This window comes from Paenibacillus oryziterrae (genome assembly GCF_042610485.1).
In the GTDB taxonomy this organism is placed as follows: domain Bacteria; phylum Bacillota; class Bacilli; order Paenibacillales; family Paenibacillaceae; genus Paenibacillus_AQ.
Window position 1 is genome coordinate 1 of record NZ_JBGJZO010000019.1, and the last position, 95,095, is coordinate 95,095.

The 95,095-nt window shown below is 49.1% G+C and carries 85 protein-coding genes, 2 tRNA genes and 2 pseudogenes; 55 read left to right on the forward strand and 34 right to left on the reverse strand.

Features of this window, described 5'->3' with window-relative positions:
* Nucleotides 1-8 precede the first annotated feature (8 nt).
* From ltrA to tsaD, 7 genes and pseudogenes are all read left to right on the forward strand, one after another.
* Nucleotides 9-1,120: pseudogene (gene ltrA, locus ACAN55_RS17525) on the forward strand (group II intron reverse transcriptase/maturase).
* Between the two features lie 134 nt (nucleotides 1,121-1,254).
* On the forward strand, nucleotides 1,255-1,929 hold the full coding sequence (locus tag ACAN55_RS17530) for a GntR family transcriptional regulator (RefSeq protein WP_379135830.1): 675 nt from the start codon (nucleotides 1,255-1,257) through the stop codon (nucleotides 1,927-1,929).
* A gap of 16 nt (nucleotides 1,930-1,945) precedes the next feature.
* Nucleotides 1,946-2,935: a DMT family transporter gene (locus ACAN55_RS17535; RefSeq protein ID WP_379135605.1), complete on the forward strand. Its 990-nt coding sequence runs from the start codon at nucleotides 1,946-1,948 to the stop codon at nucleotides 2,933-2,935.
* A 37-nt stretch (nucleotides 2,936-2,972) separates the two neighbouring features.
* Nucleotides 2,973-3,470, forward strand: coding sequence for a tRNA (adenosine(37)-N6)-threonylcarbamoyltransferase complex ATPase subunit type 1 TsaE (gene tsaE, locus ACAN55_RS17540; protein ID WP_379135609.1), 498 nt, complete (start codon nucleotides 2,973-2,975; stop codon nucleotides 3,468-3,470).
* The gene (tsaB, locus tag ACAN55_RS17545) at nucleotides 3,460-4,284 is read left to right on the forward strand and encodes a tRNA (adenosine(37)-N6)-threonylcarbamoyltransferase complex dimerization subunit type 1 TsaB (protein ID WP_379135612.1); all 825 of its coding nucleotides are present in this window, start codon (nucleotides 3,460-3,462) and stop codon (nucleotides 4,282-4,284) included. The genes tsaE and tsaB overlap by 11 nt, the downstream gene beginning before the upstream one ends.
* Nucleotides 4,285-4,286: 2 nt before the next feature.
* Nucleotides 4,287-4,805 (forward strand): ribosomal protein S18-alanine N-acetyltransferase, encoded by a 519-nt coding sequence (gene rimI, locus ACAN55_RS17550; protein WP_379135615.1) that lies wholly within the window; start codon nucleotides 4,287-4,289, stop codon nucleotides 4,803-4,805.
* A 2-nt stretch (nucleotides 4,806-4,807) separates the two neighbouring features.
* Nucleotides 4,808-5,857, forward strand: coding sequence for a tRNA (adenosine(37)-N6)-threonylcarbamoyltransferase complex transferase subunit TsaD (gene tsaD / locus ACAN55_RS17555; RefSeq protein ID WP_379135618.1), 1,050 nt, complete (start codon nucleotides 4,808-4,810; stop codon nucleotides 5,855-5,857).
* A 495-nt stretch (nucleotides 5,858-6,352) separates the two neighbouring features.
* Here the strand turns inward: tsaD and ACAN55_RS17560 are convergent, their stop codons facing one another.
* Nucleotides 6,353-8,305, reverse strand: a complete 1,953-nt coding sequence (locus tag ACAN55_RS17560; RefSeq protein WP_379135621.1) for an ABC-F family ATP-binding cassette domain-containing protein — start codon at nucleotides 8,303-8,305, stop codon at nucleotides 6,353-6,355.
* A gap of 217 nt (nucleotides 8,306-8,522) precedes the next feature.
* Between ACAN55_RS17560 and ACAN55_RS17565 the strand changes: the two genes are divergently transcribed.
* From ACAN55_RS17565 to ACAN55_RS17615, 11 genes are all read left to right on the forward strand, one after another.
* Nucleotides 8,523-9,149, forward strand: coding sequence for a 5-formyltetrahydrofolate cyclo-ligase (locus ACAN55_RS17565; protein WP_379135623.1), 627 nt, complete (start codon nucleotides 8,523-8,525; stop codon nucleotides 9,147-9,149).
* Entirely contained in the window at nucleotides 9,146-9,619 is a 474-nt protein-coding gene (gene moaC, locus ACAN55_RS17570) for a cyclic pyranopterin monophosphate synthase MoaC (protein WP_379135626.1), read from the forward strand. Before ACAN55_RS17565 ends, moaC begins: the two co-directional genes overlap by 4 nt.
* Before the next feature lie 44 nt (nucleotides 9,620-9,663).
* Nucleotides 9,664-10,149 (forward strand): MogA/MoaB family molybdenum cofactor biosynthesis protein, encoded by a 486-nt coding sequence (locus tag ACAN55_RS17575; protein ID WP_379135629.1) that lies wholly within the window; start codon nucleotides 9,664-9,666, stop codon nucleotides 10,147-10,149.
* A 150-nt stretch (nucleotides 10,150-10,299) separates the two neighbouring features.
* Nucleotides 10,300-10,545, forward strand: a complete 246-nt coding sequence (locus ACAN55_RS17580; RefSeq protein WP_379135632.1) for a twin-arginine translocase TatA/TatE family subunit — start codon at nucleotides 10,300-10,302, stop codon at nucleotides 10,543-10,545.
* A gap of 139 nt (nucleotides 10,546-10,684) precedes the next feature.
* Nucleotides 10,685-11,446: a twin-arginine translocase subunit TatC gene (gene tatC, locus ACAN55_RS17585; RefSeq protein ID WP_379135635.1), complete on the forward strand. Its 762-nt coding sequence runs from the start codon at nucleotides 10,685-10,687 to the stop codon at nucleotides 11,444-11,446.
* Nucleotides 11,447-11,725: 279 nt separating this feature from the next.
* Nucleotides 11,726-12,007: a co-chaperone GroES gene (groES, locus tag ACAN55_RS17590; RefSeq protein ID WP_379135638.1), complete on the forward strand. Its 282-nt coding sequence runs from the start codon at nucleotides 11,726-11,728 to the stop codon at nucleotides 12,005-12,007.
* A gap of 91 nt (nucleotides 12,008-12,098) precedes the next feature.
* A complete protein-coding gene (gene groL / locus ACAN55_RS17595; RefSeq protein WP_379135641.1) occupies nucleotides 12,099-13,727 on the forward strand; it encodes a chaperonin GroEL in 1,629 nt (542 codons plus the stop codon).
* A 374-nt stretch (nucleotides 13,728-14,101) separates the two neighbouring features.
* Nucleotides 14,102-16,621: an S-layer homology domain-containing protein gene (locus tag ACAN55_RS17600; protein WP_379135644.1), complete on the forward strand. Its 2,520-nt coding sequence runs from the start codon at nucleotides 14,102-14,104 to the stop codon at nucleotides 16,619-16,621.
* A 434-nt stretch (nucleotides 16,622-17,055) separates the two neighbouring features.
* A complete protein-coding gene (locus ACAN55_RS17605) occupies nucleotides 17,056-17,214 on the forward strand; it encodes a hypothetical protein (protein ID WP_379135647.1) in 159 nt (52 codons plus the stop codon).
* 13 nt (nucleotides 17,215-17,227) lie between these two features.
* Nucleotides 17,228-19,246, forward strand: a complete 2,019-nt coding sequence (locus ACAN55_RS17610; protein WP_379135650.1) for a methyl-accepting chemotaxis protein — start codon at nucleotides 17,228-17,230, stop codon at nucleotides 19,244-19,246.
* A 374-nt stretch (nucleotides 19,247-19,620) separates the two neighbouring features.
* Nucleotides 19,621-19,806: a hypothetical protein gene (locus ACAN55_RS17615; protein WP_379135652.1), complete on the forward strand. Its 186-nt coding sequence runs from the start codon at nucleotides 19,621-19,623 to the stop codon at nucleotides 19,804-19,806.
* A 213-nt stretch (nucleotides 19,807-20,019) separates the two neighbouring features.
* Here the strand turns inward: ACAN55_RS17615 and ACAN55_RS17620 are convergent, their stop codons facing one another.
* The 6 genes from ACAN55_RS17620 to ACAN55_RS17645 form a co-directional block, all read right to left on the reverse strand.
* Nucleotides 20,020-20,256, reverse strand: a complete 237-nt coding sequence (locus ACAN55_RS17620) for a hypothetical protein (protein ID WP_379135655.1) — start codon at nucleotides 20,254-20,256, stop codon at nucleotides 20,020-20,022.
* Between the two features lie 155 nt (nucleotides 20,257-20,411).
* Complete coding sequence (locus tag ACAN55_RS17625; protein WP_379135658.1) at nucleotides 20,412-20,951, reverse strand: NADPH-dependent FMN reductase; 540 nt, start codon at nucleotides 20,949-20,951, stop codon at nucleotides 20,412-20,414.
* Between the two features lie 448 nt (nucleotides 20,952-21,399).
* Nucleotides 21,400-22,389, reverse strand: coding sequence for an L-glyceraldehyde 3-phosphate reductase (gene mgrA, locus ACAN55_RS17630; RefSeq protein WP_379135661.1), 990 nt, complete (start codon nucleotides 22,387-22,389; stop codon nucleotides 21,400-21,402).
* A 119-nt stretch (nucleotides 22,390-22,508) separates the two neighbouring features.
* Nucleotides 22,509-23,360: an AraC family transcriptional regulator gene (locus ACAN55_RS17635; protein ID WP_379135664.1), complete on the reverse strand. Its 852-nt coding sequence runs from the start codon at nucleotides 23,358-23,360 to the stop codon at nucleotides 22,509-22,511.
* A gap of 90 nt (nucleotides 23,361-23,450) precedes the next feature.
* Nucleotides 23,451-23,762 carry a (2Fe-2S) ferredoxin domain-containing protein gene (locus tag ACAN55_RS17640; RefSeq protein WP_379135667.1) on the reverse strand — a complete coding sequence of 104 codons (312 nt, stop codon included), beginning with the start codon at nucleotides 23,760-23,762 and terminating at the stop codon, nucleotides 23,451-23,453.
* A 245-nt stretch (nucleotides 23,763-24,007) separates the two neighbouring features.
* Nucleotides 24,008-24,934, reverse strand: a complete 927-nt coding sequence (locus ACAN55_RS17645) for a DMT family transporter (protein ID WP_379135670.1) — start codon at nucleotides 24,932-24,934, stop codon at nucleotides 24,008-24,010.
* A gap of 139 nt (nucleotides 24,935-25,073) precedes the next feature.
* Between ACAN55_RS17645 and ACAN55_RS17650 the strand changes: the two genes are divergently transcribed.
* Nucleotides 25,074-26,486: an aminotransferase-like domain-containing protein gene (locus ACAN55_RS17650; RefSeq protein ID WP_379135673.1), complete on the forward strand. Its 1,413-nt coding sequence runs from the start codon at nucleotides 25,074-25,076 to the stop codon at nucleotides 26,484-26,486.
* A 143-nt stretch (nucleotides 26,487-26,629) separates the two neighbouring features.
* On the opposite strand, the gene ACAN55_RS17655 is transcribed toward ACAN55_RS17650, so the two are convergent.
* The 8 genes from ACAN55_RS17655 to ACAN55_RS17690 all read right to left on the reverse strand — a co-directional run bounded on the left by ACAN55_RS17655 (nucleotide 26,630) and on the right by ACAN55_RS17690 (nucleotide 35,833).
* Nucleotides 26,630-28,039 (reverse strand): nucleoside recognition domain-containing protein, encoded by a 1,410-nt coding sequence (locus tag ACAN55_RS17655; protein ID WP_379135675.1) that lies wholly within the window; start codon nucleotides 28,037-28,039, stop codon nucleotides 26,630-26,632.
* Nucleotides 28,017-28,748 carry a FeoB small GTPase domain-containing protein gene (locus ACAN55_RS17660; protein ID WP_379135678.1) on the reverse strand — a complete coding sequence of 244 codons (732 nt, stop codon included), beginning with the start codon at nucleotides 28,746-28,748 and terminating at the stop codon, nucleotides 28,017-28,019. The genes ACAN55_RS17655 and ACAN55_RS17660 overlap by 23 nt, the downstream gene beginning before the upstream one ends.
* Nucleotides 28,745-28,999 carry a FeoA family protein gene (locus tag ACAN55_RS17665; RefSeq protein ID WP_379135681.1) on the reverse strand — a complete coding sequence of 85 codons (255 nt, stop codon included), beginning with the start codon at nucleotides 28,997-28,999 and terminating at the stop codon, nucleotides 28,745-28,747. The genes ACAN55_RS17660 and ACAN55_RS17665 overlap by 4 nt, the downstream gene beginning before the upstream one ends.
* A 228-nt stretch (nucleotides 29,000-29,227) precedes the next feature.
* On the reverse strand, nucleotides 29,228-30,334 hold the full coding sequence (locus ACAN55_RS17670; RefSeq protein ID WP_379135684.1) for a GerAB/ArcD/ProY family transporter: 1,107 nt from the start codon (nucleotides 30,332-30,334) through the stop codon (nucleotides 29,228-29,230).
* Between the two features lie 252 nt (nucleotides 30,335-30,586).
* Nucleotides 30,587-31,777, reverse strand: a complete 1,191-nt coding sequence (locus tag ACAN55_RS17675) for a Ger(x)C family spore germination protein (protein ID WP_379135687.1) — start codon at nucleotides 31,775-31,777, stop codon at nucleotides 30,587-30,589.
* A gap of 50 nt (nucleotides 31,778-31,827) precedes the next feature.
* The gene (locus ACAN55_RS17680) at nucleotides 31,828-32,931 is read right to left on the reverse strand and encodes a GerAB/ArcD/ProY family transporter (protein ID WP_379135690.1); all 1,104 of its coding nucleotides are present in this window, start codon (nucleotides 32,929-32,931) and stop codon (nucleotides 31,828-31,830) included.
* Nucleotides 32,928-34,529: a spore germination protein gene (locus ACAN55_RS17685; RefSeq protein ID WP_379135693.1), complete on the reverse strand. Its 1,602-nt coding sequence runs from the start codon at nucleotides 34,527-34,529 to the stop codon at nucleotides 32,928-32,930. The genes ACAN55_RS17680 and ACAN55_RS17685 overlap by 4 nt, the downstream gene beginning before the upstream one ends.
* A 131-nt stretch (nucleotides 34,530-34,660) precedes the next feature.
* Nucleotides 34,661-35,833, reverse strand: a complete 1,173-nt coding sequence (locus ACAN55_RS17690) for a phosphodiester glycosidase family protein (protein ID WP_379135697.1) — start codon at nucleotides 35,831-35,833, stop codon at nucleotides 34,661-34,663.
* A 159-nt stretch (nucleotides 35,834-35,992) separates the two neighbouring features.
* Here ACAN55_RS17690 and ACAN55_RS17695 point away from each other — a divergent pair, with 159 nt between their 5' ends.
* The gene (locus ACAN55_RS17695) at nucleotides 35,993-36,571 is read left to right on the forward strand and encodes a histidine phosphatase family protein (RefSeq protein ID WP_379135700.1); all 579 of its coding nucleotides are present in this window, start codon (nucleotides 35,993-35,995) and stop codon (nucleotides 36,569-36,571) included.
* Between the two features lie 474 nt (nucleotides 36,572-37,045).
* Here the strand turns inward: ACAN55_RS17695 and ACAN55_RS17700 are convergent, their stop codons facing one another.
* From ACAN55_RS17700 to ytxJ, 3 genes are all read right to left on the reverse strand, one after another.
* A complete protein-coding gene (locus tag ACAN55_RS17700) occupies nucleotides 37,046-37,783 on the reverse strand; it encodes a glycerophosphodiester phosphodiesterase (protein WP_379135702.1) in 738 nt (245 codons plus the stop codon).
* Between the two features lie 241 nt (nucleotides 37,784-38,024).
* Nucleotides 38,025-38,264 carry a glutaredoxin family protein gene (locus tag ACAN55_RS17705; RefSeq protein ID WP_379135705.1) on the reverse strand — a complete coding sequence of 80 codons (240 nt, stop codon included), beginning with the start codon at nucleotides 38,262-38,264 and terminating at the stop codon, nucleotides 38,025-38,027.
* Nucleotides 38,261-38,587 (reverse strand): bacillithiol system redox-active protein YtxJ, encoded by a 327-nt coding sequence (ytxJ, locus tag ACAN55_RS17710; protein ID WP_379135708.1) that lies wholly within the window; start codon nucleotides 38,585-38,587, stop codon nucleotides 38,261-38,263. The genes ACAN55_RS17705 and ytxJ overlap by 4 nt, the downstream gene beginning before the upstream one ends.
* 233 nt (nucleotides 38,588-38,820) lie before the next feature.
* Here ytxJ and ACAN55_RS17715 point away from each other — a divergent pair, with 233 nt between their 5' ends.
* Nucleotides 38,821-39,273 carry a NanQ anomerase/TabA/YiaL family protein gene (locus ACAN55_RS17715; protein WP_379135711.1) on the forward strand — a complete coding sequence of 151 codons (453 nt, stop codon included), beginning with the start codon at nucleotides 38,821-38,823 and terminating at the stop codon, nucleotides 39,271-39,273.
* A 340-nt stretch (nucleotides 39,274-39,613) separates the two neighbouring features.
* Here the strand turns inward: ACAN55_RS17715 and ACAN55_RS17720 are convergent, their stop codons facing one another.
* Nucleotides 39,614-40,135 carry a GNAT family N-acetyltransferase gene (locus tag ACAN55_RS17720; RefSeq protein ID WP_379135715.1) on the reverse strand — a complete coding sequence of 174 codons (522 nt, stop codon included), beginning with the start codon at nucleotides 40,133-40,135 and terminating at the stop codon, nucleotides 39,614-39,616.
* Nucleotides 40,136-40,231: 96 nt separating this feature from the next.
* Here ACAN55_RS17720 and ACAN55_RS17725 point away from each other — a divergent pair, with 96 nt between their 5' ends.
* The gene (locus ACAN55_RS17725; protein WP_379135718.1) at nucleotides 40,232-40,939 is read left to right on the forward strand and encodes a copper homeostasis protein CutC; all 708 of its coding nucleotides are present in this window, start codon (nucleotides 40,232-40,234) and stop codon (nucleotides 40,937-40,939) included.
* Here ACAN55_RS17725 and ACAN55_RS17730 read toward each other — a convergent pair.
* Nucleotides 40,912-41,427 (reverse strand): hypothetical protein, encoded by a 516-nt coding sequence (locus tag ACAN55_RS17730; protein ID WP_379135721.1) that lies wholly within the window; start codon nucleotides 41,425-41,427, stop codon nucleotides 40,912-40,914. The two genes, ACAN55_RS17725 and ACAN55_RS17730, sit on opposite strands and share 28 nt — an antisense overlap.
* Before the next feature lie 225 nt (nucleotides 41,428-41,652).
* Here ACAN55_RS17730 and ACAN55_RS17735 point away from each other — a divergent pair, with 225 nt between their 5' ends.
* The gene (locus ACAN55_RS17735; RefSeq protein WP_379135723.1) at nucleotides 41,653-42,468 is read left to right on the forward strand and encodes a L,D-transpeptidase family protein; all 816 of its coding nucleotides are present in this window, start codon (nucleotides 41,653-41,655) and stop codon (nucleotides 42,466-42,468) included.
* Nucleotides 42,469-42,594: 126 nt separating this feature from the next.
* On the opposite strand, the gene ACAN55_RS17740 is transcribed toward ACAN55_RS17735, so the two are convergent.
* Both ACAN55_RS17740 and ACAN55_RS17745 read right to left on the reverse strand, forming a co-directional pair.
* Nucleotides 42,595-43,041, reverse strand: coding sequence for a hypothetical protein (locus tag ACAN55_RS17740; RefSeq protein ID WP_379135725.1), 447 nt, complete (start codon nucleotides 43,039-43,041; stop codon nucleotides 42,595-42,597).
* Nucleotides 43,042-43,115: 74 nt separating this feature from the next.
* Nucleotides 43,116-43,622, reverse strand: a complete 507-nt coding sequence (locus ACAN55_RS17745) for a GNAT family N-acetyltransferase (protein WP_379135727.1) — start codon at nucleotides 43,620-43,622, stop codon at nucleotides 43,116-43,118.
* A gap of 174 nt (nucleotides 43,623-43,796) precedes the next feature.
* Here ACAN55_RS17745 and ACAN55_RS17750 point away from each other — a divergent pair, with 174 nt between their 5' ends.
* From ACAN55_RS17750 to ACAN55_RS17815, 14 genes and pseudogenes are all read left to right on the forward strand, one after another.
* Nucleotides 43,797-44,648, forward strand: a complete 852-nt coding sequence (locus ACAN55_RS17750) for an imm11 family protein (RefSeq protein ID WP_379135730.1) — start codon at nucleotides 43,797-43,799, stop codon at nucleotides 44,646-44,648.
* 38 nt (nucleotides 44,649-44,686) lie between these two features.
* Nucleotides 44,687-44,938 (forward strand): annotated as a pseudogene (locus ACAN55_RS17755) (low molecular weight protein tyrosine phosphatase family protein); the annotation flags it as partial.
* Between the two features lie 131 nt (nucleotides 44,939-45,069).
* The gene (locus ACAN55_RS17760) at nucleotides 45,070-45,828 is read left to right on the forward strand and encodes a hypothetical protein (RefSeq protein WP_379135733.1); all 759 of its coding nucleotides are present in this window, start codon (nucleotides 45,070-45,072) and stop codon (nucleotides 45,826-45,828) included.
* A 69-nt stretch (nucleotides 45,829-45,897) separates the two neighbouring features.
* The gene (locus ACAN55_RS17765; protein WP_379135735.1) at nucleotides 45,898-46,377 is read left to right on the forward strand and encodes a hypothetical protein; all 480 of its coding nucleotides are present in this window, start codon (nucleotides 45,898-45,900) and stop codon (nucleotides 46,375-46,377) included.
* A gap of 26 nt (nucleotides 46,378-46,403) precedes the next feature.
* Nucleotides 46,404-46,955 carry an RDD family protein gene (locus ACAN55_RS17770; RefSeq protein WP_379135738.1) on the forward strand — a complete coding sequence of 184 codons (552 nt, stop codon included), beginning with the start codon at nucleotides 46,404-46,406 and terminating at the stop codon, nucleotides 46,953-46,955.
* Between the two features lie 118 nt (nucleotides 46,956-47,073).
* On the forward strand, nucleotides 47,074-47,763 hold the full coding sequence (locus tag ACAN55_RS17775) for a YjgB family protein (RefSeq protein WP_379135741.1): 690 nt from the start codon (nucleotides 47,074-47,076) through the stop codon (nucleotides 47,761-47,763).
* A gap of 529 nt (nucleotides 47,764-48,292) precedes the next feature.
* Nucleotides 48,293-49,570, forward strand: a complete 1,278-nt coding sequence (locus ACAN55_RS17780) for a B12-binding domain-containing radical SAM protein (RefSeq protein WP_379135744.1) — start codon at nucleotides 48,293-48,295, stop codon at nucleotides 49,568-49,570.
* Nucleotides 49,571-49,601: 31 nt separating this feature from the next.
* Nucleotides 49,602-49,913 carry a hypothetical protein gene (locus tag ACAN55_RS17785; RefSeq protein ID WP_379135746.1) on the forward strand — a complete coding sequence of 104 codons (312 nt, stop codon included), beginning with the start codon at nucleotides 49,602-49,604 and terminating at the stop codon, nucleotides 49,911-49,913.
* A gap of 463 nt (nucleotides 49,914-50,376) precedes the next feature.
* The gene (gene abc-f / locus ACAN55_RS17790) at nucleotides 50,377-52,212 is read left to right on the forward strand and encodes a ribosomal protection-like ABC-F family protein (RefSeq protein WP_379135749.1); all 1,836 of its coding nucleotides are present in this window, start codon (nucleotides 50,377-50,379) and stop codon (nucleotides 52,210-52,212) included.
* Nucleotides 52,213-52,463: 251 nt separating this feature from the next.
* A complete protein-coding gene (locus tag ACAN55_RS17795) occupies nucleotides 52,464-53,939 on the forward strand; it encodes a WG repeat-containing protein (RefSeq protein WP_379135752.1) in 1,476 nt (491 codons plus the stop codon).
* 190 nt (nucleotides 53,940-54,129) lie between these two features.
* Entirely contained in the window at nucleotides 54,130-54,390 is a 261-nt protein-coding gene (locus ACAN55_RS17800) for a hypothetical protein (protein ID WP_379135754.1), read from the forward strand.
* Nucleotides 54,354-54,557, forward strand: a complete 204-nt coding sequence (locus tag ACAN55_RS17805; protein ID WP_379135757.1) for a GNAT family N-acetyltransferase — start codon at nucleotides 54,354-54,356, stop codon at nucleotides 54,555-54,557. The genes ACAN55_RS17800 and ACAN55_RS17805 overlap by 37 nt, the downstream gene beginning before the upstream one ends.
* A 130-nt stretch (nucleotides 54,558-54,687) precedes the next feature.
* The gene (locus tag ACAN55_RS17810) at nucleotides 54,688-55,137 is read left to right on the forward strand and encodes a carboxymuconolactone decarboxylase family protein (RefSeq protein WP_379135760.1); all 450 of its coding nucleotides are present in this window, start codon (nucleotides 54,688-54,690) and stop codon (nucleotides 55,135-55,137) included.
* A gap of 67 nt (nucleotides 55,138-55,204) precedes the next feature.
* The gene (locus ACAN55_RS17815) at nucleotides 55,205-56,116 is read left to right on the forward strand and encodes a sigma-70 family RNA polymerase sigma factor (protein ID WP_379135833.1); all 912 of its coding nucleotides are present in this window, start codon (nucleotides 55,205-55,207) and stop codon (nucleotides 56,114-56,116) included.
* 109 nt (nucleotides 56,117-56,225) lie between these two features.
* On the opposite strand, the gene ACAN55_RS17820 is transcribed toward ACAN55_RS17815, so the two are convergent.
* Nucleotides 56,226-57,926, reverse strand: coding sequence for a methyl-accepting chemotaxis protein (locus tag ACAN55_RS17820; protein WP_379135762.1), 1,701 nt, complete (start codon nucleotides 57,924-57,926; stop codon nucleotides 56,226-56,228).
* Entirely contained in the window at nucleotides 57,923-59,245 is a 1,323-nt protein-coding gene (locus ACAN55_RS17825; RefSeq protein WP_379135765.1) for an ABC transporter substrate-binding protein, read from the reverse strand. The genes ACAN55_RS17820 and ACAN55_RS17825 overlap by 4 nt, the downstream gene beginning before the upstream one ends.
* Before the next feature lie 159 nt (nucleotides 59,246-59,404).
* Here ACAN55_RS17825 and ACAN55_RS17830 point away from each other — a divergent pair, with 159 nt between their 5' ends.
* The 7 genes from ACAN55_RS17830 to ACAN55_RS17860 all read left to right on the forward strand — a co-directional run bounded on the left by ACAN55_RS17830 (nucleotide 59,405) and on the right by ACAN55_RS17860 (nucleotide 66,566).
* Complete coding sequence (locus tag ACAN55_RS17830; protein WP_379135768.1) at nucleotides 59,405-60,616, forward strand: outer membrane protein assembly factor BamB family protein; 1,212 nt, start codon at nucleotides 59,405-59,407, stop codon at nucleotides 60,614-60,616.
* 137 nt (nucleotides 60,617-60,753) lie between these two features.
* On the forward strand, nucleotides 60,754-61,839 hold the full coding sequence (locus tag ACAN55_RS17835; protein WP_379135770.1) for a LolA family protein: 1,086 nt from the start codon (nucleotides 60,754-60,756) through the stop codon (nucleotides 61,837-61,839).
* 225 nt (nucleotides 61,840-62,064) lie between these two features.
* Nucleotides 62,065-63,246: an alanine racemase gene (alr, locus tag ACAN55_RS17840; RefSeq protein WP_379135772.1), complete on the forward strand. Its 1,182-nt coding sequence runs from the start codon at nucleotides 62,065-62,067 to the stop codon at nucleotides 63,244-63,246.
* Nucleotides 63,247-63,458: 212 nt separating this feature from the next.
* The gene (locus ACAN55_RS17845; protein WP_036653428.1) at nucleotides 63,459-63,740 is read left to right on the forward strand and encodes a CopG family ribbon-helix-helix protein; all 282 of its coding nucleotides are present in this window, start codon (nucleotides 63,459-63,461) and stop codon (nucleotides 63,738-63,740) included.
* A 3-nt stretch (nucleotides 63,741-63,743) separates the two neighbouring features.
* Nucleotides 63,744-64,094 (forward strand): type II toxin-antitoxin system PemK/MazF family toxin, encoded by a 351-nt coding sequence (locus ACAN55_RS17850; protein WP_379135775.1) that lies wholly within the window; start codon nucleotides 63,744-63,746, stop codon nucleotides 64,092-64,094.
* 21 nt (nucleotides 64,095-64,115) lie between these two features.
* Nucleotides 64,116-64,298 (forward strand): hypothetical protein, encoded by a 183-nt coding sequence (locus ACAN55_RS17855; RefSeq protein ID WP_379135778.1) that lies wholly within the window; start codon nucleotides 64,116-64,118, stop codon nucleotides 64,296-64,298.
* 126 nt (nucleotides 64,299-64,424) lie between these two features.
* On the forward strand, nucleotides 64,425-66,566 hold the full coding sequence (locus ACAN55_RS17860; protein WP_379135836.1) for a Tex family protein: 2,142 nt from the start codon (nucleotides 64,425-64,427) through the stop codon (nucleotides 66,564-66,566).
* A 583-nt stretch (nucleotides 66,567-67,149) separates the two neighbouring features.
* Here the strand turns inward: ACAN55_RS17860 and ACAN55_RS17865 are convergent.
* Nucleotides 67,150-67,749, reverse strand: coding sequence for an NUDIX hydrolase (locus ACAN55_RS17865; protein ID WP_379135781.1), 600 nt, complete (start codon nucleotides 67,747-67,749; stop codon nucleotides 67,150-67,152).
* A 104-nt stretch (nucleotides 67,750-67,853) separates the two neighbouring features.
* Between ACAN55_RS17865 and ACAN55_RS17870 the strand changes: the two genes are divergently transcribed.
* Nucleotides 67,854-68,210 carry an NUDIX domain-containing protein gene (locus ACAN55_RS17870; RefSeq protein WP_379135784.1) on the forward strand — a complete coding sequence of 119 codons (357 nt, stop codon included), beginning with the start codon at nucleotides 67,854-67,856 and terminating at the stop codon, nucleotides 68,208-68,210.
* On the opposite strand, the gene ACAN55_RS17875 is transcribed toward ACAN55_RS17870, so the two are convergent.
* Both ACAN55_RS17875 and ACAN55_RS17880 read right to left on the reverse strand, forming a co-directional pair.
* Nucleotides 68,207-69,475: a MerR family transcriptional regulator gene (locus ACAN55_RS17875; RefSeq protein ID WP_379135786.1), complete on the reverse strand. Its 1,269-nt coding sequence runs from the start codon at nucleotides 69,473-69,475 to the stop codon at nucleotides 68,207-68,209. The two genes, ACAN55_RS17870 and ACAN55_RS17875, sit on opposite strands and share 4 nt — an antisense overlap.
* Before the next feature lie 291 nt (nucleotides 69,476-69,766).
* Entirely contained in the window at nucleotides 69,767-70,741 is a 975-nt protein-coding gene (locus ACAN55_RS17880; RefSeq protein ID WP_379135788.1) for an S-layer homology domain-containing protein, read from the reverse strand.
* 223 nt (nucleotides 70,742-70,964) lie between these two features.
* Between ACAN55_RS17880 and ACAN55_RS17885 the strand changes: the two genes are divergently transcribed.
* From ACAN55_RS17885 to ACAN55_RS17895, 3 genes are all read left to right on the forward strand, one after another.
* Nucleotides 70,965-72,911 carry a GTP-binding protein gene (locus ACAN55_RS17885; RefSeq protein ID WP_379135792.1) on the forward strand — a complete coding sequence of 649 codons (1,947 nt, stop codon included), beginning with the start codon at nucleotides 70,965-70,967 and terminating at the stop codon, nucleotides 72,909-72,911.
* 100 nt (nucleotides 72,912-73,011) lie between these two features.
* Entirely contained in the window at nucleotides 73,012-73,179 is a 168-nt protein-coding gene (locus ACAN55_RS17890; RefSeq protein ID WP_379135795.1) for a hypothetical protein, read from the forward strand.
* 230 nt (nucleotides 73,180-73,409) lie between these two features.
* Nucleotides 73,410-74,543, forward strand: a complete 1,134-nt coding sequence (locus tag ACAN55_RS17895) for a hypothetical protein (RefSeq protein WP_379135798.1) — start codon at nucleotides 73,410-73,412, stop codon at nucleotides 74,541-74,543.
* Nucleotides 74,544-74,619: 76 nt separating this feature from the next.
* Here ACAN55_RS17895 and ACAN55_RS17900 read toward each other — a convergent pair whose 3' ends face one another.
* The 4 genes from ACAN55_RS17900 to ACAN55_RS17915 are packed head-to-tail and all read right to left on the reverse strand — an operon-like array spanning nucleotide 74,620 to nucleotide 80,158.
* Nucleotides 74,620-75,522: an ABC transporter ATP-binding protein gene (locus ACAN55_RS17900; protein WP_379135800.1), complete on the reverse strand. Its 903-nt coding sequence runs from the start codon at nucleotides 75,520-75,522 to the stop codon at nucleotides 74,620-74,622.
* A 3-nt stretch (nucleotides 75,523-75,525) separates the two neighbouring features.
* Complete coding sequence (locus ACAN55_RS17905; RefSeq protein WP_379135802.1) at nucleotides 75,526-78,426, reverse strand: ABC transporter permease; 2,901 nt, start codon at nucleotides 78,424-78,426, stop codon at nucleotides 75,526-75,528.
* A 36-nt stretch (nucleotides 78,427-78,462) separates the two neighbouring features.
* Nucleotides 78,463-79,485, reverse strand: coding sequence for an efflux RND transporter periplasmic adaptor subunit (locus tag ACAN55_RS17910; protein WP_379135805.1), 1,023 nt, complete (start codon nucleotides 79,483-79,485; stop codon nucleotides 78,463-78,465).
* Nucleotides 79,469-80,158: an ABC transporter ATP-binding protein gene (locus tag ACAN55_RS17915; protein ID WP_379135808.1), complete on the reverse strand. Its 690-nt coding sequence runs from the start codon at nucleotides 80,156-80,158 to the stop codon at nucleotides 79,469-79,471. The genes ACAN55_RS17910 and ACAN55_RS17915 overlap by 17 nt, the downstream gene beginning before the upstream one ends.
* A 283-nt stretch (nucleotides 80,159-80,441) precedes the next feature.
* Between ACAN55_RS17915 and ACAN55_RS17920 the strand changes: the two genes are divergently transcribed.
* Both ACAN55_RS17920 and ACAN55_RS17925 read left to right on the forward strand, forming a co-directional pair.
* Complete coding sequence (locus tag ACAN55_RS17920) at nucleotides 80,442-80,936, forward strand: DinB family protein (protein WP_379135811.1); 495 nt, start codon at nucleotides 80,442-80,444, stop codon at nucleotides 80,934-80,936.
* 213 nt (nucleotides 80,937-81,149) lie between these two features.
* Nucleotides 81,150-84,308 carry a discoidin domain-containing protein gene (locus tag ACAN55_RS17925; RefSeq protein WP_379135839.1) on the forward strand — a complete coding sequence of 1,053 codons (3,159 nt, stop codon included), beginning with the start codon at nucleotides 81,150-81,152 and terminating at the stop codon, nucleotides 84,306-84,308.
* Between the two features lie 104 nt (nucleotides 84,309-84,412).
* Here ACAN55_RS17925 and cmpA read toward each other — a convergent pair whose 3' ends face one another.
* Nucleotides 84,413-84,559: a cortex morphogenetic protein CmpA gene (gene cmpA, locus ACAN55_RS17930; protein WP_379135814.1), complete on the reverse strand. Its 147-nt coding sequence runs from the start codon at nucleotides 84,557-84,559 to the stop codon at nucleotides 84,413-84,415.
* 88 nt (nucleotides 84,560-84,647) lie between these two features.
* A complete protein-coding gene (locus tag ACAN55_RS17935) occupies nucleotides 84,648-85,004 on the reverse strand; it encodes a hydrolase/acyltransferase (RefSeq protein ID WP_379135816.1) in 357 nt (118 codons plus the stop codon).
* 120 nt (nucleotides 85,005-85,124) lie between these two features.
* Between ACAN55_RS17935 and ACAN55_RS17940 the strand changes: the two genes are divergently transcribed.
* The gene (locus tag ACAN55_RS17940; RefSeq protein ID WP_379135818.1) at nucleotides 85,125-85,589 is read left to right on the forward strand and encodes a SprT family protein; all 465 of its coding nucleotides are present in this window, start codon (nucleotides 85,125-85,127) and stop codon (nucleotides 85,587-85,589) included.
* Between the two features lie 300 nt (nucleotides 85,590-85,889).
* Nucleotides 85,890-92,723, forward strand: a complete 6,834-nt coding sequence (locus ACAN55_RS17945) for an S-layer homology domain-containing protein (RefSeq protein ID WP_379135820.1) — start codon at nucleotides 85,890-85,892, stop codon at nucleotides 92,721-92,723.
* A 91-nt stretch (nucleotides 92,724-92,814) separates the two neighbouring features.
* On the opposite strand, the gene ACAN55_RS17950 is transcribed toward ACAN55_RS17945, so the two are convergent.
* Nucleotides 92,815-93,243, reverse strand: coding sequence for an Lrp/AsnC family transcriptional regulator (locus tag ACAN55_RS17950; RefSeq protein WP_379135823.1), 429 nt, complete (start codon nucleotides 93,241-93,243; stop codon nucleotides 92,815-92,817).
* A gap of 127 nt (nucleotides 93,244-93,370) precedes the next feature.
* Here ACAN55_RS17950 and ACAN55_RS17955 point away from each other — a divergent pair, with 127 nt between their 5' ends.
* The 3 genes from ACAN55_RS17955 (at nucleotide 93,371) to ACAN55_RS17965 (ending at nucleotide 94,491) form a co-directional block, all read left to right on the forward strand.
* Nucleotides 93,371-94,123, forward strand: coding sequence for an MBL fold metallo-hydrolase (locus ACAN55_RS17955; RefSeq protein WP_379135826.1), 753 nt, complete (start codon nucleotides 93,371-93,373; stop codon nucleotides 94,121-94,123).
* A 197-nt stretch (nucleotides 94,124-94,320) separates the two neighbouring features.
* Nucleotides 94,321-94,396 (forward strand) — tRNA-Asn (locus tag ACAN55_RS17960).
* A 6-nt stretch (nucleotides 94,397-94,402) separates the two neighbouring features.
* Nucleotides 94,403-94,491, forward strand: a tRNA-Ser gene (locus ACAN55_RS17965).
* Nucleotides 94,492-95,095 lie beyond the last annotated feature (604 nt).

The following is a 95,095-nucleotide window of genomic DNA, read 5'->3' on the forward strand; positions in this document are numbered from 1 at the left end:
AAAAAAAAATGTTGGAGCAACTGCTGTCACGGGAAAATCTTCTGAAAGCATTAAAGCGTGTTGAAGCCAATAAAGGAAGTCATGGCGTAGATGGCATGTCCGTAAAATCCTTACGGAAACACATCGTACAAAACTGGCAAACCTTACGGCAAGCGATAGAAGAAGGAACCTATGAACCGAGCCCCGTACGACGGGTCGAAATCCCGAAACCGAACGGCGGAGGTACCCGGATGTTAGGGATACCTACGGTGACAGACCGAATGCTTCAGCAAGCAATTACGCAGGTGTTAACCCCATTGTTCGATCCACAGTTTTCGGAGCATAGCTATGGATTTCGTCCCCGAAGGCGAGGACATGATGCGGTAAGGAAAGCTAGAACATTCATGAAAGAAGGATACCGATTTGTAGTGGACCTGGACTTGGAGAAATTCTTTGACCGTGTCAACCATGACCGTCTGATGACGAAAATTGCGGAGAAAGTGAAGGACAAGAAAGTCCTCTTACTGATTCGTAAATATCTTCAAGCGGGGGTGATGGAGAACGGGTTAGTAAAGGCGACATTAGAAGGAACGCCGCAAGGTGGTCCCCTGAGTCCGTTATTATCTAACATTGTTCTGGACGAACTGGATAAGGAACTAGAGAGACGTGGACACCGATTCGTGCGCTATGCGGACGACTGTAATATCTACGTGAAAACACCAAGAGCAGGCGAACGAGTCAAGGCATCCGTCACGGGGTTCATTGAGACGAAGCTAAAACTCAAGGTAAACCAAGCCAAGAGTGCGGTAGACCGGCCCTGGAAACGGAAGTTTCTTGGATTCAGTTTTAGTGCGGATAAAGAGCCAAAGGTGAGGATTGCCAAACCATCCGTACAGAAAGCGAAGGTCAGAATTCGAGAGATTACCTCTCGAAAGAAGCCGATGAGGATGAAAGATCGAATCGAGGAACTAAACCAGTACTTAATGGGATGGNAGCCTACGAGTGGGGAAATACCCGAAAAGGGTATTGGCGAATTGCAGGGAGTCCAATTGTGACACGAGCATTGAATAACCAATACTGGGAATCCAAAGGACTTAAGAGCCTGTTGGACAAATACAACTCGATACGGAATATTCCATGAACCGCCGTATACCGAACGGTACGTACGGTGGTGTGAGAGGTCGGGGGCTCGCCGCCCCCTCCTACTCGATTATTACTCATCTCTTATTTCTAAAAATGATTGCTTCTGAACAAGTAAACCAATATATTGGTTATATGAATAAACAACCGATCCAACCCATCCAACCCATTAAAAGAACCTCATTCCGGGATGAAGTTTACCGTACACTTCGTGAAGCGATTATTTCACTGGCGCTCGAACCTGGACAACGGCTGAATGATAACCAGCTTGCAAGCCAGTTTGGAGTGAGTCGTACGCCTGTCAGGGAAGCGTTAAAACGTCTGGAGGATGAAGGACTAGTCGAGACCGTTCCAGGGTCGATTACCAGGGTCGCACTGCTGCGTCCGGAAGAGGCCGGGCATGCCTTTGTAGTGGCTGCTGCGCTCCATGCCTTAGGAGCAAGACTGGCTATACCCCGCTTGACGGAGTCTCACCTTGAAATGATGCGCCGTCACAATGAAGAGTTTCGTCAGGCGATTGACACTTCGGACATTCTTGCTGCTATTCACGCAGACGATGATTTTCATAACATCTTGATCGAGGCATCCGGCAACCCGGATATAAAAGCGACGCTAGAACGGATCATGCCTAAGCTGCGCAGACTGGAGATCTCCCGTTTTGCTTCAGAGCAGGCCATTGAGTCCCTGAGTGATCATGAGCAGATTATCGCAGCTTGTGAGCAAGGGGATGTTCAATCGGCATCTTTATGGTCCGAGAAGAACTGGCTGAACCTCGGGACACAGTTGGGTATGTCTAATACTGAATCATAGAAAGAGTTGATAGCTCGTGCGGCCAATCTTGCTCGGAGTCTGCTCCGCCTTATTTTTTGCCATTACCTTTGTATTGAATCGCCGCATGGAGCTTTCCGGAGGAAGCTGGGCTTGGAGTTCCTCCCTGCGGTATTTCTTTACGCTGCCGTTATTAATTGCCATTGTGATGGGGCGGCGCAATTTGAGACCTTTATTATCCGGGATAATCAAGAGACCTTGGCCTTGGCTGTTGTGGGGAACTGTAGGTTTTGGTTTGTTCTATGCACCTATTTGTTTCGCGGCTGCTTATGCTCCTGGTTGGCTGACGGCGGGAACGTGGCAAATTACGATTATTTCCGGTTCCTTGCTTGCTCCCTTCTTCGGTACTTGGATCACCGGCCCTTCGGGCCGCGTGTTTAAGCGGGGTAAGATTCCTGTCAAAGGTCTTGGAATGTCTCTCATCATTCTGGCAGGCGTGGCGCTTCTCCAGTTGGAGCACTCCCAAGCTTTGACATCGGTCGAGGCTCTGCTGGGTATTGTGCCGGTGTTAATTGCCTCCTTCGCCTATCCGCTCGGCAACCGTAAGACGATGCAGCTGTGCGGTGAACAGTTTGATGTCTTTCAGCGTATACTCGGAATGACGCTTGGCAGTATTCCGTTCTGGATCGTTGTTGCCGTATATGGACTTTTGAACTCCGGCTGGCCATCGGGTGAACAGCTATGGCAGTCAGGAATCGTAGCTTTGTCTTCCGGCATTATCGCCACCGTGTTATTTTTCAAGGCTACAGATATGGTTCGTCACAGCATGACCGGACTCGCAGCTGTAGAAGCTACTCAATCGCTGGAGGTGCTGTTCGCCTTGGCTGGAGAAATGCTGATCCTGTCCACTCCATCGCCATCCTATGTGTCCTGGCTAGGCATTCTTGTCATTATAGGAGGCATGATTCTGCACAGTTTGTTCTCCCGGCGTTCAGGCAGGCCGCTTGTTGCAGCAATGCAATCATCCCGATATAATAAAAGGTATTGAAATTTGCAGGGAACAAGCACAAAAGGTGGTAGAGCAGTTGGAAAATAATAACGAAACGGTGTTCACATACCGTTCCAGCAGCCCACAGGATACAGAGCTTTTGGCAGGCGCTCTTGCTCGTGCCTCGACGCCAGGGACCGTCATTGGCCTTGACGGGGATTTGGGTGCGGGTAAAACGGCCTTCTCCAAAGGCTTTGCTAGCCATTTGGGGGTACAGGAACTGGTGAACAGTCCTACTTTTACTATTATTAAAGAATATAAGGGGAACCTGCCCCTGTATCATATGGATGTGTACCGCATTTCCCATCAGGAAGCAGATGAGCTTGGGCTGGACGAATATTTCTACGGACAAGGAGTCTGCCTTGTTGAGTGGAGTAGCATGATTACAGATTTACTGCCGTCAAGTCGCCTGCATATTTATATCGAGACGGTTGGAATGGAAGAACGCATGATTACGGTAACCGGAATCGGAGAGCCTTACGGAGATCTCTGCCGCAGCCTGATCAAGAATGGGGTCAAGAAGAATGACGACTGAAAATAACGGGCCGCGCAAGCGGTTTTTGGCGCTTGATACATCCACGGCAACTCTCGGTGTGGTGGTAACAGAGAATTATCAAGTGCTGCATGAGATCAATACCTCCGGAGAACGGAATCATTCTGTTCATTTGCTGCCGATTATTGAGCAAGCGCTGCAGGCTTCGGGAACGAGCGGGAGTATGTTGGCCGGCATTTCGGTAGGCATTGGCCCAGGTTCGTATACCGGCACTCGTATTGCTGTCAGTGCTGCCAAGACATTGGCTTGGGCTTGGGATGTTCCTGTAGCAGGTATATCCACTCTCCATGCTCTGGCATGGGGCGGTCATGAGCAGGGGCGGATGGCATCATATTCACCAACGCCGGCGGAGCAGGGACAAGTGGAATATGGTCCGGATTGGATTATTCCCCTGATCGATGCCCGTCGGGGACAAGCCTTTACCGGACTTTTCGCAGTTGGCGCCGAAGGAAGTCCCACCCGGCTTGAGCCCGATGCGATCCGTCTGATGAGCGAATGGGTGTTGCAATTGTCGGAGCTGATCGGGTTGGCTGAAGCGGAGGGCAGAAAACCGCGTAATCTTTGGTTCACCGGAGAAACCGCGCTGCATGGCAGTTCAGAAACACTTTCTGCCTTAGCAGGGTTATGCCATTTGAATGTTGTACCTTACGAGCTTGAAGGGCGCTGGACCGGGTTCCTTGGTGAGGAGCGGCATGCGGCTGGAAATGATGATGTTCATAGCCTGATTCCCAACTATACCCAGCTCACGGAGGCGGAAGTTAATCTCCGCAAGAGCCATGAAGGAGGCATGAAATAACAATGACGGACACTGATGCAGGAAGAGGGCAAAGTGACCAGCTTGTTTTTCGCCTGATGAAAGTGGAGGATATTCCGGCTATTATGGTCATTGAACGCCAAGCCTTCACGATGCCTTGGACCGAAGAGGCTTTCAAGAATGAACTTACGAATAATCATTTCGCTAAATATATGGTGATGGAGCTGCAGGGCCAAATTATCGGTTATGCGGGGTTATGGGCGATCGTGGACGAAGCCCATGTCACGAATATTGCGCTGCTTGAGGAATACCGGGGACGCAAATGGGGAGAACGGCTGCTGGATGAACTGATGAAGACGGCTTCTTACCTCGGAATGAAATCCATTACGCTGGAAGTGCGGGTATCCAATGAAGTTGCCCAGAATTTATACCGCAAGAAAGGCTTTCGCTCCGCTGGCACACGCAGAGGCTATTACTCCGATAATCGTGAGGACGCACTGATTATGTGGGCTGATCTGCCGGCTTACGAGGAGCAAGGTGTCAGGGAAGGAAGCGTGGAATAGGAATGGGTTCGGAAATAAACAATGAACAGAAACCGGTAATAATACTCGCTATAGAAACTAGCTGTGATGAAACAGCGGTGGCAGTCATCAAGGATGGCTGTGAGGTGCTTGCCAATATAATCTCCAGCCAGATCGAGACACACCGGGCCTTCGGCGGCGTTGTACCAGAGGTCGCCTCGCGCAAGCATGTCGAGGTCATTACACTTATTATCGAAGAAGCAATGAATACCGCTGGAGTGAAGCCAGAGCAGTTAACCGCCATAGCCGTTACGCAGGGACCCGGACTTGTCGGAGCCTTGCTCGTCGGAGTTGTCGCTGCCAAAAGCCTAGCTTTGGCCTGGGGCAAACCGCTTATCGGCACACATCATATCGCCGGTCATATTTATGCCAACCGTTTGGTGTCTGAGTTGCAGTACCCTTGCATGACGCTAGTAGTTTCAGGAGGGCATACGGAGCTTGTGCTGCTGGAGCAGGAGGGCAGATTCAAGATTATCGGCCGTACCCGTGATGATGCCGTTGGTGAAGCGTATGACAAGGTGGCGCGTGCACTCGGCTTTCCTTATCCAGGGGGACCTCACGTGGACAAGCTGGCGCGCGAATCCACAGAGACAGTGACTCTACCGCGCGCCTGGCTGGAGCCTGACTCCTATGACTTCAGCTTCAGCGGATTGAAATCGGCAGTACTGAATGTAGTCAATCAGACGAAGATGAAGGGGCTCACCCCTGACGTAGGTGCGATTGCCCGCGGATTTCAGGAATCGGTCGTTGAAGTGCTGGTAGAGAAGGCTGTCCGGGCAGTGCGTTCAACCGCTTCGAGACAACTGCTGCTGTGCGGCGGTGTGGCTGCCAACAGAGGGCTGCGTGCTGCTTTGACAGGCCGTTGTGAAGCGGAAGGCATAGAGCTTATTGTTCCGCCGCCTGTATATTGCACTGATAATGCCGCCATGATTGGTGCGGCAGCCCATGTGAAATGGACTCATGACGGAGGCATACCGCTGGATATGGTCGCTGATCCCGGATTTTCACTGGAGCAGTGGTCGGTCCGCGATTAGCGGGGGCTGCAAGCTAATAAAGGCCCAATTGAGACTGTATGAACCAATAAAACAGGCGTATCCTTTTACCGCGTATTGATGACGTGGGGAGGGATACGCCTTTTTGATGGCTGCTGCTTTCTCAATATGAGATCAGAAGTAGAGATCTGAAGCTCTTAAATAGGGTAATACACGTTTGTCAAGGTGTGGACAAGGTTATCCACATATTCCTGCATATCTGTGTAAAAATCATGTAAAACCAGCAGTAACGGTCTTTTTCTGAACGTTCAAACGGGGGATTTCAAAGAGGGTGTATTTTTGTGGAAACTGTGGATAATGTGGATAATTCGGTGGATAAAATTTCCTTGACACACAAAACGTGATTTATCGCAAGAAAAAAGGCCCTAAGGGCCTTTTTAGAAGATCAGTTATTCACCAAATCTGGGGATAGAGCTGTGCATAACTATTTATGAACAAAAAGGGAACTATTAAAAATATTTATCGTGAGATTTTACATTATTCATCAGCAAGTCTTTCCCACTCGTCAAAAACTTGCACGAGCTGTTCTTTTTTTGCTTTTAAATCCGCTTCATGTTCCTGGAGTGCCATATAATCCTGATACACCTCAGGTTTGGTCATTTCAGCTTCGATCCCGGCGATTTCTTCCTCCAGGGAGGCGATGTTCTCTTCGAGTTCGGCAATTCGCCGCTGGCGGCTGCGCTCTTCGCGTTTGGCCTGCTTATCGGCTTCGAAGGAAGTGGTTCCCTTCTCTGCCGAAATAGCACTATCCTGGCCTGAACTCTTGAATTGTACACCAGCCGCCTGCGCGGCAGCTTCCCGGGCAATATCCTCCAGCTCCCGTTTCTTCTCGATATAATCATCGTAGTTCCCGAGGTAAGGATCAATTCCAGCCGGATGAAGCTCAAGCACACGTTCCGCCATTTTGTTGAGGAAATAACGGTCATGGGAAATAAAGAGCAGGGTGCCTTCAAAATCGATGAGTGCTGCTTCCAGGACCTCGCGGCTCACCAGATCCAAATGGTTCGTCGGCTCATCGAGAATGAGCATATTGGCGCCGCGCAGCATCAGCTTGGACAGTGCGACACGCGCTTTCTCACCGCCGCTAAGCGCTGCGACTTTCTTCAGAACATCCTCACCGCTGAAGAGGAAATTGCCAAGAATAGTCCGGATGCGGGCTTCCTCCAGCATAGGGTATTCACTCCAGAGCTCTTCCAGGACCGTGTTCCGCGGATTCAACCGGGTCTGCTCCTGGTCATAGTATCCGATCTTGACCTTGGCTCCCCAGTCTATACTTCCGGCAGACGGCTCGCGTGTTCCGGTGAGGCACTGCAGCAGTGTAGACTTCCCGATTCCGTTTGGACCGATCAGCGCAGCGGTTTCGCCGCGCCGCAGCTCGAAGGAAGCGTTGCGGAAGAGAGGCTCGCCTTCACTAAAGGAGACAGCTACACTGCGGACTTGCAGAACTTCTTTGCCTGACATGAAATCAGGCTCAAAGGAGAAATTGGCTTTTTTCAAATCACCCATTGGCCGATCCAGCCGATCCATCTTCTCGAGTGCCTTGCGCCGGCTCTGTGCGCGTTTGGTGGTGGAGGCCCGCACAATGTTGCGCTGTACGAAATCCTCCATGCGGGAAATCTCATCCTGCTGCTTCTCATACTGCTTCATCCGAATTTCGTAATCGGCAGCCTTAAGTTCCATGTAACGAGTGTAATTCCCGGTATACCGCCGGGACTCGTGCCGCTCAATTTCCACGATGACTGTAACCAGACGGTCAAGAAAATACCGGTCATGGGATACGACCAGAATGCCGCCCGCATACCCTCGCAGATAGTCCTCGAGCCATGTCAGGGTTTCAATATCGAGATGATTCGTGGGCTCATCCAGCAGCAGTAAATCCGGAGCCTGCAGCAGGATGCGGGCCAGCGCCAGTCTCGTCTTTTGCCCCCCGCTGAGCGTAGATATCGGGGTAGCCGGATCAAAATCGCCGAAGCCCATGCCATGCAGAACACTACGGATACGCGTGTTCATTTCATAACCGCCATGGTCTTTGAACCAGTCCGAACGCTGGGCGTACCTTTCCAGTAAATCTTCGTATTTCTTCGGATCGTCCGCTAGTGAGGGATCAGCAATTTGTTCCTCCATCTTGCGAAGTTCCTCTTCTGTCTCAATAAGCGGGGCAAAAACAGCCAGCATCTCTTCCTGAATGCTGAGATCTGATTGAAGACCGCTGTTCTGGGCCAGATATCCGACAGTCGTTTCCTTTGCTTTATGAATCTGACCGCCGTCATAAGACAGCTCCCCGGCCAGAATCTGCAGAAATGTGGATTTGCCGGCACCATTAACGCCAACCAGCCCCACTCTTTCCTTCTCATTGACTTGCAGGCTTATGCCGTTCAATATACTGGTAATGCCATATAATTTTGAAATACCTGTTGCTTGAAGAAGCATACCGATGAAACCTCCACCCATGCATTTTTCACTGTGGCACCGAAAGCCAGAAGCTCCCCTGCCAACCATTCCTTATAGTTTACATGAAAAGTGTGTGGCGCGCGAGGGTATGGCATCAGGATAAACGTAATCCGAGCTATCTTGGCGAACCGGGGACAAGAGTGGTAAACTGGACTTAGACATAAGATCAGTCAGGAATAAAGAGGAGGAGCGGTATATGTCAGGCAATGACGTTGTTCTCGCTGAGCATAAGCGGGCGCTGCGCCGCCGTCAGGCTGCCGCGAGGGATATGCTTCCTTTGGACCAGAGAGGCAATCTATCCTCGCTGGTCTGCAAGTATGCTTGGAATTGGCTTGAGCAGGAGAAGGCGGCATCCATCATGGCGTACGCTGCCTTTCGCTCGGAGCTGGACACGCGACCGCTGATTGACAAGGCCTGGGGGGCGGATCTTCGGGTGTTTCTTCCTCGGGTAGAACCGGAGTTAGGCACTATGTCTCCACTGCAGGTGAACTCCTGGGAGGAGATGATTCCAGGCAGGTACGGCATTCCGGAACCGTCCGGAATTGCAGCAGTGCCTTTCAGGCATATGCCAGATGTTATATTTGTACCAGGACTCGCATTCGACCGGCGGGGCGGAAGGCTGGGTTATGGCCAGGGATATTATGACCGCCTGCTTGCAGCGTGGGCTCCTGCTGCGGCTAAGGGTAAAGCCCCGGTGTGGATCGGCCTGGCTTACGGGATGCAACTGGTAGAGGAAGTGCCGATGGATGCCCATGATGCTTTTATGGACATTCTCATAACAGAGCATGGCATGATTCACTGCCGGGAGGTGAATGGAAGTTGAAGTTAACTCATTTCAATGAGGAAGGAAGAGCACGTATGGTGGATGTCAGCGACAAGGAAATTACCAAGCGGACAGCTACTGCTTCCAGTAAAGTTAAGATGGCCCCCGAGACTTTAAGCGCGATTAAGCAAGGATCCATCGGAAAAGGCGATGTACTGGCTGTTGCTCAGGTTGCCGGTATTATGGCTGCCAAGAAGACGGCCGACTGGATTCCGATGTGCCATCCATTGCCGCTTACCGGGATTGATATCCGCTTCTCCGATAACAACGAAGATGAACTATATATAGAAGCAACTGTCAAGCTGACAGGTAAGACAGGTGTGGAGATGGAGGCATTGACTGCCGTTTCCGCCAGCGCACTCACCGTGTATGACATGTGCAAGGCGTTGCAGAAGGACATGATTATTGGACCGACAATGCTGGTCTCCAAAAGCGGTGGGAAGAACGGGGATTACGCACGGGAAGAATGATAACGAAAGATTTCACAGAGTACATAGAGAGGGAGGACGTACCTATGGCGTGGAAAACAGCAATCCTGACGGCCAGTGATAAAGGGGCCAGAGGTGAACGGGAAGATACGAGCGCCCAGGTGATCCGGGAACTGGTTGAGGAAGAACTCGGAGGCGAGATTATTGAGTACCGGATTGTTCCTGATGAAGAGGATGAAATTATCGCAGCAATGATTGAGCTGACTGATTATTTTCAGGCGGATCTGGTGCTGACAACCGGAGGAACTGAGCTGGCTATTCGTGATGTCACTCCGGAAGCAACCCGGCGTGTGATTGAACGTGAGGTGCCTGGGATGTCCGAAGCCATGCGCAGTACAGTGATGCAGAAGAACCGGAGCGTCATGCTCTTTCGCGGAATCTGTGGAATCCGCGGCCGGACGCTTATCGTCAACCTTCCGGGCACTCCTAAAGGTGTTCACGAGAATTTGGCAGCGATCATGGATCAGTTGCCTGAAGCTTTGTTAATGGTCACGGGGCAGTTCCGCCAATAAGAAGCACGTAAGGCATATTTGGCTTTGTTGATGGTTCGTTACAGCGATTGTCATAGAATTGAGATGCAACTGTGACATAAGTTATGGTATCATTGAGTTAGAAGGAAACGGTATCATGAACGGACATTCGTAACAAGGAGGAAAATAACTATGCCTAACATTGGTGCACCCGGCTTTATATTGCTGGTCATCCTTGCGCTGTTACTCTTCGGTCCCAATAAGCTTCCAGAGCTTGGCCGTGCCGTCGGCCGGACCTTCCGTGAATTCAAGGAAGGCGCACGTGACATCATCGGTGATACGGAGCCTGTCCAGAAGAAGGATGTAACTACATCAGCAGCTGTTGCCCCGCAGAACATTGCAGCCAATGTCTCCACGGACAAAAATCTGCCGGAATAATAATAGTAGTACACAGGAGGCTATCCCGTAAGTCAGTTTATGACTTGCGGGAGACTCCTTTTTTTAGAAATATATCTGTTATACCCGCTTACATAATGGAAACGACCAGATGTACGCCTGAAAATAGGATGGTGGCAGCATGTCCCTGGAACCTGATGAAATGTCGGTGGTCGATCATCTGACCGAACTGCGCAGAAGAATCATATATATTCTGGTTGTATTTGTACTTGGCCTAATTGGCGGTTTATTCTGTGCCCGGCCGATTTATGACTATCTGATTCATGCCGATCTGGCCGAGGGCTTCGTCCTGCATGCTTTTTCGTTCTGGGATGGGATCGGTATGTATATGAAGATTGCGGTCGCGGTGTCTCTGGTTGTAACCGTCCCGTTTATTGTGTACCAGCTGTGGGCTTTTGTCAGTCCGGGTCTCCGCCCGGAAGAACGAAGCGCAACGCTGCGGTATGTCCCCTATGTGTTTGTTCTGTTTCTGCTGGGTCTGACATTTGCCTATTATGTTATTTTTCCCATGGCCCTTTCCTTTACGATCTCGGTAACGCGGAGCATGGGGCTTGAAGAGACTTACGGCATTGCGCAATATTTCAGCTTTATGTTTGGACTTGTGCTTCCTGTGGCTCTGCTGTTTGAATTGCCGCTCATCGTCATGTTCCTGACCAAGCTGCGTATCCTTAACCCGCTTCGCCTGCGTAAAATGCGCCGGTATGCTTATTTTGTACTTGTATTTATCGCAGTCGTGATCACACCGCCGGATTTCATTTCGGATTTCCTCGTGACGATTCCGCTGCTGGTGTTGTATGAATTCAGTGTGCTGCTGTCCGCATTTGTCTACCGTAAGCAGCTCGCCGCCGATGCACAAAGAGAAGCCAGATACCTCCGGACCTGAACGTATGGGCAGGCCGGGGGTTTTAGGCATATTTTGGTCAGGAGTGGATAGAATGAAAGAGGGGCTGAGCTGTACAAGCCTTGCATGAGCGCCTCAGCCATATTTTTCCCGAAAATAAGTGGGCATTTGTGTAAAAGGACTTGAAATTGTCTTTCAAGTTGAGTATCATAAAAATTGTTGTTAGCACTATAAGGTGTCGAGTGCTAAAAGAAGAATCAACTGTTGTGTAACTTCAAGTGTTCAAGGTAAACAACATAATTCAAAGGAGGCTATTTTTTCATGATCAAACCTTTAGGTGAACGCGTATTAGTAGAAGCGAGCGCAGTGGAGGAAACCACTTCTTTCGGGATTGTGCTTCCAGACTCCTCCAAGGAGAAGCCGCAGGAAGGTACAGTTATCGCAGTAGGCAGCGGAGCTTTGAAAGATGGAGTACGTGTGCCTCTGGAAGTTAAAGAAGGCGACCGCGTTATTTTCTCCAAATACGCAGGAACAGAAATCAAATTCGAAGGTAAAGAATATTTGATTATGAAGGAAAGCGACATTCACGCGATTCTGGGATAAGAAAGCGTCATTTATAAGCAGTAGACCCAATACTTACGATCCAATCTATGTGCTGGAACAAGCATAAATATTTTTAGGAGGTTACTATTCAATGGCTAAAGAAATTAAATTTAGTGAAGACGCTCGCCGGGCAATGCTCCGCGGTGTTGATGCTTTGGCAAACGCAGTAAAAGTTACACTTGGACCAAAAGGCCGCAACGTGGTGCTGGAGAAGAAATTCGGCAGCCCGCTGATCACTAACGATGGTGTTACAATCGCGAAGGAAATTGAGCTGGAAGATGCATTCGAGAACATGGGTGCACAGCTGGTTAAAGAAGTAGCTACCAAAACTAATGATGTTGCCGGTGACGGTACAACAACTGCAACTGTTCTGGCTCAAGCGATGATCCGTGAAGGTCTGAAGAACGTAACTGCAGGCGCGAACCCAATGGTTATCCGCAAAGGGATCGACAAAGCGGTTAAAGCTGCTGTAACAGAATTGCAAAGAATCGCTAAACCAATCGAAGATTCCCAATCCATCGCTCAAGTAGCTGCAATCTCCGCTGCTGACGATGAAGTGGGCCAATTGATTGCTCAAGCTATGGACAAAGTAGGTAAAGACGGCGTTATCACCGTTGAAGAATCCCGTGGATTCCTGACTGAGCTTGAAGTTGTTGAAGGTATGCAATTCGACCGCGGCTACATCTCCCCGTACATGATTACCGATACGGACAAAATGGAAGCTGTGCTTGATAACCCGTACATCCTGATCACTGACAAGAAAATCAGCAGCACACAAGAAATCCTGCCATTGCTTGAGAAAATCGTTCAACAAGCCCGTCCGCTTGTAATCATCGCTGAAGACATCGAAGGCGAAGCACAAGCGATGCTGATCGTGAACAAACTGCGCGGAACGTTCAACGCTGTTGCTGTTAAAGCTCCTGGCTTCGGCGACCGTCGTGAAGCAATGCTGCAAGATATCGCTGCTCTGACTGGTGGTCAAGTGATCACTGAGAAGCTCGGCCTTGATCTGAAGAGCACTTCTATCGACCAACTGGGTAACGCCCGTCAAGTGCGCGTAACCAAAGAGAACACTACAATTGTAGACGGAAGCGGCGACAAAGCGGACATCAATGCACGCGTTAGCCAAATCCGCTCCCAACTGGAAGATACTACTTCCGAGTTCGACAAAGAGAAACTGCAAGAGCGTCTGGCTAAATTGGCTGGCGGCGTAGCCGTTGTCAAAGTAGGCGCTGCAACTGAAACTGAACTGAAAGAGCGCAAGCTTCGCATCGAAGACGCCCTGAATGCAACCCGCGCTGCGGTTGAAGAAGGTATCGTATCCGGTGGGGGTACAGCTCTTGTGAACGTATATGCGGCTGTTGCTGCTGTTGAAGCAGTAGGAGACGAAAGAACAGGTGTTAACATCGTATTGCGCGCTCTGGAAGAGCCGGTTCGCACAATCGCTGCGAATGCTGGTCAAGAAGGTTCCGTAATCGTGGACCGTCTGAAAAAAGAAGCTGTCGGCATCGGCTACAACGCTGCTACCGATGAGTGGGTGAACATGTTCGAAGCGGGTATCGTTGACCCTGCTAAAGTAACACGTTACGCGCTCCAAAATGCAGCTTCCGTAGCTGCTATGTTCCTGACTACTGAAGCAGTAATTGCTGACAAGCCAGAACCAGAAAAGGGCGGAATGCCTGATATGGGCGGCATGGGCGGTATGGGCGGCATGATGTAATAAAGGTGTCGAGGTATCCTGAGGGTAACTAAAGGGTAACATCGGCAGAATACTAAGGCTTCTTATGAGTTCATTTGAACTTATGAGAAGCCTTTTTATTGTTTTTTTCAAGCATATGAATAAACCAGCTACTAAGGCTCATTTGTAAGTAAGAAGTTTGTCTCATTTATTAATAAATGAGAAGTATAGGTGTATGAATAAGAAGATACAAATTGGATAATGAACCTCACATAGAGGAACCTAATATTTGTACCTCTAGGACAAGCTTCTACATAATCTATGATTTGAAAGGGGCTGACTTGGGCGACAGAATCTATAATAGGCCAGATTATGAGTGGGAAAGTCTTAACATGTACCAACACTAGGAGGAACTTATGAAAATCAAAAGAAAATTGAAGATTCTCTCTGTTTTGTTTGGAATAACTGTGATTGTCGGAAGCTTCCCTGTAACCACGTATGGCGAAGAGGCTGTTACCAAGCATGCCGTAATCTCGGACATGCCAGCCAATTGGTCTACCCAAGCGCTTAATCATGCCGTAGATAATGGTTTATTGTCAGGTTCGGATGGCAAGATCATGCCGAATGATAACCTTACACGTGCACAAATGGCGGCAGTGATTACTAGAGCGTTTGATGCTTATAAAAAAGGGGATATCAGCAAATTTCAAGATGTGAAATCTACCAGCTGGTATAGCGATTACTTGGCCATGGCCTATCAGATGGGAATTGTTAAAGGTTCTGGTACGTCTATGAATCCAGAGCAGGCGATCACACGGGAGGAAGTCTTCGTCATCCTGGCCCGAGCAATCAAACTTCAACCTGAAATGAATATTTCGAAAACCTTTACCGATGTAGGAAGCTTATCGACATGGGCCAAAGGGGAAGTGTTCGCATTAATTAATCATGGATACATCAGTGGAGCGAATCAACTGTTGAATCCTAAAGGCTATATCACACGGGCCGAATTTGCTCAGCTTCTAGATAATACTTTTAGCCACTATATTCAAACAGCAGGAATCGTGACAACGCTTCCAGAGGGCAATGTTATGATTACTGCACCAGATGTTACACTGAAAAATGTTAGTGTTCGTGGAGACCTGATCGTTGGAGAAGGTGTAGGCGACGGTACGCTGACTCTTGATAATGTAAGTGTATCTGGACGTGTTGTAGTTCGTGGGGGCGGGGAACATTCTGTCGTTATTAAAGGGTCATCCAATGTGGGTAACGTTATTCTTGCCCGTGTGGATGGCGTAGTCAGAATCGTAGTCGAAGATACAGCTAAAGTGAATGTTGTCTATGTAGAAGACGGATCGGAAGATGTTATTGTAAAAGGCGCAATAGGAGACTTGTTGGTACTTGCACCGGATATTATAGTCAATGCCGTTGAAGTGAATATTAAATCTGTGCAAGTGCGTGCAGACAATACTACGGTTCTTTTAGATAAGGGATCAAAAGTAGGTAAACTGGATGTCATAGAGGGTGTGAAGACTACAGCGATCAAGGGGCAGGGAAGTATTGAACTTGTAACTGTAAAAAGCGGAGCACAGGATGTGAAAGTTGAGAATCCGGGGACTAAAATATCCGTTGAAACAGGTGCTGCAAGAGTAAGCGGTGCAGGCGGTGAGATAGTGGATCCAGGAACAACAGGATCTAACAATACGCAGGGTACTGCTCTCGTTAAAGATGCACCAAGTACATCTATTGGTGAGAGTAACAACGGACCAATTAAAATCGCAACAGCTGCAATAGCCGGAGTAACCGCACCCGTAACTGGTGCAACACCAGTAGCTACAATAGCAGCAACATCAGAATATACAGCAACAATTTCTTGGGTAATAGTATCACAAAGTATCAACATCAATACTGTACCAAATGATGTGCCAGTATCGGATAATACACCGGTGTCGAATAATACACCAGTGTCGGATAATACACCGGTGTCGAATGATACGCCAACACCAAACGATACACCAACACCGCATGATACACCAGCTGTGGACACCTTTGATGTGGATACGGTGTATCAAGCGACGATTACAATCACACCGAAACCAGGATACACACTAACAGGCGTGACACAGAACTTCTTCACAGTAGCCGGTGCTACTACAACTAATAGTGCCAATTCGGGAGTAGTAACAGCGGTATTCCCGGTAACTGAACCAAATATCATTAATTCTGTAGATTGGGTATTCAATAGTGAAGACATTACCTTTAATAATGTTGACGATACAATTTCACTTAGTGAAGCAGTAGCTCCTAACCAAGCAATTTATAGAACTTTAGGGAATACTGAAACAAGGTTTAATAGTAGCGAGGTCTATAAAGAGTATGATATGGGGAATGGTTATAACCTGTACGTGCAATTTAGCGGGGGGGAGACTGGATTTGATGGATCTGTCCTTTTTGGAGGACCTGATGATGGTATAACTGTCACTGTCAAAAATGACCATACGCTCTCATTTTTAATTACTGCTAGACCTCAATATACTCATTTTGCTCAAGATAATTTCATAGTCGTCCTTGAGAATGCGATTAATACAAGTGAAAAGTACAGCATTACTTTAGACGTAAACACTGGAGTTAACAATCAAATAGTTATAGTAGAATCACTTCAAGATCAACTCGCACCCACTGGTCTAGAAGGCGTTGCACCAACGGTAGCATTAACTGATGGTAAGATCGCGGGTACAACAGAAGAGATGGAATATAAACTAAAAACAGATGACGATAGCGCCTATGTGGCATGCGCTAACTCAGAAACCACAGGTTTAGATGCGGGAGTTTATGTAGTAAGATATGCAGCCAAACAAGGGTTTAATGCAGGAGCAACATTAGAGGTAACCATTCCGGCTTATGAACCTGTTGTACCTCAAATACCTGTAGAAGGGTAGAATATATTAATGTTTTATGAGGCTATTCTCGAGTTTACTCGAGGATAGTCTTTTTTAAGTTGGCCAAGGAGAACAAAAAGCGTAAGTTTCAGGTGCTCTACACAAGGTGTATCGATGGGATGTTCTAAGCTAAGGATGAAAGTGAGTGAAAGCCAACAAGTTACCGGCAGGAGTAAATGCTGAGACGATGGCGGATTCGACTAGCGTAGTAAGATGTATAAGCTATTCCTACTGGATGTAATGAGAAGTATAGGCTATATGAATCTGACGTCGAATAAAGGATGATTAGGTTGAATCAGCACTTATTTTGATTAAGATTTGTCCGACTAATTTCATGAATTTTTTTATTCAGACGACACATTGGCATGAACATGTCGGGGGGTCGTCTGAATCATCGAGAAGCGACATGAATTTTGAACAAGGAGCCAAAACCGATGGAAAAGATACGGAATGATATCACTGTTAAGGAACAAAAATTTCAATTCATAAAGGAAGGTAAGAAAGCCAAAAAAGTCCGGAAGTCAACGATTATTGTGCTATTGAAGCAAATAAGTGAACTCCATAAGAACGATGCCTGTGATTCTATGAGATAAAGTAGGTGATGAAATGATTAGAAAAATAGGAACGAAAATTATTTTATCTATCGCTATATGTACAACTCTTACTGCAGTCTTGGTAGGCGGGACAAGCCTTTATAAGAGCAGGGAAGTAGTCAAGCAAGAGTCTAGAGAGAAATTAAGTTATATGGCTAAAAGTAATGGCGGAGAGTTAACGAATATTCTGGAGAATACAGAAAAGGCAGTAGACAGCCTTGGGATTATTGCTTTAAGTCAATTAGATCAGAGTAAACTAAATGATCCTATGTATTTACATAAATATGAATCGGAAATCGATGCCTACGTTAAATATTTTAGTGAACAAACCAAGAGAACCATTGGGAGCTATGTGTATCTTGATATTTCAAAAGTGCATGGATTGTATGGTGTCTGGTATGCCGATAATCAAGGAAGCGCCCAGTATGTGAAGCAAGACCTTGGAGATATCGCAACATTCGATCCACTGGATTCAACTATGGCTTGGTATTATAAGCCTATTCAAGAAGGGCAAGGCGTATGGAGTGAACCTTACATAGACCAAGACTTGAAGATTAACATGATCACCTATTCAAAACCTATTGTGAAGGACGGACAAACGATAGGCGTTGTGGGCATGGATATTAACTTTGATCTCTTTAAGAATGCTGTGAGCAGCATTAAGGTTTATAAGACGGGATTTGCCTATATTTTAGATAATCAATTTCAATTTCTCATCCATCCGTCTTTTACAAGTAAGGATTCTATTAAGACGGTGGAGAATGGCGCACTAAAAGGTCTGGCCACTGAATTGGAACAAAGAACTGCAGGAATTCTGGATTACACTCTGCAAGGACAGAAAAAGGTATTGTCTTATTATAAGCTGGAAAATGGCTGGTATTTGGTGATAAGTCCCACCCAAAAAGAAATTGAAGAAGGCATTAATTCCATCTCTATTTGGATTATTGGAATTATTGCTTGTGCGATACTCCTTACAATTGTTGTAGGTGGTATTATTGCCCGAAATATATCGAAGCCCGTTAATCATCTGGCCAACGCTATGAAAGATGTGGCTTCTGGTAATTTAACCCATGTCTTTTCCCGGACAAGCAATGATGAGATCGGGTTATTAACGGAAACTTTTAATACAATGTCACAGAATTTACGAGAGATGATTCAATATATGCGAAGTTCCGCTGAACAGGTTTCCCGCTTTGCGACTGAACTTCATACAAGTGCAGAAGAAACCAGTCAATCGATTGGGCATATTACAACATCTATCCAGGGAATTGCGGATGGCTCAGAAGAGCAAATGAACCGGATCAACAATGGCAAGGGTATGATGGCAACGTTGGAGGACATAGTGAATGATGCGGTTGTAAATGCACAAGAAGTAGCTCAAACCTCTGTTGAAACATCCAACCTTGCATTGAACGGAAATCTTGAAGTGAAGACGGCTGTGACTCAAATGAACTCTATTCAGTTGAATATCTCTGAGCTTGCGAGAGTTATTAGTGAATTAAAAGATCGTTCACAGCGCATAGGAGACATTGTTGAAATCATTGCCAATATCGCTGGCCGTACAAATCTGCTGGCATTAAATGCTTCCATCGAAGCCGCAAGAGCCGGTGAGCAGGGTAAAGGATTCTCAGTAGTGGCTGAAGAGGTGAAGAAGTTAGCAGAACAATCTACACAGTCTGCAAGAGAGATCCGCGAGTACATTTCGATGATCCAGCATGATATTTTGCAAGCGGCAGCCTCCATGGAGACAAGTACGCAAGAAGTGGAAAGTGGGATAGAGGTAGTTAATAAGGTAGGAATGACTTTTGGAAATATTCAGAATGCTATAGATAAGGTAACCTTACAGCTTGGTGAGGTATCTACGGCTACGAAGGAGATTTCTGCCAGTATTAATCTGACAACGGCGATTCATCAGCTTGAAGAAGTCTCCCAAACGACTTCCCTATTAATGGAGAAAGTCACTGCATCTTCGGAGGTACTATCAGAAATGGCTAATGGACTTATGCAAGAGACAAGTAAATTCAAATTGTGAGGAAAATGGGAGTTTATGCGAGAAAAATTTTACGCAAAGTGACATGAAATTCATATTCAGATGGACTCGGATAGATTATATTAAGAATATGCTCGAATGGCGTTTTGTTAATATAGGGAGTGATATTTTGAGCACTACATACAAAGTCTTGGAGACCGATGCCGAGTTTTTGACTGCTGCACTCTTACAAACCAAAGTATCTGTATGGTACCGTCAGGTGCCGGATCCTGTGGGGGAATTAATGGACCACGGCGGAGTTGTAGAAGGGTACTCAGCAACGACAATTAGAATCTCAGATAGTTGGTTTTATCGTGAACGTTTTGAATTTAGAGCCCACACAAATTAATAGATTAACTATGGGAAGGACGAAGGTTATGACCTATTCTCAGTATTTGGGGAGATACGGTAACTCGTCGGAAATCTTCAATCTTGAGCATCAGATCGAAGCTGCTAAGGAAGAGCTGGAGAGAGCTGTACGGAAAGGTGACCCGTCCTTAGTTGAGGCAGTACGACTGCGGATTACGCAGCTGGAAGATGAACTCGACAAGCTTGGAGACTGAACTCTACTCCAGCTTGTGCAACTCCACTAAAGGCGACCGGGCCTGTGATCGTAATATCCGGTCCTTCACCAGTAGAATCAACAGCGTACATTGAATAACGGAGTTCACCTGAAAGTGGTACTACCGGTTGGAAGTCTGCCGCATGAAAAGAAAGCAGGTTATTACCTGTGAACAAATCAATGGTCGCTGTATATATCAGCACACCACTGCCGCTTACTCCTGTTCCGCCTCTTTCGACGTGATAGTAACTTCATTCGCAGCAACCCCTGCTACACCGATTGTTCGCCATAGTTCAATGCGCACATCTGCTGCATTCGGAGTTGCTAATACGGCAGCAATCTGCAGATCGATATCCCCTAACAGCAGCGTTGGAGTTGTAGGCAGAACAGTAACCCCAGTATTGGTATTGCTAAACTCCGAAGTCCGAGAATCCAAGAATTGAATAGCCATTTGTGATCACTTCCTATTTCAGAATAGTAGAAGGTATGAAAAAGGATATTTTCATTCACAGGTTTCTAAGTATAGACGACAAACACCCCTTACCCGCCGGATGTCACCGGAATCGGATAAGGGGTGTTTGTATATAGACGGCTTGCGGCCAGCTATTAACGCAGCACTTTGAGCGCGCCGCTCCAGGCAATAACTTGGTCGAGCATGCCATTAACGTTGGTTAAATGCAGGTCTGCCGGTTTGAATACAGAACCGTTCTCGAAATCAGTGAACAGAGACAGGGCCGGATGTACACGGACGTCGGCGACGGACAATTCACCCAGGATTCCGCGCAGATGCTCAGCAGCACGGGCTCCGCCTACGGAACCGTAACTTACGATACCCGCTGCTTTGTTATTCCAGGCTTCACGGGCATAATCCAGAGCATTTTTCAGGGATGCCGAGATGCTGTGATTGTATTCCTGAACGATAAAGACGAAGCCATCCAAGCTGGCCAGCTTGACATTCCAGGCAGTTGCCTGTTCCGTAGCATCGGCTTCGCCCATTAATGGAAGCTTGAAGTCTGCGATATCCACAATCTCATAATTAGCGTCACCGCGCTTGTCGGCTACACTTTTAACCCATTCACCTACTTGCGGGCTTAGACGTCCTTGGCGGGTACTTCCCAGGATAATTCCGATGTTTAGGTTAGACATTGTTTTTTCCTCCTTGGTTGTAGTTATTCCAAATTTTTAAGTGTCTTTTGTTTAAGTATTTTAAAGATGAGATAATAATACCGCACTAAGTTTATAATGTCAAGTAACTTAATAATAGTTAGCTTGTGTGAATTTTCGTATAACAGCTCTGGAATGCACATCATTATGGTTATGGGATATGCCGGAGGGATTGATACTGGCTGTTTTTCTGCTGCATCCCCGTACAAGACGATGGAAGGCGATGATGTTTGTTACGTTAAGAACTCATTCCCGAGAGTCATGGTCACGGCTACGAAAGACCTTCCACGTATTCCTTTATTATGGGACTTTTGTTTATGGTCTATATTACTTATGAGTTCGGATAGTGTCTGGACGTCAAAAAGACGGCAGGAAATTTCACGGGAGCTGTACACCCCGGAATTCACCTGCCGTCTATCTGTATATAGTATTAACCTTTTAAAATATCCTCGATCTGCTGAAGTTCCTCGGCGCTGAGCTGAGGTGCATTCAGGGAACCTACTGCATCTTCAATTTGGCTGACTTTGCTGGCGCCGATCAGAGCAGAAGTAACTCTGCCGCCGCGGAGAACCCACGATAAGGCGAGCTGCGACATTTTTTGTCCGCGGTTAGCGGCAATTGCATCTAGCTTCCGCACCTTGTCGATGACTGCTTCCGTGATTTCCTTCTCGGACAGGAATACGCTCGGACCTGCCGCACGGGAATCGGCTGCAATGCCGTTCAGATAACGGTCAGTCAGGATACCTTTTTGCAGCGGGGAGAAAGCGATCGAGCCAATGCCTTCCTCATCTAGCACATCCTGCAAGCCGTTCTCGATCCAGCGGTTCATCATGGAGTAGCTTGGCTGATGAATCAGGCAAGGCGTACCAAGCTTGCGGAGGATTTGCGCAGCTTCGCGGGTTTCTTCCGCACCATAGTTCGAAATGCCGACATATAGCGCTTTACCTTGACGGACCAGATGATCCAGTGCGGTCATGGTTTCTTCCAGGGGTGTGTTTGGATCCGGACGGTGGTGATAAAAGATATCTACATAATCAAGTCCCATGCGAGTCAAACTTTGATCAAGGCTGGAGACCAGATATTTGCGGGAGCCCCATTCACCATAAGGGCCTGGCCACATATAATAACCGGCTTTGCTGGAAATGATCATCTCGTCGCGGTAGGCAGTGAAGTCTTTCTTCAGAATCTGTCCGAAGTTCTCTTCTGCAGAACCTGCTGGAGGACCATAGTTATTGGCAAGGTCGAAATGGGTGATGCCTAGGTCGAAGGCTCTTCTTACCATTTCCCGGCCGTTCTCGAACTTATCATTGCCGCCAAAGTTGTGCCACAGACCTAGCGAAATCGCCGGCAGGCGCAGACCGCTGCGGCCTGAACGGTTATATGTCATACTGTCATATCTGTTTGTGCTTGCGTTATACATTTTATTGTCCCTCCTATGGGTTGGTTAACAGAATCGAAAGCGGTTCCCATCGTTTGCGGAAGCCACTTTCTTATTGTAGCCAATGTTAGTGGGCAATCGTATGTCAGCATGGCAGGGATTTATAGCACAATGTCAGAACCCAGATGCCGGATACGGTATTCCTTAGGTGAGCACCCCTTCACTCTCTTGAACATGCGGGAGAACAGCAGGGCATCCTGGTAGCCTACAGAGTGGGCAATTTCACCGATAGTACAAGGGGTTTCAGCCAGCAGTTCACTGGCTTTAGCCATACGGAAATTAAGCAAATACTGCTGCGGCGGCAGCCCGATCGAACGCTTGAATAGGGAAGACAGATATTTACGGTCCAGTTTAAGCGTAGAGGACATCATCTCCACCGAGATATTCTCGCAATAATGGGAATGAAGAAAGTCCAGACACTGTTCGACGTACACACTCTTCTGCTTGGGCAGGGGCAGTACATCAGGAGATGCCGGCACCCGTTGCAGAAGAACGGAGAAGAACTGATACAACAGAGCTTTTAGCGGGAGATCAAGGCTCTCTAACGTCTCAGCAGCTTCGGTAAGTCGTTCGTACAGTTCCGGCATCAGTTGATCATCCATCGCAAATACCGGATGCGCCGGTGACAAGGAGGTTCGGCCCAGCAGATACTCAACCTGCTCACCGGTAAAAGCGATCCAGGAATACGTCCATGGATGATTGGTATCCGCTGCATAGCTTGTCACGATATGAGGATAAGTGATGAAGGCTTGTCCGGCTTTCAACGTGTAAGTATGTTCACCAACGGAGACCCATCCGGTTCCTCCATGAATGAAATGGATTTTGTAATGATCACGCACACCAGGGCCAACGGTATGACCGGGATGGCATTGTTCATGCCCCCAGTAATGCAGGTGAAGGTCGGGATTGCCCCGGAAGGGGCGCTCCGAATTGTATTGAAAAATGGCTGTCATGGAGTTCAGCTTCTTTCCGGCATAGATGGTTTCTTAAGCCATCATAAGGTCAAAACTGAATAATTTCAAACCGCTGGGTCCATTTGGCAGTCAAGCTTCCATCCTCAGCATGACCAGCTCATCAACAGGGTTGCCTCCGATCAAGTGCTCGGATACAATTCGCGGGACCTCGTCTTGAGTGACGTTGTAATACCAGATTCCTTCGGGGTATACCAGAACAAAGGGACCGTTCCCGCACAAGCCGAGGCAGCTTGTTTTGTTAATCTTCACCGTCTTGTGAATGCCGTGTTCGACGAGCTGTTCCTTGAAAGTCTGCATGACATCATCGACCTCCTGATTATTGCAGTGCTCGCTGCAGCAGAAGAACAGATGATTTTTAAGTACTTTGAGCCGCATGTTCATGGTTATCCTCCTTAGAGCTAAATGTTAGCTTATCTACAAGAGATTATAGCTTCTGAAGAGGAAGAAAAAATGGATAACAGCTATTGTTCCAAAAGGCTTAACAAATGGGCCGTTTTGCTAAAATCATGTGATATTACATGACGTTGAATTGGATGAATTTGAAGAAAATGTGTCCTGTTTATGAAGATGACTGGTACCAGATGCAAAAGAAGAAGCCAGAGTGCTTTCAACAAATATGCACGATATCAGATTTTTTTGGATAATTGTGCTTTAAGCCGCGGTTTGAATAGTAATTGCCGCAAGGCTGTCCCATTCACCAGAATCGTGCCTACGATGATTGTGAGTACACCCAGCAGTGTAATCCATGAGACGGACTCATTGTAAAAAAGTACACCTACGCCCACCGCGAGAGGTGGGGACACATAGAGCCAGGTTGCCGGGAAAACCGGATTGGTCCGTGCGACCAGCCAATAGAACAAGCTGTGGCCGACCATCGAGCCGATCACAATCAGGTAGAGCATGGAGCCGGCGGCACTGAAGGACATCAGAGATCCGGGATGCACTTGTTCGGTAAACAGTGATAGAACAAACATTAATGCCCCGCCATACATCATTTGTGCCGCATTCAAAGCGATAGGTGATACTTCTTTGAAAGCGGTGATTACCTTTTTGGAATAGAGGGTGCCTGAAGCATAACCGCATTCTCCAATCAGAATAACGGCACAGCCGATGATCCAGAGTGAAGAAACATCGAGGCTAAGACTAGGCAGAACCAGCAGGAGCACTCCAGCGAAGCCGATCAGGCAGCCGTACAGGGAGTGGGCGGGTGCTTTTACCCGGGTGACTGCTGTCTGCATCAGGAGAATCATAATCGGACCCGTAGCCGACAGCACAGCAGCAAGTCCCGAAGAGACGTATTGCTCGGCCCAGTACAGCGCAGAGAAGGTGCCGAAGGTAAGCAGCGTCCCGGTGATCAGCATTTCTTTACGCAGCAACAGGGAGAAGCTGGCTTTCTGCTTCCATACCATCCACAAGAATAGAATAGCACCCGCAAGGAAGAAACGGACTCCGGCCGAGAAGAAGGGGGGCAGCCCTGCATCCACACCGATTTTGATCGCCAGGAACGTCGTGGCGAAGATCAGACAAACCAAACTGTAAGCGATAAGTATCATTGTCCATTCCCCTTTGGCTGCGAAGTATTCCGTTAATCATATAGTGAGGTAGACAGAACAGATCACAAGACACAGAACAGTTGGAGAGCACTTTGAGGTACAATAGGTTTATTATTGAGCTGCTAGGGGAGGGATCACGATGAAAAAGGCGGTGGAGGTCCAGCAGAGCCATCCTTTATTCCGGCAGGTATGCCAGTTTATAACGAATCGTATGGAACGGGGGGAATGGAGTGCACATGACAAACTGCCGTCCATCCGGCTGCTGGCTGAAGAAATCCAGGTTCATCGGCTGACGGTGTTCAAGGCGTACAAGCAGTTAAAGGAGGAAGGCAAGGTTTATGTAAAAGATAAATCGGGCTATTATGTCTCCCCGGGCAGCGAGTTCCCGCCAGGACATGAGGAGAATGAGGTAGTCTCCTCATATCACCTGACGAACCCGCTTTCGGATATTCAGCGCATACCGGCTGCATATCAGTTCTCGCAGGCATTGATTGATCCGAACCTGCTGCCGAATCTTTTTCTATCCGAATATGTCAAAAAAGTATTCGATCTCTATCCGAAGGTTATGGGAACCTATTCCTCTGTTCAGGGTGATCTGGAGTTAAGGGAGACGCTAAGCCGGCATTTCAGGGAACATCATCGCCTTCAGTTGACTCCCGAGGAGATCCTGATTACTTCGGGAGCTCAACAGGCGATTAACCTGATTGCCTCGATCGTCCTTGGCCCCATGGACACCGTCCTGGTTGAAAGACCCACCTACAGTGTGGCGATGGATATCTTTCGCCGCGAAGGCGCAAGGCTGGTTCCCGTTCCAATCACACCGGAGGGTTATGATCTAGAGGAACTGGAATACTTGATGGCGAAACACCGTCCGCGAATGTTCTATATGAACCCGACGCATCATAATCCCACCGGGTATACCGTTCCGTCATGGCAGCGCAAGGCGGTGGTAGAGCTAGCAGAGCGATATCGCTGCCTGCTGGTGGAGGATGATCCTTTTCGCGATATTTACTTTGGGGAAGAGCCGCCGCTGCCCTTTTTCGCTTACGATACCGAAGGTTGGGTTATTTATATCAGCAGCTTCAGCAAATATGTTGCGCCGGGACTGCGGATCTGTTCCGTGGCCTGCCGGTTCCCGTTCATGGAGCGACTGATTACTTCCAAGTCACTTGCAGATAACGGCACACCGCTCCTGAACCAGAAGATATTTCTGCATTATTATACTTCGCCTCGTCTGAGGCAGCATCTGGGTAAGCTGCGAATCGCGCTTCAGGTGCATAAGGAGATTGTGGAGGAGGAGCTGTTGGCAGTTGGCTGGGAATGGACAACGCCGCAGGGAGGGCTGAATCTGTGGGTGAAGGTACCGGAGGAGCTTCCCGTAGGTGAATTGTTCCGGTTATGCTCCAATGAATCGATTGCGTTTGTTCCCGGGGAGATCTTTGATCCGCTCGGTGAGCTGAAGTCATGGATTAGGCTCAGCTATTCTTTTGCCAGTGAGAAGAAGCTGCGTGAAGGTATGCAGAAGCTGATAGCACTGGCGCGTACATTGTGAGAGTGGACGAGGTTAAAAGATAGTATAGGTCTGCTATGAAGCTCCGGTAAGCATAAAGGGCAGTTCCCTCACACAGAATTCTGCGAAGGAACTGCCCTTCTTCGACTTGTCATACTCCGCCGTGTTCCCCGAACACAGTTAGATTACACCCATCCGAACAGCCGTACGAGCTGGGCTACAGCAAAAGTAACAAAGATAGCAATACCGAGGGGAATAACCGCTGAGAGCACAGCCCACTTCAGGCTCTTGGTCTCTTTGTAGATGTTCACGAGTGTTGTGCCGCACGGGTAGTGAAGCAGAGAGAACAACATCATATTCAGCGCAGTGAGCCAAGTCCAGCCATGAGAGAGGAAGATATCCTTGATGCTGCCCAAGTTGTCGATATCAACCATGGCTCCGGAGGACATATACCCCATGAGCAGAATCGGCAGGACGATCTCATTGGCCGGAAGTCCGAGGATAAAGGCCATGATGATAAATCCGTCCATACCAAGCAGATGAGCGAATGGATCGAAGAACGCCGCCATATGGTTCAGGACGCTGTCCCCTCCGATAAACATATTGCCCAGCACCCATGTAATGATTCCGGCGGGAGCGGCAACAACGATCGCCCGGGTAAGGACATTCAGGGATTTCTCCTTCGAGGATCTCAGGATGGTCTTGCCGATTTGCGGGCGGCGGTACGGCGGGAGTTCCAGCGTATAATGCGTGGGCACACCGCGCAGGGCGGTCTTGGACATTACCCATGAGACTGTCAGGGTTACCATAATGCCGAACAGAACCAGGCCCATCAACATTCCGGCAGTGGCCAGGGTCCGAATGGTTCCAGTAGCAGCAGCGCCTGCCATAAACAGAGAGGACAAAAGGATCAATGTCGGCCATCGTCCGTTGCAGGGCACAAAGTTATTGGTCAGGATTGCCAGCATCCGTTCACGGGGCGATTCGATAATCCGGGTAGAGAGAATGGCGGCCGCATTGCAGCCGAAGCCCATCGACATGGTCAAAGCCTGCTTGCCGTGACCGCCGGACTTCTTGAATAAGCGGTCCATATTGAAGGCGACGCGAGGCAGATAGCCGAAATTCTCCAGCAAGGCGAATACAGGGAAGAAGATCATCATCGGCGGCAGCATCACGCTGATTACCCAGGAAGTTCCGCGGTATAAGCCGAGCACAAGCACTCCGTGCAGCCAGACAGGAGCATGAACGGCTTCAAAGCCGGCGGTAAGATATCCTTCAATGAAGCCGAAGAAGGAGGCAAGCCAGCCGGAAGGATAGTTAGCTCCGGCGATGGTAATCCAGAATACTACGCCGAGAATGGCGAACATGATGGGGAATCCCCATATTTTTGAGGTTACGATATTATCGAGCTTATAGGTGCTTCCCAGCTTCTTCTTATCCTTGTAAGCAACGGCATCCGTACAAATTCCGGCCGACACCCCATAGATTCCGCTGACAATCTCATCCCGGATAGTGCCTCCGTCGGCCAGTTTCTTCGCTGCCAACCGCAAGGAGTCCAGGGCATCTGTACCTTTAGTGGTAAGCGGTGACTCCATGACCGACAACCTCCTTTGCAGCGGATTCGGTCTTCCCGTTCAGATGGTTTTTGAGCGAGGTAAGCAGACTGTCGTCACCGTCCAGGAGACGCAGGGCAACCCAGCGGGCCGGGTATCTGGAACCCAGTGCCTGCTCGACCAGTGGTGTCAACTGGCGGATACCTTCCTCAATCTCGTCATTGTAAGTAATCTGCAGCGGCGCGGAGGTAACGGCTCTGGTAGCCACGAGCTCAATCTGGTCCAGCAAGGTTTCAATCCCAATCTTATTCCGGGCAGAAATTGCTGTAACCGGGACTCCCAGGCGGTCCGAAATCACCTTCAGGTTAATATCGATCCCCAGTCGACGGGCTTCATCGATCAGATTCACGCAGACAACGGCGCGTCCGGTAATCTCCAGCACCTGTAATGCCAAGTTCAGGTTGCGTTCCAGCGAGGTAGCGTCAAGAACCACCAGTGTCACATCAGGCTCTTCAAAAATAATAAAATCGCGTGCAGCTTCCTCGTCGGCGGAGTTGGAATACAGTGAGTAGGTGCCGGGAAGATCAACAGCCCGGTAGATATTTCCGTTATGGGTGAACTCACCCTCGGCGGTAATTACTGTCTTGCCCGCCCAGTTGCCAGTATGCTGCCGCATGCCGGTCAGCAGGTTGAACAGTGTGCTTTTGCCTGTATTGGGATTCCCCGCAAAGGCTACAGTGTAATGGCTCATGCTTCCGCACCTCCAATTCTCTCTCCATAGATAAGTGAGCTTTCTTCCCTTCGAAGGGCGATGGTGGTGTTGCTTATCCGAAAAGCGGTAGGATCTCCAAGTGGACTGCGCCGCAGCACTTCCACTGCATTGCCGACTACAAAACCGAGATCCAGCAGCCGTCTTCGCAGCACGCCCTGGACTTCAATGCCACTGATCCGTAAGATGGCTCCAATCTCCGCTTCAGACAATGGAATAACCGTTCCGGCCATAAGCTTCCCCTCCTTCATCTATAAGGTAGTATGTTCATATCTTGTGTAACGACTATATTGTTGTAGTATGCCACAAGATTAGTATACGTAAATAACTTTGTCCCTGCAACAAAAATGTTTCCCTAGGGAAAGAAATAAAAAATCCCCCTACGAGAGTGAAATACGTTCCACTTCCCACAGAGGGACAGTAATGTACGCTATGGATTTAGAAGGTGCTGAATCACCTTATCATGAAGGGGAGGCGGACTTACTCTTTCGGCCGTGAATAAGGATAGCGCCGCAGAGAATCAGCGGAATCCCTACCTGGAATACTAGATCCATCTTGAGGCTGGGGCCAAGTCCAACCGCTATGTGCTCGGTATAGTCCTTCTCCACAAACGAGGTGGCGTAAATGAGGAGACCAACGGGGAACACCATTAACTTGGTCGGCAGGCGGGTAAGGGCCGAGGTCCCTCTTACTGCACAATAGTAAAACAGCATCATTTTGATCAATAGTCCGAGAAAGAGCAGTACGGTTACGAGAATATCCAGCCGCTCAATAAACTTTAAATTAGATAACGTCCGAACCGTCTGCAAAAATGGCAGTTGGCTGGTTGCGGCGAATGCCGGGCCAAGCACAGCCAGATTGACCGCATTCATGAAGACCAGAAATATGCTGATCAGGATGTACCCGACAAGTGTATTTTTAACCGGTGTCCCGGGCTTGCTCCATAAGGACCACAGCATCAGAAATGCGAGCATCTGCCCAAAAGGAAAGGAGACGGTGTCGGGAATCCCTGCCTGAATAACAGATCGTATTCCATTCTCAAACATAGGCAGCAGCCGGCTGAAATCAAGCGAACCCATTAGCGCCAGCAGCAGAATCAGAAGGATGTAAAACGAAAGAACCAGCGGCAGTATTACTTCCGGAAGACGGAAGACAACCTCTGCTCCTTTCCAGATGGCATAGCCCATGATGAGAACAGCGATGAGCATCGTAATATACATCGGAGTAAGCGGCAATAGGGTCATTTTGGTCAGTTCTCCCAGGTCCCGGACATTTCTCATGGATTCATAGGCAAAATAAAGACAGTACACGCTGCCGACGACAGTCCCTGTAATTCGCCCGAAATGGAGTTTAAGCATTCCGATCAGATCCATCTTTGGACAGCGGTGCTGGATCCATAGAAATAGCAGAAGAAGTATGCCGCCAGCAACCGCTCCTGCGCTCATGGCAAGCCATGAATCCTGTTTGGCTTTACCTCCAAGCAGAAATAGGGGCGTGCTTCCGATTTCAAACATCATGATCATGAAAGAAATTTGCAGGGAAGACACAGATTCCTTATGCTGAGCCAACGGCTTTAACCTCCTAACCAATGGATAATGAATTCTCCGGCAGGCTGAAAGAAGACTATATAAAGCGATGAAACGCTGATATGGGGGGTGTTCGTAATCCCGCAGAAGTTAAGGTAGGCGCACCAGCCTAGAATGCATCCGTACCACAGCCTGTGCAAATTTCGGTGCGGGCCCTTCATCCGGCGGCACCCCCAGAACAATGCGGCCACATATAACGCAAGGAGTAGATATATTTTCATTGGCCGTGTCCCTTTAGTGTTGCGTAGATTTGAATGATTTGTTGCTAAGCCCCATTCGTTCAATGGTCATGTGAACATGTGGACGAATTTCAATCTCCTGAAAGACCGTATTCCAAGTTTTGTCCTTATCTATCTTCTTCCAACGCTCCTTATCGCTTCGGTGAATTTTGACGGCAAAGCCGGTAACGTCTGCATTGATCTCTTTCACTTTTTTCCAGGAATTTTCAACAAGCTCCTGTATATTTTTTTCAATCGATTTCTCCATGTTATTGATGGATTCCCTGTTGGTCAGATTCATTTCACTTCCCACCTCTGTAAGAATCCCGCTGCCTTTAATTCGGACATCCATGACATAATGATCGTCTTCCCAGACCGGTTTAACCGAGGTTGTTGAGTGCTTGAGCGAGAATGTGGCGTCAAGAGTATCGCTTTTAGCCGGCTGGGAGATGAAAGCAATATTGGCCATCTGAATCTTATTTGTTAAAAAAGTCAAACCGAATGCTTCTTTTTGGGTAAGCCAACCAATCATATGCTGTCCCTTTAACACAGCCAGCTCACCCAGAGCAAGCCGGGAAGGAAGATCAGTTACGCCGGTTTCGGTCGTCTTATCCATAATTTCTTTTCCGGTCAGCTTGATCTCTGGAATCACAGCGCATCCGGATTCGGAAGACAAATCTCTGGCCAGCTCAAAGAGCCGGATTCCCGGATAATAAGAGACCAGCTTTGACTCCTGCTCAATCATCAGCTGGATCCCGGCACCCTGATTTTTGGTCAATTGCATCAGCTGCTGGAGAATCCCGCCGGGGTCCCTCTTGGAGATAAATACATATACAGTCTCACGGGCATCTGTCTTGCGGAGGAATACATCGATTAATTCATCGATGCCTTTGCGTGCCAGCCGTTCACTGAATATGGTGATGCGCGAATGAGCGGGATAGAGCTGGCGTGTGCTTGTCAGGCTGGTGTGCTCCATAGCCTCAACTACCGTGCGGCCCGTGACCGTGAAAGTCAGAAAGGGAGGAGAACTCGTGCTTCCACCTCCGCTGCCTCCCATCCCGCTCGCACCTGAGGAAGGATTAATAATCTGATAGGTAGCTACCCATTCGTTGTTGTTCCAATCATAGGCTGAACCTGAAGCAATCCCCAGCTCACTAAGTTCTCTGCCGTCCCAGCAGCCGCTGATGAATATGGGGAAGAGAGTCATACAAACCATTGTACATAGCAGTTTTCTCCTACGGTTGCTGTCCGCTGCCTTCATGTGCCCCACCCTTTCTTCTTGGACTTCAGCTGTTGTTGTACCCGGTCCCATATGAGAAGCACCAGCGGGATAAGAGCATTGAACAGAAAAAACACTAAGAAACGATGTTTGTTATACGTGGCTAATTTATCGCCATCCTGCCAGGTGAAGATGCATTCGAGTGCTACCACGAGGCCCAGTGCGCCAATAAATGGACGGTTGAGTTTCACGCGGAAGGTCTGTTTAAAGCACTCTACGGTTGCGAAGAGAAAAATGGACATTTTTAGGTAAACGGACAAAACCCAATACGAAATAAATAAAATATCTAGCCGTTCAATCACATTGCCAAGCCGAATAAGGCCTATGACTGAAAAGCCGGGATAGGTATTGGCAGTTATGAATTTGGGTCCGTATACCAACAAGGCGGCCACCATAATCAGCAGCATGGCCAATCCAACCACGAGCAGACCCGTATATCCGATGATCCGGGCTTTATCCGGATTCTGGAGATAGGGAGCCAGAAACAGAAGGATTCCGACTTCCGACACCCAGGTAATCGGCGTCAGACTGGCAATGGTTAAGGATGAAATGGAGTGGTCGAAGAGAGGAAGCAGACGATGGAAATCCATATATTTCGAGAGACCTAAAATATAGACTGGTATAAAAATGATATAAAGAAGGAGCACAAGACTGTTAATCCGCGCTATGGCTTCCAGCCCCTGTCTTACCATATAGATGGATATAACCGTAATAAAGAGGGTCAGAATGGTAACCGGAGTATTGACCAGTACATTGTCATTAATAAAGTTAATAAATTCCCGCAATATCGTTGCGGTGGTATCCAGATAGAACTGCAGCATCAGAAGGCCAAGCAGGGTGGCTAGGAGAGGGGAGCATTTGTCCCTGACCCAGTCAATGAAATAAGCTCCCTGGTTAGTACGGATGATGGTTCCTATCAGTGCGGCTACCCCAAGCCCTATCAGGGTGCAGAAGATAATCGCTATCGGAGAATCCTGTCTTGCAGCTTCACCAATTGTAGTTGGCAGAACAATGCTTGCAGTAGGCAAAATGGTATTGACGACCAGCATGGAAGCTTGAGTAGATCCTACTTTTCCGTTCAAGACTGTTCACCGCCCTGTTCTGGTTTGGTTTCAGCAGGCTTGGGTTTCTGGTGGGGGGCCTGTCTTCTTGTTTCCTTGCCCAAGTTGGTTTTGGGACGGGTCGTCAAATTCCACAGAGGTACCCGAATTAAGATATCCTTCAGGTAGCGGGGAGTCATTGGCGCAAGAGGGGACAGATAAGGAACCCCAAATGACCGCAAACCTGCCATATGGATGAGCAATACTATCAGGAAGGACATAATCCCGAACAGCCCAAGTGTAGAGGCGATCAACATCATCACAAAGCGGATCAAACGAATCGAATTGGCAATCGCTAGAGACGGGATTACAAAATTGGAAATGGCTGTGAAAGACACAACGATAACCATAGCCGCGGACACCAGCCCGGCCTGAACGGCAGCCTGCCCCAGTACGAGTGCGCCGACGATGGAAATGGCCGGACCGATGGTCCGGGGCATGCGGACGCCTGCCTCGCGGAGGACATCAAAGGTGACTTCCATCAGCAGAGCTTCAGCCAGAGCGGGCAGAGGCACGCCTTCACGCTGGGCAGCCAGACTGATCAGCATCGTAGTGGGCAGCATTTCCTGATGAAAGGTGGTCACGGCGATATAGAGTGCGGGCAGCAGCATCGAAACAAAAAATGCGGTATACCGGATCAGCCGTAAAAAAGACGAGATATCAAAACGCTGATAGTAGTCCTCGCTCGACTGAAAAAAGTTAAAAAAGGTAGATGGAGCAAGCAGAGCAAACGGTGTTCCGTCAATAATGATGCCAACCTGACCTTCCAGAATCCCTCCCGCCAGGGCATCAGGACGTTCCGTGTTCTGAATAGTAGGAAAAGGAGTCATTCCTCCATCTTGAATAAATTCCTCGATATAATTGCTCTCCAGAATCGCATCCGTATGGATTGAATCCAGACGGCGGCGGATTTCGGACAGCACCTGTTCGCTGGCAAGTCCTTCGATATAGATAAGAGCCAGGCCGGTTTGCGTCCGTTCTCCTATTTTATATTGCTCGATCCGCAAATCGGGAGTCTTAAGTTTTCTGCGGAGGAGGGCGGTGCCGGTTCGCAGATTCTCTGTGAAGCCCTCCTTGGGACCACGGATAACACCTTGAGAGGTAGGTTCGTTAATACTTCTTTTTTCCCACCCGATAGTATCCGCTGTAAGTGCTTTGTTGACGCCGTCAAGCAGAATGAGCGTGTGTCCATTAAACAAGAGGCTCAGCAGCGGTTCGATCGTTACGCATTCTTTCACGCCGCCTACCGGCAGAATCAGGTCTTTAACCAGGGTAAAGGGCTCCATCCCCGGGTTGGTAGCGCCTTTCAGCGTGTGTTCCATCAGAGGCTGCATAACATCCCGGTTGACTGTCTCGGAGTTAACCAGGCCATCAACATAAACCAAAGCCATTGAGAGTGAATTCAGGGATTCGTTCGTGAACTCTCTGAAGATAACATCCGCACTATTGCCGACGCGCTTACGGAGCTCCTGCAGATTGGCCTGCAGAGAATATTCCAGAGGCCGGGAGACAGGGACCGAATTGACAGGGGGCTCCAGTCCGTTTTTATTCTTTTTACCGGTCGGTTGTTTCGTGCTCACTTAGGTTCCTCCTCACAGCTGATTCGCTCGCTTACGTAGTATCCCCCGGTTCCTAATCCTTATTCTTCCTCCGTAACCTGCAAAAAGGCACCCTCGGTCTGAATAGACCGGGGTGCCTTGGTTGTATAGCGTTATTGATATTTAATGATGATGGCATTACTGATCAACCGTCCGGGTCTTGTAAGGTATTTGCCATTATAGTACAAGCCGCTTGAAGCGCCGCCGTCCAAGTTCATGGCCTGGTAAGCCCCGGCCTGCTTCATAATCTCGGCAAGCTGTGGAATGGTGGCTCCGCCCGTGGTCAACAGAATGAGCTTGTGGTCACGCGTAAGTCCAAGGGCACTGCGGGCTCCGCCGCCAGTCAGAATCTTGGGGTCCCTGAAACCTTCGCCCTTCACATCAAGCGATACCTTGCCGTTGGTCAGCAGACGCGGACCCGCCTGCAGCCCGCCTTCGATCCGGTTTGCCGTGAACTTCGCTTTGAAGTCCAGCCCGGGAATAAGCGATGCCAGCTGGTTTTTGTCGTACGTAAAGATTGTTCGACGGTCGCCTGAGCTGTTCTTCAGCATGTTACCGCCGCTAACGATATATCCGTAAGGAGCCTTGAAGGCCCCTGTAGTATAAGCATCGAAGAACGTTCCGTTAATGGCGACAACAGCATTATTGCGTTTGGCTAGGCTGCTAAGCTCCTCAACCTTGCCTACGGTATTGCCTGCCAGCACTACATCAAGCTTGACCTTGGGATGCAGCAGTGAGACCGTGACCATCTGGACCGTGTATGCTCGGCTGCCAACTTTAAAGGTTCTCTGTCCACTGGTTACCGGAGAGGACTCTTGCCCCAGCAGTGTGCCTGTTTGGACTGGCAGGATCTCGGAAGTTTCACCGTTTGTAATGGAGACTACTGATGAATCGGGGTCCCATGCAAGCTTAAGCCCTAGTGAATTGCTGACAAAAGAGAGCGGAACATATGTAATCCCTTGATCACTGAACGCAGGATCTGTCAGAGTTACGGATTTGTCGTTAAAATAGGCGGTCGCCTGATTCAGAAATAACGTGAGATGAACGTCATCTTTACTAATATCCATCCGTTTGTCGGTTGCAATCCACACTGCTGTAATTCCGGCATAACCGTTCAGAAAGCGGAAGGGGATATAGGAGTGGTTGTTCTTGTCGATGAAAACGGAATTTTTGACAGATGATGTGGCTGTAGCTGCGGTTGCGGTTGAACCACCGGTAAGGCTTGTACTCATAATTATAAGCAGGATTGCTATAACGCTAACCAGATGTGCTGCAGGTTTCTTCATGTAACTATAATCTCCTTTGACATGATGCGCGGACAGCGTGCCCGGACTTCATTGGGTATCCTAACATTATATGACAAAACAGCCGTGCATGGATATAATGCAAATACATGTATTACGTTAGGACTCTTACCCAACCAGGGACAAAGGTGGTCGTTAAACTTGACTAGAATAGGTTTGATTCGGCATGGCAGCACATACTGGAATAAGGAAGGCCGGGCGCAGGGGTATACGGATAACGAGCTGGACGAAGAAGGTAAGCAGCAGGCAGAGGCTATCGCGGAGCGGCTCAGTAAGGAGCAGTGGGATGTTATTTATTCAAGCGATCTTCTCCGTGCGAGACAGACGGCAGAGATTATTGCGCAAAGACTGGGCCTTCCCATCACCGGTCTCGTGCCGGGAGTTCGTGAGATGAACGGCGGTCTGATCGAAGGAACTACTGAACAGGATCGAATAGAGCGCTGGGGGGACTCGTGGAGAACTCTTGATCTAGGTCTGGAGAAGCCGGAAGCCGGCAAACTCAGAGGCAGCCGGGCGATTGAGGAAATTGCCGCTAAGCATCCTGGTAAAAACATACTCGTCGTCAGCCACGGTGCGATTCTGCGCAGCACGCTGAGAGGCCTGGTACCCGGCCTTAATGTGGACGAGCTGCTGAAGAATACTTCGATTACCCGGATTGTCCGGTCAGGGGATGGCTGGAGCTGCGAATTATACAACTGTGTGGCTCACTTGAGCAGCTAGACGATGAACAGCATGAACTGCAATTGCCGTAACTACAGTGAATGTTGGACTTTCGGCCGCTGTTGTCTCCAGATTTCTTGATTTATACCGCTCTTCGCGGTTGAAATCCAGAGACAGCTTATGCTTTCGAAGCGAGCTTTCCTCCGGAAAGCTTTCGGGCGGACGCTCCCGCTCCTACAGTTCCAAAATTCCCTTCCGTTACTTCTGCTGTTCATTCCGTTCATTTAAAGATCATCTAAGCTGAGCCGGATGAAATAGAGAAGAGAGGACCTGCAGTAGTTATAGCTGCAGGTCCTCTTGTTTATTGAGAAAATGCAATTTACTTAGAGGGAAGTGTTTAATCGATTTATGTATGTCTGGCATGGGCGTACTTTCAGCAGCAGGCTAGAACAACGCGACCGCCATGCTGGATGCGGTCGCGTTGAACAGAACGGACTAATGAAAGAGATCGATCAGCCGGACTTTTTTACGTTGTCATACTCTTTTGGCAGTCAGAAGACCGGCCAGTACATCCGGAACATCGGTTATAATCCCGGAGACACCGGCATCGATTAGCTGCTTCATCCGCTCTGGATTATTTACCGTAAAGGGGTGGTAGTCCATACTGTGCTCAGCCGCTTCAGTTACGAGTTCAGGAAGTACGGCATATTCATAGGCGTGCAGAGCGGTTGCTCCAAGGGTAGCCGCATAATCCCATGGACGGTATAGGCCTTCTATGTACAGAATACCGGTGCGGATCTCCGGTGCCAGACTTTTGCAATGAGCCAGAGAATAATGATTGAAGCTGGATAAAATAACACGTTCCTCCATTCGGAATTCTCTCACGGCAGCAATAACTTTCTCCTCCATGCCAGGATACAGAAATACCCCGTTCTTAAGTTCTATGTTGAGGATGATGTCAGTTCCCTGAAGAAGCTGAAGTAATTCCTGCAGGGTTGGAAGCTTCTCACCAGAATAATCGGCAGAGAACCATGACCCGGCATCAAGCATACGAAGTTCTTCCAGCGTTTTATCTTTCACATTACCGGTTCCATTGGTAGTCCGCTTCAAATCCTCATCATGGATAAGGATGAGCTGTCCGTCTTTAGTCAACTGCACATCGGTTTCAATGCCTGTTGCTCCAAGCTCAAGGCTCCTGCGGAAGGCAGTCATTGTATTCTCCGGGCATACTGCCGATGCGCCGCGGTGCGCGAAATTCACGATTCTCTTCATTATTCTCTTGACCCTCCAACATTTGAATGTGTTTTACCTTATAATTTGGTTATTCTTATGATTCCACATTAGCACGGAATATCCTGTACGAAAATCCTGAAGAGTCCTTCCCTCCAAATTTAACTGTGGGATTACACTCCCTGGTAAGGATAGCTGTTAAACAATAAAAAGCGGAGATCCTGCAGCATGACTGCAAGAACTCCGCTTTGTTATTTTAAGATAGCAGATCTATGTTTGATGATTAGCCTGCCGCCTGTATCAATGCCTTCAAATCCTGCGCGTTAAACCCTTTAACCACATGACTTCCGGCGACGGTCACAGGAACGCCCATGAATCCGAGCTTCTCTACTTCTTCTTGATATTCCGTACTGGTCATTACATCCCGGACTTCAAAAGGGGTGCCCTCTTCAGTCAGGAGCTGCTTCACCATATTACATTCCGTGCAACCGGCAGTGGAATAGACGATTACCTTCGCGCTCATTGAGTTACGGCTTCTTTCAGTGCAGATTGGGTAATCTTCCAGTGCGAAGTGTTCCAGCGTACTTCGCCGTCCTCAACGAGGAAAATTTGTGGAGACTCATGCTTGATCCCGAAATCTTCGGCAATCTGATTGGACAAAGGCCGGTCTTCAATGACATGCACGATCGCGGCGGAGGTATCCGTGTCCTTCACAAAGGCCTGGAATTCATCGTAAGCCTTGGCACTGATCGGACAGGTAGTGCTGTGCTTTAGAAGAAGCTGCTTTCCGGGCTGACCCAGAAACTGCTGTAAATCTTCTGTGGTATGGAGTTGCTTGACGGACATATGATCACCTTCCTGAATGGTTTTCTTATAAGAATAGACTGTATTCATGATTGTAGCATAGTTCAAAATTAAATCAATTAATGGATGAGAGTCTGGGATCCAGTGAAAAAAGGCATAGACCAACGCGAAATGAACGTTTATTATAATCATATATACACGAATATGAACATAAATATACTTGTATGTACCAAAAACCGGAGCTTTTCCGGGATAATTGAAGGAGGACATCCATCATGATCGTTGATACATTAACCAATCTGCTGGAAGACGGTGTTAATTTAGGCCCGAAAATAAAGAGAGGTCTGCAATTTCTTCACGACACTGACTTCACGGGACAAGCTACCGGACGTCATGAGGTCGATGAAGAGATGTTCTACTTCGTAAATGAATATGAGACCAAAGCGGAAGAGGATTGCTTCTGGGAAGCACACCGGATTAATTTGGATCTGCATTATATTCTGGAAGGTACAGAGAGCATCGCCTACGCAGCAATTGAACAATTGACTGTAAAGGAAGAGTACAGCGAGGAGAAGGATGCAGTATTTTTCACTGGTAAAGTAGAAACGGCAGTTACAGTAAGTACAGGAGATCTCATGATTTGTTATCCGCAGGACGGGCATATGACAGCACTTGCTGCCGGAGAGAAAGAAGCTGTACGCAAGGTTGTACTGAAAATCAAAATCTAGAATAACTAAGGGAGCCCTGGAGGCTCCCTTAGTTATATTAGCCAAAGCAAGCGAAGCTCTATTCAACAGCTTATATTAGCTGAACTTAAGAACCTAACAAAAAGGTAAAGGTAATGAAGGGGGATTTTTGGAACTGGAGGAGCGGTAGCGTCCGCCCGAAAGCTTTCCGAAGGAAAGCTCGCATCGAAAGCATATGCAGTCTCCGGATTTCAACCGCGAACAGCGGTTCTAATCAAGAAATCTGGAGACAACAGCGGCCGGAAGTCCAAACATTCACCGTAGTTACCAACTCGCCCATTGCCAAAATCTTAAGTTCAATTTATATAGATAATTATTTGTCTTAATACTCTAACTTTTTGTAATACAACACGGTGGTGTCCAGACTGCCGCTCCCGGAACGTGCGAAATAGGGGATTCTGCCAGCTTCCACATAGCCGAGCGACAAATAGAGGATATTAGAAGGATCACCTTCGCGGGTATCTAGCACCAGAAGTTCTTTTTTCTCCGCCTGTGCGGCGGCTTCTACAGTAGCCATAAGCGCCCCCGCTATCCCTTTCCGGCGGTGCTGCGGATGTACCATCAGCTTGGCGATCTCCACCCGGTGCCGGCCGTTCGGCTTGGAGACGAAGTGTAGTTGAATGGTGCCAACGATGGTGTTATTTTCCCGGGCAATCCATAGCAGCACCCCGGGTTGGATTACATTTTGCCAGTATTCCCGTGCTTCTGTCTCCTGGAGTGGCGGGAGGAATCCGATAGATGCCCCATCGTCCACAACTGCCATCAAGAGCCGGCTCAATTCCTGTTGCGTATCCGTATCTAACGTTTCCACTAAAGTCATGGTAATATTAGTGCCAGTGTTCATGGGAGGATCTATCCTTTCTTTCTTCGAATGGTTTACATACACTCATTATATGGATTCGTCTATGGATAACAATAGAGAGCAGGAGGCTTGCAGAAGATGTTATTGGAAGTTATAGCTACGACACTGGGAGATGCAGTTACCGCCGAACGTGGAGGGGCAGACCGGATTGAGCTGATTACAGGAATTCTTGAGGGCGGCTTGACGCCAAGTTTGGCGCTCATAGAGAAAGTTCGTGAGGCTGTGTCTATTCCGGTGCGGGTGATGGTGCGGCCGCATGCCCGGTCTTTTCAATATGATGCCGGGGATCTTGAGGTCATGAAGCGGGATATTGAACATATCTCTTCAGTTGGAGGGCTGGGTGTGGTGCTTGGGGTGCTGGATTCACACGGTGAGGTGGACGAGGTCATGTTGAACCTTCTGTTGGATGCAGCCGCTGGACTGGAAGTGACCTTTCATCGCGCCATAGATGAAGTGCATGACCAGGGTAAGGCGCTGACTATACTGTCCCGTTATCCTCAGATTACTGATGTGCTGACCTCTGGAGGCTGCCGGACAGCTCCGGAAGGAGCGGACAGGCTGGCGGAACTGAACTCGCTTGCAGCGGGAAGCTCCATTTCGATTCTGGCAGGCGCGGGACTGAATGCTGACGCACTAGAATCTTTTTTGCGCCAGACAGGGATCTCCCGTGTGCATTTCGGCTCTGCGGTAAGAGTAGACGGGGATCCGCTGAAACCTGTCGATTTAGAGAAGGTTCGGGAGATCAGAAGGATTCTGGATCACTCTACCCGGAGGGAGAAGAAATAATTAGCTTCTCCCTGGTCCAGCAACCATTCGCAGTCGATTCTGTAAGTATAGACACCTTTGGTGTCCGGGACATTGCTGCTATAAGGATCACCGGTAAACCCTTCGGTCATATTGATGATGTTGAATTTCTTAATCCTTGCTGGAGGAGTGCTTTGCATCAAAGCGCCTGCAGGAACCGCGATAGCCTGCATCATAGGCGGATAGGATACTCCATCAGCCAAAACCTCGAAGACTTCGTTGCTGTTATTAGCGGAAACCTGGCTCCAGCTATAGGCCCCGCGGTACATTTTGATATTCTGTCCGCCGACGTGAATAACTGGAATGGGGGGGGCTTTTGCGATGACCCATTGCGAATACAAAGAAGGCACCGGAGCTGGGGAAGGGCTAACCACAGAGTTCTCGTTGTGAGCTCCCGTCTCGTAACCGGCGTAAAAAGCCCCTGCGATAAACAGGAACGAGATTAGTACGGCGAAGATCTTTTTTCTCATGGGAATCACCTCTGCAGATATTGACGCAATTCGTGGGCTAAGGTTACACATCAGGAAAAATATAGGTGAGTTTAGGCGATCTGAAGAAGCGGTCATAGGACATCCGGTGTGTCTATATATTAGTTAGGAGACCCAAGAGATATAAGGAGGGATTTCCAACTGAGATCATACAGACAGCGGATTCTAGGTGCATTGCTTGTGTTCGTCTTACTCTCATGCACGATTATGGCAGAAAGTGTGAGTGCGGCGGCAGTCAATGACCTGATTGTCATCAACAAGAAGACCAATAAGCTGGCATTCTTTAGCGGCGGCAAGCTGGAGAAGACCTTTCCGGTCGCGACAGGCAGGACTAAGAGTTTGACTCCTGAAGGCAGCTTCAAAATCGTCGTGAAGATCAAGAACAGGCCGTATTACAAGGAAAAGATACCTGGAGGCGATCCGCGCAACCCACTAGGTGACCGCTGGCTGGGGCTGGAGGTGGGTGAAACCTACGGAACCACCTATGCGATTCACGGCAACAGCAATGAGAATTCAATCGGCAAATATGTAAGTTCAGGCTGTATCCGCATGCATAACGATGATATTCACTGGCTGTTCCCAAGGGTGGAGAAGAATACTATCGTTATTATCACTACAAGCAGTGCAGGTATGGAAAGCATTGCTATGGATCACGGATACTATCTGGGTGGTATGCGGTTCGCAGGGCTTGTAAGTTATAACGGTGTGGAGACGAAGCTGGATGGGCAGCTAATCCTGCAAAATTCACGAGTCTACCTGCCGCTCCGGGAGACGGTTAAACTTCTCGGTGCAGAGGTGAAGTGGAACGCAGCGGAGGGTGTACTTTCGATTTCTCGGGGAGAACGTACGATTATCTATAAACCGTTAGCGGATACGGCTACTGTGAACGGAGAGGAAATTGCCATTATACCTTCAATACAAGTCGATCAGAATGTAATGTTTCCGCTAAAGAATCTACCGGCCCTGCTCGGCGTTCAAGTGAAATGGGATGCGGCAGCCAAGGCGGTTATCGTGACAGATTAAGACTCGACAGGTAGCTGAAATCAAAACGGATATGTATAAGGGCTAGGTGGAAGCAAGTTCCACCTGGCCCTTTTGAAATGGGAAGCCACTTTCCTATTGAAAGTGTTTAGTTATCTCTGCAACTGCTTATTGATAGCTTCTACCTGAGTGGATACCTGACATAACAGAAGAAGACATCCCTTGATTAATGGAAGAGCCCATTCCCGGATTCAGGTGTGTGCTGAATTGAGGGTTTATTGGTGCATGCATCGGTTGTTGGCTGAAGGAAGGATTATAGGCTGGATTATACCCGGAAGGGCTATAGCTGCTGGATTGTGCGCTTTGCTCCAGCTGTCTGCAGATTTGGGAGATTTGCTGCATTTGCTGAATCGCAGTTTGGTGTCCTTGCAGGGTTGATTGGATCATTTGCGCCGCCGTGTGCTCGCGTTTTGCAATTTCCTCCAGCCGCATCGCATTTTGCTGTTCCTGCTGAAGCATTTGCTGATACACCTGATTGGCCTGCTGGGTTTGGCTTACCAATTGCTGAATAATTTGCTCACACTGATTAATCTGGCTGCTGATGTTTGAGTTCAAGATGTGAATCCTCCCTGTAATTGCTCGATTTTTTGGAAAACGGAATTATTATCTCATCGGGAGAGTGAGTTTACTCATGGGATTTTATACACATTCTTGTACAATTTTTCCTTGAGGGAAAAGAATTCTGCATAAGAAAGCGCCTTGCCATAGCTCATAATATTTAGCGGCAAATCGTTCTGGTCTACCCGGAGTGCCGGCTGTTTGTACTCATAGGAATTAAGATGAAAGCCCAATCTTTCATAAAAGCCGACCCGGCGCAGGGACCATCCATTCTCCGGAGGTTCAACCTCGAGCACTACGGGGACAAGCGATTCTGAAATATAGTCCTTCATTAACTGATCCCCCATGCCATTCCCCCGTGCAGCCGGATGCACCGCGATATGCTCGACAAACCGGAACTCCGGAAATTCCCATACTGCCATAAAAGCGACGACACTACCGTCAGGCGTCTGCCAAGTAATTAAGCGGTAATGCTCTTCGGCAAGCAGCGCGCGCTGCCCTTCCCGGGTCCTGAATTCGGAAACCGGGAACGAAGCCTCCATGATGGCATAAATCTGATCAAATAGCTCTGCCTGCATATTCCGTCTCCTCCTTTTGCCCGCTAATAGGATATGAATATCATTGTACGTATTTTAAGACAATTTAAAAGCTGGGAAAGGAAAAAATATGAAGGGCATGGAATTATAAGGAGTTGATAATGATTTAGAATTACGCGGATGGAATATATGAATGAACGTGAGGAGTATTGGAATATGAAGGTATATGAATTTAGTGAAGATTTTTCTACTACGATGACCTTAGCTGCTGTCGATAAGAAGAAATATCCAGGGCATCCCCTGTTTCCTCGTTTTAAAGGGATTTCTAAAATCGAGGGATGGTGGCCGATTAAACTTGAAACGCTTCACCGTAATACGCATACTGATTTTCCCTATTTTACCAGCGGAAAGCCGTTGGTGTCCGAAAAAGTCAAGTCGATTCTTGAACCATATATCAAAGATGAAGTGGAGTTTTTACCGCTGGATCATGATGAAATTAATTTATTTCTGATGAACGTTACTAATATTCTCGATTGCGTAGATTGGGAAAGATCTGATGCTGAATGGTTTGAAAAGTATTTTATGAGGTTTAAGAAGCTTCGATTCGACTTCACTAAGATACCGCTCAATACATACATTTTCAAAATCAAAGAAACGGCTGGATCAACAGTATTTGTTACAGAGGCTTTTAGAAAGTTAATCGAGAACCATAATCTGCAAGGGTTGGATTTCAGTGAGGTATACGATTCTGAATTCACAGAAGAGAAAGAACTGGTGCAGAAAAGAAAATATGAAGCAATGCTTCAGGGTATAGAGAAGAACAAGGGTCCGGAATTCTCCTATGAAGAAGCCCGAGAAAGAGTAGACCAGAACAAAGCTGTGGCCAGCGGGAAGTGGAGAATGCAGCTGGATCATACGGGTGAATTCTGGTTGGGAGATTTGACGCTAGATCTCAATTATCAATGGACTCAACCCATGTATATTCCGCCAATTCTGCTCGGGTATGAGTGGCATGAGGTGGAGAGAACCGAAGATTTCTCCAACCTCTGGAGATACCGTGAGGCTTAAAGTCTATCTGAATTTCAGATATAAGGAGCTGACGAAAGATTAAATTATTGTTCATCTGCAGCCGGAACCAGTGGCGCAGCTTAACGGCCGAGAAGATCTTTGACAAATACAACGGCTATGACGTGAGATCGGCAGGAACAGAGGATCAGGCGCGGATCAAAGTAACGGAAGGGCATATCGGATGGGCGGATATTATTTTTGTGATGGAACGAAAGCATGTCCGCAGACTGAAAGAGAAATTTGGAAATCTCCTCTTGAGTAAAAGAGTGATCTGTATGGATATTCCTGAGTAGGAGCGTTGAAATCTCTACCATCCTAAGAGGCATAGTAGCAGAAATCGTTAAGTATATTGAAACAGGACAGCTAGGTCCGTTGCTGAAAGAGGTAATTGAAGAAATACAACATTAGGAGACATAGTTAAATGAACAAAAATAATCGATATTTAATAAAGTTATGGATCCCGGCTGTGGTTTTAATTGTGTATTTAGCCTTTAGTATTATCCGGGATTCCACGAATCTTATAATAGTTCCTTTTGTAATAGCATTTTTGATTATTCTCAGATCCCGGATCCGAAATACATTGGGTAAAGCGTTACAAAACAGCGGTCCCGAGCCTTTAATACGCAGCCTGACTCCAAAGCCGTCGAAGTTTTTAAAGCCTGAACTGGGAGTAACAACGAATGCGTACAATAGAGCTTTTGCCTATTTATTGTACGGAGAATTTGAGCATGCAAGAGCAGCAATGAAAGAAGTTGACTGGCAGAGCATGGACCCTATGTTTCAAGCTATGGATTATTCTATGAAAAGTCTGATCTGCTATTTCACTGGTGACGTTACAAACGGCTTAACCTATGCTCACAAAACAAAGGAGTTGGGTTCTGTCTCCACCATGTTCCCTGGTTCGAAAAGGAGCAGTGAAATAACCGATGCATACATCGAAGTCGGGCAGGTTCTGAGCGGTTATTGTACAACTGAGAGAATGAACAGTCTGGAACTGAAGTTTCAAAAGGCTGCTGCTCTAACCAAACTTATTCTAGGCTGGGGACTGATGAATGGATACAAGCAGCGGGGAGACACCGCAGGGTACAACCGGATGCAGCAATACTTTCGGGTGCATGCCCCTCATTGCAGTGTGCTGATCAATCCGCTCCCGGAGGAACCACTTTCTGAAGCGGAATAAACCCTGCCTTTTGTGGAAGGGTGAACATGAAGGAATACTTGCCGACTGGCAACACTTGGAGGGAAGGAAATGCAACTGGAACTGGATGAATTCTATGAAAGTGTGCCGGAAGAGGATAAAGCTCTCTTTTCCGAAATTGCGGACTTTGCCTATCAGCTGGGATATAAGCCTAAGCGGGCCAAGACGCAGTCTGTGAACATTGTGTTCACCAACAACCGGACCAAGAAGCATCTTCTCAAGTTCTCCATTGAACATGGCAAGCCCTACTTGAAGATGAAATTCTATGCAACAGCGGGTTACTCCCCTTTATTTCAGGAAGCTATTCGGGCAGTAATTGAGGAATACAACTATAAATACACGGGCTGCTATCAATGCGGTAAATGTGCGGATGAACTGCAGGGATATCATTACAGCTACCCGGATGGACGGGAGTTTTTCCGTTGCGGTAGTGAACTTATAAGTTTGCCGGTGATCAGCAGAGAGGATGTGCCGGAGATTCTGAAGCTGCTGCATTCTCAGCATCAATTCTACATAGGGATGCTTAGTTAACAAATTGATCCATGGAGTGAAGCTTAATGGAAGAAACACTAATCGACCGGATGGAGTCAAAGGACTTTGTAGGCTTCTGGAAAAGAGTGCTGATCAGCTTTTTGGATGTATTCATTTTGGCTGTTCCGCTATTGCTTCTGTACTACGTATCCAATTCATTAGCGGTACATTGGGAATCAGAGATACCGATCATCACGCGATGGATCTTGATGAATATGTTCTATATCTTTATGATTGTCAAATTTGGCGGAACACCTGGAAGGCTGATCCTGAAGGCGAGAATTGTTAATGAAGCCGGGAATTATCCTACGGTAAAGCAGGCTTTAATCCGCTGTAGTTTTCTTTTGCTGGGCACCGTATTCTCAATAATCGATAATCTCAATCAATTTAATTATTCTTTTGATTCCGTTCAGTTATCCGATTTAGCGCAGCTAGCCTCTGATCTGGATGCGATTTTAGGGTGGGTCATTATTGTCGATTGTCTATTCGTAGTATTTAATAAACAGAACAGGGCGCTGCATGACCTGATGGCTGGAACTTATGTGGTGAAGAAATCTGCGCTTAGCATATTAGATTGAGTTCTAACGGGAGCCTTTCTTTCGATCTGAATGATTCCGCAACCTTTTCCTGCTTGCCTCCGTCTGATTCTAACAGTTGGATATAATAGACGTGTAGACAATCAAGGAGATGACACAAATGACAACCTCATACAAAGCAATGGCCAGTATTCTGTTACTGTCCGCTTTGCTTGGACTTACAGCTTGTAATGGGAACAACAACGGAAATACGGCATCGGAAGCCACTGCTCCTGCGGTGACTGCTGCACCCACGGCGTCGGCAACTGTAGCCCCTGAGGCAACTGCGTCTCCAGAGGCCACGGCTGCTCCTGCGGAGTCAGCGCCGGAAGTCACTGCTGAAGCTTCTGCCAGTCCGGTGGCTGACAGTGCACAGAGTACCTCGGAGCAATTGAAGGAGCTTCTGCAGCTGGCTAAGCAAGGCAAGGCTCCAGGTGTGGAATATGCTGCGCACAGCGGAATGATCGATGAGGTAGAGAAGGCTTGGGGTAAACCGGATGTTGAGGAAGCGGCAGGCAAAGGTATCTACGCTACCTATAAAGATAAAAAGGTAGTCTTCGGTTTTAATAAAGGCAGCCAAATCTTCGACGTACGTTCTAGCAGCGCGGAGCTTCAAACTCTAACACTGAAGGAGATCGAGGATACTCTGGGCAAACCGGACGATATTAAGAAGAACGGACAGGATACGATCTATACCTATCAGGCAGGTAAACAGTATCAACTGAAATTTATTATTCCGGAGAGCAAAGGCACGGTGGATCATATTTCGGTCTTCTCCGAACAGGATTCAATCAACAATATGGCAGGATAATCGAAGGAGGGCAGTCCAGCAGGGGGGAACCTTGCGGGCTGCCCTTTTTTATTTTGTTCACTGATTTACCTAATGGACATGCATTAACTTTATCTCGGATGCTAAGCGTGTTCGGCTAGGTGCGACTAATATAAACACGGTGCCGGACATATGCATTCAGTAATGTTCATGAGAAATATATCGCCATTTGAGCCGTATGTAGAGGAGATTGGATCTATTGTATTTTGTGCAATAGAATCAGGTGGAATTCGTCGATATTTAAGTTCTGTTGTATTTAGTGCAGTAGAATCTGGTTAGTGAAGCTCGCTTGTAGAAATCTATTGCATTAAATACAACAGAAAGCTGAATTAACCCGAAAATGCTCTAATCTATTGTACAAAATGCAATCAGAGCAAAAATTACGGTTTTGTATAATGGGTCACAGGTTAGAAGGCAACGTTGCCGTTATACTGCGATTTGAATGTAGTGGAGGATTATGGAAATAGCAAGCGAATGTAGTCTAATCCGATATTTGAGCAGGCGGTGAACAATGAAACTACGTATTTTGCTGATACAGCCGGAGAATAAGAAGATCAATCAGTTCCGCAGAAAACAGTTCAATAACTTTGTGCAGATTACGATGCCGTATCTGGCTGCTTTTATTGATGAAACGAAGTACGACATAACCCTTGTCGATGAATATCAGCAAAAGATTCCGTATCACCGGGACTTTGACTTGGTCGCCATTACTGTGAATACTCCGAATGCCTATCATTGCTACGATATTGCTACTAAGTTCCGGGCTAAGGGAGCAAAGGTGGTTATGGGCGGACCTCATGTGACGCTCCTTCCGGAGGAGGCTGCCCTGCACTGTGACACTATTATCATCGGTGAGGCGGAGGAGAGCTGGCCCAGGTTTCTGGAGGATTTCAGCCGGGGGGATGCCCAGGACGTGTACCGCTCTGAGTCTATTCCTGACCTCAGAGAAGTTCCGGTTCCGCGCTGGGATCTGCTGAGAAGGAATGCGCTTATGAAAGGTGCAATATTTTCAACCCGGGGCTGTCCCTACCGCTGCGCATACTGCAACTTGAAGCAGATTTACCATGACCGCTTCCGCACCCGTCCGATCCCAGAGGTTATTCATGAGATCTCGCTCATGAAATCGAAATTTTTTGTATTCTGGGATGATAACTTCTTCGCGGATAAGACTCATGCTATGGAACTGATGAAGGCTATGGAACCGATGGGCAAAAAATGGGCCGCCCAGGCCACGCTTGCGGATTGCAATAATGATGAGCTGCTGCGCCAGGCGCATGATGCGGGGTGCTTGTACCTGTTCGTTGGTCTGGAGTCTTTCTCCCCGCCTGCGCTGCGAAGTGTGAATAAAGGAATTAACCGGGTCGGTTCCTATGAAGAGATTATACATAAACTGCATCGGCATAAGATCATGATTCAGGCCGGGATTGTGTTCGGCTTTGATGAGGATACGCCGGATACCTTCCGGCAAACGCTTGAAGCCTGCGAGTCGCTTGGCATTGACGGAGTTACCGTCAGCCTGCTGACTCCGCTGCCTCAGACTCCGGTGTACAGCCAGATGAAGCGGGAGCAGCGGCTGCTGAATGAAGACTGGAGCATGTTTAACGGCAAAACGGATGTGGTATTCACTCCCCGCCATATGACAAGCCAGCAACTATACGAAGGGTATAATGATTTCCGCCGCCGCTTCTATTCTTTGCGGTCTTTCGTGAAACGGATGTCTGTATCTAGAACGCATTTGCTGGTTAACTTTATTATGAATCTGGGGTACCGGCTGGCCATTAAACGCTGAAGGATCATTTTGCGGATAGGAGTGTTGTGTAATGTTTGTTATTTTACAGGAGCCCACAGGTGAAGTGTATCGTTCCTTGCTAGAGGTGGCCATAAATCTATGCGATGAATTTATTCTGGTGAAAAGGGATCAGATGCCGCTGGAGGAGAGCGGGGTTGAACTGCTGAAGGCGCTGCAGCCATTTTTTAAAGAGGTGAAGAAGCAGGATAATTGGCCTGGAACCCGGCTGATTAACACAGCCCATGAGCAGGAGAGCAGCATCAGAACGGACAAGGAAAAAGAATTGGCGGAGCTGGACACGATAAAAGGCTTGTTGATTCACGATTTGTCGCAGTACGGGTAATAGATTACTGAGGGCAGTAATGTTTAAAATCATTCTATACCATTCCTATATCTTGCCTTCAGAAGTAAAGCTCCCTTATAATGAACTCATTCTTACCATTCCGGACAATTCACGGAGGACCTTTCGACTGATGAATAACTAACACGATTTCCTAAACGGACTCTTTAACTTGTGGAATACAGTCACAAGCCACGGAGCGCCCAAGCGGGCGGTACGGTTACGGGATACGTGTGTCAGTCGGAGGCTATACGATACTTTAGTTAATCTTGGACGTCCATGGATCAGGGAGATATACTGCAGCTTGCAGGTGTCTATCCCGTTCAGGGGTTGTTTAAGACTTCAAAGTATCCTTCTCCGCCATACGATATTTCGACCGCTTGCCGCTGGCAGCGGTTTTTTTGTGCCAATCTGCACGGCTCATAAAATCCATGAAATATGATCCAAGGAAGCGGAGGAATGGTATATGCCAGTCATTAAGGTAAAAGATTTGCGCAAGGAATGGAACGGAGTAACGTTATTCGAACAAGTGTCATTTGAGATAGAGGAAGGGGAGCGTGTTCTGCTCTTCGGACGCAACGGAATCGGCAAGACGACGCTGTTGCACGGGCTACTGAACCGGCTGCAATTTGATGAAGGTACGGTATATCGGGGGATACCGCCGGAGGAATGGGGAATTCTGGATCAGCAGCTTGAGATCGAAGAAGGAACCACCGCATTTGATTATGTGCTGTCCGGGGAGATAGAGCTTCCGTTACTTAAAAGGCGGATTGAAGCCTTAAGCGTTGAGATGCCGCAGGCAGAAACATCAGATGAAGCTCATTTGGCCGAATATGGTGAGGTGTATGAACGTTATCTGCAGCTGGACGGGTATGGATGGGAAGCAAAGGCAGAGAAGTGTCTGCGGCAGTTGAAGCTTGAACCGGAGGTTTGGGATCTGCCGTACACCTCGCTGAGCGGCGGGCAAAAGACTAGGGTGCAGCTCGCGGCTCTCCTCGCACGGCAGCCTAAACTGCTGGTGTTGGATGAACCGACCAATCATCTGGACAGCGGGACGATGGAATGGCTGGAACAGTGGATTGCAGCCTATCCTGGAACCGTATTGTGCGTCTCCCACGACCGAATCTTTATAGACCGTACTGCAACCGCCGTATTAGAGTTGACCGGCAAGGGCTGCCGGCGATATCCGGGAGGGTACACGCAGTACCGTGAGCAAAAGCAGCTTGAAGCCCGGACCCTGGAAATCCGGTATAAAAAGCAAGAGCAGGAGAAAGAGAAACTTCTGGAGAGTATACGCCGGTACGCGGAATGGTTCCAGCAAGCACACCGGGCTGCGGGGCAAAATGATTTTCTGCGATCCAAATCGAAGAAAAATGTCTCCCGGCTGCATGCTAAGGAGTCCGCGCTTCGAAGGCTGAACGAGAATAAAGTCGTTCTGCAGGAGACGCCTAAGCTTCGAATGCGGCTCGAAGGAGGGGAGTTCGCGGCTGATACGCTGGTGACGCTGAATGATGTCACTTTCGCCTACGAAGGCAGCCGTCCATTGCTGGAGAATTTCAGCGTTTCGCTAAGACGAGGAGAACGTGCAGCTCTGATCGGGCCGAACGGTGCCGGTAAATCTTCGCTGCTGAAGCTGATGGCAGGCATAATCGGGCCTAGCTGTGGAACAGTGCGGGCGCATCCGCAGACTAAGGTGGGGTATTTCGCCCAGGAGCTGGATAATCTCGAAGCGGATTCAACCCTTCTGGACAGTCTGTTAGGGCTTCCCGGGATGACGATTACCGAGGCGCGGACAATCCTGGGCTGCTTCCTCTTCTCCGGAGATGATGTATTCAAACGGATTAGAGACCTCAGTCTTGGGGAGAAATGCCGGATTGCCTTTCTGCGACTCTATTTCGGCGGTGCCAATCTGCTCGTACTGGACGAACCGACCAATTATCTGGATATCAATACCCGGGAGCGGGTAGAGGAGGCGCTGGAGGCTTATCCCGGTGCACTTCTGCTGGTGTCCCATGACCGTTATTTGCTCTCGCGAATTGCGAACCGCCTGATTGTAATGAAGCCGGGCAGTCCGCCGGTGTTGTTCCCGGGGACATACGGAGAATACTCCGGGAAGGATCGCAGCCGCATACGCAGCACCGAAGAGCTGGCTCGCGAAGGGGAGGCTGACCTTTTGAAGCTTAGGCTCTCGGAACTAATGCGGCATGAAATAATGGAGAGCGAAGAAGAGAACCGGGCGCTGATGAAGGAGATTGTGAGTCTGCGGGAGAGAATCTTGAAGCTTGGTGGTTCCATCCGGTAGATCTACAAACGTCTCGAATTGATGTGACTCCTTCCGAATCTCGAATACTCTGGCAGAATCTCAAGTACTCTCGCAGAATCGTGGAGGATCTCCTAGACTCATACAGAATCTCGCAACTATTTTTCGGCGGCGGCGTCTAAGAAGATGTTGATATCCAGAATAATCCAAACATACATGAAGAAGGATTGGACAACTTCATCCATTAACCGCATGAGAGGGGTATTCATATGCACACGCACCGCCGATTTTTTATGGATAAAAACAAGCTTGCAGCTATATTATTCACCGGTCTGCTGGCGCTTATCGCCTTCTTTAGTTTCGGAGGTACACGGGCCCATGCTGACCGCTGGGAAATCTTTGATCAAGGGGATCATCTGTTTCTGCCCGAAGGGCCAGTAGAAGTGGACGGTGTTGTCATGGTGCCGCTGCGTCCGATTGCCGAACGCTTTGGGTATACCTTTGAGTCGGTAACATCCTCGGAAGTGATTTTGAAGGATCAGGACGGTTATAAGCTTACGATAAAGCTGGGTACCAAAAGAGCGCTGCTCGATGATCCTACGGGTATGCATGTACAATTAATGGAGCAAATACCCCGTTATTATAACGGATCTCTGTTTATCGATCTGGCATTGGCCGGGGCGATGGGCGGTCAAGGCCACTCGGTAGTTCCCGGGACGAATCTGATTCAGCTCCGTCCTGTTTCTGGAGATGCGAAGGAGAAGCTGGACAGCCTGTACTGGTACAGCTTCAATGATAATGGCGGTACGGTTGCCGTGGATAATCAGGGCCGGGAGCAGTTAAAGACTTCATATACGGGGGTTCTTGATTTCGGCTATGAAGAATTGATTCCTGTGAAGAAGTCCGGGTATACCGCCGGATTTATGAACCGTGCAGGTGAGCTGGCTGTTGACGCTCCGCATTACCAGCTGGGGCAATTCAGCGAGGGTCTGGCTACGTTTAAAGATCTGGTGAAGACGGAGAGCGGCGGCATTACAGTGAAGATGGGTTATATGAACCGCACCGGCCGGATCGTCATTCCGGCAATCTATAATCGTGCCTACGATTTCGCGGACGGAATGGCGAAAGTGTTGTCCGGCGGTAAAACCTATTACATCGATCACAACGGCAAAACCGCGATTCCTGTAATCTTCGGCAGCCAGAGCACAGACTCCTTCTCTGAAGGTCTGGCAGCGGTGTCTGTACGCACGACAAACGGTGGGAAGTCCGTCTTCAAAACCGGATATATCGATACCAAGGGGAAATGGGTAATCAAGCCGGTCTATGATTATGCCAGTCCTTTCAGGGATGGAGTTGCGGTTATAGTCAATAACGGGAAGACCGGCCTGATTAACCAGAAGGGTGTCTGGATTTTCAAACCCCAGTCCACGGAGTCCATTCAGTTCATCGGGTACTTCAACGACGGTTATATTATGCTGTCTCAGCGCCATCCCTATGACTATACCCAGCGGCTGGTGGATACCAAAGGGAAGCTGATCGCCATTCCAGGAGCGGATCACCTGATCAGTTATGGTGAAGGGATGGTGGCGTATGAGGAAGGCCCGGTAGGATTCAAGACTCTGGCAGGCCAGACCATGGTTAAGCCAATCTATTCATTTGTCTCCACCTTCCAGGGGGGCGCCGCCAAGGCCTACGTGAACAATGCGAATAACACGTACACCCCTTATCTGATCAATAAAGCAGGGGAAGTCGTCTGGACTGGGGAATAACGGTATGCGTTCGCCATCGCCCACGAAATCCACGAAATCGGCAGTTGTCTGTATGGGCCAGAGAGATGGGCAGGGCGCCGGTGTCGGACTATCTTGTTTTTAGAGAGCTCGCCGGGGCAAACGGGAAATAAGGAATCAAAAGGAATCAAAGAGTGCCGCTGTAAGGTGCACTTTAACCAGGAGGATTTGTATGAGCGAAATGTATCGGGTGGAGACAAGAACCGCCACGATTGAGGAATATAGAAAGCTGTGCAGTTCTGTCGGCTGGAAGGACTTTATGAATTTGGATGCAGCGGAAGTCGCTTTGAGCCGTTCGTTGTTCGGTGTTGTCGTCTGTTATGGGGATGAAACGGTCGGTATGGGACGAATTGTAGGGGACGGGCAGATTTTTTTTACATTCAGGATGTCGCCGTTATGCCGGAGCATCAGGGTAAAGGGGCAGGCTTCCTGATTATGAACTCCATCCGGAACTATCTGAAACAAAATGCGCCGGAACAGTCGTTTGTCGGCCTGTTTGCTTCCCGGGGGAAAGAAGAGTTCTACGAATCCTTCGGCATTCAGCGCCGTGAAGCGATGACAGGAATGTTCGGCGTGATTCATCAGGGCGAGATCGTTTGACTTTAAGCGTATAATCCTTAGGGTGTACCAGCCATTCATTGGTGCGGGTGCACCCTTTTCAATCCCGGTGTCACAAAATCCGCTGCTGAATTGTCTTCAGTTTGTACATTAAATTAGGAGGCGTTCAGATATGAGTTTGAGATTGAATTACAGAGAGGCCAATGCTGCGGCATTTCAGGCCATGATGGCACTGGAGAAGCACACAAGCAGCCGTATTAAGGATAAAGTACTGTATGAGCTGATTAAAATCCGGGTATCCCAAATAAACGGGTGCGCTTTCTGCCTGGATATGCATGCCAAGGATCTGCTTAAGCTCGGGGATCACAGCGACCGTATTCTGCTGCTTAGTGTATGGAGAGAAGTTCCAGCTCTGTTCACGGAGAAGGAGCGGGTTGCCATCGAACTCGCTGAGGTAGTAACGAAGATTTCGGAAGCAGGTGTACCGGGGAATGTGTATGATAGAGTTAGAGGTCTATTCAGCGAAGAAGAATATATTGACCTGATTGTGGCGATTAATACCATCAATAACTGGAACCGGATTGCGATCTCCACAGGAATGTACCCTGGATGTTTTGACTGAGATAAGATAAGGATTTGAAGAGAAGATGCAGCAGGAAGTGGGGAGGAGCGTGAAGGAATTGAATGATATGCCGGGTACGGACATAAACGATGAAGTGAAACAGGACATTGAGGAATTGTACCGTAACTATAAAAATTACGCTTTTGCCATTGCCTACCGGATGCTTGGAACGGCTGCGGATGCGGAGGATGTCGTTCAGGATTGCTTCACGGAGCTTGCCCGGAGGGACAGGAGCGGTATCAGCAATATGAAAGCTTACCTTGCCAAAGGTATTACCAACCGCTGCCTCAACCTGCTGCAATCTGCTCGCAGCCGGAGAGAAACCTATACCGGAGAATGGCTCCCTGAGCCTATCACCGCATCATATGACGGACCGGAGGCGACGGCCGAGCGGCAGGATACCTTGTCTTATGCTTTTCTGGTGCTGCTGGAGAAGCTTGCGCCAGCCGAGCGGGCGATCTTTCTGTTGCGTGAAGTGTTCGAATATGAGTACGAGGCTATAGCGGAGATTATGAATAAGTCTGAAGCAAATTGCCGTAAAATTTTCAGCCGTGCCAAACGCAGTCTTCAGCCTGAGACTGCTATTGAGCGCCGCCGCTTGACAGCTGAGCCGGGGAGGGCTGCTCTGCTGAAACGGTTCTCTGCAGCCTTTGCCGCTTATGATGTCAGCAGAATGCTTGAACTTTTGGCTGAGAATCCGGTGTTCATCTCCGATGGCGGCGAACATGTGCATACAGTACTCCGGCCGATGAAGGGACAGAAGGGTGTTCTGGCTCTGTTGACTTCACGCCGGGTGCTCTACACTCTCCGCGACTGGGAGACCACAACGGCCCTTATCAATGGAGAGCTGAACATCGTGTACCGGAAGGAAGGCCAAATTATGGCCGTGCTCTGTATGTCACTGAATCGTTCAGCAGACCGGATTGAGGGGCTGTATCTGATGCTCGATCCGGAGAAATTACAGCATATTATCGTCTGACCTGGAGTGGTCCCATCAATGACTGAACACGCAAAGAAGCGATTCCCCAGAAATAGGAGAGTCGCTTCTTTGTTTTCTTTTCATTCGTAAAATAGTCAATGAATCATGCCTATAGAGTAAACTTTGAAATACTTTCTTGCAGTTCCTGTGCAAGCTCCGATAATAAACGGGATGCGGCTGCAATTTCTTCTACGCTGGCTAATTGCTCTTGCGCCGAAGCAGACACATCATGGGTTCCTTCGGAGGAAGAGATGGTAATTGTATTAATATGCTCAAAGGCGATAACCAGCTCATGAGTCTCCTGAGACATTCCCTGTGAAGAGGTGGACACACCTTCCATTTGTTCATTGATTGCCTGGATAGAGGATTCGATCTCGACGAAGGACTGACCGGCCGTTTGTACGGCATCGATACCAAGTGAGACCTCTTTCTCTCCTTGAGTCACCATCATTATGGTCCGGTTCGTCTCCTGCTGAATGGAACTAATGACCTCGGAGACACGTTTTCCGGATTCAGCCGTTTTCTCAGCCAGCTTGCGGACTTCATCAGCCACCACTGCGAAACCTCTGCCATGTTCCCCGGCCCTGGCTGCTTCAATGGCTGCATTCAGTGAAAGCAGATTGGTTTGGTTAGCGATATCTGTAATGATTGCGATGATGTCGCCGATTTCTTTGGAGCTTTCACCCAAAGCGCGGACGACTTGTGAAACCTCACTTACATTTACAGATACAGCCGACATTTGGTGAATAGCCGTTTCAATAGCCTGTTTTCCTTCCGAGGCTAATCCAGATGCAGCATCTACTGATTCTTTAACATGAACGGAACGAACTGCGATGCTATTTGCTTCACTGTCCATTTTTTGTACAAGTGCCACACTGGCTTCAATACTGTTCACTTGCGTCTGTGCGCCTTCCGCCAATTTCTCAGTAATCATTGCTACGTGCTCTGTGGCTTGTCCCGTTTGTTCAGCGCTTGCTGTGAGTTCTTCCGAAGAGGCCGCAACCTGTTCCGCGTTTGAACCTACTTCCAGAATTAGATCCCTGAGATGGTTGCCCATGTTGTTAAAGGCCAAAGCCAATTGACCGATTTCATCTTTGTTCTTGATATCCACCAACGTATTTCTTAAGTCTCCTTGAGCGATTTGAGCAGCCATCTTTTGTAGCTTAAGAATAGGGTTTGAAATTGCTCTGCTGATCAGAACACTCGCTACAGAACCTAGTACTATGGCGGCAAAAGTCAATGTCAGAACGAGCACCTTAATGCCGGACACCTCATCGTATGTTGAATCAGCAGCCAACGTAAGCTCTTCCTCCTGTTGCTTCACAAACCGTTCAGCGGTACTGGTGAATTTGCTAAGTACAGGAGCCTGCTTTTTAATAATGTCCAGATATTCCTCGGTGCTATTCCGTTTCTTGGCATCGATGATCTGCATAGCTGTAGTAACATAACGATTATGCAGCAGATCAAGACCAGACAGAATTTGATGTTCATTACTTTCTAGTATGGATTGCAGCAGTGTTACAGTTGTGCTGAAATTCGCCTGTGCTTCTTCAAAAGAAGCAAGGTTGGCTTCATCGCCATTCACTAAATATCCATTCAGGCTGGAATTCTCTATTTCTACTGTTACCCGCAGATCCTTGATTAATTGGACAGATTCGGATTTATTTGAGAGCAGAAAAGTATAGGATTTGTTAACCTTGGAAAGGTAGGAGAAACTGCTGATAGCTACAATAAGCAGCAGAATCAGGACTAGGCCGAACCCGCCATAAAGTTTCTTTCTGATCGTAAAGTTACCCAAGAAGTTATTCATTTCGCTGCTGCCCCCTTATTGCCTTGCAGAATTCCTGTCGCGTCTGTTCTGATGTTTTTGGCACCTTGCTCAGGAGTTAGAGACCCGTCCACGACATGCTTAAGCGTTAATTGAAAAGCATTTTTTACCACGACTGATTTACCGGGGGCAGGCGGATCAATCGGGGCCGAATGGGACTTCAGAAATTCCAGCAGATCATATTGCTGTTTACCGGCTTCATCTACCTTTTTAGATAGATTATCTGCAATTACACTGGATACAGGCACTCCGCGTTCGCCCTTAAGAATATCATTTGCCTCTGCGTTATTCACGAAAAAATCAACGAATTTAACTGCTTCTTCAGCATGCTTCGAATAAGAAGATACAGCTAAGAACATTGAGGGTTTAATGAATCTGCCTTCGGCATCATCGGCACCTTGTGGAAGGGGAAGCATCTTGATGGTGTGACCGGTTAGTTTGCTCAGAACCGTCACGTTATTGCTGAACCCAAAGTAAAAGGCAGCTTGTCTTGTTACTATAGGATGATTCTCATCAACAGGTGCTTCCTGCAGGGAATCGCTCTTTAATAACCCTTCATCTGACCATTTTTTATATAGGGCCAAATAATCTGCCATAACCTGATCGTCTACATAGCCAAGCCCGTTGTTTGCCTTGTTATACATGGAGAAGCCCCGGGCTCTCAGATAGTAATTCACATTGAACATGTTCCCTAGGGGATAGAAATCCGGAGAATCAACAGAATCTTTTAATTGCACCAGTGCGGTGTGGAGCTCATCAATCGTATATTCCTGGGAAGGAACTGCAACGCCTGCTTCTTCAAATAGTTCAGGATCATACAACAGGGCTTCAGAATTCATGCCAATATTCATTGCATAGAGTTGATCGCCCTTCATTCCGGGTGCAAGCGTGGTTTTGGAAATATCAGAGGTATTGAGAACTGTATTCTTTATATAAGGATTGAGCGGTTCGATCAAATCCCGGTTAATATAGTCAAAAATAAATTCATAATCCATTTGCATAATATCAGCGGTATCCTCATCGGCTGTCTCTATGGCTAACTGAGTAGCCACATCGTCTTTGACCGAGTAATCCTCCGTTGTAATATGAACATTTGGATGTGACTTCTCATAAAGTTCGATTACTTTCAGCGTACTTTGTTTCCGCTGCTCCTTGCCCCACCAGATAAACTTCAGGTTAATTTCCTTATCTGTAGTTTTGTCTGTGGCCTCTTGGTTGGAGTTATTACAGCCCATAATCGTGGATAGCACTAAAAGGCTGATTACCCCCAATGCCCATTTTGCCAATTTCTTTCTAATCAATACATTCCCCGCCTTTTGTTGATAATTGTCGTAATTTAAAATAATTTGACTTTTTTACTTCCTTTTTGTATATCGGAATAGAGGGCTGCTTTTATGAACTGTATACATTAGACCGATAATAATTAAGTTATATGTAAAAAATAGTAAGGGGGATTAGATTTGAAAAAAATCTTGGGGATTTTTTACGTGCTAATTATTCTCGTCGTTACGCTGCAATACACTCCGGTATCTGCTGAAACCGTGGGTGGGCAAGGTGTAAATCTGAAGGAGCAATGGTCATTACCTTTTAACAGTTATTCCGAAATCGATTACGTGGGTACAGGACCGAGCGGACTGATGTATTTCTCTATACCAGTGTGGTCTAAGCCTCCTCGGAATGCGAAGGGGCAGTACTTACGACAAACTATTGTTGCGGTGAACCCTGATAAACGGGCGATTCAATGGAAATATCCGGTATACGGCGGGGCATTAATTGATCAGAAATTTTATATCGACAAAGACGGGAACCTGCATGGTGTGATTGACACGGGTCTGAAGCAATTCTCTAGAGATATGGATGTCTACTCCATTAGTCCTGAAGGTAAGCTGAACTGGAGAATTACTCTTGCTAACTATTTGGTGATATCCGGCAAGGTGAACGATAAACTGCTCGTTTATGATGATGTTTCAAATGTCTACGCTATTGACAGCAAAGGGAAGCTTGCCTGGAAGAGAGAGTTGAGTACAACCAAGGATCTAGCCAATAGTTCAATTAAACGTGTCCAAGGGAATGAATACGTACTCTTGAAGAGTAATGCGAAGGCTGAATCGCTATCACTAGATTTTCTTGATTGGAACATGAACAAGATAATGAGCTTCCCCACTAATAAAAATTGGAATGTAATACAAGTTGAGAAGCTTAACAGTGAACTAAACATTGCTAAAATCGTTGTCTCCCAGAGCAGCGTACTGCTTGTAGCCTTTGATAATAAAGGCAAACAGAAATGGACTAAAGCGATAGATTCCTCGATAGATACTGCGTATACACAGCCTGTACATGTATTAGACGGGAATCTTGTATTTACGACTGATTCAGGGTTTTATGCTATAAACTCCAGCGGTAAAGTACTCAACCACCTCGTGTTAAGCCCGATGAAAAATATTGGGTATAAATTAAGAGTGGATGATAAATACATAAGCATCTCTTCGGATTATGGATCGAATGGTCTGACGGTTGTAGACAGAGTAAGCTATAAGACCGTTTTTACTTTGCCCAATCCAATCAAATTTGAAGAAACACAAACTGACTATTATTATGATGATGCCTTTTTTGCAAACAATAAGTTGTACATGGTATCTGATTCCAAACTGATTCAATATAACCTGAACTAAATGCTGCAGTGCTCTCTGAATCTGAATCTTTTCTTGTTCAAGCCTTACGCTTGTCATGCCCGTCTGCATATTGCGGCCAAGTCCCTCATAGACATGTACTAATCAAGGCATTCAAAACAGGTTAAGGGGATGATGTCATGCGCCGGATAACATGGGTACTCGCAATCATTATGAGCGTTGCCCTGGTGTTGACGGGTTGCGGGAAAAAAGATTCCGCTTCCGTGGTCAAGGATTTGAATAATGTGGCCGACAAGTTGGAGAGCAAGCAGGGTGCTTATCAAGGTGCGGGAACGATGACTTTGTATACTGGTGAGCAGCCTCAGGAGTATAAGGTAGAGGTGTGGTACAAGAGCCCTTCGTATTACCGGATCAGCTTATCGAATGTGCAGAAGGATATCACCCAGATTGTCCTGCGCAACGATGATGGAGTGTTCGTACTGACACCTGCCCTGAACAAAAGCTTCCGCTTCCAGAGCGATTGGCCGGACAATCAAGGCCAGGTCTATTTGTACCAGACGCTAGTACGGGGAATTGTCTCCGACAACAACCGCCAGTTCGTGGCCGACAAGGACAGCTACATATTTGAAGTAGCGGCTAATTATCAGAGCAGTTCGCTTGTACGTCAAAAGATTTGGCTTGATAAAAAGTCCTATGCGCCTAAGCAGGTGCAAGTCTCGGATTCTGAGGCTAAAGTCATCGTGGATGTGAAATTTGAGAGCTTCAAGTTCGATGCGGAGTTCGCAGAAGGATCTTTTGATATGCAAAAGAATATGACCACCCAGTCGCCTTCCGAAAGTACGGTCGCCGAGGTGGATGAGAACGGTAACCCGGTAGTCTCTTCCGGAGATGAAGAGGGGGCTGGAGTACCGGTTGCTGCTGAGCTCGGAGATTTCGGAATTATCGAGCCGCTCTATGTTCCGGAGGGTGTACAGCTCAAGGATTCCCACAAGATGGAGAACAGTCAGGATCACGCGGCTCTTATCCGGTATGACGGGATTTATCAATATACCATTATGGAATCACGTCCTCTTGACCGCGCGGTGTCGCTCGCACCTGGAACACTGGTGGACCTAGGCTTCACTGCCGGCCTTCTAAGCGGAGACGAACAGTTGACCTTAACCTGGATGACGGAAGGAATGGAGTACCGGATTACAAGTTCCAATCTTCCAGTTGCGGAAATGATGCAAATTGCCGCTTCTATGGAGGGACAAACGGGTAAATAACCAATAGTAGGCGGATACTGCGCTAAGGTGGAAGCATTTCCTCTACTGCGTGGTATCCGTTTTTTTCTTTTTTTTCCAATGGAAAGGAGGTGGGTTTCTTCCAACATCGGGGATAGTTCTTCTTACATTGACAGTCGCCTTCGGTAGCATTACCATTACGTTTAAGACAGTGGTCTATTAGGGTGCTGCCTATTGCTTTACAATAACGTAAGAAGGTGACTAGAAGTGCAAGCAAGCTATCGACCGACAGTAGCCGAGATTAATCTGGATGATTTACGTGCCAACTACGAGGCTTTCCGTCAGGCATTACCGGCAGAAACGAAGTTTATGGCATGTGTCAAAGGAAATGCGTATGGCCATGGGGCAGTGGAAATTGCGCGTGAAATGGAATCACTGGGAGCGGACTATGTAAGCGTGGCTTTTTTGGATGAAGCATTGGAGCTGCGTCAGGCGGGAATACTACTTCCTATCCTGGTGATGGGATATACTTCACCTGAAGGCATAGCAGTGGCCTGGGAGAACAACGTCACCGTAACTTTATTCACACCGGAGGTATTGGAAGCGGTAAGAAATCTTCCTTTGGATCTCAACCATAGGCTTAAGGTGCACATCAAGATTGACAGCGGGATGGGACGGCTGGGATTGCTGCCAGCGGAAGCACCGGCTTTTATCGCTGAAGTGTATCGCACTGCGCAAGCGGAGCTGGAGGGAATGTTTACCCATTTTGCCAAAGCGGACGAAAAAGACAAAAGCTATACACTGGAGCAGCACCGACGGTTCACGGGCGTGGCGGAAGCACTTCGGGAACAGGAGATTCATCTCCCGATCATACATACGGGCAACAGCGCTACAGCCATAGATACACCTCATCTGTCCATCAATATGGTGCGTATAGGGATTAGTATATACGGATTGTACCCGTCAGCCGAGGTTAACCGGCAGCGGATCACCCTACGACCAGTATTGACGCTGAAGACGCAGGTGGCTTATATCAAAAGCCTGCCGCCCCACTGGGGCATCAGCTACGGTACGCGTTACGTCACGGAGAGTGAAGAAGTGATTGCAACGCTTCCGGTAGGATACGCAGATGGATATTCACGCATGCTAAGCGGCAAAGCTGAGGTGCTAATACGCGGACGCCGCGTTCCGGTCGTCGGTACAATCTGCATGGATCAGTGTATGGTATCACTCAAATCTTTCGCTGAAGAAGCGAAACAAATCAAAGCCGGCGAAGAGGTTGTGCTCATCGGAAGCCAATCGGGCGTGTCCATCACGGCAGACGAACTGGCATTCCAGCTTGGAACCATTCACTACGAAGTTATTTGCATGCTGGCTCACCGTGTACCGCGCGTATATGTTCGTGAAGGTACGCCACCACATTTAGTGAATGCCCTGCTAAAACTGTAATGTTCTTGTAATGAAGCAATAGGGAAAGTGTGCCAAAGAATACAGCTCGTAGACAACTATATGATGTATAGTCTATACGAACCACCATTTGTAGTTTATAATGGGATGCAGCATACTTGATATACTGACTGCATATATTCTTTGTATAAAATTCCTTGTATATTGCTACACTGAAAGACAAGGGCAGAAGGTTTGTGGGGGTGGAAGAGAAGGTGGCCAATTTGCAAAACACCAAAAGAATCATGATCAGCTTGCCCGATCATCTCTTGCAGGAAGTGGATGGAATCGTTCAACTGGAGAATTCCAACCGTAGTGAATTGATTAGGCAGGCCATGAAGTTGTACCTTAGTGAACGGAGGAAGAGATTTATCCGGGAATCCATGCAGCGTGGCTATATGGAAATGGCTAAGATCAACTTAACCATGGCGTGCGAGGCTTTTCTCGCGGAAGAAGATGCAGACAGTACTCTTGGCCGCTTAGTAAGCGGGGTGTAGACATTGATCGTTAAACGCGGCGACGTTTTTTTTGCCGACCTTTCCCCCGTAGTGGGGTCGGAACAGGGCGGAGTAAGGCCCGTTCTGGTTATCCAGAACGATATTGGCAATCGTTTCAGTCCGACGGTGATCGTGGCCGCAATAACGGCTCAGATCCAGAAAGCCAAGCTGCCTACCCATGTCGAAATTGATGCGGATTCTCACGGGTTTGACCGTGATTCCGTTATTTTGCTGGAGCAGGTTCGGACGATTGACAAGCAGCGCTTGACTGATAAAATCACCCACCTGGACGATGACACTATGCACAAAGTGGATGATGCACTTCAAATCAGTCTTGGTTTGATTGACTTTTAAGTATAAAGCAGCGGACCATAGATGAGTTCATGTTTGGGTGAAAAAGACGTACCGGTAGAGCATCCGGCACGTCTTTTTGCCGTTGCGGGATGGTTGGAATCCTGTTATGCGGGCTTGTATGCCGGAACTGGAAATCATCCGTTAGGTGCGTGCGAAGTAAAATATGGGCCGGGTGCCGCATTTTGGTGCCATGTGAAACTGTGATACTATTTGAAGTATGAATAAAATCGGTAAGCAGATACACGTAAAGAAAGAGGGATAAGATTGACCGTAGATAATAATACAGCTGCAGTAACTGATGAAGCAGCGGCTCAAAAGGAACAGGAAAATATTATTTTGGCCATTGCCAAAGAGCTGAGTATTAGTGCAAGGCAGGTACGGACAACGGCATCATTGCTGGACGAAGGCAACACGATTCCATTCATCGCCAGATACCGCAAGGAGATGACGGGAGAACTGGATGAAAACGCACTTCGCGATATTGAGGAGCGACTGGCATATCTGCGAAATCTGGGCGAACGCAAAAAGGACGTGATTCGCAGCATCGATGAGCAGGGTAAGCTGACCCCCGAGCTGCGCGAACAAATTGCCCGGGCAGTGAAGCTTCAGGAGGTTGAGGACCTGTACCGTCCTTACCGCCAGAAGCGGAAAACACGCGCGAGCGTTGCCAAAGAACGTGGGCTTGAACCGCTCGCGGATTGGATTATGGAGCAGAGACGTAACGGCAATGCCGAAGAAGAAGCTGCGAAATATTTGAATGCTGACAAGGGCGTTGAATCTGTTGAACAGGCGATTCAGGGAGCCATGGATATCATCGCGGAGAATATTGCAGATGATCCGGTGATTCGCTCTTGGGTGCGGGAATATACAGCCAGTCAAGGCATCCTGGTATCCGAAGCTAAAGATGCCGAGCAGGAAAGCGTTTATGAGAACTACTACAGCTACCGCGAGCCGGTTCATAAAATGCCCCCTCACCGTATTCTGGCGATTAACCGCGGAGAACGGGAGAACATCCTGAAGGTAGGCATTGAAATAGTGTCCGATAAAATCCATGGCTTTATCTCCAGAAAGGTTGTGAAGGGCACTTCTCCGGTCGGGCCGCTGCTCACCACTGTCATTGAAGATGCCTATAAACGGCTGATTGCGCCATCGGTAGAGCGGGAAGTGCGCGGTGAAATGACTGATCGGGGTGAGAATCAAGCGATATCGATCTTCTCGGGTAATCTGCGCAGTCTGCTGCTGCAACCACCGGTTAAAGGCCGATGTGTGCTGGGTGTCGATCCTGCCTACCGGACAGGCTGTAAGCTGGCGGTAGTGGATGATACCGGCAAGCTGCTTGAGGTTGCCGTGACTTACCCGACACCGCCGAATAATAAGAAACGCGAAGCGGCGGCGAAGTTCAAGGAGCTGATTGCCAAATACGGCATCCAGCTCATCGTAATCGGCAACGGCACCGGCTCGCGGGAGACGGAGCAGTTCACCGCCGAGGTTATTGCCGAGATCGGCGATCCGGAGCTGGCGTACCTCATTGTCAATGAGGCAGGAGCCAGCGTGTACTCCGCCTCCAAGCTGGCGCAGGAGGAGTTCCCGGATCTGGATGTCGCGGAGCGCAGTGCGGCATCGATTGCCCGCCGCGTTCAGGATCCGCTGGCGGAGCTGGTGAAGATTGACCCGAAGGCGATCGGCGTCGGGCAATACCAGCATGATGTTTCGCAGAAGCATCTGGAGGAAAGTCTGAAGGCCGTCGTGGAATCTGCGGTTAACCATGTCGGGGTCGATGTGAATACAGCTTCCCCATCACTGCTGTCGTATGTGGCAGGGGTAAATGCGACGATCGCCAAGAACATCGTGAAGTTCCGTGAAGAGAATGGTAAATTCACAACCCGCAAACAGCTCCAGAAGGTGCCGCGCCTAGGCGCTAAATCCTATGAGCAATGCATCGGGTTCCTGCGGATTCCCGGCGGGGAGAATGCGCTGGACCGGACGCCGATTCATCCGGAATCCTATCCGGTCGTGGATCGTTTGTTCCGGGAGCTGGGGCTCTCAGCCGCTTCGCTTGGTACGAAAGAATTCGCAACGCAGCTTGAGGTACAAAGCGCTGAGGAGCTTGCCGTGAAGCTGGATGTCGGCGTACCTACCTTGCGCGACATCCTGGAGAGCCTTCAGCGCCCGGGACGTGACCCGCGCGAAGAACTGCCGCTGCCGATCTTCCGCACCGATGTGCTGAAGATCGAGGATCTGGTTCCCGGTATGGAACTTCAGGGAACCGTCCGCAACGTTATCGACTTCGGCGCTTTCGTCGATATCGGGATCAAGAACGACGGGCTGGTGCATATCTCCCAGCTCAGCGGCAGCTTCGTGAAGCACCCGATGGATGTGGTCTCCATTGGAGACAACGTAACCGTATGGGTAATGGGCGTCGACCTTAAAAAAGGCCGCGTCAGCCTAACCATGCGCGCACCGCGCGGATAAGCGTATATACACGGGCGTGGTTATCTTAGGTGCCTAACCATGCGCCTGCTACGCAGATAAGCATAAATACCAAAGCCATCTACTTTGTTGCAAGAAGTAGATGGCTTTTTTATGTTTGATATTAGTTGGATATTAGTTCAGGTAAGATACCTCGGCGGCATTCTGAAGTAGCACAATGCAAATAAAGGGTATAGCCGCATGATATTGGATGGTAAGGAAGGTAACCATGTCTTTGTGCATTTCAGCGCCATTTCATCTGATCCTATTAGAAAAGCGCTGTTGTACTTTACAGCTAATTCAAGAAACTCTGTACCTCTCTGTTCCCGTCCTAATCCCATCTGTTGCATTTTGTGCAACAGAATGAGGAAGAAACAGGCGATTTTATATCTTCTGTTGCATTTAGTGCAATTGAATTTATAGGATACGGTGTTTTGAAGGAAATCTATTGCACAAAATACAATAGATTGATCAAAATAGAGTAACTCAGCACCAATCTACTGCACAACATGCAATAGATTGATTACTGGGCATTACCCGGTATATTCTATCGCACATAGTGAGGTTGCAGAATCAGCAGATTAACTTACAACACGGATCTTAGCTCCCTTATGTCATGAAAAATCTTCTTCCCGCTGTCCTCAGCGATGCGCACCATTTCATCGGCTCCCTTGGAAGGGCCGCCGATACGGAGGACGGCGTCGCAATGGGCCAGCAGACGGATGGAAGAGGGGTGGAAGATCTCATTGAATAGTTCATCCCCGGTCTCCTTGGATCCTGCCGTGTCCAATAAGGGCAGCGCATACCACTCGCCGAGCACTGGCAGGTGCCCAAGCCGGTATACCTGAAGGGCAGCATCGTTCATGGCCTTGAGGTTCTCTGCGATTTTGTCAGGATCGTCCCCGGTTCCCGAGCGGTATGGCCCGGCTACAAGAATATGCATAGAATCACATACCTCCGAATGCTCAATCATTCCATGAAGCTTCACATGCTGCAGCAGCATAATCGTCTTGGCATCCTTGATTTCCCCGGAGGAGACCATTTCCATCGCTCTAGCGAACGGAATCTCCAACACTTCTATGTTCTCCTGTTCCTCATCGAGTCCCCCGCCCCGTCCGGTTTTCATCTCGTCGGAATATTCAGCTACGAACAGATATAAGATCTCTGTAACTGAGCCGGGAGACATGTCTAACCATATCCAAGGACATGGGCTTTTTCCTGCTGCATAAGCCTTAACGGGATGCCGGAGGAGAGAAATATCATCTTGCTCAAAATAAGGAGGATTCTCTTATGAACCCGAATGTACGCATAAAATCCGTTGATTTATTATCCGACAACTGGTACACGCTGAGAAAGTACACCTTCGACTATCAGCGCAGTGACGGCACCTGGGAAGAGCAGCAGCGTGAAGCTTACGACCGCGGAAATGGTGCAGCCATCCTCCTCTATAACAAGCAGAAAAAGACTGTCGTGCTGACACGCCAATTCCGCCTCCCCTCCTATGTGAACGGGAATGAATCGGGAATGCTTATCGAGGCATGCGCCGGACTTCTTGACAAGGACAGCCCGGAAGAATGTATTAAGCGTGAAGCAGAGGAAGAAACCGGCTACCGCCTGTCGCAGATTCACAAGATCGGGGAAACCTAGCTTCCGGTCTCCGATACTTTGCGTTCTACGTAGGCCGTGAATCGCTCAAGCGTTTCACCCTGAAGCTTGATTCCGGCATTCATAGGTGTAGAGGTCATGTAGCGGATCAACGGTCCGGCTTCTGTGACGACTAAAGAATCCGGGTAGCGGACAAGTTCGACTTCCGGGAACCACGGACTCAGCAGCTCCGCACCGTTGTATAGATTGAACTGCTCAATCGTATCATCCAGTACACGTAGCTCCGGATCAAAAGCTCGCGCAAGCTCTTCCATCTCCGCCAGATGGCGGCTGCTCATTGTGGAGGCTAAGAAAGAACCGCTTCTCTGCAGCACGCGGGAGATCTCTGACAGCCCGAGCGGCAAATGATCAACATGGTACAGCATGTGGCCCGCGATGACGATATCGAATTCCTCCTCCGCAAAAGGCAACGCCTGCACATCAGCCTCCAGGAAGCGGAACCTTGCGGAATTCAACTCTACTGCTCCGCTTGGGAAGTTCTTAGAAGAACTGAGGGCTCTGGGCGAAGGAGTCTCAATCGGACCCATTGCATCTTTGGGGGAACTTTCAGAAGAAGAACGCAACGCGCTGCGGGCGTCTTCCAGCATACCGGCAGAAACATCAGCTAGCGTGACTTCAAAGTAAGCCGGAATCCGTTCCAGGTTTCGTGTCCACAAAGTGCCATCACCACACCCGATGTCGAGAATTCTACAGGGAGCAGCCACGGATTCCCGTCGTCCGGCTTCGGCCAGAACGTGATCAAAGAACCAAGTATGCCAGCCGATTGGATTAGTACTGAACCGGTCATACAGATGTATGCGTGACTGCAGACGGGTAGCGTTGCGGTACTGTTCACCCCAATCCTTCTCTGACCGGACAGTCTGTATGATCCGGGCAAGTTCTTCCCAGTCCGGGTTTTGGTGCTGCCGCTCCATATAAAGAATGGAGCTATCAATAGCCTTTGCCACGCTCTCCATATGCCGCATTTTTTGCCGGATGAGTTGCTGTTGCAGGTACAGGGAGCGCTGCAGATCCGTACTCTCTCCCTCATTTTCAAGAAGGGATTTCATTTCGTCCAAGGACAATCCGATGAACTTCAGCATTGAGATTTTCTGCAGTCTGGCCATATCACTTTCGTTATATAGACGTGTATCACCCTCGTACTGGGAGGGCTTCAGCAACCCAATCCGGTCATAATAACGGAGTGTCCGCACCGTCATTCCTGTGCGTCTTGCGATTTGCCCGGTGGTCCAGCCTATTGGCTTCATGTGTTCCCCCCTATAACGGATTACTGATGTTGATAAATTCAGTATATCAGGTGACGTAACGTCACCCACAAGCGCTGAATTATTATCATTCAGAAATAAGTTACAGCAAGAGTATCAAACGGAGAATGTCCAAGCGGTTACCAGACTTAAGTTACAGGGTACATCGGGTAGCTTAAAGGGAATACGGCCAGGCATACCAAAAAACCTCCAGATATCTCTGCATACCCTGGTTCGGGCAGAGAGGTACCTGGAGGTTATTTTTGTAAAAAGTGTTCCGTATGAATCAGCTCTTTATTTAGATGAAGCGGAAGAAGATGATCCGGATGCCACGATCTTAGCGGTAGCTGTATAGCCTTCCGGCAGATACGTCACAACGGAGGCTTTAGAGATCACTTGGGCAACCATTTTGTCAGGGTCCGGTGTGGTTACACGGTAGTAGATTACGGCTGTTTTGTCTTTGCCGAATTCGATCTTGTCAATCGCCAGGCCATACCCCGGGTTAGGCAGATTATCGACTGTCAAAGTTACCTTGTTCACGCCTTCCGCAGCTTTTACCACAGAGACTACGGCTTGCTCGTAGACCGGTGTTTGCGGCTGAGGCTGTTGATTCGGAGTGATCACCTTTTTGGCAAATTGAGCGGCATCATAGATCCAGACTGCGGCTTCTGCACGGGTCACGGGATCATTTGGACGGAATTTACCGCCTGCATCCAAAGTGATGAGATGTGTGTTCAGAAGAATTTGAAGACTGTTCATCACTTCACCAGACAGCTTATCGCCGTCTGCCACATTCACATACATCTTGGTTACAGCGAATTCGCCTTTGCTCAGGAGCGCCTGAGTCATCAGATGAGCAAATTGCGCACGTGTCATTACACTGTTCGGATTCACATTTTTGTCAATGGACAAGCCGTTCTGCTCGGCAATCACGAAAGCTCGGGCATACCAGGATTTGTCGCTGACTTTATCAAAATAGTCACTTGCCTTGGATGGAGTTCCTGGTGCTGCATTAGCCTTCAACTGCAGGCCGCTGACGATAAACTGCACGCCTTGAGCAAAGGTTACGCTTGATTTGGGCGCGAATTTGTTGGAAGTTACACCGTTAATAACGCCGTTACTGTGCAAAGCGTTGATCTTACCTTCAGCGGGATTTCCTTTCAAATCGGAAAATGCGAACGCTGAAGCTCCAAAGGATACGGATGCTGCCAGGATACTGCACGCTATAGTTATTTTTTTAGCGCGGTTGATTACATTATGTTTATTCATTGTCCTCATCACCTCACCCTTATAGATGTCAGGTTGCCGTAAAAGGTTGCAGTTCATGTGAAAAATTTTAATAAATCGGCCAGATGTACATAGAACAGTCTCCATGCTATTTACGCTGGAACATGTCCGGCTTAAACTGTAGACTAGTGAATGATAGCGTTCTCGTTAATTTATTATAGACAATGATTGGAGCACATAGATCATGCAGCACAGGATGGAACGAATGAATATTGGGATATTTGCGCATGTGGATGCCGGGAAGACGACAACGTCTGAACACATGCTGTATGAGAGCGGGCGCATCCGCGCACTGGGCAGTGTGGACAGCGGAACCGCGCTGACCGATTCCCTTGAGGTGGAGCAACAGCGGGGGATTTCCGTGCGTGCGGCGCTGGCCTCTTTTAACTGGAAAAGCGTTCAGATTAACCTCGTCGATACCCCCGGGCACGTCGATTTCCTGTCGGAGGTGGAGCGTTCGCTGCGCGTGATGGACTGTGCCGTGCTGATTCTGTCGGCGGTAGAAGGTGTGCAGGCGCAGAGCGAAATGATCTGGAATGCGCTGCGGAAGCTGAACATCCCGACGATTATTTTTATTAATAAAATGGACCGCGTGGGCGCTGATCCAAATGCTGTATTGGCTCAGGCCCGTACCTATCTGTCGGACAATCTCATTCCCGTGCAGCAGCCGCTCGGTAAGGAGCAGGAATTCACGGGTACGGCGGATTTATGGGACAAAGGTACGGATGCCGGGATGCAGACCGAGCTGCTGGAAGCGCTGGCCGAGCGGGATGAAGCCTTACTTGAGGCGTATATGTCGGGTGCTGCTATCAGAATGGATGACTGGAAAAGGCATATGGCCGGGAAAGTAGCAGACGGTCAGCTGTTCCCAGTAGTATTTGGAGCGGCTGCCAGAGGGATCGGGATTACCGGGCTTTTGGATGCCATGCTGGATTATTTGCCGCGTGCAGGCGGGGATGCCGGGCAGCCCGTGTCAGGGGTTGTCTACAACATCCAGCGCGATAAAAATATGGGGCGTATGGCCTTTGTCCGCTTGTACGAGGGAACGATCCGCAACCGGGAGACGGTGCTTAATTTTACGCAGGGCAGCCAGGGCAAAATCACGCAAATCCGCAAGGTAGAAGGCGGACGTACGGAGGATGTGGGAGCACTGGAGGCAGGGGACATCGCCGTCCTGTACGGACTTCCCGATGTCCGGGTCGGAGATATCCTCGGGAGTCCCGATGCTGTTCCGCAGGAGGCGAAGCTCGCGGTGCCGCTTCTTACCGTGCGTGTGCACTGGGAGGCAGGGACTGACGACCATCAGGTTATCGGCGCACTTCAGGAGCTGGCCGACGAGGACCCGCTGCTGGATGCCCAATGGCTTCCCGAGGAGCGGGAGCTGCATATCAAGGTGATGGGACCGATCCAGCTGGAGATTCTCGGCAGTGTGCTGGAGACCCGTTACGGGCTGAAAGTAACCTTCGGACAACCCTCTGTCATCTACAAGGAAACACCGAAGACCACAGGTGAAGGCTTCATCGCCTATACGATGCCAAAGCCATGCTGGGCGATTCTGCGCTTTCATATTGAGCCGGGCCCGCGTGGCAGCGGCCTGTCCTACGAATCGGTGGTGCGAAGCTCGGATCTGCTGCCGCAGTATCAGAACGAGACGGCACGGCGTGTACCGGAAGCGCTCCAGCAGGGGTTATATGGCTGGGAGGTTACGGATCTCAAGATCACGCTGACCGAGGGGCAGCATCATGTGTGGCATACGCATCCGCTGGATTTCGCTGTGGCAACCCCGATGGGCATCATGGACGGCTTGTCCCGGGTCGGCACCAAGCTCCTGGAGCCGATTCTTCAAGTGAGGATCGTTGTCCCGGAAGAGAATGGCGGGCGGGTCATGAACGATCTGGTGCAGATGCGCGGCACCTTTGAGCCGCCGCTGCTCCAGGGGGACCGGATGATCATTGAAGGCCGGCTGCCGCTGGCGACTTCACTGGATTATCCGGTGGCGCTCAGCTCGTATACGAAGGGGCGCAGCACGTTCACTTCTTTTTTCACCGGATATGAAGAATGTCCGCCGGATGTGACCGCAGAGCGTACCCGGAGAGGTGTGAATCCGCTGGATCAGGCCAAATATATTCTGAGTGTGCGGAAGGCACTATAAAGGGTGCTTTGTTTCAAGCAGGAAAGACTCGGGTTAATGGGCTATATAAGCGCTTGTAATTACAATTTATATAATCCAAATTTGAAAGGAGAGAATGATAATGGATCCAAACTACAAGGACAGAAGCGTCGAAGTGGAACGTACTGAGGTGCATAAGAAATCCGACTCCAGCCTTGTCGCATCCACATTTATCAAATACGCCGCCTATCTGATTATTTTCTTCGGTGTATTGTTCTTCCTGGTCAAATACGTCTTCCCGATGTTCTAAAGCGGCTTGCAACATATTAAGACGGGTTCAACTAATGACCGGATTGTGAGTCCACCCTGCTATTGATGGGGGTGGATTTTTGGTGATTTCATACGGAGACAGATTGAACCTTCTACTTCAGAAGGGAAACTACCAGCTACCGGAGAATATATAGGGGTTAACTAGAAGGAATCAATTTCCCCTATTGGGGCATTTTGGTTTGAGAGATTTCAGTGCGGGGAGAGGCAGTAATGAAACTATTTATAGCATTGCTATTATTCATCAGTTTAGCTGGTTGTTCCAGCATCCAATCGGGGGATAGCCCGCAGGCTTCAGACATTTCGCAGACCTCAGCCACACCGCAGACCTCAGCAAGTCTGCAGACCTCAGCTTCAACACAGAATTCTACTGCCACGCCGCAGGTAACGAACAACCCGCAAGAGACCCTGATGACTGAAGATGAAGCTGTTGAACTCATTAAATCGAAGCTGACCAATGAAGACCTGAGAGTGTCCTCAGTACGGTCACGGGGATTGGACAAGAATGGGAACTATACAATTACGCAAAGCTTCTCTGCAACAACGGAGGTTATGGAATGGTTTCACGTAAATCCGCGTACGCGCGAGATAACATGTGATTTCATGTCGGGTATGTGTTTTGCGAACCAAGTTGAATCGACCCGAGCCCCGCTGACACCTGAACAAGAACAAGCGCAGGCACTTGCCAGAGATTACGCTAAAAGACACTTCGCCGATTTAGAGTATGTTGACGGGATTACCTTTGTTTCGCTGAGTCATGAGGATCAGGGTAAACTAGTCTTCCAAGTCTATAATGTAGGGAGTGGAAGATCAAAGACCATTGACTGGCTAACCGTTGATCTCACTGCCCGGACGGTCACTCCGATGTTGATCAAGGAGACACAAATCGATAAAGACGATTTCGCAATTATGATCAATGAAAATATAGTGCCGTTACACGGCTGGGATAATGAAATTGACCTTATCTCTTTACTTGGAGAACCTCTTTCGCAGCATACGACTACGCTTCAAAATGCGGATACCCTCACAGGCTCTTATCTTAAAGAAATAAAGTATCCCGGTCTTGAGATGGAGTTGTTCTCTCCGAAGGGGAATGGCAAAACCTTCTGGATAATGAGTATGAAATTAACGGATTCCACTCAGACAACCGTCAAAGGACTAAGAGTAGGTATGAATCTGGACGATTTAAAAAGCGCGTATCGTGACATCCCGATTGCTCCAGATGGCAGAACGGATCCGGACAACTGCGCTTATAGGATCTCTATTCCTGAGAAATACGACTATGCGCGGTATGAAGTGAAGCATGGTGTCATTCACGAAATTTACATCTATAATGAGATTCCTTGATGAGATGCGTTAGGCAGATTATTGGCTAGCTCCTTATAAAATTACCCGGCCGCATATCCCGCAGCCGGGTATTTCTCTACCCCTTCACTTCAGCCGCCTCCGGTGAGGTCAGCACCAGCCGCCCATCGGCCAGCTCTAGTTTCACTTTGTTCGTATCCTTGACGCCTATGGACTCCAGGTAGGCGGCCGGAATCTGCAGGCGGCCAGCCTTATCAAGGATGGCGTATTCCACATGGGAATCCTCCGCAGCTTCGGCAGAGATAATGCCTTGCTCCAGCTCCTCAAGCTCCTCCGCGTAGGATTTGCGGCGGATCATTTCCGATGAAGTCTTGCCGTCGCGGATGGAGACGACCCGGTCCACCTTCTTCGCCAGCAGCGGGTCATGGGTTACGATGACGATAGTGATACCGATCGTCCGGTTCAGCTCCCGGAACAGATCGAGGATCTGGTCCGACATGCGGGAATCGAGCGAGCCGGTGGGCTCATCAGCCAGCAGCAGCCGGGGATTATTGGCGAGTGCGATGGCGATGGCCACCCGCTGCTGTTCCCCGCCGGATAGCTGCTGGAGCCGGTTGTCCTTGCGGTGGCCGAGGCCGACGGCTTCCAGCAGCTCAAGGGCGCGTTCACGCTTGCGGCGTCCGCCGAGCAGCATGGGCAGCTCCACATTTTCTAGCGCGGTGAGGTAAGGGACGAGGTTCCGCGCGTTATTTTGCCAGACGAACCCGACACTTTCCCGTTTATAGCGGACGAGCTCGCGTTCGGTCATCTTCAGCATGTTCTTGCCGTCTACCATTAGGCTTCCAGCCGAGGGACGGTCGAGTCCCCCCAGCATATTAAGTAGCGTCGATTTGCCGCTCCCGCTGTTGCCGATAATCGCCATCAGCTCCCCGGCCTCCACCTGGAGGTCGAGACCCTGCAGGGCGAACACTTCGAGATCGGCGGCCTTGTAGATTTTGACGAGGCCTTCACAGTGGATCATCTGTTAATCCTCCCCCAGCTTGAGCGCCTGATGGATGCGGATACGGGACAACATATAGCCCAGCACCCCGAGGCCCAGCAGTAATGTGAAGCCGACAATCAGATATAATCTGGCGAAGTCCCCTGAAGCGAAGACCACCCGGAATGGTGGAACGAGACTACCCGGATTAAAAGCAATCTGGAAATTCGGCACGAACAAACGGCTTGTAACATTCCCGACAATGACACCGATGAGCAGTGCAGTGCCGGAGGTCAGCAGCTGTTCCAGCGCAAGCATGCCGATCAACTGCCGCAGCGACAGGCCGATGGCTCGCATGATGCCGTTCTGCAGTGTTCTTCCTTTAAGCGACAGCATCCAGTAGAGCAGGAATCCGACAAAGGTAACTAGGATGGAGATCAGAAATCCGAGCGTCAGAATGCCGTTCAGCGCCATCAGGAAAGGGTCGTTCTTCGCCCGGACCAGTTCCTCCCGGGTATTAATAATCTGGTTAAGAGGGATATCCGACTTCTCAATTCCTTGGTAAAAAGCGGCTGTAGATACTTCCGGCTTCATCTTAATCCATACCTGATAAGGCTCCAGCGCCAGCTGCAGCTGAATCCGTGAGAGGTGGCCGACAATCAGCATCGGAACCTCAGACCCGGATGAGGCCTCTTCCGAGTCTGAGCTTGCAGTACCTGCAGCAGGGTTCGGATTGAAGGTCGGGAAGTAGGGGAGAATCCCGTATACAATAAAGGGCTGCGGGCTGATATCATCCCAGCTCACCCACAGCGTATCGCCCGCTTTCAGCTTGTTCTGGTCGGCTAATGTACTTGAGATGAGCACCGCGCGGGAGTCCGGAGCGATCAGGTTCAAGTAATCACTAAACGGATAATGTAGAAGTTCGTTTTGGAACCACGCGGTTGCGCCAAAATCATCGGAATCAATACCCATCAGCCGTGCTCTGCCACTGCCGTCTCCCGCTTTAAAAACCGCATTCTCTTTCACAAACACCTTGGCTGCATGCTCCACTCCAGGGAGCTTCAGATAAGGATCGTAAGGCGGCTCCGTGTAGTGTACCGATTTGGTGATGGGTGTCGCTGACCCTCCGGCTGCTCCCGCAAAAGCTCCGCCCCCCGCAGGTGTAGCAGCCGCATCACTCGGCCATTTCCCGGAGAGGGTGAAATCTGCACCGTTCTTATAGCGGATTCGTTCTTCCGTATTGTTGTTGACCGTTCGTGCGGCACCTGCACTGAATACACCGGTAGCTATGGTGATAATCAAGAAAATCATCAGGAACTGATACTGGCTGCTCGCCCGTCCCACCTGAATCAGCGTGGCATACCAGGAGGGCGGCCAGAAACTCCGGCCCAGTCTGTAGATCAGCCGCAGCAGGAGCGGATACAGCCGGAGAAGCAGCAGACCCCCGCCGACAATGAACAGGGCAGGCACGACGAACTGGAGCGGGTCAATTCGCAGGTCATCGGCCTGCAGGCCAAGGCTCTGCAAATCACTCAGCCGTTTGCGGAAGCTGAACAGCCCATAACCGGATATCGCCAGCAGCAGCACATCCAGGAAGCTTTTGTGCCATAGCGGCGTTTTGTGCAGGCGGGCTTGCTGTTGCTTATGTCCAACAATAGTGACACGGGTCGCACGAATCACAGGAATGAGCATCATGACCCAAGAGACACCAGCGGCGGCCCCGGCATAACGAAACGCTTTGGCGCTCAGATGAACTGGCAGGCTGGCACGCTGGACGAACTCCAGAAAGCCATTCGAGGCGCCCAGCACCCGGGTTAGCAGAGTGGCGATGAAAGGGCCTGCCGCCAGAGCGGCAGCGCTGAGGATCAATCCTTCTATGGCAAAAGACAGCACAATCTGCCACCTTGCTGCCCCGCGGCTGCGCAGTACGGCAATCTCATTTTTTTGCCGGTCCACGATCAGATTAGACACCATGAACATATAGAATCCGAGCATGATGAGCACCGGAATATTGAGCGACCACATCAGCAAGCTGAGCCGCTCGGACCGCTCGAAATATTGTTCAATCGTCTTAGTCGCAGGCACGTCGAAATCCGCCTGGTAGGGCAGAACCTTGGCATAGGCCGTGTCTTGAATCAGCTGCACCGTCTGTAGAAAAGGATCAACCTTACTCAGTTCCATCCGGCTATAGTCCAGCACGAAATACCAGCTTGCCAAAGACACTGCCGCTTTGCGGCCCTCTACCAGCTCCTTCTGGAACAAGTTCTCGTTCATTACGAACACGCGGTTGTAATCACTCATGAGCGGGTCGCGGAAGTAGAGATCATCGTCATCTTTTTTCTGAAACAAGCCTACCGGTTTAACCCGGAGATGGAGATTCAGCTCATTGTCGTCCAACTTGATAATATTGCCGAGAATGAAGTTGAATTCCTGCAGGGTCCGCTGGTTAACCATGACCTCGTACACACCATCAGTATTCTTTGCAGAAGAGGGCAGGCGTCCGTCGACCAGCTTCACATGCTCTTCGATCCCGCTTGCCGATTTCACGCCTGCTGTCGGTTTAAGTTTCTTGGGATTGGCCGCGGCACCTTCCACTTGGAGCTGCATAAATTTCGTGATCCGCTCGGACACCAGCTCACGGAGTGGCAGCTGAAAGCCGGGTGCCGCCGTATTTTTCATGAAGCTGTCCATTTCATCAATGGTCTTGAGCCGCTTATCCATGCTGCCTTCTGAGAAGCTGAGCTTGGTGTAGTGGCTTGCGGGATATGTATTGTAGTCCAGTTGGAGCTGCTCCAAATCCTTCACAAGCATGCGGGACAGGATAGCTTCGGAATATACGGGCATGGTGCTGACCAGTGAGGAGGTCATGACCATGCCGATCAAGAGGCTGATGACCAGCCATTTGTTTTTAATCATTTTGCGGATAATCATGATAAGTAGTGCCATGCCGTAGCCTCCCCGAAACGCCAAATAATAATCCGGTTACTGCAGTACAATGACCTGGCCTTCTTCCAGCCCCTTGGATATCTCTACTTCAGTGGAGCCGATAACTCCGACTTCGACATCAATCTCCCGGAGCCGTTTGCCGTCCTCCAGGACGCGGACGAAGTTTCTGCCGAGGTAGGTACGCAGACCGTTCTTGGGGATTTTAATGATGTCGTCCCGTTGCTCCGTAATAATGTTGACGATGGCTTGTGATCCGATTTCGGTGCCATCCGGCAGCTTCGGAACGTCGAGATAGAGCGTATGGGCGTATTTCTCGGCCAGATCCTTATTTAAGGTATCCGGTGCTGAACTCGGCGTTTGTACGACCTTGGCGGGGAACACCTTTTTCTCAATCTCCACTTCGGCTGGTGACCCGACATCCACATTGCTTAGATCGACTTCCGTACCTATTGTCATGGTTAGGCGCAGCTTCTCAGGATCGGAGACGACAACCAGCGTCTGATAGGGCTCGACGTAATCACCTTCCGCCAGTGTCTCCGTAAAGGTCACCTGACCATCCATTTTCGAAGTGATCACTTTACTGCTGTATTGGTCCTTAAGCTTGTCGTATTTGATCTCTTCGATTTCAAGGGACAGGCTTGCGATCCGGCGTGCTTCCTTATCGGAGGCGGGGGTCATCTTATAGGCATATTTGGCTTTCTCAAGAGCCAGCTCCTGCTCTTTCAGCTGAAGATCGATGCCGTCTAGAATGAGCCGGACAAGTACATCGCCTTTCTTAACGGTGTCGCCTGCCTGTACTTCAATCTTGTCGATGCGCCCGCCTTGGCCGGTGTATTGGGCGATATCTGTGGATACAGAGACGAAGCTGCCGGTGTCGCTGATCTCCTTGCGCAGAATTCCTCTTTCGGCAGTAATGGTACGGTAATTTTCTTGGGCAGGTTTGACCAGCGGCGGATTGAGCTCGGCTTCTTCTTCAGGCAGGAGTGAACAGCCGGAGACAGCAGAGCACAGCAGGAGTGAGACACCAATAGCGATAATTGATTTAGTTCGTGGCGACAATTTGTCCATCCTCCAATTCATAGACATGATCGACAATATCCATAATGGCCGGGTCGTGGGTGGTTAGAATGACGGACAGCCCCTGCTGCACCAGATCCCGAAAATTCTTGATAATACTCAGCCCCGTACGACTGTCCAGCTCGGCGGTTGGCTCATCGGCCAGAATCAGCTTTGGTTTATGGGCGATGGCACGCGCGATGGCGGTACGCTGTTGTTCACCCCCTGACATTTCGAACGGCCGGTGATGCATCCGGGACGCCAGTCCAACCTGCTCAAGGGCATGTATCGCCGCCTTCTGCCGTTCCTTACCCGGATAATCTGCGATGCGCAGCATAAACTCCACATTCTCATAAGCCGTCATCAGCGGAATAAGCGCGAACGATTGAAAGATCAGTCCCATCTTACTCCGGCGGATCTCATCCCGCTTGCGGTCAGACTCCTTCGTCAAGTCATACCCGTCAAAAATAATCGTCCCATCGGTAGGTTGGTCGAGCGCTCCAAGCAGGTTGATTAGCGTGGTTTTACCGGAGCCGGACCGGCCTTTAAAAACAATCAGCTTGCCTGCCGGTATGGACAAATCGACGCCCTTTAGTACCGTAACAGCGCCCTTGCCGCGCCCGAACGTCCGGGTAACGCCCGAGGCACGGATGATCTCATGCGAGGTTTCCGTCATTAAGCAGCCTCCTAAAAGTTTTGTGGAGCATCCGCTTCCTTGAATAAGCTACGAAACAAAACTCGCATCGGAAGCATAAGCTCCAATTAAGCCAATACTATGCTTCGTTAAAATATTGCGTATCTGCAAGCGTTTCCCATATCGTTCTTCTTCAATGTACTACAGTGAATGGAAATAACAATGTCTTGGATTGCGCTGTTTCATGGTGGATATTACGTTCTTGGATTTGTCCCTCGTCCGCCAATATGTTACATTTTCAATATCATCGTTCGGGAGGTTAATCATGCAGAACAAAATCAGTGAAGTTTTACTGCAGAATTGGGATTATTGCATGGATGTAGAGGACTGGTCACCGCCGCTCCGAGATGCACTGGATGGGGTAGACCATGTACAGGCTTCCTGGAAGCCGCAGGGTGAAGAGGGGAATTCGATCTGGGAGACGATAAACCATCTGACTTATTATAAAGAGAGACTGCTTCGTAAGCTGAAAGGGCTAGAGCAGTTGCCTGACCTGGAGAACAATACAGCAACATTTACAGTAACGGAATCAGGAGAAGACGCCTGGCAGAATGCCGTTGCCAAACTGAAGAAAGTTCACGCCGATCTCAGGGAGATTATCGAAGCGCTTGAAGAGGGGGCATATGACTGGGGTGGTTCGGGTCATGCTCCAGGCGAAGAAGTGATGAGCCTTATTCTGCATGATGCCTATCATACCGGTCAGATCGTGCTTCTCCGCAAGCTTCAGGGCTCATGGCCTTCACAGCGTAGCTTCAATTAAATAACGGGATTCAGGGCTGCTCCAATTATGGGGCGGCCTTTTATTTTTGGCAATCCAAACTATCATAAAAAATGGGAAAAAAGCAATATTCTAAAAAATGATACACTCTTTCTTAGTTTTACTACACTCCAATTTTTGGATAATTGGCGTACGATTGGGTTGCAGCGTGAAGACAGCTTGTCTGTAACGTTATTTGATGAAGGAGGTACAGTAATGGTCAAACGATTATTTTCAGCATTTTCCGCACTGGCTATTGTGATCAGCTTGTATTCGGCAGGTCCCGGTACTGCAACGGCGGCAACAATCGCTGAGGCGAACCAGACGATTTTTGGTCCGAATGTGTATGTGTTTGATCCCACAATGCCAGCTGCGGACATCCAGGGCGTGACTTCTTCGGTATTTACTGCACAGGAATCCAATGAATTCGGAAGTTCGCGTACGGCCTTTCTCTTTAAACCAGGTACGTACAATGTCAATTTCAATGTGGGCTTCTATACCCATGTAGCCGGTCTCGGACAGAATCCTGGGGACGTCAATATCACCGGAGGACTGAATGTGAATGCGGACTGGGATAACGGGAACGCAACCCGGAATTTCTGGCGCGCGATCGAGAACCTTACGATTACCCCGTCCAGCGGAACGACGCAAATCGCCGTATCTCAGGCAGCTCCACTCAGACGCCTGCATATTCAAGGGAAACTGGATCTCTTCGATTTCGATTCCAACTGGAACGCAGGCTGGGCAAGCGGCGGATTCCTGGCTGATTCCAAGGTGGATGGCGCCGTTCTTCCCGCTTCGCAGCAGCAATGGTTCTCAAGAAACAGCTCATGGGGAAGCTGGGCGAACGGTGTGTGGAATATGGTTTTTGTAGGTGACACTAATACCCCTACAGGAGTATTCCCTGACCCTCCATATACAGTCGTCGATCAGACTCCCGTCATCCGCGAGAAGCCGTATCTCTATATTAACGGAGCCGGGCAGTATCAAGTTTTTGTGCCGGCACTTCAGACTAATACCCAGGGAACTAGCTGGGCCAACGGATCAACACCGGGCACTTCCATTTCGATCGACCAATTCTATATTGCGCGTCCGGATACAGCTACAGCAGCAACCCTGAATGCAGCGCTGAGCCAGGGTAAAAACCTGCTGTTCACCCCCGGGATTTTTCACCTGAATGATACGATCCGCATCATGAATCCGAACACAGTTGTGCTGGGCATCGGTATTCCTACCCTCGTGCCGGACAACGGGCAGGCAGCCATGTCGGTAGCCGATGTGGACGGTGTCAAAATCGCCGGGCTCACCTTCGATGCAGGTCCGCAGAATTCACCTTCCCTTCTGGAAGTAGGTCCGACAGGCAGTGCGGCAAGCCATGCAGCGAACCCGACCTCACTGCATGACCTTACCTTCAGAACCGGAGGAGCTACAGCAGGTAAAAATGATGTGAGCTTAAAGATCAACAGCAATCACGTGATTGGTGACCACTTCTGGATCTGGCGTGCGGATCATGGCGCCGGTGCAGCATGGACAAATAATGTGTCCAAGAACGGACTTGTGGTTAACGGCAACAATGTGACTATATACGGTCTGTTTAATGAGCATCACAATGAATATCAGACGTTATGGAACGGTAATTTCGGTCGATTGTATTTCTACCAATCCGAAATTCCATACGATGTTCCTAATCAGGCATCGTGGATGTCGAAGAACGGAACTGTCAACGGATTTGCCTCATATAAAGTGGCAGATACCGTCACAAACCATGAGGCTTGGGGACTCGGCGTATATTCCTATTTCCGGGATGCAGCCGTGAAGCTGGATAGTGCCATCGAGGTGCCTAATGTTACCGGTGTGAAAATCCACCATGCGACTACCATATGGTTATCCGGAACGGCAGGCAGTGAAATTACACATATCGTCAATAATCTCGGCGGACGGGTGTATGCGAATACACCGGCTGAAGCGATGAGACAGACACTTGCGGAATTTGCCGGCAACGGGGCAGGTGATACCACCGCACCAAGTATACCGGCGAATCTCACAGCAACTGCAGCCTCCAGCAGCCAGATTAATCTGAGCTGGAGCGCTTCGACGGATAATGTGGGCGTGACCGGCTATGAAATTTACCGGAACGGCACGCTTATCGGAACATCGATTACAGCGGCTTACAGTGACACCGGACTTACGGCATCAACCGCCTACAGCTACACCGTCAAGGCGAAGGATGCTGCCGGCAATCTGTCAGGAGCCAGCAATACGGCTATTGCAACTACACAAGCAGGCAGCGGAACAGGTATCGCGCTTGACCGGACCGGCTGGACAGCAACATCCTCTCCTACTAGCGGCGATGTACCGGCCAACCTGCTGGATGGCAGTATGGCTACCCGTTGGAGCACGGGAGTACCGATGGCTCCGGGCCATTCGTTCACCGTGGATATGAAGGCAACTAAGAATGTGAATAAGATTGTGATGGATTCTACAGGAAGTGACGGCGATTATGCCCGTGGCTATGAAGTATACGTGTCGGCTGACGGCACAAACTTTGGCAGCGCGGTAGCCAGCGGAACAGGCACCGGTCCTGTAATCACCGTGAATTTCACGGCGCAGAATGCGCGTTATATCAAAGTCGTGCATACAGGTACGAATGCAAGCTGGTGGTCTATCCGTGAAGTCAACGTATATGGCAATGGGGCTGCCGATACCCAAGCACCAAGCACACCTGCGAACCTGACGGCGACCGCCGCTTCCAGCAGCGTCATTAATCTGAGCTGGACGGCTTCGACAGACAATGTAGGTGTGACAGGGTATGAAATCTACCGCTCTGGAGCCCTGATCGGTACATCGACAACAGCGAGCTATAGCAACACAGGTCTTACTCCATCAACCGCCTACAGCTATACTGTGAAAGCTAAAGATGCAGCAGGTAATCTGTCCGCAGCCAGCAATACGGCTACAGCTACTACATCCAGCGGAACGGGTACAGCACTTAGCCGGACCGGTTGGACGGCAGCCTCAACACCGACTAGCGGCGATGTACCGGCGAACCTGCTGGACGGCAGTATGGCTACCCGCTGGAGCACGGGAACGGCGATGGTAGCAGGGCAGCTCTTCACCATCGATATGAAGGCAACGAAATCCTTCAATAAAATTGTGATGAACTCTACAGGCAGCGATAACGATTATGCCCGAGGCTATGAGGTCTACGTTTCGAATGACGGCAGCACTTGGGGTAGCGCGGTGGCTTCCGGTACTGGCAGCGGTCCGGTAATCACGGTTACCTTTACTTCGCAGAGTGCGCGGTACATTAAAGTAGTTCAAACCGGCACAGCTTCCAGCTGGTGGTCGATCCGCGAGGTGAACGTCTACAACTAAATTCATCATAGAGCGGGAATAAATTACACTTTCTGCTTAACGGCAAGAGAGCGTCTCACAGCCATTTGTATGGCTGCGGGACGCTCTCTTTTTCGTGCAACATTTTATTTTTTGGGTAAGTATGACGGTGCTTTATCACGTTCTTCAGCAGAATTGCGGTAGAAATACCAGCATTCATTTAGAAGTTTGATCTGACGGCGGTCCTTCCGATAATAAGCTTTCATCAACTGATTGCAAAGCCACTGCGGCAAGGGACTCCCTCCTCTGGCTGCTTAGATACAACAGCATATGGAAGAGCGGAACCAAAGGTGCAGCTGGATTTAATAGTGAATCATTATACTAGCCGATGGCTTCTTCCTCTTCATACCACTGCTCAAGCTGGGCCTGTAGTGCCCGTATTTCCGTCAGCAGCGAAATGAGCGGGTAATTCTGTTCCTGAATGGAGGCGAAGGCCTGCTCAAGCCGGTTAATGTAACCGAGGCCGGACTCCAATGTGTGTTGCTCGCCGAGCAGCTCCAGTGCATCGCATTCCGCCACAGCCAGTGGCAGATTTGGAACCTTGTCAGCAGTTAGCTTGTCAATCTCTTTATTTAACCGTAGATTAAGAGCGCTGAGCTGATAGGCGTACTCCTCCGGCATTTCTACGAACAGAAGCTCTTGTTGTTGCTGCATGATCACAAACCGCATTTTCGGCATCGTATTTTCTCCCTCCGTACTTGTCTTCCTTCTTGACAGTTTAGCGTATGCACAAGTTACAATTCAAGTATGGATCTTGATTCCCGCGGAAAGGATTTGTGAGAGCACATAATGAATGACATGACTAATGAAGAACTGCAGCAGTGGATCGAGCAGATATCGCGGGAGAGCTTTGGCGTGCCTTTTCGCCATAAAGCTTCATTTAATGCAAGACTGAGAACTACCGGCGGACGTTATTTTATGAAGAGCCATAATATAGAGATTAATCCCAGTCAGCTTACCGAATTCGGGCGTGATGAGACGGCGAAAATTATCAAGCATGAGCTATGCCACTACCATCTGCACCTTGCACGAAGGGGGTATAAGCACAGTGATGCCGATTTCAAGAATCTGCTGGCTCAAGTAGGCGGCAGCCGCTATTGTCAGACCCTGCCCGGGGCCAAGGCACGCAAGCCGCAGCCCTACCGGTACAAGCTTAAGTGCATTTCCTGTTCTACGGAGTATCTGCGAAAGCGCAAGGTAGACCCGAAGCGTTACCGCTGCGGGAATTGTGCCGGGAAGTTGAAGCTGTTGACGCTGGAATAAAGGAGCAAATCATAAAAGGGGTATTGATGAGGTGCCATACCGGTGCCTCTTTTTTTAGTTCCGGTTCACGCTTACTATTTTGAGGTTCAATGGCTGTTTGTATATTTTTCTTCAGGCAAGATTCCAGATATTTCTTAGCTAAATTAAGTAAATAAAATCTAATCTCTTCTATTATATATATGCATTAAACACATGCGTACAAATACACCTTTTTATGGATAAAATCACACATCGTCTTGTAAGCGGTGCCAACCTAATATGGAGGGGAAGTCCATCACATAGGTTGAGGGGGTACTTTTTATGAAGCGATTCAGGTCCGCATTTGCGGGTCTGCTGGCTCTGCTGCTTGTCTTTTCCGGTCTGCCCGTATATGGTGCAGCTGCAGCATCGGGGGACGGCGGCGGAACGGGAGCAAATCTTGTTCCAACAGGTACAGTACTTATCCAGAACAAATGGCAGAGCAATTACCTGTACGAAGCCTCCGACGGAACGGTGCGCTACGGAATGATTAACCCGGGCGACACCTCGGGGCACTGGAAGGTCACGACAACCGGAGGAGTCTCGCTGATCCGGAACGTGAAGACCAATCACTACATTACTGTACAAGGCAATAGCGGAAAAAGTGATTCATTAAAAGCGAAAGAAATCACCAGTGAGACGTCAGTGAATGAGAAGTGGCTCATTGATACCTCAAGCCGGGCCGGTTATATGGTGATCCGCAGTGCAACACAACCCGCTGGCCAGCTGACGATTCACGAACAGGACCAGCTGGGGTATGCCCAGGTCAGCTCCGATATTAATATTACCTTTGAAAGCCCGCAATGGGCCTTTCTTGATTTGAGCCTGACGCCTGTACGACTGGAAAGCCGTTCAAATCCAGGTTCAGTTATTTATGAAGATACAGGATATGTGCAGGAGGAGGGCAACGCTCACGGCAACCTTATGCATGGCAAACGTCCTTTAGGGGACACCTCGGCGCAGTGGTATATTGAGCCGGGTTCTGCTGAAGGAACCTTCAAATTCCGAAATCAGGCTACGGGACATTATATCACGCAGAATACGATTACATGGGCGGGTATATATTCCAAGGCTGTAGACCCTGCCGCCCCTGCCTTAAGCGAGTGGATTCAGGCGGAAGCGAATGACAACAATCCCGCTACAGTGGATACAGGGTATTATTCTTTTGCCAATGCAGCCCTTAAAGCAGGTTCACCACCCGCTGATGCATGGCTGACTCCGCAGGAGCCGAGCGATAACCATGTCCGTGCGAATAGTTGGCCGGGATGGGCAGGGAATTTTACCGCTCAGTGGAAAATCGTTACCGTGTCCAAACTGAAACCCGTGCGCATCGCGGTGTACACCTTCGAACAGTCTGTCTCCGATTATCTGTATGAAACCGCTGACGGGCAGTTGAAATATGGGGCTCTGAGTACTGACGGGGCAGAAGCGGACAAATATCTTTGGTATGTTGAGGATTATGACGGCCATAAACGCATTCGCAACACCGCCTCGGATCATTATCTGAAATATGACGGGGGTTCCATTTCGGCACAAAACGTGAGTGCAAGCTCAAGCAGTGACCAGTGGATATTCAATGAATCTTATGATTTCGATGATTCATGGACATTCGAGAGCCTGGGCGGGGATAACGTATACTTGACCAGCCTGGCGGAAGGCGAGGCAGATGCTGGAGCGGACGGTACCGCTTTTGAGGCGCAATGGCAGCTGGTTGACCCGAATCTTCCGGCCGGAGGCTCCGGGAATTATTACCGGATTCAGAGCGGCTGGCAGTCTTTTTATTGGTATGAAACCGACGAAGGCATATTGAAATACGGCAATATGCGCGGTGACGGGTCCGACCAGTGGACCGTCCAGAAATACGAAGGACGGAAGCTGTTCAAGAACCGCAAGACCGGTCACTATCTGAATATGGACAATATGACGGACGGACATCTCCGCGTGAGTCCGCTGGCGGACCCGGATGCTCCGGCTGCGGCTTTCCTGTGGAGTGCCAAGAATACAGGGGACAGCGTGTACCTGATCAGCAGCGTGCTTGATTATGTGCCGGGCCAGAAACCGGTCAAATATATATCGCTGCAAAATCTGACCAAGTACCCTGAATATGGAGTTATTAACCCGACATGGGGCAGTCCAAAGTGGAGATTGGTTCAGGTTCCTGAAGCGAAGCACGATCTCTTCCGCTTTAAGATCGGGGGGACCGGAGATGAAGCACTCTATTTGAAGGACGGACCGGTGCCTGAGCAAAAAACGCTGAGTGCATCCAGGCAGAGCGTCTCGGATTCAGTATATAATGCTGACAGCGGTACGGGACAAGACGGACAAGAAATGCAATCTGCAACTGCAGCAGGAGAAGAACAGAATCCACAGCAGGAAGCTGCCGGTGCAAAACGCCTGACCGCACTCGATGCTCCGGTGACGGTTGGCCAGGCAACTTACGGCGAGTTGGATCCGGATGATGAATCCTTCGTCTGGCAGTTGCAGCCGATCAATAATGCAAATGGTGCAGTGAAATTAAAGAACCGGGGAACCGGACGATACCTGTCGCTCCAATCCTTTGGCGATGACAACATCAGCTTGGAGAGCCCAACGATTCCAGTAGAGACCCTTACAACGGTTTATGACTCGTGGGGCAGCATCAAATGGACGGTGGATATGGATGAATCCGGCAATACCACCTTCAAGAGCGGCTGGGCAGGCCATTATTTGTACGCGGCAAGAGATGAGAACGATCAGCCGGTCCTCAGGGTCAGCAGAGCTGAGGGAATTGAAGCATCGGACAGCGCGCGTTTTATAGCTGAGGAAGTTCCTTATCCGACGCTGCCGGTACCGGAGGTTCCGGTACGGTTGAAGAATGAAGCAAGCGGAGAGTATCTGTACGAGAATGAGCATGGTGTAGTACTGTACGGCCAGGTGGCGGCAGATAATGGTTATTCCCACTGGATGATTTCCACGGAAGACGGCAAGCAGTATATTGTTAATCGGGGCTCAGGCCATTATTTGACCCTGAACAGTAATTATCCGTATCTGGACAGTGTCTCAAGTGAGCCTGCCGGTGATGGTTCCTCCGAGTGGTCATTCAGTCAGGGATCGGACGGGGTGAATTATACCATCCGCAGTCTGCTGGGCATGTATGACGACGAATATGTGAATATCTCCAATAAGAACGGCTATGCCGGGCATGGTCTTCTGCTGGAGACATCCAAGGAGGTACGCTGGATTACTGAAACTGCCCCTGCGGACTTCGTACTGCCGCCGGGAGAACCGGTGAACAGCGACACGGGAACACCGGTGCAGGATGACAGTAATATCATCCGGATTGAGACCAGGGACGGAGAGGTGCTTGCAGAGCAGAACGGTGCAGCGGTTCTTCTCAGTGATCCGGAATCTGCTGCTCATGTACAGTGGCTGTGGCGTGATTTTAACGGCCGCAAACTGCTGATGAACGTGGAGACTAAGCATTATCTGACGATTACGGAGAACGGAGAAGCAGCAGTTCTGCCGTTTGATGGCTCTGAGGCTGGACAGTGGATCGTAGAAGACCGGCTCGGTTATAAAGTCATCGTTAATGCGGCTGACGGAGAAACGCTGGACTATGATGTCACCTTGGTAGAGGTTTCAGATCAGCAGGCAGGTGCAGCTTCATTATGGAGTTTTACCCCGATTGCTTCCGATGTTGTATATCCAGGCGTAGAGGCTTTTCAAGGTGATGATGTGCTGCGGTTTACTGTTAATACGGAGCAAGCCGGAGAACATATGGTAACTCTCCGTTATAAGAACAGCGGAAATTCGGCGGTATCGGCCAGTGTGCTTGTGAACGGGCTGAATGCAAAGAACATTACATTGAATCCGTCAGGCGCATGGCAGCAGATTGAGCTGAAGCTCGCCTTGCGTGCGGGAATCAACACGATTGCACTGAGCAGCGGGCCATCCGGCTCGGATTCAGTAGCTGTTGACAGCCTGACGCTTAAGAACAGCGTGAACAAGGATTACCGCGGTGCTACTCTTCCTTATATTACGTACGAAGCTGAGGATGCGGCTACTAACGGAACCGTTATCAGCCCGTCGCGCAAATACCGCACGATTGCCTCGGAATCTTCCGGACGGCAGGCTGTAAGTCTGAATCAGGAAGGTGATTACGTTCAATTCACATTGGCTGAAGCTGCCAATTCACTAGTGCTGCGCTACTCCATTCCAGATAGCCCGGATGGCGCAGGCGCCAATGATACATTAACTCTGTATGTGGACGGTGTTAAGAGCAAGCTGCATCTGACTTCCAAATATGCCTGGGAATACGGCAGCTACCCATGGTCTAATGATCCCAAGCAGGGCAGTGCGCACCGGTTCTACGACGAAATTCATGAGCTGATCGGCAGTGCGCCGGCAGGAGCAGAGATTAAGCTGGTAAAAGAAGCAGATGACGAAGCCTCCACCTACGTTATTGATTTAGTGGATATGGAGCAGATTGCTCCAGCGATTGACATGCCTGCGGGCTTCCTGTCTGTTACTGACTTCGGAGCCGTTTCAGGCGATGATGAGGATGATACTGCGGCGTTTAAGGCTGCACTCGTCCAAGCGACAGCAGAAGGTAAGGGAGTATGGTTCCCGGAAGGTTCTTTTGATGTAGGAGATGGCCTTCTGGATCTGCAGTCCGCGGAAATCCGCGGTGCAGGCATGTGGTATACCACATTGAAAGGAGCTAAGTTCTTTGGACACGGCGGCAAGGTAGGGGTCTATGACCTGATGATTGACGGGGGTATTAATATCCGGGAGGATGAAGCCTACACGAATGCCTTTCATGGTGCTTTTGGCCAGGGCTCACTGATCCAGAATGTTTGGATCGAGCACACCAAAGCGGGTTTGTGGTTGACCCAGCCGGTTCATGAAACCGCGCGTACTAACGGGCTTCATCTGGTTGGACTCCGCATTCGCAATCTGATGGCCGACGGTATTAACTTTGCGGTGGGCACATCCGGCAGCATGATAGAGCAGAGCGATATCCGTTACCCTGGCGATGACGGAATTGCCATGTGGTCCTTCACTGATGATAAGCTGAAGGACGTGAACGGCAGCGAACGCACGCCAAGCGTCAATAATACGGCGCGGTTTAATACCGTATCTCTGCCGTGGCTTGCGGACAATATCGTTGTATTCGGCGGTAAAGACAACAAAATCCAGGATAACATTGCCAAGGATACGATAACTAATGGTGCCGGGATCGCGGTTTCAACCCGATTCACGGCGGAACCGTTTGACGGAATCACTGTCGTGGAGCGCAATACGCTGATCCGCACAGGCAGCTATGACTCTGGTTATGACATCAATCTCGGTGCGATCTGGCTGTACGCCGGAGAAGGGAATATGGACAGTACAATTATAGTGTCAGACAATACCGTGCTGGACAGCACCTACTCCGGACTGATCGCCCACGGGGAGAAAACGATGAACAGCGTTATGCTGGATAACAACGTCTTCGACGAACTGGGTACGAACGGCATTGAAATTACGTCGAAGCTGCAAGGGGACCTGCTCGTAAGAAATGCGGTAATCCGTGGCAGCCGGATGGCACAGGCCGTGAATCCTTCTCCGGACTTTACCATCACAGAGCTTGATGAGGGAATCGCCACTGCCGTTAAGCCCTTCTCGATTGAGCTGGAAGACGGACAAACCGAAGCCTTTATTATGAAAAAAGGAGACTCGTCTGCCATTCGGCTTCTGGATAAAGACGGGCAGGAAATCACTGACGGAATAACGGTTACTTTTACCGCGAACAATGGGATAGCTGCCTACCAGAACGGCAGACTGAAGGCTGTCGGCGAAGGCCAGGCCACCTTCTTTGTTCACATGGGCAATAAAGAAAGATACTATTCAATTGTTGTTCTGCCGAATGGCGTCGCACCTGAAGGACCGGGTGGAGGGACGCCGTCAGCTCCACAGACCAGTCCAGCTCCGGGCATCGACACCTCTGTATTTGATGCGCTGCTTAAAGTGCCTTTAACTTCCGGTAATGCAGCTATTGAGGTTACCGCAGACAAAGATGGCAGTGTCCGGTTTGGTGCAGCCGCTCTGCACAGCGCAGTGGCTGCCAATTCAAAAGGCACCGTAGAGATTAACAGCGGCGGTACGCTGTACCGGTTACCTTTGCCGCTTGCGGAACAAGCGCTGAAGAACACAGGACTAACGGGAGGAATTCTTGAAGTCAAGGTAACGAAACAGACGGGCAGCCAAGTTGCAGATTTGACCGGTAAAGCGAAGGAGCAGGGACTGCAGCTTGCAGGACCTCCGGTCAGCTTTGAACTGAATGTAACAGACGGCAGAACCTCCGTGCCTGTCGGAAGACTCGGCGCGGTTCATGTGGAGAGAGTGTTTACGTTGGAGGGGGCTATGAACCCGGCCACATCGGTAGCTATGGTTTTTGATGCTCCATCCGGAACATTCCGATACGTGCCGGCTCTCTTCGAAACGGTTAACGGCTCGACCCGAGTGACTGTAAAGAGCAGTCTCGGAAGTGCTGTCATTGCGGTAGCCGATCACAGTGCAACCTTTGATGATGTCACTGGCCACTGGGCACAAGAGGATATCGATCTGCTGGCATCCAAGCTGATTCTGAACGGAAAGACGGAGGGCTGCTTTGCACCCGGAGCTTCTGTCAACCGGGCGGAGTTTGCAGCTATGCTGGTTCGCTCACTTGGCCTGCAGCCGACAGCGTCCGTATCGACTACCAAAGTTGATTTTACAGATGTTAAAGATACCTCATGGTTCGCGGCCGATGCCCGCTCGGCGGCACTGCTCGGCCTGGTTCAGGGATATGCTGACGGATCGTTCCGTCCTGATGCTCCGATTACCCGCGAGCAAATGGCCGTTATGGCGTCAAGAGCTCTTGAACTGCTTCATGATCAGGCTACGGAAAAGGACAATTCGGGACCTCTCGTCAGCTTCAAGGATGCTTCCGGCATTTCGTCCTGGGCGAAGGATGCAGTGGAATTACTGACCGCTTCAGGCATCATGAATGGTCAGCCCTCCGGCAGCTTTGCCCCGACAAGCAATACGAGCCGCGCGGAGGCAGCGGTCATCCTGAGACGACTGCTGACCGAAATGAAGCTGCTTAATCCTTAATACGTGCACATAAAGCCACAACCCGCAGCGGAGAATGATACCGCTGCGGGTTGTTTTTTACCCAATATTCAGGAACTCTAAATTTCAAGCGTTACTTTATTGTACCGATCGCAAGACTTACCTTATAATTCCCGAACTGCAGCAGGCGGTCCAGCACTTCACTCAGCTTCCCTTGATCTTCGGTGCGGATTCTCATCCAATAGCAGCCTTCACCGCTGACCCTGTGGACCTCAGCAACCTGCGGCTCGGACATAACGAACTGCCGGAAGCTCTGGTGCGCGCTGTTCGAACTGAGGAACACCGTTACAAAAGCGTGAACGCTGAGGCCCAGCTTCTCTGGATTCCAGAGCACTGAATAGCCCTCAATCACACCGGTATCCCGCATTTTGCGTATTCTTGCACCTACGGCCTGGCCGGTCATATGGACTTGCTCACCGATGTCCTTGTTGCTGAGTGTGGAATCTTGGATAAGCAGCTGAAGTATCCGGTAATCGACGTCGTCAATCAGCATTTGGTTCATTGAGTCTAAATCCTTTCAGAATGAAAGTAGAAGGCATGAATCCTTTTCAGTGGAAAATGTACGTTCATCCCGCCCGTGTCTATACTTGATTGTAGCAGAACCATATCATAAAAAAGAGGTGTTTGCCATGAAACTGCAGCTTGTCCGACACGCCACTCTATGGCTGGAATACGGAGGGGTTACCCTGCTGATTGATCCGATGCTCAGTGCGCAGGGCGAGAACCCGCCTATCATGAATAGTAATAATGACCGCCGGAACCCGCTTCTTCCGCTGCCCGGACCTGTTGAAGAATGGCTCTCTCCGGACGCTGTTTTGGTTACCCATCTACATCTAGATCATTGGGACACCGCTGCTATATCCCTGCTGGACCACAGTCTTCCGGTATTGTGTCAGCCAGGGGATAGCGACAAGATTATAGGGCAAGGCTTTACCAATGTTACTGCTGTTGCGGATGTGATGAGCTTCCTGGGCATCCATATCTCACGAACAGGCGGACGTCACGGAACAGGAGCCATCGGACAGTTAATGGGCAAGGTTTCCGGGTTTGTGCTGCGTGCTGAAGGCGAGCCCGTTCTTTATATCGCCGGAGATACCATCTGGTGTGAAGAGGTTAGTGTCGCATTAGAAGAGTATCAGCCGGATGTCACTGTGGTGAATGCAGGCGGAGCCGAGTTTCTGGAAGGCGGACGAATTACGATGGATGAAAGGGATATTGCCGAGGTGTTAGAAGAGGCTCCCGGAACAAAGGTTGTCGCTGTTCATATGGACTCCATTAATCACTGCCTGGTCACCCGTGAAGCTTTGACAATACGGCTAAAGGACGCCGGACTCTCCGGCAGGGTAATGATTCCCGGGGATGGAGAGAGTCTGGTTTTTTAGATCAAACACGTGGATCTGCTACCTACTTTTTATCCGTTTCAGGAGGAAAAATGTTATGTTAGATTATGTGACATGCGATTTGTTGTCTGGAATATCAATGGAAAATCTAACAAAATCGTAAACGATTACATATTACCTGTAATACCCTTGACTGACGTCAGGATTCATGTTAAATTATTTCTTGTTCATGTGAATGTTCCCTGATAGCTCAGTTGGTAGAGCACTCGACTGTTAATCGAGTTGTCACAGGTTCGAGTCCTGTTCGGGGAGCCATTACTTGGAGAGATACCCAAGTGGCTATAAGGGGACCCTCTGCTAAGGGGTTAGACTGCGTAAGCGGTGCGAGGGTTCGAATCCCTCTCTCTCCGTTCCGAAATACTTCCTGTAAGGGATGGAAACCTAATAATTAATGTATCAAACCAAAGAACCCTCTAACGAGGGTTCTTTTTTTGTTTTGTTCACAGTTCATAGAATTGAAGATTTTAGTACTAGATGATCTGTAGAAGGCATGCTAAAATAGTCTTTCAGGAGAGGACATTTGTTTTTCTGCAGTTCGTCGATTTAAAACTTTAGCAAATTGAAGGATCGAAGCTGTAAAGAGACAAATGTTATATATTTAATCTCACAATATCGAATTGTGGTTAGAAACGGGTGATAATCAAGTGTCTGAATTTCCGGGAAAATCTGCGTTATTCTCTCTATTCCTACGGTTTTCGGTGAATCTGACACAATAAAACAGTTGGTTCTTGTTTTAAATTTTGAACAATATCGTAACACCATTAAATGCTAGTGACGGAATATTAGAGTCTATGTTAATGTAAATAACATTATACAAAAAGAAGCAAGTGAGGCAGAGAAAGGTTTTTTTGAATATTGTAGGGAAAAGAGGATGGCGATGGAGTACTTCATTCAACAACTAATTAACGGAATATCTGTAGGCAGTATCTACGCTCTGATCGCTCTGGGGTATAC

What these genes read in the sequence shown, in the direction of transcription:
- ACAN55_RS17650 (WP_379135673.1), top strand. Translation starts at nt 25,074, where the DNA reads ATGAAAAAGGCGGTGGAGGTCCAGCAGAGCCATCCTTTATTCCGGCAG.
- ACAN55_RS17835 (WP_379135770.1), top strand. Translation starts at nt 60,754, where the DNA reads ATGCGCCGGATAACATGGGTACTCGCAATCATTATGAGCGTTGCCCTG.
- ACAN55_RS17705 (WP_379135705.1), bottom strand. Translation starts at nt 38,264, where the DNA reads ATGAGCGCGAAGGTAATCGTCTATTCCACTGCCGGTTGCACGGAATGT.
- ACAN55_RS17575 (WP_379135629.1), top strand. Translation starts at nt 9,664, where the DNA reads ATGGCGTGGAAAACAGCAATCCTGACGGCCAGTGATAAAGGGGCCAGA.
- ACAN55_RS17950 (WP_379135823.1), bottom strand. Translation starts at nt 93,243, where the DNA reads ATGAACCAAATGCTGATTGACGACGTCGATTACCGGATACTTCAGCTG.
- ACAN55_RS17760 (WP_379135733.1), top strand. Translation starts at nt 45,070, where the DNA reads ATGAACAAAAATAATCGATATTTAATAAAGTTATGGATCCCGGCTGTG.
- ACAN55_RS17560 (WP_379135621.1), bottom strand. Translation starts at nt 8,305, where the DNA reads ATGCTTCTTCAAGCAACAGGTATTTCAAAATTATATGGCATTACCAGT.
- ACAN55_RS17745 (WP_379135727.1), bottom strand. Translation starts at nt 43,622, where the DNA reads ATGCAGGCAGAGCTATTTGATCAGATTTATGCCATCATGGAGGCTTCG.
- ACAN55_RS17605 (WP_379135647.1), top strand. Translation starts at nt 17,056, where the DNA reads ATGGAAAAGATACGGAATGATATCACTGTTAAGGAACAAAAATTTCAA.
- ACAN55_RS17805 (WP_379135757.1), top strand. Translation starts at nt 54,354, where the DNA reads ATGCCGGAGCATCAGGGTAAAGGGGCAGGCTTCCTGATTATGAACTCC.
- ACAN55_RS17870 (WP_379135784.1), top strand. Translation starts at nt 67,854, where the DNA reads ATGAACCCGAATGTACGCATAAAATCCGTTGATTTATTATCCGACAAC.
- ACAN55_RS17640 (WP_379135667.1), bottom strand. Translation starts at nt 23,762, where the DNA reads ATGAACATGCGGCTCAAAGTACTTAAAAATCATCTGTTCTTCTGCTGC.
- ACAN55_RS17875 (WP_379135786.1), bottom strand. Translation starts at nt 69,475, where the DNA reads ATGAAGCCAATAGGCTGGACCACCGGGCAAATCGCAAGACGCACAGGA.
- ACAN55_RS17915 (WP_379135808.1), bottom strand. Translation starts at nt 80,158, where the DNA reads ATGACGGAAACCTCGCATGAGATCATCCGTGCCTCGGGCGTTACCCGG.
- abc-f (WP_379135749.1), top strand. Translation starts at nt 50,377, where the DNA reads ATGCCAGTCATTAAGGTAAAAGATTTGCGCAAGGAATGGAACGGAGTA.
- ACAN55_RS17730 (WP_379135721.1), bottom strand. Translation starts at nt 41,427, where the DNA reads ATGAGAAAAAAGATCTTCGCCGTACTAATCTCGTTCCTGTTTATCGCA.
- ACAN55_RS17615 (WP_379135652.1), top strand. Translation starts at nt 19,621, where the DNA reads ATGACCTATTCTCAGTATTTGGGGAGATACGGTAACTCGTCGGAAATC.
- ACAN55_RS17890 (WP_379135795.1), top strand. Translation starts at nt 73,012, where the DNA reads ATGGATCCAAACTACAAGGACAGAAGCGTCGAAGTGGAACGTACTGAG.
- ACAN55_RS17625 (WP_379135658.1), bottom strand. Translation starts at nt 20,951, where the DNA reads ATGTCTAACCTAAACATCGGAATTATCCTGGGAAGTACCCGCCAAGGA.
- ACAN55_RS17675 (WP_379135687.1), bottom strand. Translation starts at nt 31,777, where the DNA reads ATGACTCTCTTCCCCATATTCATCAGCGGCTGCTGGGACGGCAGAGAA.
- ACAN55_RS17955 (WP_379135826.1), top strand. Translation starts at nt 93,371, where the DNA reads ATGAAACTGCAGCTTGTCCGACACGCCACTCTATGGCTGGAATACGGA.
- tatC (WP_379135635.1), top strand. Translation starts at nt 10,685, where the DNA reads ATGTCCCTGGAACCTGATGAAATGTCGGTGGTCGATCATCTGACCGAA.
- ACAN55_RS17945 (WP_379135820.1), top strand. Translation starts at nt 85,890, where the DNA reads ATGAAGCGATTCAGGTCCGCATTTGCGGGTCTGCTGGCTCTGCTGCTT.
- ACAN55_RS17905 (WP_379135802.1), bottom strand. Translation starts at nt 78,426, where the DNA reads ATGGCACTACTTATCATGATTATCCGCAAAATGATTAAAAACAAATGG.
- ACAN55_RS17770 (WP_379135738.1), top strand. Translation starts at nt 46,404, where the DNA reads ATGGAAGAAACACTAATCGACCGGATGGAGTCAAAGGACTTTGTAGGC.
- ACAN55_RS17610 (WP_379135650.1), top strand. Translation starts at nt 17,228, where the DNA reads ATGATTAGAAAAATAGGAACGAAAATTATTTTATCTATCGCTATATGT.
- ACAN55_RS17765 (WP_379135735.1), top strand. Translation starts at nt 45,898, where the DNA reads ATGCAACTGGAACTGGATGAATTCTATGAAAGTGTGCCGGAAGAGGAT.
- rimI (WP_379135615.1), top strand. Translation starts at nt 4,287, where the DNA reads ATGACGGACACTGATGCAGGAAGAGGGCAAAGTGACCAGCTTGTTTTT.
- ACAN55_RS17660 (WP_379135678.1), bottom strand. Translation starts at nt 28,748, where the DNA reads ATGAGCCATTACACTGTAGCCTTTGCGGGGAATCCCAATACAGGCAAA.
- ACAN55_RS17655 (WP_379135675.1), bottom strand. Translation starts at nt 28,039, where the DNA reads ATGGAGTCACCGCTTACCACTAAAGGTACAGATGCCCTGGACTCCTTG.
- ACAN55_RS17775 (WP_379135741.1), top strand. Translation starts at nt 47,074, where the DNA reads ATGACAACCTCATACAAAGCAATGGCCAGTATTCTGTTACTGTCCGCT.
- ACAN55_RS17780 (WP_379135744.1), top strand. Translation starts at nt 48,293, where the DNA reads ATGAAACTACGTATTTTGCTGATACAGCCGGAGAATAAGAAGATCAAT.
- ACAN55_RS17935 (WP_379135816.1), bottom strand. Translation starts at nt 85,004, where the DNA reads ATGCCGAAAATGCGGTTTGTGATCATGCAGCAACAACAAGAGCTTCTG.
- ytxJ (WP_379135708.1), bottom strand. Translation starts at nt 38,587, where the DNA reads ATGTCCGTCAAGCAACTCCATACCACAGAAGATTTACAGCAGTTTCTG.
- ACAN55_RS17895 (WP_379135798.1), top strand. Translation starts at nt 73,410, where the DNA reads ATGAAACTATTTATAGCATTGCTATTATTCATCAGTTTAGCTGGTTGT.
- mgrA (WP_379135661.1), bottom strand. Translation starts at nt 22,389, where the DNA reads ATGTATAACGCAAGCACAAACAGATATGACAGTATGACATATAACCGT.
- ACAN55_RS17600 (WP_379135644.1), top strand. Translation starts at nt 14,102, where the DNA reads ATGAAAATCAAAAGAAAATTGAAGATTCTCTCTGTTTTGTTTGGAATA.
- ACAN55_RS17715 (WP_379135711.1), top strand. Translation starts at nt 38,821, where the DNA reads ATGATCGTTGATACATTAACCAATCTGCTGGAAGACGGTGTTAATTTA.
- ACAN55_RS17725 (WP_379135718.1), top strand. Translation starts at nt 40,232, where the DNA reads ATGTTATTGGAAGTTATAGCTACGACACTGGGAGATGCAGTTACCGCC.
- ACAN55_RS17800 (WP_379135754.1), top strand. Translation starts at nt 54,130, where the DNA reads ATGAGCGAAATGTATCGGGTGGAGACAAGAACCGCCACGATTGAGGAA.
- ACAN55_RS17665 (WP_379135681.1), bottom strand. Translation starts at nt 28,999, where the DNA reads ATGGCCGGAACGGTTATTCCATTGTCTGAAGCGGAGATTGGAGCCATC.
- ACAN55_RS17925 (WP_379135839.1), top strand. Translation starts at nt 81,150, where the DNA reads ATGGTCAAACGATTATTTTCAGCATTTTCCGCACTGGCTATTGTGATC.
- ACAN55_RS17855 (WP_379135778.1), top strand. Translation starts at nt 64,116, where the DNA reads ATGAGTTCATGTTTGGGTGAAAAAGACGTACCGGTAGAGCATCCGGCA.
- ACAN55_RS17720 (WP_379135715.1), bottom strand. Translation starts at nt 40,135, where the DNA reads ATGAACACTGGCACTAATATTACCATGACTTTAGTGGAAACGTTAGAT.
- ACAN55_RS17750 (WP_379135730.1), top strand. Translation starts at nt 43,797, where the DNA reads ATGAAGGTATATGAATTTAGTGAAGATTTTTCTACTACGATGACCTTA.
- ACAN55_RS17920 (WP_379135811.1), top strand. Translation starts at nt 80,442, where the DNA reads ATGCAGAACAAAATCAGTGAAGTTTTACTGCAGAATTGGGATTATTGC.
- tsaD (WP_379135618.1), top strand. Translation starts at nt 4,808, where the DNA reads ATGGGTTCGGAAATAAACAATGAACAGAAACCGGTAATAATACTCGCT.
- ACAN55_RS17940 (WP_379135818.1), top strand. Translation starts at nt 85,125, where the DNA reads ATGACTAATGAAGAACTGCAGCAGTGGATCGAGCAGATATCGCGGGAG.
- ACAN55_RS17810 (WP_379135760.1), top strand. Translation starts at nt 54,688, where the DNA reads ATGAGTTTGAGATTGAATTACAGAGAGGCCAATGCTGCGGCATTTCAG.
- ACAN55_RS17815 (WP_379135833.1), top strand. Translation starts at nt 55,205, where the DNA reads ATGCCGGGTACGGACATAAACGATGAAGTGAAACAGGACATTGAGGAA.
- ACAN55_RS17900 (WP_379135800.1), bottom strand. Translation starts at nt 75,522, where the DNA reads ATGATCCACTGTGAAGGCCTCGTCAAAATCTACAAGGCCGCCGATCTC.
- ACAN55_RS17785 (WP_379135746.1), top strand. Translation starts at nt 49,602, where the DNA reads ATGTTTGTTATTTTACAGGAGCCCACAGGTGAAGTGTATCGTTCCTTG.
- tsaB (WP_379135612.1), top strand. Translation starts at nt 3,460, where the DNA reads ATGACGACTGAAAATAACGGGCCGCGCAAGCGGTTTTTGGCGCTTGAT.
- ACAN55_RS17795 (WP_379135752.1), top strand. Translation starts at nt 52,464, where the DNA reads ATGGATAAAAACAAGCTTGCAGCTATATTATTCACCGGTCTGCTGGCG.
- ACAN55_RS17820 (WP_379135762.1), bottom strand. Translation starts at nt 57,926, where the DNA reads ATGAATAACTTCTTGGGTAACTTTACGATCAGAAAGAAACTTTATGGC.
- ACAN55_RS17645 (WP_379135670.1), bottom strand. Translation starts at nt 24,934, where the DNA reads ATGATACTTATCGCTTACAGTTTGGTTTGTCTGATCTTCGCCACGACG.
- ACAN55_RS17735 (WP_379135723.1), top strand. Translation starts at nt 41,653, where the DNA reads ATGGCAGAAAGTGTGAGTGCGGCGGCAGTCAATGACCTGATTGTCATC.
- ACAN55_RS17635 (WP_379135664.1), bottom strand. Translation starts at nt 23,360, where the DNA reads ATGACAGCCATTTTTCAATACAATTCGGAGCGCCCCTTCCGGGGCAAT.
- ACAN55_RS17620 (WP_379135655.1), bottom strand. Translation starts at nt 20,256, where the DNA reads ATGGCTATTCAATTCTTGGATTCTCGGACTTCGGAGTTTAGCAATACC.
- groL (WP_379135641.1), top strand. Translation starts at nt 12,099, where the DNA reads ATGGCTAAAGAAATTAAATTTAGTGAAGACGCTCGCCGGGCAATGCTC.
- ACAN55_RS17580 (WP_379135632.1), top strand. Translation starts at nt 10,300, where the DNA reads ATGCCTAACATTGGTGCACCCGGCTTTATATTGCTGGTCATCCTTGCG.
- groES (WP_379135638.1), top strand. Translation starts at nt 11,726, where the DNA reads ATGATCAAACCTTTAGGTGAACGCGTATTAGTAGAAGCGAGCGCAGTG.
- ACAN55_RS17885 (WP_379135792.1), top strand. Translation starts at nt 70,965, where the DNA reads ATGAATATTGGGATATTTGCGCATGTGGATGCCGGGAAGACGACAACG.
- ACAN55_RS17690 (WP_379135697.1), bottom strand. Translation starts at nt 35,833, where the DNA reads ATGAAGAAACCTGCAGCACATCTGGTTAGCGTTATAGCAATCCTGCTT.
- ACAN55_RS17880 (WP_379135788.1), bottom strand. Translation starts at nt 70,741, where the DNA reads ATGAATAAACATAATGTAATCAACCGCGCTAAAAAAATAACTATAGCG.
- ACAN55_RS17530 (WP_379135830.1), top strand. Translation starts at nt 1,255, where the DNA reads ATGAATAAACAACCGATCCAACCCATCCAACCCATTAAAAGAACCTCA.
- ACAN55_RS17865 (WP_379135781.1), bottom strand. Translation starts at nt 67,749, where the DNA reads ATGTCTCCCGGCTCAGTTACAGAGATCTTATATCTGTTCGTAGCTGAA.
- ACAN55_RS17565 (WP_379135623.1), top strand. Translation starts at nt 8,523, where the DNA reads ATGTCAGGCAATGACGTTGTTCTCGCTGAGCATAAGCGGGCGCTGCGC.
- ACAN55_RS17700 (WP_379135702.1), bottom strand. Translation starts at nt 37,783, where the DNA reads ATGAAGAGAATCGTGAATTTCGCGCACCGCGGCGCATCGGCAGTATGC.